Raw genomic sequence first — 112,526 nt, 5'->3', positions numbered from 1 at the left:
GCTGCCGGCGAAAAAAGGCGTGGAGGTCAAGGGCACGGTGCTGCACCTGCACGGCAACGGCGGCAATCTGCCGATGCACCTGGGTGGCAGCTGGTGGTTGCCGGAGGAGGGCTATCAGGTATTGCTGATCGACTATCGCGGTTATGGCTTGTCGGAAGGCGAGCCGAGCCTGCCGGCGATTTACCAGGACATCGATGCCGCATTCAAGTGGCTCGACCAGGCGCCCGAGGTTCAGGGCAAACCCCTGATCCTGCTCGGCCAGAGCCTGGGTGGATCGATGGCGGTGCACTATCTGGTCCAGCACCCCGAACGGCAGAAACAGCTCAAGGCGTTCGTCCTCGACGGCGTGCCCGCCAGTTACCGCAGTGTCGGCCAGTTTGCGCTGAGTCATTCGTGGTTGACCTGGGCCTTTCAGGTGCCCCTGTCGTGGCTGGTGCCGGACGGCGACAGCGCGATCCACTCCATGGCACGACTCGACGGCGTGCCCAAACTGATCTACCACAGCATCGACGATCCGATCGTGCCTCTTTCCAACGGCATCCGACTGTATCAAGCTGCGCCGCCGCCACGGGTGCTGCAACTGACCCGGGGCGGGCATGTGCAGACCTTCGCCGATCCGGTGTGGCGCACGGTCATGCTGCGTTACCTGGATGATCCGCAGCACTTCAACGGCCTGCGCCGCCTGGGTGAAATCCCCAATTACCCGGCCCCTTCAAAAGATGAACCACCAGAGAGCCCGCAATGAGTGAAGAACGTAACGCCATCCCGCTGATCATCACCGGTATCTGCACCATCCTCGGCACTGTCGGGGCGCTGTGGTGGTACGGCTACCTGCATTTCGCCAAGCCTGAGGATGCGTTGCTGCTTAGCGACTTCACCATGCTCAAGACCGTTCCGGGCGAAGATTACAAAATCTCGCTGCAACCGGCCGCGCAAGTGGCCCAGTGCATCGATGGCGTGCTGGTGATGTTCGACACCGAACAGAAAGGCTTGACCGGGGTGCTGGTCAACAACAAGAAACAGGCCGTGCGCTGCATGGGCCAGGAAACGCCGCAGAAGCTGGAGCCTTGAAAGTCTTCTTCCAACACCGATAAAAAATGTGGGAGCGGGCTTGCTCGCGAAGGCGATGTGTCAGAAACATGAATGCTGACTGACACTACGAATTCGCGAGCAAGCCCGCTCCCACAGGGTGTTGTGTTACCGATTAGAGCTTAGTTAGCACTCACCGCCGAACGCGGCACCACCGGCTGGTTGTCGTTGGAAATGGTCACTTCCACCCGACGATTCATCGCCCGGCCCGACACCGTGGAGTTCTCCGCTACCGGGTATTCCTTGCCGTAGCCCTGGGCGACGATGCGCGCAGGATCGACGCCCATCTTCACCAGTGCGGTGCGTACGGAACCGGCGCGGCGCTCGGACAGCGACTGGTTGTGCGCTGCGGTGCCGGTGCTGTCGGTGTAGCCTTCGACGATCACTTTGCGATCGGGATTTTCCTGAAGGTACTGGGCCAGCTTGTTGATGTTCACCAGGCCGCTGGATTTCAGGTCAGCCCGGTCGGTGGCGAACAGCACATCGCCGAAAGTCACCAGCGTGCCGCGATCGGTCTGCTTGGCGTTCAGGCTGTCCTGCAGTTGCTTGATCTGCGCATCGCGAGCATCCAGGCGGGCCTGGGCGCGTTGGGCGGCGGCGTTTTTCAGATTGGCTTCGGCGGTGCGCAGGGCGATGGTCTGTTTCGCCACTTCGACACGCTGGTTGGTCAGGTAGGCCAACTGGTCGACCTTGCTTTCGTCTTCGCGGTCCAGATAGGCCTTGTCGGCCTTGTCGAGATAATCGCTGGCGTCCTTGGTTTCCAGTGCCGCGACTTTGCTCGCCTGCGGGTTGGCCTGCAGGCCGCTGTAGTTGGTACGGGCCTGTTCAAGGTTGGCGTTAGGCGGCGTGGAGCAGGCCGCCAGTGCAACGCTCGCAGCCAGCAGGGCAGGGATCATCAATTGATTGCGCTTCATGGTTTCGTCCTTTTAAGTCGAGTAAGAAATACGTCGCAGCGGCGCTTATTGCACGGTGCGCTGGCTTTCCTGACGCAGTTCCTGAACCCCTTTCTGAGAGTCCTTCACCGCCTGTTCGGCCTTGACGGCCTGGGCCTTGCGTTCGGCTACACGAGCATCCCATTCGGCTTGCTCGGCGAGCATGCGTGCCTGGTCATACTTTTTGTCGTGCATGGCGATTTCGGCTTGTTTGAGCTTGTCCTGGGCCGCCTTCATTTCAACCGCAGCGAACTCGGTGCCGCCGGCGCTGACGGCGTTGTTCACTGCCGACTCGGTCACGGCGTATTGCTCGGTGGGCGGGTTACCGGCGCAACCGGCCAGGATGACGCTACTGCCGATGGCCAGCGCGGCCAGCTTGAGGCTGCGCAGGTGATTGAACGAGGACTTCGCGGTGCTGGTTTTCATGGTCTTCAACTCCATTGGAATTACTCCTGAACAACTGAAATCCATCCTGGGCAAGGAGCCGCCACTCACGAGTTTCGAGACATTTCAAAACGGCCGTCCCAGGCGTGGTTACTGGTTACGACCGAAGGCTTTTTTTAAAAGTTCAGAGAAGATGGCCTTTCGCCCGAAAAAACTTTGACCGAATGGACAAGGCTCTAACGCGGGAACTTTGGCGGTGTGGCGGGGTATTGCACGCCAGCTGTCGGCACGAGGAAAATGCATTGCGATGGCTTTCAGGTACCCCTGTGGGAGCGGGCTTGCTCGCGAAAGCGGTGTTCCATTCAGCGAATGCGCTGACTGTGAAATCGCTTTCGCGAGCAAGCCCGCTCCCACAGGTCATGCAGAAAAATCAATGCTTCTGCTTGTCCTCACCCGATGACAGATCGTGCAGGTGCCGACGGGACAAGGCGAGAAAGCGCGGGGTCGGGCCGACGTCTTCGTACAAGGGATCGCCCTCTTCGTCGGTGGCGACGACGGTCGAGCCCTTGACGTACGGGAAGCTTTTTTCCAGCTCCTCGAGGGCGGCACCGATCAGTTCGCCGAGCAGTTCCTCGGGGTGGCGTTTGGGGTACATGTCGATGATCGCTGCCAGGCGTGCGGCGGATTCCACGTCCAGATGAATCGAGTAACCGGTATCGGTCAGGTGGCCCTTGGCGGTTTCTTCCCAATGCTGGGCAAGCTCGCGGATTTTCATAAAAACCTCATTGCGCGCCTGCTCGTGGCAGGCCGGTAAGTGTCCGGTCGTGACCGGCGTAAGCCGCTGTACGGCTTACTCTTCAGACTAGCTTCTGCGCTCAGGGTTTAAAGTCCCTTCGTCGTCTGCTTGTAAGAAGTGCCTGACGGCGGCACTCTTTGTTCACAAGGCAGCTCATTCCAAGACCCCTGGATTTTTCGCTGGAGAACGGCTGATGACCGATATCGATGCACGCTTGCGCGAAGACGTTCACCTGTTGGGTGAACTGTTGGGCAACACCATTCGTGAGCAGTACGGGGATGGTTTTCTCGACAAGATCGAGCAGATCCGCAAGGGCGCCAAGGCCGACCGTCGCGGTTCCATGGACGAGGAGTTGAGCGCCAGCCTCAACCAGTTGAGCGAAGACGAGTTGCTGCCAGTGGCGCGGGCGTTCAACCAGTTTCTCAACCTGGCCAATATCGCCGAGCAATATCAGCTGATTCATCGTCGCGAGGCCTCGCAACCGGCACCGTTCGAAGCGCGGGTGCTGCCCGAGCTGCTCGCCCGCCTGCTCGCCGAAGGGCACGGCAAAGAGTCCCTGGCGCGGCAATTGGGCCGGGTGGAAATCGAGCTGGTGCTCACGGCGCACCCCACCGAAGTCGCGCGTCGCACACTGATCCAGAAGTACGACGCCATCGCCGCGCAACTCGCCGCCCAGGATCATCGTGACCTGACCGGCGCCGAGCGTGAACAGATTCAAGCGAAATTGCAGCGGCTGATCGCCGAAGCGTGGCACACCGAAGAGATCCGCCGCACCCGCCCGACGCCGGTGGACGAAGCCAAATGGGGTTTCGCGGTGATCGAGCATTCGCTGTGGCACGCCATCCCGAACTACCTGCGCAAAGCCGACAAAGCCCTGCAGGACGCCACCGGCCTGCGCCTGCCACTGGAGGCCGCGCCGATTCGCTTTGCCTCGTGGATGGGCGGCGACCGTGACGGCAACCCCAACGTGACCGCCGCCGTAACCCGTGAAGTGCTGCTGCTGGCACGCTGGATGGCCGCTGACCTGTACGTGCGCGATATCGACCAGCTCGCCGCCGAACTGTCGATGCAGCAGGCCAGCGACGCGCTGCGGGCCAAGGCCGGGGACAGCGCCGAACCTTATCGGGCGGTGCTCAAGCAACTGCGCGAGCGCCTGCGCGCCACGCGCAACTGGGCGCATGCCGCCCTGACGGCCGCCACCCCGGCACCCGCCGATGTGTTGCAGAACAACCGTGATCTGCTCGAACCGCTGGAACTCTGCTACCAGTCGCTGCATGAATGCGGCATGGGCGTGATTGCCGATGGCCCGCTGCTCGATTGCCTGCGACGGGCGGTGACGTTCGGTTTGTTCCTGGTGCGCCTGGATGTGCGCCAGGATTCGTCCCGACACTCGGCGGCGATGACTGAAATCACCGATTACCTTGGCCTCGGTCGCTATGAAGACTGGAGCGAAGAGGAGCGCATCGCCTTCCTGATGCGCGAGCTGAACAACCGCCGACCGTTGCTGCCGGCGCATTTCAAACCCTCGGCCGACACCGCCGAAGTGCTCGCCACGTGCCGCGAAGTCGCCGCTGCGCCGGGGGCTTCGCTGGGTTCCTACGTGATCTCCATGGCCGGCGCCGCCTCCGACGTGCTCGCCGTGCAGCTGCTGCTCAAGGAAGCCGGCGTGCTGCGGCCGATGCGCGTGGTGCCACTGTTCGAGACCCTCGCCGATCTCGACAACGCCGGCCCGGTGATTGAAAAGCTGTTGCTGCTGCCGGGTTACCGGGCGCGCCTGCAGGGGCCGCAGGAAGTGATGATCGGCTATTCCGACTCGGCCAAGGACGCCGGCACTACTGCGGCGGCGTGGGCGCAATACCGGGCGCAGGAGCGTCTGGTCGACATCTGCCGCGAGCAACAAGTGGAGCTGCTGTTGTTCCACGGTCGCGGCGGCACCGTGGGCCGTGGTGGCGGCCCGGCGCACGCGGCGATTCTGTCGCAGCCTCCCGGATCGGTCGCCGGACGTTTCCGTACCACCGAGCAGGGCGAAATGATTCGTTTCAAATTCGGCCTGCCGGACATCGCCGAACAGAACCTCAACCTGTACCTCGCGGCGGTGCTCGAAGCGACCTTGCTGCCACCACCGCCGCCGCAGCCTGCCTGGCGACATCTGATGGACGAATTGGCAGCAGACGGAGTCAGCGCCTACCGCGCCGTGGTGCGGGAAAACCCGCAGTTCGTCGAGTATTTCCGCCAGTCCACCCCCGAGCAGGAGTTGGGACGCCTGCCGCTGGGCAGTCGCCCGGCCAAGCGTCGCGCCGGCGGAATCGAAAGCCTGCGGGCGATTCCGTGGATTTTCGGTTGGACCCAGACCCGCTTGATGCTGCCGGCCTGGCTCGGCTGGGAAGCGGCGCTGAGCAAGGCGCTGGAGCGCGGTGAAGGCGAACTGCTGGGGCAGATGCGTGAGCAGTGGCCGTTCTTCCGCACGCGCATCGACATGCTGGAGATGGTGCTGGCCAAGGCCGACGCGGATATCGCCCGCTCTTATGACGAGCGCCTGGTCGAGCCGGACCTGCTGCCTTTGGGTGCGCACTTACGCGACCTATTGTCGCAGGCATGCTCGGTGGTTCTCGGATTGACCGGTCAGTCGCAGCTACTGGCACATAGCCCGGATACCTTGGAATTCATCCGTCTGCGCAACACCTACCTCGACCCGCTTCATCTATTGCAGGCCGAGTTGCTGGCCCGTTCGCGAGGCCAGGAAGTGGCGCAGGACAGCCCGGTGGAGCAGGCGCTGCTGGTGTCTGTGGCGGGGATTGCCGCCGGTTTGCGTAATACCGGCTAGAGTTTTTGCCGTGGGGACAGGCATCCGGTGCAGGCACCGGGTGCCGTTGTCGGGCGCGTCAGAAAGTTCGGCCAGGCGACAGTTACTGATGGGGTTGCGACTTGGGGAACCGCGCCAAAAGGACGCAGGAGGCGGCGGTTTCTCCGACTTTCGGCGGCTTGTGTGGGCGCAGCCTGCTGTGTATCTTGATCAGCCTTTGGCCGTTTGGGCGGTCACGACCCTATTTTTGAGATTGGCCCCACGAGGCGAATCTGACGTTATCCATATAAAAAATTGAGGAGCACATCGATGCGCGTCATTCTGCTGGGAGCTCCCGGGGCCGGTAAAGGTACTCAGGCTAAGTTCATTACCGAGAAATTCGGCATTCCGCAAATCTCCACCGGCGACATGCTGCGTGCGGCGGTCAAGGCCGGCACCGAGCTGGGGATCAAGGCCAAGAGCATCATGGATGCCGGCGGCCTGGTGTCCGATGACCTGATCATTGCACTGGTCAAGGACCGCATCGCTCAGGCCGACTGCGCCAAGGGTTTCCTGTTCGACGGTTTCCCGCGCACCATTCCCCAGGCCGAAGCCCTGGTGACGGCGGGTGTGGAGCTGGATGCGGTGGTGGAAATCGCCGTTGAAGACGAAGAGATCGTCCAGCGTATTGCCGGTCGCCGCGTACACGAGGCCAGCGGCCGCGTTTACCACGTCGTCTACAACCCGCCGAAAGTGGCTGGCAAGGACGACATCACCGGTGAAGAGCTGGTGCAGCGCAAGGACGACACCGAAGAAACCGTGCGTCACCGCCTGTCGGTCTACCATTCGCAGACCAAACCGCTGGTGGATTTCTACCAGAAACTGTCCGCTGCCAATGGCAAGCCGAAGTACAGCCATATCGAAGGCGTCGGTTCGGTTGAAGCGATCACGGCCAAGGTGCTGGCAGCCCTTAGCTGAAAAGTCTGATCCGCTGCATCATCCACGGCCCGCTTGCGGGCCGTAGTTGTTTATACTGGCGCACTTTTTTCTGACTCTCTTTTACGGATACATCGATGAGCACCTTGCTGGCCCTGGACACCGCGACCGAAGCTTGCTCCGTTGCCTTGCTGCATGACGGCAAAGTGACGAGCCATTACGAGGTGATCCCGCGCCTGCATGCGCAGAAGCTGTTGCCGATGATCCAGCAATTGCTTGCCGACGCCGGAACCACGCTGCAAGCGGTGGATGCCATTGCGTTCGGGCGTGGGCCGGGCGCCTTTACCGGTGTGCGCATCGCCATCGGCGTGGTGCAGGGCCTGGCGTTTGCGCTGGATCGCCCGGTGTTGCCGGTGTCGAACCTGGCAGTGCTGGCGCAGCGGGCCTGCCGCGAGCACGGCGTGAGCCAGGTCGCCTCCGCCATCGATGCACGGATGGATGAAGTGTATTGGGGTTGCTACCGCGAAACGGCGGGGGAGATGCGACTGGTCGGGCACGAAGCCGTATTGCCGCCGGAGATGGCGGCGTTGCCGACCGATGCCAGCGGTGACTGGTTCGGTGCCGGTACCGGTTGGGGTTACGGCGAGCGCATTGCCGTGAACCTCAGCGGCCAGGATGCGGGCCTGCTGCCCCACGCCGAAGACCTGCTGACCCTCGCCCGATTTGCCTGGGAACGCGGCGAGGCGATCGTGGCGGACGAGGCGCAGCCGGTTTATCTGCGCGACAAGGTGGCGACGCCCAAGGCGCGCTGACCCCGGTAATCGAGGCGGTACCCTCGCGAGCAGGCTCGCTCCCACATGGATTTCGTATTCACCTGTGGGAGCGAGCCTGCTCGCGATGACTTTCTTTGGATGTAACCAATCGTCGTTTTATAGCCTGGACTTTTAAACCTTTTCGCTTTTCTGTGTTCTAGTTATCACTCGGCGGTTTGCGAAGTGTGCGAGGTGCCACTAGACTGCCATCATTGATCCCGAGCATGACATTATGCGCATAGACGGCCTTTCCTCTCAGTCCTACCCCCTCAAGCGCAAGCCTCGCAAAGGGCGTGTGGTCGAGGATGAGTCCGTCGATATCGAGGGTGAGCTGGAAATCCCGTCCGAGGAGCAAATGGCTGCCCGTGCCGCCAAAGCCTCCGCGCAACGCCTGAGCAATCTGCCTGCCCGTCAGCAAGACATGATCTACCATCGCGCCATGAGCAAAAGCGTCGCGATGGCCCTGGCCAGCTACCTCAGCACGGCGGGTTTCGTCGATTGGGATGCGGATGTGTTGGGCCTCGACCTGTACATCTGATGCAGCTGCCTTACTTCGTTGGCTGCCCGTCCTGGAGTGAAAACGCCTGGCGCGATTACCTCTATCCGCAGGACGCGAAATCTTCCGATTTTCTCGATCTCTATTCCCGTGTCTTCAATGCCGTGGAAGGCAATACCACCTTCTATGCGAGCCCGTCCGCCAGCACCGTGCAGCGCTGGGCCGAGATCATGCCCGAGCACTTCCGTTTCACCGCCAAGTTCCCGGGTGACATCAGCCATGGCGGTGACCTGCGCGATCAGTTGACCGCCACCGAGACCTTCCTGCAATTGCTCAGCCCCTTGGGTGAGCGGGTGTCGCCGTTGTGGTTGCAGTTGTCGAAAAGCTTTACACCGCAGCGCCTGCCTGAACTGGCGGGTTTTATCGACGCGGTGGACCGGCCGCTGGCCATCGAAGTGCGGCACGATGATTTCTTCGCCAAGGGCGATGCCGAGCGCCGCCTCAACCGGTTGCTGCTGGACCGTGGCGTGGAACGCATCTGTCTCGACCCGCGGGCGTTGTTCAGTTGCACCTCGACCGAGCCTTCGGTCCTGCACGCCCAATCGAAGAAACCCCGGGTCCCGCCCCGTCCCGCTGCCTTCACCCAGTGGCCGCAGGTGCGCTTCATCGGCCATCCGCAACTGGAAGCCAACGATCCGTTCCTGGTGCCCTGGGTGGAAAAAATCGCCCTGTGGATCGAAGAGGGCCGCACGCCCTACATCTTTCTGCACACCGCCGACAACCTGCTGGCGGCGAAGCTGGCACAGCGTTTTCATGCACAGCTGATGCTGCGTTTGCCTGGCCTGCCGCCGCTGCCTGAGCTATACAGAGAGCCCGCCGTCGAGCAACTCGGCCTGCTCTGAGGCGGATTTTTTCCCCCTTTTCAGGAGCCTGCCAATGGATGCGCAAACCCTTCGAGCCCAGGCGTTCAAAGCGCTGCACGAACGCCCCGGGGCTTTTGTCATTCCCAACCCTTGGGACGCCGGCTCGGCGAAAATCCTCGCCAGCCTGGGTTTCGAAGCGCTGGCCACCACCAGTGCCGGGTACGCTTTTTCCCGGGCGCGCCCCGATGGCGGACTGAGTCTGGAGGACACCCTGGAAAACGTACGGGCCATCGTTGCCGCGACCGACCTGCCGGTGGCGGTCGATCTGGAAAACGGTTTTGCCGACGACCCGGCCGAATGCGCGCAAAGCATTCTGCGGGCCGCCGCCGCAGGGGCTGTCGGTGGCTCGATCGAAGATGCGACAGGCCGTGAAGGCTCGCCGATCTACTGCTTCGACCATGCGGTGGCCAGGATCGAGGCCGCTGTGGCCGCCGCCCGCAGCTTGCCATTCCCGTTCATGCTGACGGCGCGAGCCGAGAACTTCCTGCACGGCAATCCCGATCTGAATGACACCCTTCGCCGCTTGCAGGCCTTTGCCGAAGCGGGCGCCGACGTGCTCTACGCGCCGGGGCTGCGCAATGCCGAAGACGTGTTGGCGGTGGTGCGCGCCGTAGCGCCCAAACCGGTCAACGTGCTGATGTCCGGAGGGTTGAAACTGACGGTCGAGCAACTGAGCGAGATGGGCGTCAAACGCATCAGTGTCGGTTCGGCGCTGGCGTTGGCGGCGCTGGGCGAGTTCTATCGTGCAGCCGAAGAGATCAAGTCCTCGGGCACGTTCACTTTCACGTCGCGGTCCATGCCGTATGCGCAGGCCAATCAACTGTTCAAAGGCTGACGATGGGGTTCTTGCGCGGGTTGCTGGTGCTGGTGCTGATGGTCGGTGCGGCGGGTGTGAGTATCTGGCGTGGCTGGGTCTCGTTGCCGCCGCAGTGGAATCCGTGGGCGCCGCTGGACGTCAGGGCCGAGCCGAACCTGTTGACCCGCTACAAACTGATGCGCCTGCGTGATGATCCGCAACTGTGTGCACAAGCCCTGGGCAGTTCCGGCTTGCGTGTCACGCCCCAGGCCGACAGCCCTGATGCCAAGTGCCCGTTGATCGACGCCTGGCGCGTGCAGGGTGGCGAGGTGGCCCTGAGCAGCAGCTTTCTGGCCAGTTGCCGGCTGGCAGTATCCTTTGCCCTGTTCGAACGGCATGCGTTGCAGCCCGCGGCCCAGGCGGTCTACGGGCAAGCGGTCAGCCGGGTCGATCACCTGGGCAGTTTTGCCTGTCGCAACGTCTACGGTCGCGAGAGTGGCCGGCTCAGCCAGCATGCCTCGGCGAACGCTTTGGACATCGCCGGTTTTCGTCTGGTCGACGGTCGCTCGATCAGCGTGCTCAAGGACTGGCCGAAGGACAATCAGGATGCACGTTTTCTACGCCAGGTTCGCGACGCGGCCTGCGACATGTTCAGTGTGGTGTTGAGCCCCGACTACAACGCCGCCCATCGCAATCACTTCCACCTGGATGTGGGTGGCTGGTCGCTGTGTCGCTGAGGTTCAGGCCGCGATGCGCAGGTTCTGCAGGACGATCGGGCGAGCCCAGCCGATATCGAAGTCGAAGTTTTTCTGCTGTTCGGCCAGCTCTTCAGGCGGGTAGGGCGGGAAGGGCTTGTCCAGCAGGTCCAGTTCGAACTCGGCAATCGGCAAGTGCAATGGGCGCGGTTGCGGCGCCGCGCCGGGTACCGGCAGCGCCTGACCGTTGGCCAGCACGATAGGGCGAACCCAGCCGCTTTCGAAATTCTGCTGTTTCTGTTGCGCGACGATTTCGTCGGCCGGGAACGGCGGGAACGGTTTGTCGGCCAGGTCCATTTCGAACTCGGCGATCGGCAGGAACAAAGGCTCCGGTGGTTTCACCTCGGTGTCTTTCACGTCGCATTCGCGCTGAGAAATGATGTGCGCCAGCAGTTCGCTGCCAACCGTGGGCTCAACCGGGCTTTCGAGATCGACCGGTGGAAAATCGAGAGAAGCCGGCACGACATCGCCCGACTGATCGGCCAGTGCCTGGGCAAAAAAATCTTGCCACAGATGACTGACGCCGCTCAGTGCCTGGGAGTTTTTCAGGCCAAAATCGCCGTAGGGCGAAATGTAGCCTATCGATGTGCGTTGAATCTCTGACATTTCTCTCGGTCCAGGCTCAGCTCTGGCAAAATGCTCGTTAGTTTTGTTATCGGCCGTTTTTGCCGATCATTAATTTTTTGAGCGTGTTTTCCTATGTTTGAGCAACCGGCGGCTTGCCGCATCCATGTCGAGGCCCTGGACACGGCGTTTCAGCCCCAGGCCGAGCAATGGGCCGAGCGCCTGGGCCTGCCATTGCAGGTGATTGATGCAGAGTTTGCCTTGCAGGTCGGCGCGCAGGGGTTGCAGTTGCAACAGCTGGGCCCGGAGGCACCGGGACCGGTGCGGGTGGACTTCGTCGAGGGTGGCGCGGCCCATCGCCGTTTGTTCGGCGGCGGCACCGGGCAGATGATCGCCAAGGCGGTGGGCATTGCCCAGGGCGTGCGCCCGCGTGTGCTGGACGCAACGGCCGGGTTGGGCAAGGATGCGTTCGTGCTGGCGAGCCTGGGCTGCGAGATGAGCCTGATCGAGCGCCAGCCATTGATCGGTGCCCTGCTGGAGGATGGCCTGGCACGGGGCGCCGAAGATTTCGACGTGGCACCGATCGTGGCGCGGATGCACCTGCTCAAGGGCAACTCGATCGACCTCATGCGCAACTGGGAAGGCGAGCCGCCGCAGGTGATCTACCTCGACCCGATGTTCCCCCACCGTGAGAAAACCGCGCTGGTGAAGAAGGAAATGCGTTTGTTCCGGCCGCTGGTGGGGGACGATCCGGATGCACCGGCCTTGCTCGAAGCCGCGTTGGCCCTGGCCAGTCACCGTGTGGTGGTCAAGCGCCCGCGCAAGGCACCGTGCATTGCCGGGCCCAAACCCAGCCATGCGCTGGACGGCAAATCCAGCCGATATGACATTTATCCGAAGAAGGCGCTCAAGCCTTAAGACCGTGTCGCCACCCTTCGCGAGCAAGCTCGCTTCCACAGGGGATCGGTGTGGGAGCGAGCCTGCTCGGGATTGATCTTCAGGTCGCCACCGGCCGATAAGCCCGCATAAACAACCCCACCACCTCGCGCACATGCGCCTCTGCCGCCTCTCCGGTCAGCGGCTCGCCGCAGCCGTACAGCAAGCGAAAATTCGCCGCCCCCTTGAGCAGGCAAAAAAAGTGCTCCGCTGCATTGCGCGGTTTGTCGATGCTCAGGGCGCCGCTCTGATCGACCTTGCTCAACAGGCGCTCCATGCCATTGAGCATGCGTTGCGGCCCGGCCTCGAAAAATATCTGTGAGAGTTTCGGATCCTGGCTGCCCAGCGCCATGATCAGGCGATGCAGGTTCACCGATTCGTCGCTATTGATCAGCACATGAAAGCCACGGGCGATGTTCAGCAGCACCGTTTCCACCGCCACGCCCTCGGGCAACTCAAAAAAAAGTGTTGGCAGTTGCTCTTCACATTTGGACTCCACCGCCGCAGAGAACAGCGTCTCCTTGTCGTTGAAATGGCTATAGACGGTCAACTTCGACACGCCCGCTTCGGCCGCCACCGCATCCATGCTGGTATTCGCATATCCATTGCTCAGAAACAGGGTTTTCGCCGCATCGAGGATGGCTTGGCGCTTGGCCAGATCCTTGGGGCGGCCCGGACCATTGGAGACTGAGAGATTGTTCGACATTCTTCGCTTTTATTACTGGACTGGTGAGTTTGCTATTAATAACATACTGGCCAGTATAATTATTCCAAGCACCATTGGCGAAAGGTCAATCACCATGTTCCGCTATGCCTCGTCCCTCGCATTGCCAGTCAGTCTGGCGCTTTTCCTGTCTGCGTGTGGTCACGAAGAGGCACCGCAGGTCACGGTCCGGCCGGCCATGGTGGTTCAGCCAGAGCCTTCGGCGCAGGCGGTGGAGAGTTATCCCGGCGAGGTCCGTGCCCGTTACGAGCCCGATCTGGCGTTCCGCATCGGTGGCAAAGTCAGCCGACGACTGGTCGAGGAAGGGCAGCGGGTCAAGGCCGATCAGCCGCTGGCGGAGCTCGATCCCCAGGACGTCCGCTTGCAACTGGAAGCCACTCGTGCCCAGGTGGCGGCGGCCGAAGCCAACCTGAACATGGTGCGGGCCGAGCGCGATCGTTACAAAACGCTCATGGACCGTCAGTTGGTCAGCCGTTCGCAGTACGACAATGCCGAAAACCTCTACCGATCCGGTGAGGCGCGCCTGAAGCAGATCAAGGCCGAATTCAACGTCTCCAACAACCAGGCCAGCTACGCGGTGCTGCGCGCGCCCCAGGATGGCGTCGTGGCCAAGCGTTCGGTCGAAGTCGGGCAGGTGGTTGCCGCGGGTCAGACCGTATTCACCCTGGCCACCGATGGCGAGCGCGAAGTGTCGATCAGCCTGCCGGAGCAGAATGTCGGCCGCTACAAAGTCGGCCAGGCGGTGTCGGTGGAACTCTGGACCCAGCCGGATCAACGCTTCAGCGGGCGCATTCGCGAGTTGTCACCGGCGGCCGATCCGAAATCCCGCACCTTCGCCGCGCGCATCGCATTCACCGCCGGCAAGGTCCCGGCCGAGCTTGGCCAGAGCGCCCGGGTCTTCATCCAGACCGCCGACGTGGTGGCGCTGTCCGTGCCGCTCTCGGCCCTCACCGCCGAAAACGGTGCCACCTACGTCTGGGTGCTCGGGGCGAACAATACCCTGAAGAAGACCCCGGTCCGGGTTGGCGCATTCGGCGAAAAAAGCGTGCCGGTGCTCGAAGGCTTGAGCGCCAGTGACTGGGTGGTGGCGGCCGGTGTCCATGTGCTTCACGACGGGCAGCAGGTGCGCCCGGTGGATCGCTCCAACCGCGTGGTCGATCTGGCGGACAAGGAGTAATTCCCGATGGGTTTCAATCTCTCCGAATGGGCGCTGCGTAATCGCCAGATCGTACTGTTCCTGATGCTGTTGCTCGCGGTTGTCGGCGCACTCTCCTACACCAAGCTTGGCCAGAGCGAAGACCCGCCGTTCACCTTCAAGGCGATGGTCATCCGCACCAACTGGCCGGGCGCCACCGCCGAGGAAGTGTCGCGCCAGGTCAGCGAACGCATTGAAAAGAAGCTGATGGAAACGGGCGAATATGATCGCATCGTGTCGTTCTCCCGGCCGGGCGAATCGATGGTGACCTTCATCGCCCGAGACTCCATGCACTCGGTGGACATTCCGGACCTCTGGTACCAGGTACGCAAGAAGATCAGCGACATACGCCACACCCTGCCACCGGGCATCCAGGGGCCGTTTTTCAACGATGAGTTCGGCACCACGTTCGGCAATATCTATGCGCTGACCGGCGAGGGCTTCGACTACGCGGTCCTGAAAGACTACGCCGACCGCATCCAGATCCAGTTGCAGCGGGTCAAGGACGTGGGCAAGGTCGAGCTGCTCGGGCTGCAGGACGAGAAGATCTGGATCGAGCTCTCCAACGTCAAGCTCGCCACCCTTGGCTTGCCGCTGGCTGCGGTGCAGCAGGCGCTCGAAGAACAGAACGCGGTGTCCACCGCCGGCTTCTTCGAAACCAGCAGTGAGCGATTGCAGCTACGGGTTTCGGGGAATTTTCAGACGGTTGAGGAGATCAAGAACTTCCCGATCCGGGTCGCTGATCGTACGTTCCGTATCTCCGATGTGGCCAACGTTCGGCGTGGCTTCAACGATCCTCCGGCGCCGCGCATGCGCTTCATGTCGCAGGACGCCATCGGTCTGGCCGTTGCGATGAAAGACGGTGGCGACATTCTGGTGCTGGGCAGGGCATTGGAAGTCGAGTTCGCGCGCATCCAGAAAAACCTCCCCGCCGGCATGCAATTGCAAAAGGTTTCCGACCAGCCTGCTGCGGTGAAAACCGGTGTCGGCGAGTTTGTCCGTGTCCTGGTCGAAGCCCTGGTCATCGTTTTGTTGGTGAGTTTTTTCTCACTTGGGGTGCGCACCGGCATGGTCGTCGCGCTGGCGATCCCGCTGGTGCTGGCCATGACCTTCGCCTGCATGTATTACCTGGGCATCGGCCTGCACAAGATTTCCCTCGGCGCGCTGGTGTTGGCGCTGGGGTTGCTGGTGGACGACGCGATCATCGCCGTGGAGATGATGGCGATCAAAATGGAACAGGGCTTCGACCGGATCAAGGCCGCCAGTTACGCTTGGACCAGCACCGCGTTCCCGATGCTCACCGGTACGCTGATTACGGCTGCCGGGTTCCTGCCGATTGCCACCGCGCAATCGGGAACAGGCGAGTACACGCGTTCGATTTTCCAGGTGGTGACCATCGCGTTGCTGGCGTCGTGGATCGCTGCCGTGGTGTTCGTGCCCTACCTGGGTGAAAAACTGCTGCCGGACCTGGCGAAGATTCACGCGGCGAAACACGGCGCCGGTCAACCCGATCCTTACGCCACGCCGTTTTACCAGCGTGTGCGGCGTCTGGTGGAGTGGTGCGTGCGCTGGCGCAAAACAGTGATCGCGCTGACCGTGGTGCTGTTCATCGCCTCCATCGTGTTGTTCCGCTTTGTGCCGCAACAGTTCTTTCCGGCCTCCGGACGCCTGGAACTGATGGTCGACCTGAAACTGGCCGAAGGTGCGTCGCTGAGCAACACCGCCGACGAGGTCAAGCGGCTTGAAGGCCTGCTCAAGGATCACGCCGGTATCGATAACTATGTGGCTTACGTCGGCACCGGCTCGCCACGCTTCTACCTGCCGCTGGACCAGCAACTGCCGGCGGCGAGCTTCGCCCAGTTTGTCGTGCTGGCCAAGTCCATCGAAGACCGTGAGGCCCTGCGCACCTGGCTGATCGAAACCCTCAACGAACAATTCCCGACCCTGCGTTCGCGCGTGACACGCCTGGAAAACGGCCCGCCGGTTGGCTATCCGGTGCAATTCCGGGTCACGGGCGAGCACATCGAGCAAGTCCGTGCGCTGGCGCGCAAAGTCGCGGCCAAGGTGCGCGAGAACCCTCACGTCGCCAACGTCCACCTGGACTGGGAAGAGCCGAGCAAAGTCGTTTACCTGAACATCGACCAGGACCGTGCCCGGGCGCTGGGCGTCAGCACCGCGAACCTGTCGAAGTTCCTGCAAAGCTCGCTGACCGGCTCCAGCGTCAGCCAGTACCGCGAAGACAACGAGTTGATCGAAATCCTCCTGCGCGGCACCTTGCACGAGCGCACCGAGCTGTCGTTGCTGCCGAGCCTGGCGGTGCCTACCGACAACGGTCGCAGCGTGGCTCTGTCGCAAATCGCCACGCTGGAATACGGCTTTGAAGAGGGCATCATCTGGCACCGCAACCGCTTGCCGAATGTCACCGTACGTGCCGACATCTATGGCAAGGAACAGCCGGTGACCCTGGTGCAACAGATCATGCCGACGCTCGACCCGATTCGCGCCGAATTGCCCGACGGCTACCTGCTGGATGTCGGCGGCACCGTGGAAGACTCCGCCCGGGGACAGAACTCGGTGAAGGCCGGCGTGCCGCTGTTCATCGTCGTCGTGCTGACATTACTGATGCTGCAACTGCGCAGCTTCTCGCGCACGGTGATGGTGTTTCTGACAGCGCCCCTGGGCTTGATCGGCGTGACCCTGTTCCTGATGGTGTTCCGCCAGCCGTTCGGGTTCGTCGCCATGCTCGGGACCATTGCCCTGTCGGGCATGATCATGCGCAACTCGGTGATCCTGGTCGACCAGATCGAGCAGGACATCGCCGCCGGACTCAAACCCTGGCAGGCAATCATCGAAGCCACCGTGCGCCGCTTCCGCCCGATCGTGCTGACCGCGCTCGCTGCGGTACTGGCGATGATTCCGTTGTCACGCAGCGTGTTCTTCGGGCCAATGGCCGTGGCCATCATGGGCGGACTGATCGTGGCCACGGCGCTGACCCTGCTGTTCTTGCCGGCGCTGTATGCCGCGTGGTTCCGCATCAAAAAAGAACTGGCCTGACACCTGTAGGAGCGAGCATGCTCGCTCCTACAGCATCCATGAAAAACCACCGCTGTTGAAAGGCCGAACCGATCCGGTGTTCGACCTGCTGGGACAGTCGCCCCACCTTCATCCGCTGATCAAGGGCATCACTCTGCATTTTACGTCGGGCTACGAACACCCTTACGCGATGGCAATGGCCGGGTCGCGAGGGCGCTGTTCTATCGGTTCATGTTCAAGAACGATTTTCAGCCCCCTTCAGAGCGTACCGAACACCTTCTTCGCCAGGCTGGTTGCCGCTGCCGCCGGGTTCTTGCGAATGGTTTCTTCCTGCTTGCCGATCATCTCGAACAAACCGTTGAGCGCCTGCTCGGTGACGTAGCTTTCGATGTTGGCGTTCTTGGCGTCCACTACGCCCAGCGTCGCGGCCTGGCCGGCGAACGAGTTGTATTGCTTGGCCAGGCCGACCTGGTCGGTGGCTTGCTTGACGATGGGCAGGAACTTGGCGCGGATCTGTTCGCGGCTGGTCTTGTTCAGGTACTGAGTGGCCGAATCATTGCCGCCGCTGAGAATGCCCTTGGCGTCTTCGACGGTCATTTTCTTCACCGCGTCGACGAGGATCGGCTGGGCCTGCACCACGGCGGTTTCGGCGGCCTTGTTCATGCTGGTTTCCAGCTGATCGACCTGATCGCCCATGCCGAACTGTTTCATCTTGCTGGCGACCTTGCCCAGCTTGCCCGGCAGTTCGATCTTCACGTCCGGGTTGTTGCTGAACCCACCCGGCGTGCCGAGTTGTTTCACGGCCACTTGTGCACCTTGAGTCAAGGCGTCCTTGAGGCCGCCGCTGGCGTCCTTTTGCGACAGATCGCTGAGCGACAGCGCCATGGCGCTGGCACTGATCATCAAGCCTGCGCATAGGCCGGCAAAGCGAAGGGTAGGGCGGGGCATGGCAACTTCCTTTTTCAAAAAGAGACTTAGCGGGCCGCGTCAACGCGGACCCTGACGGGCTGGGGATCGGAGCCGTCCAGTCGCACGGCGTGATTTTCGGTGGTGATGAACAACAGTTTGCCATCAACTTCGATGCGCGCGTTGATCGAGTAACGATGATTGGGCTCGATCTTCAGCGGGTCGTAGCTCAGGTGAAAGGGCAGCGGCACCTGGCCCTTGACCGGCCCGCGCTGTTCGTCGATGACCTTGGCCGGCGCGTCGGCGAGCGAGATGTCCTGCAGGCTGACACTGAGGATTGCCGTCGGTGGCAGGGCGATGCGTTGCAGGTAGAAGACTTCGCCATCGAGGGTGGACTTGGGCGCGGGATGCATGGATTGACAGGCCCCCAGGAATACGGTCAGGGCCAATAGCGAGAGTTTTTTCACAGGAAATCTCCTTTTGAACAATGTGGGAGCGAGACCGATTGCCAGCGAAAGCGGTGTGTCAGACAACAGGGATGTTGAATGTTAGACCGCCTTCGCCCGCGAGCGGGGCTCACTCCCACAGGTTTTGCGTCAGGCCTCGGGTGGTGTGGCCGGTTGATCCGCTGCATCTTCGCTGCGATGCAGCGCCACCTGGCGGATCGACAGGCGAATCTCCGCCGGCAGCACGCGCTTGGCCGCGCCCTCGGCCAGTTCGCCGAGCAGTTCGTGGTAACTCAGTTTGCCCGCCTCGTCGCGCCTGAGCACGTCCAGGTCGAGCATCGTCTGGATAAAGTGGCGGAACAGGCTCTTGTCGAAAAACTCCGGCGCGTTCAGGCCATGCAGGATCGACAGGCGCTGGGCCATCACGGTGCACAGGTCTTCCAGCTCTTCGGCGCTGATGCTGTTCTGGCCGCTGTTGAGCAGCAGGGAAACCGTCATGTAGAAGCGCTGCAAGGTCTGGGCGATGCTTTTCGACAGCAGGGTCAACAGCACGAAGTGCCGCGAGCTCGGGGCGGGGCGCAGATAGACGCCGTTCTCGAAGCGCAGCAGGCCCTGCTCGACGAATGCTTCGAGCCATTGATCGATCACCGCATCCAGTTCCTCCAGCGACCAGCGAATGAACAATTCCGATTGCAGGTAGGGATACAGGGCGCGGGTGTAGCGCAGGATCTGCTCGCGGCTCATGCGCGAGGCGCTCTGGAAGAAACTCGCCAGCAACGACGGCAACGCGAAAATGTGCAGCACGTTGTTGCGGTAGTAGGTCATCAGGACCGCGTTCTGCTCGTCCAGGTACAGGATCTTGCCCAGTGCATCGCTCTGCTCGGACAGCAGGTCCATGTCCTTGACGTGCTCGATCAGCGCCCGGCCATCGCCTTCCGGCAGCGTGGTGTGCGGCGAATACGGGACTTTGCGCAGCAGCGCCAGGTACAGGTCCAGCACCCGCGCCATGGCACGGTCGTCCAGTGCCAGGCGGCTGGTGGACAGCAACGCCAGCGCCACCAGGTTGACCGGGTTGATCGCCGCTGCCTCGTTCAGATGCTGCGCGACTTTCTCGCCCAGGCGGTTGGTGGTTTCGTTGAGCCAGGCCGGTTTGAACTGCGGGCCGAGCTCCTGCTGGCGCCAGTCCGGCTGTTCGCTGTCGAGGAATTCCGCGAGTTTGATCGGCTCGCCGAAGTTCACGGCCACTTGGCCGAAGCGCTGCTTGAGGGCACCGATGACTTTGAAGATGTCGAAAATCGACTCCTTCTTCTTGCTCGCTCCGCGCAATTCTCCGAGGTAGGTCCGGCCCTCCAGTACGCGCTCATAGCCGATGTACACCGGAACGAACACGATCGGCATGCGCGAGGAGCGCAGGAAGCTGCGCAGGGTGATCGCCAGCATCCCGGTTTTCGGTTGCAGCATGCGCCCGGTGCGCGAGCGGCCGCCCTCGACGAAGTACTCGACCGGGAAGCCCTTGGTGAACAGGGTGTGCAGGTATTCGTTGAACACCGAGGTGTACAGCGGGTTGCCCTTGAAGGTGCGGCGCATGAAGAACGCACCGCCCCGACGCAGCAGGCTGCCGATGACCGGCATGTTGAGGTTGATGCCGGCGGCGATGTGCGGCGGGGTCAGGCCGTTGCGGAACAGCAGGTAGGACAGCAGCAGGTAGTCGATGTGGCTGCGATGGCACGGCACGTAGATCACTTCGTGACCCGGTGCGATCTCTTGCACGCCTTCGATGTGATTGACCTTGATCCCGTCGTAGATCTTGTTCCAGAACCAGCTCAGCACCACTTCCAGAAAGCGGATCGCGGTGTAGGTGTAGTCCGAGGCAATCTCGTTGCCATAGCGCAGGGCCTGGGCCTTGGCTTTTTCCGCAGAGATGTTCTCGCGCTCGGCCTCGTCGAGGATCGCTTGCTTGACCAGGGGCTGGTTGAGCAGGCCCTTGACCAGGTTGCGGCGGTGGGAAATGTCGGGGCCGATCACCGCCGCTTTCAGGTTGCGGAAGTGCACGCGCAGGACCCGCTGGGCCATGCGCACGGTGCGCTCATGGCCCTTGTTGTGCTCGATCAGCTCACGCAGGTGGATCGGCGCGGAGAACTGCACCCGGGTCTTGCGCCCCAGCACGATGATGCTGAGCAGGCGGCGCAGGCGTCCGGTGACTGCCCAACTGTCGGCGAACAGCAGTTTCCAGGGGCTCGATTCGCTGTCCGGGGACTGACCCCAGAACACGCTGACCGGAATGATCTGTGCGTCTTCGGCGGCGTTCTGGCTGAGGGCGCTGACCAGCCGGGTCAGGGTCGGCGGAGCGCCGCGTTTGTCCTGGCGACCGAGCCAGTCGGGGTCCGGGGTCAGATAGAAGAAAGCGGCGGGTTCCATCAGGTTGCCCACCGATACCGGCAATACCGGACGGGGCAAGCCAGCCTTGCTGCACTCGGTGTCGACCACGGCGAGGTCGGTCAGCGAGGGGTTTTGCAGGACGTAGAACACGGGGCGACTGCGGTCGAGGTTGAGGGTGAACGACGACTGGTTGATGGTCTCGGAGCGAACCCAGAGGTAGAGCAGTCGGCGCAGGGTGCCAAACACAAGACGGCGGAACGGGGAGCGGGTCATACGGCATCTGCATGAGTGAATAAAACCGAGCGTTTGCTCGGGAGAGAGGCGGGCCTAGTTTGCCGTATTCGCCTAAAATCGGCAAAAAAGCGGCGAAGTAAACTCCTGTTGAGAGTTTCCACCTGTGTCATATACTCGGCGATCTGTCGCGCTGCCTTCATTAGGCCAGCATGTGCGGCTGATGTTCCCGAGGCTTTCCTGCGAAAAGCCAGACCGATAATAAAAAAGGAGTATGAACAGATGGCAACACGTGAAACCGGCAGCGTGAAGTGGTTCAACGATGCCAAGGGCTACGGCTTTATTCAGCGTGAAAACGGGGTGGATGTGTTCGTGCACTACCGCGCGATTCGTGGCGAAGGCCACCGTTCGCTGACTGAAGGCCAGCAGGTCGAGTACGCGGTGGTCGAAGGTCAGAAGGGGTTGCAGGCTGAGGATGTTGTAGGCCTGTAATCGCACAAAACCACTGTGGGAGCGGGCAAGCCCGTTCCCACAGGTTATGTTGTGTTCGGCTCTTTAAGCCGTTTTCCAGGTGATCTCTTCTTCACCGTCGGCGCTGATGCGAATCCAGCGGTCGGCCGTTTCTTCACCTTCCTCCTCGACCCAACTGCCCGGCGCGCAGCGGACTTCGACGTTCAGCGCGGCGAACGCGGCGCGGGCGCAAGCGATGTCGTCTTCCCACGGGGTCTGGTCGCTTTCCAGATACAGGCTGTTCCATTTGCCCACGGCCTTGGGCAGCCAGGTGACGGGCACGCTGCCGGCCTTGCACTTGTAGGTCTGGCCTTTCTGGACCCAGTCGCTGCAGGTGCCCAGTGCCTGGCTGAGCCAGGCGGCGATGGCCTTGTGGTCAACGTCGGCGTCTTTCAGGTAAATCTCGATATCGGGTTGGCGCATGGATGTCCTCACTGCGGGTCTGAAAATCCATTCGCGGATTCAGTTGGCCTCGAGCCGTTGCTCAAGACCCCTATTATTGAAGTACAAAGTAATCGTAACGCATCGACACGGTGACCTCGAACGGTTCGGCCTGTTCGATCACCGCTGCCCGGCGCTCGGCACTGGCGCGCCAGCCGTGAGGGGTCATGGCCAGCAGGTTCGCCCGGTCCTGGCCGCTGGCCAGCGTGAGCGTGAACTCGAGGGTTTCACTGTGGGCGAGCGCCATGCCTTCGGGCACCAGGGCCAGGTGCTTGTCGTCGGTGTACTCGCGCACTTCGTCGTACAGGCGCTCGCGCAATTCCATCAGGTGGCCGCTCGTGGGGCCGACCTTCATCAAGCCACCGCCGCGACTGAGCAGGCGTTTGGCTTCTTCCCAGTCCAGCGGGCTGAAGACGCTGGCAAGAAACTGGCAGCTGCCCGACGCCAGTGGCACCCGCGCCATACTGGCGATCAACCAGGTCAGCGTCGGGTTGCGCTTGCAAGCGCGTTTGACCGCTTCCCGGGAGATGTCCAGGGCGTAGCCATCGGCATCGGGCAACGCCTGGGCGATCTGCGCGGTGTAGTAACCCTCGCCACAACCGATGTCCAGCCAGCGTGCCGGCGCGTAGTGCGCAGCCAGTTCAGCCAGGCGCCTGGCCACCGGCGCGTAATGGCCGGCATTGAGGAAGTCGCGACGGGCTTCGACCATGGCCAGGTTATCCCCAGGGTCGCGGCTGTTCTTGTGCTGCACCGGCAACAGGTTCAGGTAACCCTGGCGCGCGCGGTCGAAACGATGCCCGGCGGGGCAAGCCACGCCGTTGTCCACCGCATTCAGCGGTTCGCTGCAAATCGGGCAGGCGAGCATCAGGCGAGCAACTTGACGAGGGTCTGGTAGTAGATTTCGGTCAGCACATCGAGGTCGGCAGCCAGCACGCGCTCGTTGACCTGGTGGATCGTCGCGTTGACCGGCCCCAGCTCGACCACCTGGGTGCCCATGGTGGCGATGAAACGACCATCGGAAGTGCCGCCGCTGGTGGACGCCTGGGTGTCGCGCCCGGTGATGTCCTTGATGCTCGACGAGACCGCATCCAGCAGGGCGCCTGGTTCGGTCAGAAACGGCAGGCCGGACAGCGCCCAGTCGATGTGCCAGTCCAGGCCATGCTTGTCGAGGATGTCGGCGACGCGCTTTTGCAGGCCGTCGACAGTGGATTCGGTGGAGAAGCGGAAGTTGAACACCGCCACCAGATCACCCGGGATCACGTTGGTCGCGCCAGTGCCGGAATTCACGTTGGAAATCTGGAAGCTGGTCGGCGGGAAGAAGTCGTTGCCATGGTCCCAGTGCTCGGCGGCCAGTTCGGCCAGGGCCGGTGCGGCCAGGTGGATCGGGTTTTTCGCCAGGTGCGGATACGCCACGTGGCCTTGCACGCCGTGCACGGTCAGTTTGGCGCCGAGGGAGCCGCGACGGCCGTTCTTGACGACGTCGCCCACCAGTGTGGTGCTCGACGGTTCACCGACGATGCACCAGTCCAGGCGCTCCTGGCGGGCGACCAGGCGTTCAACCACAGCCTTGGTGCCATGGTGTGCCGGGCCTTCTTCGTCGCTGGTGATCAGGAAGGCGACCTTGCCCTTGTGGTCCGGGTAGTCGGCGACGAAACGCTCGGCGGCCACGGTCATGGAGGCCAGGCTGCCTTTCATGTCGGCCGCGCCACGGCCGCAGAGCATGCCGTGCTCGTCGATGACGGCGTTGAACGGCTCGATCTGCCAGGCGGCCACCGGACCGGTCGGCACCACGTCGGTGTGACCGGCGAAGCACAGGACCGGACCGTCGTGCTGGCCGTGGGTGGCCCAGAAGTTATCCACATCTTCGATGCGCATCGGTTCCAGTTGGAAACCGGCATCGCCCAAGCGCTGCATCATCTGCTTCTGGCAGTCGGCGTCGACCGGCGTCACGGATGGGCGGCGGATCAGGTCGATGGCGAGTTGAAGGGTCGGCGAAAGGTCGGCGTGGGCCGTCATGGAAAACTCCGGAAGCTTGAATTTGGGCAAGATTACTGTGGGAGCGGGCTTGCCCGCGAAGGCGGTGTAACTATCAACAAATCTGTTGGCTGACACACCGCTTTCGCGGGCAAGCCCGCTCCCACAGGTTTTGAGTCGGTCAGTCCGCCCCGCAAAATGGCGGTTATCTTAAAGCAAAACGGCGGCCCTTGGCCGCCGTTTAGTCCTTCGGCAAAGATTTAGACTGCCGGTGCGACCTCGACCTCTGCCGCCGGTTTCGGCAGCGACGACAGGAACGCCATGATCAGCGCCGCCACATAGGGCAGCGACTGCACCAGCAGCATGGTGACCCAGAAGCGCATGTCGTTGCTCGGCAGCCCGTTCACCAGGAAGATTCCCAGCGCCGCGCCCCACAACAGCAGCATGATGAATACCTCTTCACGGGCCTCCGAAATCGCCACCCATAAGCCGTGGTTGTCGGCATTCTTGGGCGTACGGAAAAACGGAATGCTGCTGGTGAAGAACCCGTACAACACCGCCTTGGCGATGGTGTGCGACAACGCCAGCCCGGCCAGCGCGGCGCAGAACGCGTCCTTGAGGTTCACGCCCACGGCACGACGGTAAAGGAAGATGATCTTGCCGACCTTGAACACGAACAACGCCAGGGGCGGGATTGCGAAAATCAGCAACGGCGGGTCGACCCGCTGCGGCACGATGATCATCGCCGCCGACCACAGCAACGCGCCCACGGTGAAGAAGATGTTCATGCCGTCCGCGACCCAGGGCAGCCAGCCGGCGAGGAAGTGATAACGCTGGCCACGGGTCAGCTCGGTGTCCTTGCCGCGCAGCAGGCTGGCGGTGTGGCGCTTGATGATCTGGATCGCGCCATAGGCCCAGCGGAAACGCTGTTTCTTGAAGTCGATGAAGGTGTCGGGCATCAGGCCCTTGCCGTAGCTGGTGTGGTAGTACGCCGCCGACAGGCCTTTCTCGAACACCCGCAGGCCCAGCTCGGCATCTTCGCAAATGCACCAATCGGCCCAGCCCAGCTCTTCGAGCACCGAGCGCCGGGTCATGGTCATGGTGCCGTGCTGGATGATCGCGTCACGGTCGTTGCGGGTGACCATGCCGATGTGGAAGAACCCTTTGTATTCGGCGTAGCACAGCTTCTTGAAGGTGCTTTCGTTCTGGTCGCGATAATCCTGTGGCGACTGCACCACGGCGATTTTCGGGTCGGCGAAGTGCGGCACCATGTGCTTGAGCCAGTTCGGGTCGACGCAGTAGTCCGAGTCGATCACCGCAATCACTTCCGCATCCTTGGCCGTGTGCGGTATCAGGTAGTTCAACGCGCCGCCCTTGAAACCGGCCAGGGGGGCCACGTGGAAGAACTTGAACCGTGGGCCAAGGGTCTCGCAATAGTCGCGCACCGGTTCCCAGACCGCCGGGTCCTTGGTGTTGTTGTCGATGATCAGGACTTCGAAGTCCGGATAGTCGAGGTTGGCCAGGGCGTTGAGCGTCTGTTTCACCATCTCCGGCGGTTCGTTGTAGCAAGGGACGTGGATCGACACTTTCGGCCGGTAACTCGAATCACCTTCCACCGGCAGGAATTCCCGGCGCCGTTTGTGAATCCACACCGCCTCGGCCAGTTCGTGGGCCTCGGTCAGCAACACGATGAACACCCCGAGTGCGCCGAGGGCCAGCAGGAACCCCACCGTCAGGCTGAACCACGTGCTGTATTGCAGGCTGTAGTCGTAACCGATCCAGACCAGCACCGAGCCGCACAGAAACGCGATGAAGGTCAGGAAGATGCGGCCACGTTGGCGCAGGGCCGAGCCGTCGATCATCAGCAGGGTCAGCGACAACAGCGCCAGCACGACGGAACCGACCGCCAGCGCGCGCCATTGCGGGATCGCGACGACCGGGCCTTCGAAGTTGAATTTCTGCTGACGGGCGGCGTTGTACACGCCCCAATAAGCGCCCACAGAACCTTCGTCACTGGCTTTCCACGGCTGGTCGAAGGCTTCGATCACGAAGTAGTTGAAGCCCTGGCGGTTGAGTTTGTTGACCAGGGTGCGCAGGTAGATCGCCTGATCCGCCGGCGATGCATCGGCGCCACCGCGCATGCGGCCGTTGCTCGGCCAGCCGACTTCGGACAGCAGCAGCGGTTTTTTCGGGAACAGCTTCTTCAGGTCGCGGGCGCGGTCGAGCACGAACTGACCGGCCTTGTCCACCGGAATGAATTCCCAGTAGGGCAGGACGTGGGCGGCAATCAGGTCGACGTGTCTGGCCAGTTCCGGGTGCTCTTCCCAGACGTGCCATTGCTCGGATGTGGTGACCGGCACTTTCACGGCTGCGCGTACGCGATCGAGGAGCACGCTGAGTTGCTCCGCGGTAATTTCCTTGCGGAATATCGCCTCGTTACCCACCACGACGCGCACCACACTGCGCGAGGAGTTGGCGATTTCGATGGCGCGGGTGATCTCGCGCTCGTTGCGTTCCTGGTCCGGACTGATCCAGATGCCGAGGGTCACCCGCAGACCGAATTCCTCTGCCAACTTGGGGATGTCTTGCAGGGTGCCATCGACCGAGTAAGTCCGGATGTTGTCCGTCAGCTTGCTCATGATCTCCAGGTCGCGCCGCATCTGGTCGTCGGTTGGGTACTGCTCTTTCTGCGGGTACTGGCCTTGCTGGAACGGCGAGTAGGAAAACCCGGAGATCTGCTCAGGCCAGTTGGGGGCGCTGACCGGGCGATTGATCAGCGCCCAGAAGCCGGTAAACAGAGCCGCGATGGCGAGCACCACGACCAGGTTGAGTCCAAATTTACGCGATGACATAGCTATTTCAGGTTCCGGAGGCTGTGGAACGAAGGACGATTGGCGTTCGGCTGTCCAAGCGCAGGGGCGCGCATCCTACACCGGCAATTCACTGAGCGTACATCAGACAGGAAATTGCCTGACATTGGGCAGTTAACTTTCGCTTAAGTTCTTACACTTACAGCGGGATGCTTAAAACTTGCGCCCGGCTCGTCCATAATGCGCGCCGGTTTTTGGGGTAAAGGTCATGAGCACAGAAGATCCACGGTTTGCAGGCATCGCCCGTTTGTATGGCGTCGACGGTCTTGAGCGGTTGCGCGCGGCCCATGTGGCGATCGTTGGCGTCGGTGGCGTCGGTTCCTGGGCGGCGGAAGCCATCGCCCGGTGTGGTGTCGGCGAAATCTCGCTGTTCGACCTCGACGACGTCTGCGTCAGCAACGCCAACCGGCAGTTGCATGCGCTGGACAGCACCGTCGGCAAGCCCAAGGTCGAGGTCATGGCCGAGCGCCTGCGCGGGATCAACCCGGATTGCACGGTCCATGCGGTGGCGGATTTCGTTACCCGCGAGACCATGGCCGACTACATCACGCCGAACATCGATTGTGTGATCGACTGCATCGACAGCGTCAACGCCAAGGCGGCGCTGATCGCCTGGTGCAAGCGCCGCAAGATTCAGATCATCACCACGGGCGGGGCCGGCGGGCAGATTGACCCGACGCTGATTCAAGTCTGCGACCTGAACCGCACGTTCAACGACCCACTGGCTTCGAAAGTGCGTTCGACCCTGCGCCGCGACTATGGCTTCTCGCGCACCGTGACCCGTCATTACAGCGTGCCGTGCGTGTTCTCGACCGAGCAACTGCGTTATCCCAAGCCCGATGGCAGCATTTGCCTGCAGAAGAGCTTTGTCGGCGATGGCGTGAAGCTGGATTGCGCGGGTGGATTTGGCGCAGTGATGATGGTGACGGCGACGTTCGGCATGGTCGCGGCGACCAAGGCGGTGGACAAGATCGTGGCAGGGGTGCGGCGGCCGGCGGATCGGGTGAAGCCTCAGGTTTAGCGCTTGCCGCTGAAACCCTCATCGCGAGCAGGCTCGCTCCCACCGTTGGAATGCGGGCTCCTGTGGGAGCGAGCCTGCTCGCGATGGCGGTTAGCCGGCCAATTCGTTCATCCGCTGGAGCACCGCATTCAGGCCGTTACTGCGCGAAGGCGACAGCTGCCGGCTCAGCCCCAGTTGGTTGAACCAGTCAGGCAAATCCACCTGGCGCAACTCCTCCGCCGACAAGCCGTTGACCCGCGCCAGCAGCAACGCCACCAGGCCGCGGATCAGCCGCGCATCGCTGCTGGCAGCAAACTGCCAGTGACCGTCGTGCAGCGACCCCACCAGCCACACTCGGCTTTCACAACCGTGCACGCGATTGGCGTCGACCTTTTGCTCGTCGCTCAGGGCCGGCAGGCGTTCGCCCCATTGCATCAGCAAGCGTGCCCGCTGTTCCCAGCTCGCCGCATTGCGGAAGGTGTCCAGCGCTGTCCCGGCATCCGCAGGCAGGCTCATCGCAGCAGCTCCAGTGACTGATCCAGTGCCTGGAAAAAGCGCTCGAGGTCTTCGGAATCGTTGTACAGCGCCAGGGACACACGGATGGCCCCTGCCAGTTCGAAGCATTTGAGCAACGGCATGGCGCAATGGTGACCGGCGCGCACCGCGATCCCCTGTTCCGTCAGTAAATGGGCGAGGTCCGCGTTATGCACACCCTCGACGACAAAACTCGCCAGTGCCAGTTGCGGCTTGCCCAGCAGACGAACCCCGTCACGCGCTTCAAGGCCTTTCACCAGGCGGTCATGCAGCGCCGCTTCATGGGCCGAGACGGCGTGTGGGTCGAGGCCGGCAAGGTAATCCAGCGTCGCGCCCAGACCGATCACACTCGAAACCGCCGGCGTGCCCGCTTCGAACCCCAGCGGGGCAGGGCGAAAGCGTGCGTGCTGGTAGTCCGCATCCAGCACCATTTCACCGCCGAACTGCCAGTGGCGCAGGTGTCTGAGCGCGTCATGGCGAGCGAACAGCACGCCCAGGCCATCGGGGCCATAGAGCTTGTGGCTGGAAAACACATAGAAGTCGCAACCCATGGCCTGCACGTCGTGGCGGCCATGAACTACGCCCTGAGCGCCATCGACCACCGTCAGCGCGCCCTGTGCCCTGGCCATCGCCAGCAGGGCCGGCAACGGCTGCCAGGCGCCGAGCACGTTGGACAGCTGACTGACCGCCAGCAAACGGGTCTGCGGGCCGATCAACGAGGCGGCGGCTTCCAGGTCGATCAAGCCGTCGTCATCCAGCGGCAGGATGACCAGTTTCACCTCGCGCCGCCGGGCCAGTTGCTGCCAGGGCAGCAAGTTGGCGTGGTGCTCCAGCGCGCTGACGACAATTTCATCGCCCGGGTTGAACAGGTGCTCCAGGCCATAGGCCAGGAGATTCAGCGCGGAGGTCGCGCCGTGGGTAAAGATGATCTGCCCGACATCGCCGGCATTGAGCCACTGGGCGACCTTGCTGCGGCTGTCTTCGAAGGCCTGGGTGGCATGTGCGCCGGGCAAGTGCTGCGCGCGATGCACGTTGGCCGCGCCATTGGCGTAGTAATGCACCAGGGCATCCAGCAGGGCTTGAGGTTTTTGCGTGGTGGCGGCGTTGTCCAGGTAGGTCTGGTCTTGCCGTTGCAGGGCGGCGATGGCCGGAAAGTCGGCGCGCCAGGGGGAGAGAATCATCATGCTATCGGGCCCTGTCGAACATGGGCGGGGTGAACGCCAAACCCTGTGGCAGCGAGCCCGCTCGCGATGACGTTCTCGAGGAGATCATCGCGAGCAGGCTGGCTCCCACATTATCGGGGCATACGGCGCTTAGTTGTGAGCGTGCAGCGCTTCGTTCAGTTCGATCGCCGATTTGTGGGTCTTGCATTCCACGGCGCCGGTTTCCGAATTGCGGCGGAACAGCAGGTCGGTCTGACCGGCCAGCTCACGGGCCTTCACCACTTTGACCAGTTGGTTCTTCTCGTCCAGCAGCGCCACTTTGGTACCGGCGGTGACGTACAGGCCCGATTCCACGGTGTTGCGGTCGCCCAACGGGATACCGATGCCGGCGTTGGCGCCGATCAGGCAGCCTTCACCGACCTTGATCACGATGTTGCCGCCACCGGACAGGGTGCCCATGGTCGAGCAGCCGCCGCCCAGGTCCGAACCCTTGCCGACGAACACGCCTGCGGAGACGCGGCCTTCGATCATGCCCGGGCCTTCGGTGCCGGCGTTGAAGTTGATGAAGCCTTCGTGCATCACGGTGGTGCCTTCGCCCACGTAGGCGCCCAGACGCAGACGCGCCGCGTCAGCGATGCGCACGCCGGCCGGGACCACGTAGTCGGTCATTTTCGGGAACTTGTCCACCGAGAACACTTCCAGCAGCTCACCGCGCAGGCGGGCTTCGAGCTGGTGCTCGGCCAGTTCGGCGAGGTCGATCGCGCCCTGGCTGGTCCACGCCACGTTCGGCAGCAGCGGGAACACGCCGGCCAGGTTCAGGCCGTGCGGCTTGACCAGGCGGTGGGAGAGCAGGTGCAGCTTGAGGTAAGCCTCGGGCGTGGAGGTCAGCGGCGCGTCCTCTGCGAGGATGGTCGCGACCAGCGGCTTGTGGCTCTCGGCCAGGCGGGTCAGCAGGGCTGCTTGCGCCGCGTCGACGCCCTTGACGGCGTCAGCCAGCTGCGAGGCCTGGGCGGTGGTGAAGGTGATGGCCTGGTTGCCGTCGGTGTAGCCCAGGACCGGCGCGATGGCCGCAATCAGGTCCGCCGAAGGGTTGAGCAGTGGCTGGGCGTAAAACACTTCCAGCCAGGCGCCTTGACGGTTTTGGGTGCCGACACCAAAGGCCAGGCTGAATGGGGTAGTGGACATGTAAATACCTCTAACGAAATTGAACGGGCAGGCTTACTTGAGCGCTGCCGCGTAGATATCTGGCTTGAAGCCAATCAGGGTTCGGTCACCGAGATCGAGCACCGGGCGCTTGATCATCGAGGGTTGAGCGAGCATCAGTTCGATGGCTTTCGACTGGTCGAGATCGGCTTTGCGTTCGTCGTCGAGCTTGCGAAAGGTCGTGCCTGCACGGTTCAACACCACTTGCCAGCCGTGCTCATCACACCATTGGCTCAGGTGTTCACGGTCGATTCCGGCCGTCTTGTAATCATGAAAGTCATAGCTGACAGCGTGTTCATCGAGCCAGGTGCGCGCCTTTTTCATGGTGTCGCAGGCCTTGATGCCGAAAAGGTGCAACGTTTTACTTGAAACGGTCAAGGAATTGCCCCCTTTACAGGTGCTGGAGAAAAAAGGTGAAGGATTATGCCATGACCGGACGGTTTCGCGGCGGTTCAGGTGGATTTGCCTGCGCTCCCACCGTTCAGGGTGTGTTCACGCGATAACCTGCGACATTGGTGTAACGGTCAGACCTTAGTCTAAGCCGCTAATATGGCACTTCAATGCTGTCGATTGTCCAGGAATCCCGCTTTATGCAAACCGCTTACACCGTCCTGATCCTGTTAATGCTGGTCAGCGTCTCCCGCCTGGTCGGACGGGTGATTCCGTTGCCCCTGCCGCTGGTGCAGATTGCCGCTGGCGCCCTGTTGGCATGGCCGACCCTGGGGTTGCATGTGGCGCTGGACCCGGAATTGTTTCTTTTCCTGTTCCTGCCACCGTTGCTGTTCTCCGACGGCTGGCGCATGCCCAAGCGTGAATTCTGGCGTCTGCGCGGGCCGATCCTGACCCTGGCCGTTGGCCTGGTGCTGTTTACCGTGGTGGGCGCCGGTTACTTCATTCATTGGCTGTTGCCGACGATTCCGCTGCCGGTTGCCTTTGCCCTGGCGGCGGTGTTGTCGCCGACGGATGCCGTGGCCGTGTCGGCGATTGCCCAGAGCCGCTTGCCGACGCCGTTGATGCATATGCTGCAGGGCGAGGCGTTGATGAACGATGCCTCGGGCCTGGTGACGTTCAAGTTCGCCCTGGCGGCGGCGCTGACGGGGGTGTTTTCGCTGACCGACGCCAGTGTCACGTTCGTGCTGGTGGCCGTCGGCGGTCTCGCCGTCGGGGTGGCGCTGAGCTGGTTGGTCGGCCGCCTGCGCTCGTGGATGATCGCACGTGGCTGGGATGATCCGGCGACTCACGTGGTGTTCATGCTGCTCCTGCCGTTTGCCGCTTATGTAGTGGCCGAACGACTGGGCGCATCGGGCATTCTGTCGGCCGTGGCGGCGGGGATGATGCAGAGCTGGCTTGACCTGCTGCCGCGCCAGACCAGCACCCGATTGCTCAACCGCAGCGTCTGGTCGTTGCTTGAATTCGCCTTCAACGGCCTGATTTTCCTGCTGCTCGGCCTGCAACTGCCGGACATCATCAAAGCCGTGGTCAGCAACGAAGCCTCGGTGTGGCCGACCCTTCTCTATCGGTGCTTCGACGTTATCGCCATTTTCCTGGTGCTGCTGGTATTGCGGTTTGTCTGGGTGCAGAGCATCTGGCGCTTGTCGGGCTGGCTGCGGCGCTGGCGGGGCAAGGGCGAAATGGTCAGCGTACCGACCGCGCGTTCGTGCTGGTTGCTGACGGTCGGTGGTGTGCGCGGGGCGGTGACGCTGGCGGGTGTGTTGTCGGTGCCGATGTTGATGGCGGGCGCGGCATTTCCCGAACGCGACCTGCTGATCTTCATCGCGGCGGGGGTCATCCTGCTGTCATTGATCGCAGCCTGCATTGCCTTGCCCTTGTTGCTGCGCGGCATCGAGAAGAGCCCGGATGACCAGCGTCGCAACGAAGTGCGTGACGCCTGGCGCAAAACCGCCGAAGCGGCGATTCATGCGCTCGAGGCTGAGGAAGCCAAGCCCCAGGACGCGGCGGAGGCGGCGTTGGCCGCTGAATTGAAGGCGCGGATCATGTCCGAGTATCGGCATCAACTGGAGGTGTTCAACGATTCGGCGGAAGCCCAGGCGCTGGCGTTTCAGATGGACTTGCTGGAGCGGCGCCTGCGCTTGAATGCGTTGCGGGCGCAACGCCTGGAGTTGTATCGGCTGAGCCGTCACCACCAGATCGGCGATGACGTGTTGCGCGAGGTACTGGCGGAGCTGGACCTGAGTGAGGCCAAGCTGGGTCAGGTGAGATGACCGCCACCCCTGCAGGAGCAAGCTCGCTCCTGCAGGGCCGGGCGCGCGTTACTGGCGACGCTGAATGAAGTCGCGAATGCGTTCAGCGGCCTCGACGCACTCGGCCAGCGGCGCAACCAGGGCCATGCGCACGCGACCGGCCCCCGGATTGACGCCATCGACGTCCCGCGACAGATAGGAACCCGGCACGACGGTGACGTGCTCCTGTTCGAACAAATCGCGGCAGAAGGCTGCGTCGTCACCGGCGACGTTCGGCCACAGGTAGAAGCTGCCGTCCGGACGCTGCACGTCCAGCACCGGGCTGAGGATTGCCAGCACGGCGTCGAACTTCTCGCGGTACAGCGCACGGTTGGCGCGCACATGCACTTCGTCATTCCAGGCAGCAACGCTGGCCAGTTGCGTTTGAACCGGCATCGCGCAGCCGTGGTAGGTGCGATACAGCAGGAAGCCCTTGAGCACTTCGGCGTCGCCCGCGACAAAGCCGGAGCGCAGGCCTGGCAGGTTGGAGCGCTTGGACAGGCTGTGGAACACCACGCAACGCTTGAAGTCCTGGCGACCCAGTTCCGCGCAGGCGCTGAGCAGGCCCGGCGGCGGGGTTTGTTCGTCGAAATACAGCTCGCTGTAGCACTCGTCCGCGGCAATCACAAAATCATGTTCGTCGGCCAAGGCGATCAGTTTCTTCAGGGTGTCGATCGGGATCAGTGCGCCGGTCGGGTTGCCCGGCGAGCACAGGAACAGGATCTGGCAGCGCTTCCAGATGTCCGGGGATACCGCGTCGAAATCCGGGTTGAAGCCGTTCTCGTCCAGGCACGGCAGGTAATGCGGCTTGGCCCCGGCGAGAAACGCAGCCCCTTCGTAGATCTGATAGAACGGGTTCGGACTGACCACCAGCGCGTCGTCGCCACGATTGACCACGGTCTGGGTGAAGGCGAACAACGCCTCACGGGTGCCGTTGACCGGCAGCACGTTGCGTGCGGGGTCGAGCCAGCCGCCGGGAACGTTGAAGCGGCGCTCGCACCAGGCAGCGATGGCTTCGCGCAACTCCGGGATGCCGAGGGTGGTCGGGTACACCGCCATTTTTTCCAGGTTGCTGGCCAGGGCTTCGGCGACGAAGCTCGGCGAACGGTGCTTCGGCTCGCCGATGGACAGGGCGATCGGGCGCTTGTCCGGGTTGGGCGTGACGCTGCCGAGCAGGGCGCGGAGTTTCTCGAACGGGTAGGGTTGCAACTGGGACAAGGCGTTGTTCATGGTATTTCTCGTTCGGTCCCTCCTCCGTAGGAGCGAGCTTGCTCGCGATGGTCGTCAACGATGACGCGGGGTATCAGATCACCCGTGTCGTCTGGGCCACCTTCGCGAGCAAGCTCGCTCCTACAGAGAGGGGAGGGCTTTTATTGATTCAGATGCTGATGCGCGACAGTTTGATATCGGGTTCCTGATTGACGCTCAGTTGCTCGACGATCGCGTCCTGCAGGCGGCTGCACAGCAACGGATCGGACAGCGGCTGATTGTGGGCGTCGGTGATGAAGAAGACGTCTTCGACCCGTTCGCCCAGGGTCGCAATCTTGGCGTTCTGCAGCGACAGATCGAATTCGAGGAAAATCGTGCCGATCCGGGCCAGCAGGCCTGGGCGATCCGGCGCGCTGAGTTCCAGCACCGTGACCGGTCGTTGGGCATCGTTGTGGATCGTCACCTGGGGCGCGAAGGCGAAATGCTTGAGCTGGCGCGGCACCCGCCGCTGGATGATCGTCGGGTAGTCGTCCGGGTTGCGCAGGGCTTCGGTCAAACCGTCGCGGATCTGTTTGACCCGCGCCGGATTGTCGCCGATCGAGTCGCCGTCGGTGTCGAGCACGATGTAGGTGTCGAGGGTGAACTGGCTGGTCGAGGTGATGACCCGGGCATCGTGGATGTTCAGGTTCAACTGGTCCATCGCGGCCACGGTCACGGCGAAGAAGTCGTGCTGGTCCGGCGCATAGATGAAGATCTGCGTACCGCCCTCGAACTCGCGCTGGGTGGTTTCCTTGATCAGCACCAGCGGACCGCCGTCGGCCGGCTGTTGCAGGATCGCATCGGTGTGCCAGGCAACGTCGCCCGCCGTGTGGCGCAGGAAATAGTCGTCACCCAACTGCGCCCACAACTGCTCGACATCGTCCGGATCGGTGCCGCCGCGTACCAGGATGTCCAGGGCGGCGCTCTGGGTCTGGCGAATCTGCTCCTCGCGGTCCACCGGGTTTTCCAGGCCGCGACGCAAGGCGCGTTTGGTCTCGGTGTAGAGCTGGCGCAACAGACTGGCGCGCCAGGAGTTCCACAGCGTCGGGTTGGTGGCGTTGATGTCGGCGACGGTCAGCACGTACAGGTAGTCCAGATGGGTTTCATCACCGACGATCTGGGCAAAGTCGTGGATCACCTGCGGATCGGACAAGTCCTTGCGCTGGGCGGTGGTCGACATCACCAGGTGATTTTGCACCAGCCAGACGATCAGGCGGCTGTCCCAGACCGGCAGTTGGTGGCGCTGGCAAAAGACCTCGGCATCCACCGCGCCGATCTCCGAGTGATCGCCGTGCCGGCCCTTGCCGATGTCGTGGTACAGGCCGGCGAGGTAGATCAGCTCGGGCTTGGGCAGCTTGCCCATGAGCTTGCTGGCCAGCGGGAATTTCTCCGACACCTGGGTGTACTGCAACTTGCGCAGGTGTTTGATCAGGTTCAGGGTGTGCGCGTCGACCGTATAGATGTGGAACAGGTCGTGCTGCATCTGCCCGACGATAAAGCCGAACTCCGGCAGGTAGCGCCCGAGAATGCCGTAACGGTTCATCCGCCGCAGGTTGCGGTGGATCCCGATCTTGCACTTGAACAGCTCGATGAACAGGCTGGTGTTGCGAATATCGTGGCGAAAATCATCGTCGATCAGGTGACGGTTTTCCCGCAGCAGGCGAATGGTGTCGGCGCGCACGCCCTTGATTTCGGGCTGCTGGGCCATCAACACGAAGATTTCCAGCATGGCGAACGGCGTGCGCCGGAACACGTTGTCGTTGCGTGCCTCGATGTAGCCGTCATGCAGCTGGAAACGCGAATTGATCGGTTGTGGCGGTGCCTCGTCTTCCGGGGCGAGAATCACTTCCTCGAAGTGCTGGATGATCAGGTCGCTGAGCTGGGCGATGCTCATCACCACCCGGTAATACTGCTGCATGAAGTTTTCGACGGCCTGTTTGGCGTCGTCGCCTTCGAACCCCAACAGCTTGGCAATGGCGCGCTGGTGATCGAACAGCAGGCGATCTTCGGCGCGGCCGGCGAGCATGTGCAACGCGTAACGCACTTTCCAGAGGAACTCCTGGGAAGAGGCCAGCAAGGCGTTTTCGCTTTCCACCAGGAAACCTTCGCCGGCCAGTGCCCGCAGGTTCAGGGTGCCGTATTGGCGACGGGCCACCCACAGGATGGTCTGGATGTCCCGCAGCCCGCCCGGTGAACCTTTGACGTTGGGCTCCAGGTTGTACTCGGTGTCGTTGTACTTGTGGTGGCGGGCCTTCTGCTCGGCCCGCTTGGCCAGGAAAAACTCCTTGCTTGGCCACATGTGCGCGGTGCTGGTGACATCCAGCATGCGCTGGCGCAAGCGTTCAGGGCCGGCAATCGTGCGGCTTTCCATCAGGTTGGTGATGACCGTCAGGTCGGCGCGGGCCTCCACGGCGCATTCGTCGACGGAGCGCACGCTCTGGCCGACTTCCAGGCCGATGTCCCACAACAGGGTCAGGAAGCGCTCGATGGAATCGCGGAAAACTTCGTGGTCGGCGCTGTCCAGCAGGATCAGCAGGTCGATGTCCGAGTAAGGGTGCAACTCGCCGCGCCCGTAGCCGCCCACTGCGACCAGCGCGATATCAGCGTCTTCGCTCCAGTCGAACTGCTCCCAGGCCTTTTGCAGGATGTTGTCGACGAACCAGGCACGATCCTCGATCAGCCGGCGAATCTCCCGGCCTGCGCGAAAGCGCCCGTCGAGCACCTCGCGGGCCTGGCGGATGGCCTTCTTGAATGCCGCGATGGGGCTGGCCTTCAAGGCCAGTTCAGCCTGGAACTGGCCACGGTCGAAGAGTTCGGGGTCCACCTGCGGCATCGATTGGCTTTCCTTTCTATAAAGGCTGTCTATTGAGCATGGGAGCAATGCAGTTCGGATCAGGCCGAGACGCGCGGGATGGTGTCATCGCTGCGCAAGGTGAAGATCTCGTAGCCTGTTTCGGTCACCACCAGGGTGTGCTCCCACTGCGCCGACAGCTTGCGGTCCTTGGTGATCGCGGTCCAGCCATCGCCCAGCACCTTGGTGTCGGCCTTGCCCTGGTTGATCATCGGCTCGATGGTGAAGGTCATGCCGGCTTGCAGTTCCATGCCGGTGCCGGCACGGCCGTAGTGCAGGATCTGCGGCTCTTCGTGGAACACCTTGCCAATGCCGTGGCCGCAGAACTCGCGGACCACCGAGAAGCCGTTCTTTTCCGCGTGCTTCTGGATGATTTCACCGATGTCGCCCAGGCGGCAGCCGGGCTTGACGATCTCGATGGCCTTGTACATGCATTCCTGGGTGACTTGCGACAGGCGCTCGGCCCACACCGGCACGGTGCCGACGTGGAACATGCGGCTGGTATCGCCGTGGTAGCCGTCCTTGATGACGGTCACGTCGATGTTCAGCGTGTCGCCATCCTTCAGCGGCTTCTCGTTGGGAATGCCGTGGCAGACCACATGGTTGATCGACGTGCAGATCGACTTCGGGTAGCCCTTGTAGTTGAGCGGGGCAGGAATGGCTTGCTGCACATTGACGATGTAGTCGTGGCAGATGCGGTCCAGCTCTTCGGTGGTCACGCCCGGCTTGACATGTTCAGCAATCATTTCCAGCACATCGGCGGCCAGTTTGCCGGCGACACGCATTTTGGCGATGTCCTCCGGGGTTTTGAGGGTGACGGTCATACAGGCTCTCTCTGCGCTCGATGGCGCTTGCTAACACGGAATGGGCAGTGTGCGATGGAACTTCGCCGCCCTGAAAAACGCGATTCTAACAGACCATCAGCGCAAACCTGAGCGTCTGTGCATCGCTTCTCTCTATAGATAGGCGCATTCCCGTGCGTTTCCAAGGGCCTGCGAGAGGGTGTGCACCAGGAATCAACAATCCGGGTTCCGTTTTTGCAAGCCTTGTGATATAAAATGCGCCGCTTTCCGGGGATACCCCGAAAGGCTTAAATCCACACACGTGTCGACACGATGACCTGGGTGCCTTCAGCTGATGCTGCTGGTTGGTCATTGGGATACGTGGAGGCCAAACCCGACTTATTAAGGAACTATCATGTCCCAAGTCAACATGCGCGATATGCTGAAGGCCGGTGTGCACTTCGGTCACCAGACCCGTTACTGGAACCCGAAAATGGGTAAATACATTTTCGGCGCGCGTAACAAGATCCACATCATCAACCTTGAAAAAACCCTGCCAATGTTCAACGACGCTCTGACGTTCGTAGAGCGCCTGGCCCAGGGCAAAAACAAGATTCTGTTCGTCGGCACCAAGCGTTCCGCTGGCAAGATCGTTGCTGAAGAAGCAGCACGTTGCGGTTCGCCGTACGTCGATCACCGCTGGTTGGGCGGCATGCTGACCAACTTCAAAACCATCCGTGCTTCCATCAAGCGTCTGCGTGACCTTGAAGTGCAAGCCGAAGACGGTACCTTCGCCAAGCTGACCAAGAAAGAAGCGCTGATGCGCACTCGCGATCTTGAGAAGCTGGATCGTTCGCTGGGCGGTATCAAGGACATGGGCGGTCTGCCAGACGCTCTGTTCGTTATCGACGTTGATCACGAGCGCATCGCGATCACCGAAGCCAACAAGCTGGGCATCCCGGTTATCGGCGTAGTCGATACCAACAGCAGCCCGGAAGGCGTTGACTACATCATCCCAGGCAACGATGACGCCATTCGCGCCATCCAGCTGTACATGGGTTCGATGGCTGACGCTGTTATCCGTGGTCGCAACAACGTTTCCGGCGGCACCGAAGTTTTCGTTGAAGAAGCTCCGGCAGCTGCAGCTGAGTAATTGACGCCCCTGGCGTTGACTCAGTAAGCAAAAAGGGGGCTTGGCCCCCTTTTTGCCACCTCGAAAACCGTTTGTCGGCGCCCGCTGCCTTATTGGTAACGTGTGGCAGCTGACAGCGGTGGTTCGGGACGAATTGAACGCCCGTTCGATCGGGTGGAATGGTTGAAAACCTATCCAAGAGGAATTTGAAATGGCAGCAATTACTGCGGCGCTGGTTAAAGAACTGCGCGAACGTACCGGCGAAGGCATGATGGATTGCAAGAAGGCCTTGGAAAAGGCTGGCGGCGACATCGAAAAAGCCATTGATGACATGCGCGCTTCGGGCGCCATCAAGGCTGCTAAAAAGGCCGGCAACGTTGCCGCTGAAGGCGCTATCGCCATCAAGGCTGACGACAAGGCAGCCGTGCTGCTGGAAGTCAACTCGCAGACCGACTTCCTGGCCCTGCAAGACGACTTCAAGAACTTCGTTGCTGCCAGCGTGGAAAAAGCCTTCGCTGACAAACTGACCGACGCAGCTCCGCTGATCGCCGCTCAGGAATCGGCCCGTGAAGCCCTGGTGGCCAAAGTTGGCGAAAACGTCAACATCCGTCGCCTGGTTCGCGTTGAAGGCGACGTGGTTGGTACCTACCTGCACGGTAACAAGATCGGTGTTGCTGTTGTCCTGAAGGGCGGCGACGTCCAGCTGGCCAAGGAAATCGCCATGCACGTGGCGGCAAGCAACCCTGAGTTCCTGCTGCCTTCGCAGGTTTCGCCAGAAGCCATCGAGCGCGAGAAGGGTGTCTTCCTGCAACTGAACGAAGACAAGATGAAAGGCAAGCCAGCTGAAATCGTCGAGAAGATGATCGCTGGTCGTATCACCAAGTTCCTGGCCGAAGCCAGCCTGGTTGAGCAAGCCTTCGTGATGAACCCTGAAATCACCGTCGGCGCTCTGGCCAAGAAAGCCGGCGCTGAAATCGTTTCCTTCACCTACTTCAAGGTTGGCGAAGGCATCGAGAAGCCAGTCGACAACTTCGCTGAAGAAGTTGCCGCACAACTGGCTGCTGCCAAGCAGTAAGACGGTTTTTCAACTGTCGCCCAGAAGAGGCTGCCCGCTCACGCGCGCAGCCTCTTTTCAGATGGGGAGCCAAATTTTAATTGGTTTCCCTTTGGAACTGGCTTACAAAGCCATGTTCCGATGGCGCTGAAGCAGCGCCAACAAGAGTAAACAGCCAGCTGTAAACAGCTCGCAAAGAATTTTCAATACGCCGCAGGAGAGATTCGCAATGGCTCAGCAGGGCAGTGGTTATCAGGCTCGCTATAAACGCATTCTACTCAAGCTTAGCGGCGAGGCCCTGATGGGCTCGGAAGAGTTCGGGATCGATCCGAAAGTTCTGGATCGCATGGCGCTGGAAGTCGGCCAACTGGTCGGCATCGGCGTTCAGGTCGGTCTGGTGATCGGTGGTGGCAACCTGTTCCGTGGCGCTGCACTGAGCGCAGCGGGCATGGACCGGGTCACGGGTGACCACATGGGCATGCTGGCCACTGTGATGAACGCCCTGGCCATGCGCGACGCGCTGGAACGTGCCAATATCTCGGCCATCGTGATGTCGGCCATTTCAATGGTGGGTGTGACCGATCATTACGACCGTCGCAAAGCCATGCGTCACCTCAATTCCAAGGAAGTCGTGATTTTCGCGGCCGGTACCGGCAATCCGTTCTTCACCACGGATTCTGCGGCTTGCCTGCGCGCGATTGAAATCGATGCTGATGTGGTGTTGAAGGCGACCAAGGTCGATGGCGTCTACACTGCCGATCCATTCAAGGACCCGCATGCCGAGAAGTTCGATCATCTGACCTACGATGAAGTACTGGATCGCAAGCTGGGCGTGATGGATCTGACGGCTATTTGCCTGTGCCGCGACCACAACATGCCGTTGCGCGTATTTAACATGAACAAACCCGGCGCCCTGCTGAATATCGTGCATGGCGGCGCCGAAGGCACCCTGATCGAGGAAGTTCAACAATGATCAACGAAATCAAGAAAGACGCTCAAGAGCGCATGCAGAAATCGGTCGAGTCCCTGGCCCACAACTTCGGTCGCATCCGTACCGGCCAGGCGCACCCGAGCATTCTGGAAGGTGTGATGGTGCCTTACTACGGCGCCGACACCCCGATCAAACAAGTGGCGAACATCACCGTCAAGGACGCCCGGACCCTGCAGGTCGTCGCCTTTGAGCGCAACATGCTCGGTGCTGTGGACAAGGCCATCGGTAGCGCAGGCCTGAACCTCAACCCGACCAACCTGGGCGAGTTGCTGCTGATTTCCATGCCGGCCCTGACCGAGGAAACCCGCAAAGGCTTCACCAAGCAGGCTCGCGATGTGGCCGAAGACGCCCGTGTGGCGGTGCGCAACATCCGTCGCGACGCGAACAGCCAGCTCAAGGATCTGGTCAAGGAAAAGGAAATCAGTGAAGACGAAGAGCGTCGCGCCATTGGCGAGATCGACGAACTGACCAAAAAGCACGTGGCTATCATCGACGCCAATCTGGCGCAGAAAGAAAAAGACCTGATGGCCGTCTAAGGGTCGCTTTTTCATGGAAAAGAACAAGCAGGTTGCGCCGCCCACGGTGCCGCGCCATGTCGCGATCATCATGGATGGTAATAATCGCTGGGCGAAAAAACGCTTTATGCCGGGTGTCGCCGGGCATAAGGCGGGGGTGGATGCCGTTCGCGCGGTGATTGAGGTGTGTGCCGAGGCCAAGGTCGAGGTATTGACCCTGTTCGCGTTCTCCAGTGAGAACTGGCAGCGCCCGGCCGATGAAGTCAGCGCGTTGATGGACCTGTTTTTCAAGGCCTTGCGTCGCGAGGCCAAGCGCCTGAACGACAACAACATCAGCCTGCGCATCATTGGCGACCGCTCGCGCTTTCATCCGGAGCTTCAGGCAGCCATGCGCGAGGCTGAGGCCATGACGGCGGGCGCCAATCGCTTTGTCCTGCAGATCGCCGCCAACTACGGCGGCCAGTGGGATATCGCCCAGGCGGCGCAGCGTCTGGCACGGGAAGTCCAGGCCGGTCACCTGCGTCCGGAGGACATCACGCCGCAGTTGCTGCAAACCTGCCTGGCGACCGGTGACCTGCCGTTGCCGGACCTGTGCATCCGCACCGGCGGCGAGCATCGCATCAGCAACTTCCTGCTGTGGCAGCTGGCTTATGCCGAGTTGTACTTCTCCGACCTGTTCTGGCCGGACTTCAAACACGACGCCATGCGCAACGCGCTGGCCGATTTCGCTTCTCGCCAGCGTCGCTTCGGTAAAACGAGCGAGCAGGTCGAGGCTGGGGCCCGGGTTTAATGCTTAAACAACGAATCATCACCGCGCTGATCCTGCTGCCGATCGCCCTGTGCGGGTTTTTCCTGCTCCAGGGCTCCGGCTTTGCGCTGTTCATCGGGCTGGTCGTGACGCTGGGTGCCTGGGAATGGGCGCGTCTGGCGGGTTTCACCGCTCAATCGATGCGCGTCGGCTACGCGGCGGTGGTCGCGTTGATGCTGTTTGTGATGTACATCCTGCCGGGGTTGGCGCCCTGGGTGCTGGGCGCTTCGGTGCTGTGGTGGGGCGTGGCAACCTACCTGGTGCTGACTTACCCGCGCTCCAGCGAGCATTGGTCCAGTGCCGCCTGCAAGCTGGTGATCGGCCTGCTGATCCTGTTGCCGGCCTGGCAAGGTCTGGTCCAGATCAAACAGGAGCCCCTGGGCAACTGGTTGATCATGGCGGTGATGGTGCTGGTCTGGGGAGCCGACATCGGCGCCTATTTTTCCGGCCGCGCCTTCGGCAAGCGCAAGCTCGCCCCTCAGGTCAGCCCTGGCAAGAGCTGGGAGGGCGTGTACGGTGGTCTGGCGTTGAGCCTGGTGATCACCGCCGTCGTCGGTTTCGCGCGTGACTGGAGCTTCGCCCAGGTGCTGATCGGTCTGGTCGGTGCCGCTGTCATTGTCTTTATCTCGGTGGTGGGTGATCTCACTGAAAGCATGTTCAAGCGCCAGTCCGGGATCAAGGACAGCAGCAATCTGCTGCCGGGTCACGGCGGCGTGCTCGATCGCATCGACAGCCTGACGGCTGCGATCCCTGTCTTCGCCGTACTGTTGTGGATGACCGCGCCATGAGCAGCCCTCAGCAAATCACTGTCCTGGGTGCGACCGGCTCGATCGGCCTGAGCACGCTGGACGTTATTGCCCGTCATCCCGAGCGTTATCAGGTGTTTGCCTTGAGCGGCTTCGCCCGGCTGAGCGAGCTGCAGGCGCTGTGCGTCCGTCATGCCCCGCGGTTTGCCGTGGTGCCGGAGCAGAATGCCGCCCAGGTCCTGCAGGAGAGCCTGCGTGCGGCGGGGCTGGCCACGCGGGTGCTGGTGGGGGAGGAGGGCCTGTGCCAGGTCGCTTCCGATCCTGAAGTCGATACGGTGATGGCGGCCATCGTCGGTGCGGCGGGCCTGCGACCGACCCTGGCGGCGGTGGAGGCGGGCAAGAAGATCCTCCTGGCCAACAAGGAAGCGCTGGTCATGTCCGGCGCGCTGTTCATGCATGCCGTGCGTAAAAGCGGGTCGGTGCTGCTGCCGATCGATAGCGAGCACAACGCGATTTTTCAATGCATGCCACAGGATTTTTCCCGTGGCCTGGGGCAAGTTGGGGTGCGGCGGATTTTGCTGACCGCTTCCGGTGGGCCGTTCCGGCAGACACCCTTGGCGCAATTGTCCGATGTGTCTCCCGATCAGGCCTGTGCCCACCCGACCTGGTCGATGGGGCGCAAGATCTCGGTGGACTCGGCGAGCATGATGAACAAGGGGCTCGAACTGATTGAGGCCTGCTGGCTGTTCGATGCCAGACCATCCCAGGTCGAAGTGGTGATTCACCCGCAGAGCGTGATTCATTCGCTGGTCGACTATGTCGATGGTTCGGTGCTGGCCCAGTTGGGCAACCCTGACATGCGCACGCCGATCGCCAACGCCCTGGCGTGGCCGGAACGCATCGATTCAGGTGTTGCGCCGCTGGACCTGTTCGCCGTAGCGCGTCTGGACTTCGAAGCGCCCGACGAGGATCGTTTCCCTTGCCTGCGCCTGGCGCGTCAGGCGGCCGAGGCTGGCAACAGTGCGCCGGCCATGCTGAATGCCGCCAATGAAGTGGCGGTGGCGGCGTTTCTCGACGGGCGGGTTCGCTATCTGGAAATCGCGAGTATCATCGAGGAAGTGTTGAATCTCGAACCGGTGGTTGCGGTGGATGATCTCGAGGCGGTGTTCACGGCCGACGCGAAAGCGCGGGTTCTGGCCAGCCAGTGGTTGAGTCGTCACGGGCGGTGAGTGTCGCCTGGCGGCACTGGATAGGATTGCGGAGAAAATAGATGAGCGCGCTCTATATGATTGTCGGCACCCTGGTAGCCCTGGGCGTGCTGGTCACCTTCCACGAGTTCGGCCATTTCTGGGTCGCGCGTCGCTGTGGGGTCAAGGTGCTGCGTTTCTCCGTTGGCTTCGGCATGCCGTTGCTGCGCTGGCACGACAAACAGGGTACCGAGTTCGTCGTGGCCGCGATCCCGCTGGGTGGGTACGTCAAGATGCTCGACGAGCGCGAAGGCGAGGTGCCCGTCGATCAGCTCGATCAATCCTTCAATCGCAAATCCGTCCGTCAGCGTATTGCCATCGTTTCCGCCGGGCCCATTGCCAACTTTCTGCTGGCCCTGGTTTTTTTCTGGGTGCTCGCGATGCTGGGCAGCGAGCAGGTGCGTCCGGTCATTGGCGCCGTCGAGTCCGGCAGCATTGCCGCCAAGGCTGGCTTGAGCGCGGGTCAGGAGATCGTTGCCATCGATGGCGAGCCGACCTCGGGCTGGGGGGCGGTGAACCTGCAGCTGGTACGTCGTCTCGGTGAGAGCGGTTCGCTGCAGATGCTGGTCCGTGAGCCGGGTTCAACGGCGGATTCGCCACGTGAACTGGCCCTGGACAGTTGGCTCAAGGGGGCCGACGAGCCGGACCCTATTCGCTCGCTGGGCATCCGCCCCTGGCGTCCAGCGCTTCCTCCAGTATTGGCCGAAATCGACCCGAAAGGCCCGGCGCAGGCGTCCGGCCTGAAAACCGGCGATCGTCTGCTGGCGCTGGATGGCAAGGCGGTCGATGACTGGCAGCAGGTGGTCGATACCGTTCGTATGCATCCGGATACCAAAATCCTGCTGCGCGTCGAGCGCGATGGTGCTCAAATCGACGTCCCTGTGACCTTGGCGGCTCGCGGCGAGAGCAAGGCACCGAGTGGCTACCTGGGCGCCGGGGTGAAAGCCGTGGACTGGCCGCCGGAAATGGTCCGCGAAGTCAGCTTCGGGCCTTTGGCTGCGATCGGCGAGGGTGCTCGACGCACCTGGACCATGAGCATCCTGACTCTCGATTCGCTCAAGAAAATGTTGTTCGGCGAGCTCTCGGTAAAAAACTTGAGTGGACCGATAACCATTGCTAAAGTGGCGGGCGCTTCTGCCCAGTCGGGCGTCGCTGATTTCCTGAATTTCCTTGCTTATCTGAGTATTAGCCTGGGGGTTCTGAATTTGTTGCCCATTCCTGTACTGGATGGGGGGCATTTGCTGTTCTATCTGATCGAGTGGGCGCGTGGTCGTCCCTTGTCGGATCGGGTGCAGGGTTGGGGGATACAGATCGGCATCAGTTTGGTGGTCGGGGTGATGTTGCTCGCTCTGGTCAATGATTTGGGTCGTCTGTAACACTTCGCTGAATTGCGAATCTGCCGCATTTTGCGGCAGTTTGTTTATTGCCAGTTGGAATAAGAAAGGACTTCATGAAACGTCTGCTGCTAACTGCGGTTCTCTCCGTATTGATGATCGCCGAAGTTCACGCCGAGTCCTTCACCATCTCTGATATTCGCGTCAATGGCCTCCAGCGGGTCTCCGCGGGTAGCGTCTTTGGTGCGTTGCCGCTGAACGTCGGTGAACAGGCGGATGATCGTCGCCTGGTGGAATCCACTCGTGCGCTGTTCAAAACCGGGTTCTTTCAAGATATCCAGCTGGGTCGCGATGGCAACGTCCTGGTCATCACGGTCGTCGAGCGCCCGTCGGTCGCCAGTATCGAAATCGAAGGCAACAAGGCGATTTCCACTGAAGACCTGATGAAAGGCCTGAAGCAATCCGGCCTGGCCGAAGGCGAGATCTTCCAGCGTGCCACCCTTGAAGGCGTGCGCAACGAGCTGCAGCGTCAATATGTCGCCCAGGGCCGCTATTCGGCGACCGTCGACACCGAAGTGGTGCCGCAGCCGCGTAACCGCGTCGGCCTCAAGGTCAACATCAACGAAGGCACCGTGGCCGCTATCCAGCACATCAACGTGGTGGGTAATACAGTCTTCCCCGATGAAGACCTGATCGACCTGTTCGAGCTCAAGACCACCAACTGGCTGTCGTTCTTCAAGAACGATGACAAGTACGCCCGTGAAAAACTCTCCGGTGACCTGGAGCGCCTGCGTTCCTATTACCTGGACCGCGGCTATATCAACATGGATATCGCCTCGACCCAGGTGTCCATCACCCCGGACAAGAAGCACGTCTACATCACTGTCAACGTCACCGAAGGCGAGAAATACACCGTTCGCGACGTCAAGCTGAGCGGTGACCTGAAGGTGCCTGAGGACCAGGTCAAGTCGTTGTTGCTGGTGCAGAAAGGCCAGGTGTTCTCGCGCAAGCTGATGACCACCACGTCCGAGCTGATCACCCGCCGCCTGGGTAACGAGGGCTACACCTTCGCCAACGTCAACGGCGTGCCTCAGCCTCACGATGACGATCACACCGTCGACATCACCTTCGCCGTCGATCCGGGCAAGCGCGCCTACGTCAACCGCATCAACTTCCGTGGCAACACCAAGTCCGAAGACGAAGTGCTGCGTCGTGAAATGCGCCAGATGGAAGGTGGCTGGGCTTCGACCTACCTGATCGACCAGTCCAAGACCCGTCTTGAACGCCTGGGCTTCTTCAAGGAAGTCAACGTCGAGACGCCGGCTGTTCCAGGTGTCGATGACCAGGTCGATGTGAACTACAGCGTTGAAGAGCAGGCTTCCGGTTCGATCACCGCCAGTGTGGGTTTTGCCCAGAGCGCGGGTCTGATCCTCGGTGGTTCGATCACCCAGAACAACTTCCTGGGTACGGGTAACAAGGTCAGCATCGGCTTGACCCGCAGTGAATACCAGAGCCGCTATAACTTCGGTTATGTCGACCCCTACTGGACTGCAGACGGCGTCAGCCTGGGCTACAACGCGTTCTATCGCACCACTGACTACAAAGACCTCGACGTCGACGTGGCCAGCTATGCGGTTGACAGCCTGGGTGCAGGCGCAAGCGTGGGTTACCCGATCAGCGAAACGTCGCGCCTGACCTTCGGCCTGACCGTGCAACAGGACAAGATCAAGACCGGCCTGTACACCGTTGACGAGATCTTCGATTTCGTTAACAAGGAAGGCGACAACTACCTGAACTTCAAGGCGTCGGCCGGCTGGTCCGAATCGACCCTGAACAAGGGTGTGCTGGCGACCCGTGGTCACTCCCAAAGCCTGGTGCTGGAAAGCACGACGCCTGGCAGCGACCTGTCGTTCTTCAAACTCGACTACCGCGGCCAGCTGTTCCAGCCGCTGACCGAAAACTACACCATGCGCCTGCACACCGAACTGGGTTATGGCGACGGTTACGGTTCGACCGATGGCTTGCCGTTCTATGAAAACTACTATGCTGGTGGTTTCAACTCGGTTCGTGGCTTCAAGGACAGCACCCTGGGTCCTCGCAGTACGCCGAGCCGGGGCAATAACCCGGGCACGGCGCTTGACCCGGACCAGGATCCGCTGCCGTTCGGTGGTAACGTCCTGATCCAGGGCGGTGTGGAGGTGCTGTTCCCTCTGCCGTTCGTCAAGGATCAACGTTCCCTGCGTACCTCGGTATTCTGGGACGTGGGTAACGTTTTCGACTCGCAGTGCAAGGACACCACCAACGCCAACGGTACGTCGTCCAATACCAAGTGCAACGACATCAGCTTGAGCAACATGGCCAGCTCTGTCGGTGTGGGGGTGACCTGGGTCACTGCACTGGGTCCATTGAGTTTTGCGTTGGCCATGCCGATCAAGAAACCGGATGAAGCTGAAACTCAAGTGTTCCAATTCTCCCTCGGCCAGACGTTCTAAGCGTCTGACCCTAGATAACGACAACGGATTTGTAGGAGTGCATCGTGCGTAAGTTGACTCAACTGGTTCTACTGGCTTCCGTACTGGTAGCAGGTCCGGCTTTTGCCGACATGAAAATCGCTGTTCTGAACTATCAGATGGCGCTGCTGGAATCCGATGCGGCCAAGAAATATGCCGTGGATGCCGAGAAGAAGTTTGGTCCGCAACTGACCAAGCTCAAGACGCTGGAAAGCAGCGCCAAGGGCATCCAGGACCGCCTGATGGCGGGCGGTGACAAGATGCAGCAGGGCGAGCGTGAGCGCCTGGAGCTCGAGTTCAAGCAGAAAGCCCGCGACTTCCAGTTCCAGTCCAAGGAACTGAACGAAGCCAAAGCCGTTGCTGACCGTGAAATGCTGAAGCAGCTCAAGCCGAAACTGGACAGCGCTGTGGAAGAGGTTATCAAGAAAGGTGCTTATGACCTGGTCTTCGAGCGTGGCGCAGTGATCGATGTCAAACCTCAATATGACATCACTCGCCAGGTTATCGAGCGCATGAATCAGCTGAAGTAATCATGACAGCGACCATAAAACTCGGCCAGTTGGCCGAGTTCCTCGGCGCCACCCTGCGTGGCGACGCAGAGAAGGAAATTACTGGGCTAGCCACTTTGCAAGAGGCTGGCCCAGCTCAGTTGAGCTTTCTGGCAAATCCCCAATACCGTAAATACCTGGCTGGCAGCCGGGCCGCAGCGCTGTTGCTGAAGGCCGCTGATGCAGAAGGTTTTGCCGGCGATGCGCTGGTCGTGCCCGACCCTTACCTGGCTTATGCCCGTATTTCCCATCTGTTCGATCCCAAGCCCAAGGCAGTTGCCGGTATTCACCCGACAGCGGTCGTGGCAGCGGATGCGGTGGTCGATCCGACGGCAAGCATAGGTGCCTTCGCCGTGATCGAAAGCGCAGCGCGCATTGGTGCCGGCGTGAGCATTGGCGCGCATTGCTTCATCGGTGCGCGCAGCGAAGTGGGCGAGGGCGGCTGGCTGGCTCCGAAAGTCACCCTTTATCATGACGTGCGCATCGGCAAGCGCGTGGTGATCCAGTCGGGCGCGGTGCTGGGGGGCGAAGGTTTCGGTTTCGCCAACGAAAAGGGCATCTGGCAGAAAATCGCCCAGATTGGTGGCGTTCTGGTGGGCGACGATGTGGAGATTGGCGTGAATACCGCCATCGACCGCGGCGCGCTGGCCGATACGCTCATCGGTAATGGCGTCAAGCTCGACAATCAGATTCAGATTGCCCACAACGTGCAGATCGGCGATCACACCGCCATGGCGGCGTGCGTGGGTATTTCGGGCAGCACCAAGATCGGCAAGCATTGCATGCTCGCCGGCGGTGTAGGCCTGGTTGGGCATATCGAAATTTGCGACAAGGTTTTCATCACCGGGATGACCATGGTGACCCACTCGATTACCGAGCCGGGCTCCTATTCTTCCGGTACGGCCATGCAACCGGCTGCCGAATGGCGCAAAAGCGCGGCACGTATCCGTCAGCTCGATGACATCGCGCGCCGGCTGCGACAACTGGAAAAGCGTACAGGGGACGTGACCCCTGACGGTAATGCTTCATCAGATGGCTGATACCCTTTCCACATCAAGTGTGTCCGGCCGCTAGACTGCCTCCTTGATTTGCTAGAGGAATGCGCGTCGATCGCGCGTTCCCAATCTTTACATAGGCTTCCCCCCGATATGATGGACATCAACGAGATTCGCGAATACCTGCCTCACCGTTACCCGTTCCTGCTGGTGGACCGGGTCGTGGATCTGGATGTGGAAGAGAAGCGCATTCGCGCCTACAAGAATGTCAGCATCAACGAACCATTCTTCAATGGCCACTTCCCGGCGCATCCAATCATGCCGGGCGTGCTGATCATCGAGGCGATGGCGCAGGCGGCCGGGATCCTGGGTTTCAAGATGCTCGACGTGAAACCGGCCGATGGCACCCTCTACTACTTCGTTGGCTCCGACAAACTGCGTTTCCGCCAGCCTGTGTTGCCGGGTGATCAGTTGATCCTCGAAGCCAAGTTCATCAGCTGCAAGCGCCAGATCTGGAAGTTCGAATGCCAGGCTTCGGTCGATGGCAAGCCGGTCTGCTCCGCTGAAATCATCTGCGCGGAACGCAAGCTATGAGTTTGATTGACCCTCGTGCAATCATCGATCCGACGGCCGTCCTGGCCGACGGCGTCGAGGTTGGCCCTTGGTCGATCATCGGCGCAGGTGTGGAAATCGGCGAGGGGACAGTGATCGGGCCGCATGTGATTCTCAAGGGCCCAACCCGAATCGGTAAGCACAATCGCATCTACCAGTTTTCGTCGGTGGGTGAAGACACACCCGATCTGAAATACAAGGGCGAGGAAACCCGCCTGGTGATCGGTGACCACAATGTCATTCGCGAAGGCGTGACCATTCACCGCGGGACCATCCAGGACCGTTCGGAAACCACCCTGGGCGATCACAACCTGATCATGGCCTATGCCCACATCGGCCACGACAGCGTCATCGGCAATCACTGCATCCTGGTCAACAACACCGCACTGGCCGGCCATGTGCACGTCGAAGACTGGGCGATCCTGTCCGGCTTCACCCTGGTTCACCAGTACTGCCATATCGGTGCCCACAGCTTTTCCGGCATGGGCACCGCCATCGGCAAGGACGTTCCAGCTTACGTCACGGTGTTCGGCAACCCGGCTGAAGCGCGCAGCATGAACTTTGAAGGCATGCGCCGTCGTGGTTTCAGCGAAGACGCCATTCATGCCCTGCGTCGCGCCTACAAGGTGGTGTACCGCCAGGGCCTGACGGTCGAGCAGGCGCTTGCCGAACTGGCCGAGCCTTCGACGCAGTTTCCGGAAGTCGCCGTGTTCCGCGATTCGATCCAGTCTTCGACCCGCGGCATCACCCGTTAACCATGGCTAATCTGCGTATTGCGCTGGTGGCCGGTGAGGCTTCCGGCGACATTCTGGGCGCCGGTCTCATGCGTGCGCTCAAGGCCCAACACCCGGCGGTCGAGTTCATCGGTGTCGGCGGTCCGCTGATGCAGGCCGAAGGCCTGGCTTCGTACTTTCCGATGGAGCGCCTGTCGGTCATGGGCCTGGTCGAAGTGCTCGGCCGGCTGCGCGAGCTGCTCAAGCGCCGCAAGCAACTGATTGCCGACCTGATCGCCGCCAAGCCCGATGTGTTCATCGGGATCGATGCGCCGGACTTCAACCTCAATATCGAACTCAAGCTGCGCCAGGCCGGGATCAAGACCGTGCATTACGTCAGCCCGTCGGTCTGGGCGTGGCGACAGAAGCGGGTGCTGAAGATTCGCGAAGGCTGCGACCTGATGCTGACGCTGTTCCCCTTCGAAGCGAAGTTCTATGAAGAGAAGGGCGTGCCGGTGCGGTTTGTCGGGCATTCACTGGCCGATGCGATCCCGCTGGAAGCCGATCGCGCCGCAGCACGGGCCGAACTGGGTTTGCCTGATGGCCCCTTGGTTGCGCTGATGCCGGGCAGTCGCGGCGGTGAAGTGGGGCGCCTGGGCGCCTTGTTCCTCGACACCGCCCAGCGCCTGCGCGCCATGCGTCCGGGGGTTCGGTTCGTAATGCCGTGTGCCAGTCCGGAGCGTCGCCGACAGCTTGAAGAGTTGCTGGTCGGCCGCGATTTGCCCCTGACCCTGCTCGACGGCAAGTCCCATCTGGCACTGGCGGCCTGTGACGCGGTGCTGATAGCCTCCGGAACAGCTACCCTGGAAGCGTTGTTGTACAAACGGCCGATGGTCGTCGCCTATCGTCTGGCGCCCCTTACGTTCTGGATTCTCAAACGCATGGTCAAGAGCCCCTACGTCTCGTTGCCGAACCTGCTGGCCCAGCGCCTGCTGGTGCCGGAGTTGCTGCAGGACGATGCGACGGTCGAAGCGCTGGCCCAGACACTGTCGCCGCTGATCGAAGGTGGCGAAGAACAGACGCGCGGTTTTGACCAGATTCACCGGACGTTGCGTCTGGATGCCTCCAACCAGGCTGCGGATGCAGTGCTGAAGCTGATCGGTCAGGGACAATGAGCAAGACAAGCATGCAAATGGGCCTGGATTTCACCCTGGTCGCTGAAGTCGAAGACCTGGTGGCCGGTGTCGACGAAGTCGGTCGCGGCCCGCTCTGCGGTGCCGTGGTCACGGCAGCGGTGATTCTTGATCCGAATCGCCCGATCCTGGGCCTGAACGATTCGAAGAAACTCACCGAAGCGCGCCGCGAAAAACTCTTCGACGAGATCTGCGAGAAGGCCTTGAGCTGGTGCATTGCCCGCGCCGAGGTCGAAGAGATCGACGAGTTGAACATTCTCCACGCCACCATGCTGGCCATGCAGCGCGCGGTCGAAGGCCTGCACATTCAGCCAAAACTGGCGATGATCGACGGCAACCGCTGCCCCAGACTGCCCATGCGCGCCGAAGCGGTGGTGCAGGGGGATGCCAAGGTGCCCGCTATTGCGGCAGCGTCGATCCTGGCCAAGGTCAGCCGCGACCGTGAAATGGCGGCGTTCGAGCTGATATACCCCGGGTACGGCATCGGTGGCCACAAGGGCTACCCCACCCCCGTTCATCTGGAAGCGCTGGCCCGCCTGGGGCCTACGCCGATTCACCGTCGCTCGTTTGCGCCGGTGCGGTTGGCGTATGAGGCGCGCGTGGGCTTGGTTGAGGTTTAGTTGCGTTTGCGTTTGGCGTGATTAGCCGTTGCTGCGGTAACGGATATTCACCCCATCCCATTGCCAAACCAGCCAAACCAACCCACCACCTCTGGCCAACCTCATTACGGTACAATCCGCGCCTTGTTGTTTTACGTTTACAGACAGGATCACTATGCCGGCTTCATTCGTTCATCTACGCCTGCACACTGAATTTTCCCTGGTCGATGGTCTGGTGCGGATCAAGCCGCTGGTCAAGACCCTGGTCGGCATGGGCATGCCTGCCGTCGCGGTGACCGACCAGAACAACATGTGTTCCCTGGTCAAATTCTATAAAAACGCCATGGGTGCCGGGATCAAGCCGATCTGCGGCGCCGACCTGTGGCTGTCGAACAAGGATTCGGATGGACCGCTGAGCCGGATCAGCCTGCTGGTGATGAATCCCAAAGGCTATCGCAATCTGACCGAGCTGATCTCCCGTGGCTTTCTCCATGGCCAGCGCAACGGTTCGGTCATCATCGAACGCGAGTGGGTGGCCGAAGCCAATGAAGGCCTGATCATGCTGTCGGCGGCGAAAGAGGGTGAGATTGGCCTGGCCATGCTCGGCGGTAACCCGGACGAAGCCGAAACGCTGGCGCGCGAGTGGATGGCGGTGTTCGAGGACCGGTTCTATCTGGAAATCCAGCGCACCAATCGTCCTAACGATGAAGAGCATGTGCACGGTGCCGTGGCCCTGGCCGACAAGCTCGGCGCGCCTCTGGTGGCGACCAACGACGTGCGCTTCATCAAGCAGGGCGACTTCGAAGCGCACGAAACCCGTGTCTGCATCGGCGAGGGGCGTGCGCTCGACGACCCCCGGCGCTCGAAGAACTACAGCGACCAGCAATACCTCAAAAGCGCCGAGGAAATGGCCGAGCTGTTCAGCGACATTCCCGAGGCGCTGGAAAATACCGTCGAGATTGCCAAGCGCTGCAATATCGACGTGAAGCTGGGCAAACACTTCCTGCCGGACTTTCCGACCCCCAATGGCATGGGGATCGACGACTACCTGCGTCACGTTTCCCACGAAGGCCTTGAAGAGCGGCTGGCGGTGTTGTGGCCCAAAGACACCACCCCCAATTACGAAGAGAAGCGCCAGGTCTACCTCGATCGCCTGAAGTTCGAGCTGGATATCATCATCCAGATGGGGTTCCCCGGTTACTTCCTGATCGTGATGGACTTCATCAAGTGGGCCAAGAACAACGGCGTGCCGGTTGGCCCGGGCCGGGGGTCGGGTGCCGGCTCGCTGGTGGCCTATGTACTGAAGATCACCGACCTCGATCCGCTGGCCTATGACCTGCTGTTCGAACGTTTCCTCAACCCGGAACGGGTTTCCATGCCCGACTTCGACGTCGACTTCTGCATGGACGGTCGCGACCGGGTGATCGAGTACGTGGCCGATGCCTACGGCCGAGACGCCGTAAGCCAGATCATCACCTTCGGCACCATGGCCGCCAAGGCGGTGGTGCGCGACGTGGCGCGGGTGCAGGGCAAGTCCTACGGCCTGGCCGATCGCCTGTCGAAGATGATTCCCTTTGAAGTCGGCATGACCCTGGAGAAGGCCTACGAGCAGGAAGAAATCCTGCGCGATTTCCTCAAGGTCGATGAGGACGCCAAGGAAATCTGGGACATGGCGCTCAAGCTCGAGGGCGTGTGCCGTGGTACCGGCAAGCACGCCGGTGGTGTGGTCATCGCACCGACCAAGCTCACCGACTTCTCGCCGATCGCCTGTGATGAAGAGGGCGGCGGCCTGGTGACCCAGTTCGACAAGGATGACGTCGAGGCTGCCGGCCTGGTGAAGTTCGACTTCCTCGGCCTGCGAACCCTGACCATCATCAAGTGGGCGATGGAAACCATCAACCGCGAGCAGGCCAAGAAAGGCCTGGATGACCTGAACATCGATTTCATCCCGCTGGATGACAAGAAAACCTACGAGCTGCTGCAGAAAGCCGAAACCACCGCGGTGTTCCAGCTTGAATCCCGGGGCATGAAGGAGCTGATCAAGAAGCTCAAGCCCGACTGCCTGGAAGACCTCATCGCTCTGGTGGCGCTGTTCCGTCCCGGCCCGCTGCAATCGGGCATGGTGGACGACTTCATCAACCGCAAGCACGGGCGCGCCGAGTTGGCCTACCCGCACTCGGACTACCAGTACGAAGGCCTCAAGCCGGTATTGGCGCCGACCTACGGCATCATCCTGTATCAGGAACAGGTGATGCAGATCGCCCAGGTCATGGCTGGCTACACCCTGGGCGGTGCGGACATGCTGCGCCGCGCCATGGGTAAGAAAAAACCCGAGGAAATGGCCAAGCAACGCGGTGGTTTCATTGAAGGTTGCGCCACCAACAACATCGATCCCGACCTGGCCGGTAACATCTTCGACCTGGTGGAAAAATTCGCCGGTTACGGCTTCAACAAATCCCACTCCGCCGCTTATGGCCTGGTGTCGTACCAGACCGCGTGGCTGAAGACGCACCACCCGGCGCCATTCATGGCGGCGGTCCTCTCGGCGGATATGCACAACACCGACAAGGTCGTGACCTTGATCGAAGAAGTGCGCAGCATGAAGTTGCGCCTCGATGCGCCGGACGTGAATGCGTCGGAGTTTAAGTTCACGGTGAATGACGAGGGCCGGATCATCTATGGCCTGGGCGCGATCAAGGGGGTGGGCGAGGGCCCTGTCGAGGCGATCACCGAGGCGCGGGTGGACGGCCCGTTCAAGGACCTCTTCGATTTCTGCGCCCGTGTCGACCTCAAGCGCATCAATAAACGTACCCTTGACGGCTTGATCCGCAGCGGCGCGCTGGATCGCTTGGGGCCGTATTTCCACGACGAACCCAAAGCCTACCAAGCCAACATCGATCGTAACCGGGCCGTCCTGCTGGCGGCCATGGAAGAGGCGATCAAGGCCGCGGAACAAACCGCCCGGACCCACGACAGCGGCCATGCGGACCTGTTTGGCGGTGTGTTCGTCGAAGAAGATGCCGACGTCTACGCCAATCATCGCAAGGCCAAGGAACTGACCCTCAAGGAGCGGCTCAAAGGCGAGAAGGACACGCTGGGCCTGTACCTGACCGGGCACCCGATCGATGAGTACGAAGGCGAGATCCGCCGTTTCGCCCGCCAGCGCATCATCGACCTGAAGCCGGCACGCGATACCCAGACCGTTGCCGGCATGATCATCGCCCTGCGGGTGATGAAGAACAAAAAGGGCGACAAGATGGGGTTCATCACCCTGGATGACCGCTCGGGGCGCATTGAGGCGTCGCTGTTTGCCGATGCGTTTCACTCCGCCCAGGCGCTGTTGCAGACCGACGCGATGGTGGTGGTCGAGGGCGAAGTCAGCAACGACGACTTCTCCGGAGGCTTGCGGCTGCGGGTCAAGCGGGTGATGAGCATGGAAGATGCCCGCACCAACCTGGCCGAGAGCCTGCGTCTGAAAGTCCAGACCCAGGACCTCAAGGGCGATCAGCTACGCTGGTTGGGTGACCTGTTCAAGCGTCACCGCGGTGCTTGCCCGATCACCATGGAGTACACCAGCCCGGATGCGAAGGCGCTGTTGCAGTTCGGCGAAGGCTGGCGAATCGATCCGGCGGACGCGTTGATTCAAGCCCTGCGTGACCAGTTCGGGCGAGACAACGTCTTCCTCCAATACCGTTGACGGCCAGTGCCATCAGTTTGCCCTGACCTTGACCTGAATTTTTAATCTCGACCTGAACGCGCCTCTCCCTTAAGGTAGGGCGCGAATAGACAACCGGCCGGCCCAAGCTCTCTTGGTGGTCGACCCAAGACGGACGCCTATGAACCCGAATTTTCTAGATTTCGAACAGCCGATCGCCGACCTGCAAGCCAAGATCGAAGAGTTGCGCTTGGTCGGTAACGACAATTCGCTGAATATCGGCGATGAGATCTCCCGCCTGCAGGACAAGAGCAAAACCTTGACCGAAGACATCTTCGGCAAGCTGACCAGCTGGCAGATCGCGCGTCTGGCGCGTCACCCGAAGCGTCCATACACCCTGGACTACATCGAACACATCTTCACCGAGTTCGATGAGCTGCACGGCGACCGTCACTTCTCCGACGACGCCGCCATCGTCGGCGGCGTAGCCCGTCTGGATAACCAGCCGGTGATGATCATCGGCCACCAGAAAGGCCGTGAAGTGCGCGAGAAGGTGCGCCGCAACTTCGGCATGCCGCGTCCGGAAGGCTACCGCAAGGCGTGCCGCCTGATGGAAATGGCCGAACGTTTCAAAATGCCGATCCTGACCTTCATCGACACCCCGGGCGCTTACCCCGGGATCGACGCTGAAGAGCGCAACCAGAGCGAAGCGATTGCCTGGAACCTGCGCGTCATGTCCCGTCTGAAAACCCCAATCATTGCCACCGTGATCGGTGAGGGTGGTTCCGGTGGTGCGCTGGCCATCGGCGTCTGCGACCAGTTGAACATGTTGCAGTACTCGACCTATGCGGTGATTTCGCCGGAAGGTTGTGCTTCGATTCTGTGGAAGACCGCGGAAAAAGCACCGGATGCCGCTGAAGCCATGGGCATCACCGCCGAGCGCCTCAAAGGCCTGGGTATCGTTGACAAGGTCATTGGCGAGCCACTGGGCGGCGCTCACCGCGATCCTGCTGCCGCTGCTGCCCTGATCCGTGCCGAACTGACCTCGCAACTGGCGATGCTCAAGAAGTTCGATAACGAAGCGCTGCTGACGCGTCGTTACGAGCGTCTGATGAGTTACGGTCTGTAACCAGGCTTCGCTTCATCCCTGTGGGAGCGGGCTTGCTCGCGAAGGCGGTGTGTCATACAACATCTGTGTTGATTGATACACCGCCTTCGCGAGCAAGCCCGCTCCCACATTTGTTTGGTATGCCCAGATTGATATGAGCCAGCCCATGTCTGATCTAGCCGCCAGGCTGGTGCGCGATCTCGCCCCCTGGGGCAACGCCACAACCTGGTACATCGCTTTCTCCGGTGGTCTCGACTCCACGGTCCTGCTGCACCTTCTCGCCACATTGACCAAACACACCACCGTGCCGGCGCTCAACGCCATTCATGTCCATCACGGGCTGCAATCGGCAGCCGATGCATGGCCGCAATACTGCCAGTCGGTCTGCGATGCGCTGGGTGTACCGCTGCAGGTGTTCCAGGTTCAGGTTCAACCGGGCGCCAGCCTCGAGCGCGCCGCACGGGAGGCACGCTATGCAGCGTTCAGCCAGGTCATCCGGCCCAACGACGTACTGCTGACGGCCCAGCACCGTGACGATCAGGCCGAAACCCTGTTGTTCCGTCTGTTGCGTGGGGCGGGGGTGAAGGGATTGTCCGGGATGCCGCGACAGCGCGCATTGGGCCAGGGTCAACTGCTACGGCCACTGCTCGATGTCACGCGCGCCGAGCTGGAGGCGTATGCGCTCGATCAGCGGCTGAGCTGGATCGAGGACCCTTCCAACGACGACCGGCGTTTCTCCCGCAACTACCTGCGTCATCAAGTGTTGCCCGTCATGGCCCAGCGTTGGCCGCAGGCGCTGGCCAGTATGGCCCGCAGCGCCGCGCACCTGAACGAAGCCCAGGGGCTGCTCGATGATCTGGCACAGCTCGATCTGACACAGGCCCGTGTAGCGGGTCAGTTCGATTGGATGGGGGTGCCATCGCTTGAGCTGGCCTGTTTGACCTCGCTGTCCGACGCTCGCCAGCGCAATGCCGTCAGTCATTGGCTCGCACCGTTGACGCGGCTGCCGGACAGCGACCATTGGTCGGGTTGGATCGATCTGCGCGATGCCACTGGCGATGCACGGCCAGTCTGGCGCCTGGCCGACGGTGAGCTGCATCGGTCCGCCGGGCGAGTCTGGTGGTTGTCCGGTGTCTGGTTGCGCTCGCCGTCCGCTGTCGGGCCCTGGACCGATCCCTCGAAGCCTCTGGCGCTGGCGGATAACGGGGTGCTGACGTTCATGGGCCAAGCCCCGGATGGACCGCTGCAGATCCGCTATCGTGAGGGAGGCGAGGTCATGCATCTGCCGGATCGCGGTCATCGCGATCTCAAGCGTTTGCTCAACGAGCGGGCTGTTCCGGCTTTCGTGCGTGGCAGATTGCCGCTGCTCTATCAGGGCGAGCAGTTGCTGGCGGTGGCCAACCTGCAAGGCTTGAATGGCAATGCCCGGGAAGGCTGGCGTTTGCAATGGCAGCCACCTGGCGAAGATCAAGGTTTGAGCTGAAAGGGGCTTTCCGGTAGACTACGCTCCCTTCTTGATACAACTTCTGTGGATTCGCCTGAATTGCAGGAGTTGCCGATTACCAAGCAGTCTTTGCTGGGCGATTCCAAAAAATGTGTAGCGAGCAACGAACCGGAGTTTCATCTCACGGTCTGTCCCAACGCGGCGGTTTTTTTGAAAGGTGCACTGTGATTAATGCAGGTGATCGGGGGCTTCGGCCTTCCTTCGCTTTCCCCGGCGGCTCGGACCGCTTTAACGCAGACTTCTAGGGTTTTTCATGACGCGCTACATATTCGTCACGGGCGGTGTTGTTTCTTCATTGGGGAAAGGCATTGCATCGGCATCATTGGCGGCCATCCTGGAGGCGCGGGGGCTTAAGGTCACCATGCTCAAGCTGGACCCGTACATCAACGTCGACCCGGGCACCATGAGCCCGTTCCAGCACGGCGAAGTGTTCGTCACCCACGACGGCGCCGAGACCGACCTGGACCTGGGCCACTACGAGCGGTTCATCCGCACGACCATGACCCAGAACAACAACTTCACCACCGGCCGTGTCTACGAGCACGTGCTGCGCAAAGAGCGCCGTGGTGACTACCTGGGCGCGACCATCCAGGTCATTCCGCACATCACCGACGAAATCAAGCGCCGCATCATCAAGGGTGCCGGCGATGCCGACGTGGCGATGGTCGAGATCGGTGGCACCGTGGGTGATATCGAATCCCAACCGTTCCTCGAGGCCATCCGCCAGTTGCGTTTCGAAGTCGGCGCCAAGCGCGCGATGCTGATGCACCTGACCCTGGTGCCTTACATCGCCACCGCCGGCGAAACCAAAACCAAGCCTACCCAGCACTCGGTCAAGGAACTGCGTTCCATCGGCCTGCAACCTGACGTGCTGGTCTGCCGCTCCGATCATCCGATCGACGTTTCCTCGCGTCGCAAGATCGCGCAGTTCACCAACGTTGAAGAACGTGCGGTGATCGCCCTGGAAGACGCCGACACCATCTACAAGATCCCGGGCATCCTGCACTCCCAGGGCCTGGATGATTTCGTCGTCGAGCGTTTCGGCCTGCAATGTGGCGGTGCCGACCTGTCCGAGTGGGACGCCGTAGTCGACGCCAAGCTCAACCCGGAGCACGAAGTCACCATCGCGATGGTCGGCAAGTACATGGAGCTGCTGGACGCCTACAAGTCGCTGATCGAGGCAATGAGTCACGCCGGTATCAGCAACCGTACCAAGGTCAACCTGCGCTACATCGATTCCGAAGACATCGAAAACCAGGGCACCGCGCTGCTCGAAGGTGTCGACGCGATCCTGGTTCCGGGCGGGTTCGGCCTGCGCGGCGTGGAAGGCAAGATCACTGCCGTTCAGTACGCTCGTGAAAACAAGGTGCCGTACCTGGGCATCTGCCTGGGCATGCAAGTGGCGGTCATCGAGTTCGCCCGTAACGTCATGGGCTGGAAAGACGCCAACTCCACCGAGTTCGATCGTGCCAGCGGCCATCCGGTCGTGGGCCTGATCACCGAGTGGGAAGACGCCACCGGCGCCGTCGAAACCCGTACCGAATCGTCCGACCTGGGCGGCACCATGCGCCTCGGCGCACAGGACTGCCTGCTCGAAGCCGGTTCCAAGGTTCACGACTGCTACGGCAAGGACGTGATCGTCGAGCGTCACCGTCACCGCTACGAAGTGAACAACAACCTGCTGCCGCAAATCATGGAAGCCGGGCTGAAAATCTCCGGCCGTTCCGGCGACGGCGCACTGGTTGAAGTGGTCGAAGCTCCGGATCATCCATGGTTCGTCGCTTGCCAGTTCCACCCCGAGTTCACCTCGACGCCACGTGACGGTCATCCGTTGTTCAGCGGTTTCGTCAAGGCAGCTTTGGCTCAACACCAGAAGAAGGCTTGAACCTTATGGCGCAGAAGATCATCCGTGTAGGCGATATCGAGATTGCCAACGACAAGCCAATGGTGCTGTTCGGTGGCATGAACGTGCTGGAAAGCCGCGACATGGCGATGCAGGTCTGCGAAGAGTACGTGAAGGTGACCGCCAAGCTCGGTATCCCTTACGTATTCAAGGCCAGCTTCGACAAGGCCAACCGCTCCTCCGTGACCTCTTACCGTGGCCCCGGCCTGGAAGAGGGCATGCGGATTTTCCAGGACATCAAGCAAGCCTTCGGCGTGCCGATCATCACCGACGTCCACGAGCCAGAACAGGCGGCGGCCGTCGCTGAAGTCTGCGACATCATCCAGTTGCCGGCCTTCCTGTCGCGCCAGACCGACCTGGTGGTCGCGATGGCCAGGACCGGCGCGGTGATCAACATCAAGAAAGCCCAGTTCCTTGCCCCTCAGGAAATGAAACACATCCTGAACAAATGCGTGGAAGCGGGTAACGATCAGTTGATCCTCTGCGAGCGCGGTTCGAGCTTTGGCTACAACAACCTGGTCGTCGATATGCTTGGCTTCGGCATCATGAAGCAGTTCGAATACCCGGTGTTCTTCGACGTGACCCACTCGCTGCAAATGCCCGGTGGTCGCTCCGATTCCGCTGGCGGTCGTCGTGCCCAGGTCACCGACCTGGCCAAGGCCGGCATGAGTCAGTCGCTGGCAGGCCTGTTCCTCGAAGCGCATCCTGACCCGGACAACGCCAAATGCGACGGTCCTTGCGCCTTGCGTCTGGACAAACTGGAGCCATTCCTGGCCCAGCTCAAGGCTTTGGACGAACTGGTGAAGAGTTTTCCGACGGTAGAAACCGCGTAATCCTCATTTCTCCGGTAAAGTACCGCACGATTTGTCGCTCAGGCCCTCGGGCCTGGGCTTTATCGTCCGCAAGTCTGCCCCGCTGCACCTCACTTGCCGACGATAAGAGTTTTCCTCTAGCTGCGTCGTTTTCGTCAACTTTGGAGTGGTTACAACAATGGCTAAAATCGTCGACATCAAAGGTCGTGAAGTTCTCGACTCCCGTGGCAACCCCACCGTCGAAGCGGACGTGCTTCTCGACAACGGCATCATCGGCAGCGCCTGTGCGCCGTCCGGTGCTTCCACTGGCTCGCGCGAAGCGCTCGAGCTGCGTGATGGCGACAAGAGCCGTTACCTGGGCAAAGGCGTCCTGAAAGCCGTTGCCAACATCAACGGCCCGATCCGCGACCTGTTGAAAGGCACCGATCCAAGCGACCAGAAAGCGCTGGACCTGGCGATGATCAAGCTCGACGGTACCGACAACAAAGCCACCCTGGGCGCCAACGCGATCCTCGCCGTCTCCCTGGCTGCGGCCAAGGCAGCAGCACAGGACCAGGATCTGCCCCTGTACGCGCACATCGCCAACCTGAACGGCACCCCGGGTGTTTACTCGATGCCGGTTCCGATGATGAACATCATCAACGGTGGCGAGCACGCCGATAACAACGTCGACATCCAGGAGTTCATGGTTCAGCCGGTGGGCGCCAAGTCCTTCTCGGAAGGCCTGCGCATGGGCACCGAGATTTTCCACCACCTCAAAGCCGTGCTGAAGGCCCGTGGCCTGAGCACAGCGGTGGGTGACGAAGGTGGTTTTGCGCCTAACCTGGCGTCCAACGAAGACGCGTTGAAAGTGATCTCCGAAGCCGTGGCCAACGCCGGTTACACGCTGGGCACCGACGTGACCCTGGCCCTGGACTGCGCTGCCAGCGAATTCTACGAAGACGGCAAGTACAACCTGTCCGGCGAAGGCCAGGTGTTCACCGCTGAAGGTTTCGCCGACTACCTCAAGGGCCTGACCGAGCGTTACCCGATCATCTCCATCGAAGACGGCCTGGACGAGTCCGATTGGGCTGGCTGGAAGATCCTCACCGACAAGATCGGCGAGAAGACCCAGCTGGTTGGCGACGACCTGTTCGTGACCAATACCAAGATTTTGAAAGAAGGCATCGACAAGAAGATCGCCAACTCGATCCTGATCAAGTTCAACCAGATCGGCACCCTGACCGAAACCCTGGAAGCCATTCAGATGGCCAAGGCTGCGGGCTACACTGCCGTGATCTCGCACCGCTCCGGCGAAACCGAAGATTCGACCATTGCCGACCTGGCCGTGGGCACTTCGGCTGGCCAGATCAAGACCGGCTCCCTGTGCCGTTCCGATCGCGTTTCCAAGTACAACCAACTGCTGCGTATCGAAGAGCAGTTGAACGGCAAAGCCAAATACAATGGCCGCAGCGAGTTCCGCGGCTGATCGTTGGCTGATAAAAAAAGCAGCGGATTGTGTCGGAAAAATCGCGACAGCGATGGATTTACCACTAATCTGATGCCTTGAGAGCACAAGCCTGGTTCTTCCAGGCTTCGTGCTATCAGCCGTTCACAGTTTTGGCATGGCTGTCTTTTTTCACTGGATACCCGATATTCGATGCGCAGTCCCAATTGGTTGTTCCTCGTCCTGCTTTTGCTGCTGGCTGGCCTGCAATACCGCCTGTGGGTGGGTAATGGCAGCCTGGCGCAAGTGGCCGAGCTGACTCAGCAGATCGCGGATCAGCACGCTGAGAACGAAGGATTGCTGGAGCGCAATCGGGTGATGGACGCCGAAGTCAGTGAGTTGAAAAAGGGCATGGAGACCGTTGAAGAGCGGGCTCGCCATGAGCTGGGCATGGTCAAGGACGGTGAAACCCTTTACCAGTTGGCCCAATGAACACCGCGTTGCCGGCCTTCTGGGCCGTGATTCCCGCCGCGGGCGTCGGTGCCCGTATGGCCGCAGACCGTCCCAAGCAATATCTGCAATTGGGCGGGCGCACCATTCTCGAACACAGCCTCGGCTGTTTTCTCGATCATCCTGCCCTCAAGGGGCTGGTGGTCAGTCTTGCTGTTGACGATCCTTACTGGCCCAACCTGGCGTGTGCCGGCGATTCGCGCATTCAACGCGTCGAGGGCGGCGCCGAGCGTTCCGGGTCCGTGCTCAATGCCTTGCTGCATCTGCATGCCCTGGGGGCCGACGATGAGGACTGGGTGCTGGTGCACGATGCGGCGCGGCCCAATCTGAGCCGGGATGACCTGGACAAGTTGTTGTTCGAACTGTCTGAAGATCCGGTCGGTGGTCTGCTGGCGGTTCCCGCTCGCGATACGCTCAAGCGCGTCGACAAGCAGGGTCGCGTGGTTGAAACCGTGGATCGCAGTGTGATCTGGCAAGCGTATACGCCGCAGATGTTTCGTCTGGGTGCGTTGCATCGGGCTTTGGCCGACAGTCTGGTGGCAGACGCCGTGATCACCGATGAGGCGTCGGCCATGGAATGGGCAGGGCAGGCACCGCGCCTGATCGAAGGCCGTTCCGATAACCTCAAGGTCACTCGTCCCGAGGACCTGGAGTGGTTGCGCCAGCGTTGGGCCAATCGCCGCTGATTACTCCGGCGTCTGTCAGATTGCTTTCGCGAGCAAGCCCGCTCCCACATTGGATCTTTGTATACATAATCTGTATTGCTGAAGATTCCCTGTGGGAGCGGGCTTGCTCGCGAAAGCGGCAGACCAGACAGCCGGATACTTTGCTGACACACCGCTAATTCCTGTACTCCGGCCGCTCAGCCAATCCCTCCTTCAAATAATCCACCAGCTTGCGCACCTTCGGCGACAAATGCCGTTGCTGCGGGTACAGCGCCCACACCGCCGTATTGGGCGGCTGATGCGCTTCAAGCAGCGGAATCAGGGCGCCACTCTTGAGGTGTTCGAGCACGTAATAGTCCGGCAACTGACACAACCCCACACCCTGCAAAGCCGCATCCAGCACCGCTTGCCCACTGTTGCAGCGCCAGTTTCCCTGTACACGCTGGGAAAACTCCCGACCGTTCTGTTCCAGTTGCCAGAGGTCCGAACTGCCGATCAAACAGTTGTGGCGGCTTAATTCCGACAGGCTGTGCGGACGGCCATAGCGTTCCACGTAGGACGGCGAGGCGCACAGATACATGCGCCGCGGCGCCAGTCGCATCGCCACCAGTCGCGAATCCTGTAATCGACCGAGGCGGATCGCCAGGTCCAGCCCTTCATGCACAAGATCGAGCTGGCGATTGCTCAGCTCGATGTCGATGCGCAGTTGCGGATAGAGCCCCATGAACCGCGTCACCAGAGGAACGATGAAGCGTTCGCCGTAGGCCACGGCGCAAGTCATGCGCAGCATGCCCTTGGGCTCGCTGGTCAGGTCGCCGACCGCGCGCAGCGCTTCTTCGCGCCCATCCTGCAAGCGCTGGCAGTGCTGCAGGAAGGTTTGCCCGGCCTCGGTCAGCGTGACCCGGCGGGTGCTGCGATACAGCAGTCGTGTTTGCAGCCGCTCTTCGAGGCGAACGATCTGGCGACTGATATGGGAGGAAGACACGCCCAGTCTTTGCGCCGCCGCCGTGAACTGGCTGCATTCGGCAACGGCAACGAACTCGTCTATGCCCTCCCAGCGATTCTCAGACATCGGGATTGTCCCTGTGTGGCAATAATGTTTTGCTTTTGCCCTGATTATTCACTGTGATGCGCTGTATTACACTCCCTGTCTCGTTTTTATTCGTTGGAGAATTCCCATGATCAAGTCGCGCGCCGCTGTTGCCTTCGAGGCCAAGAAGCCCCTTGAAATCGTTGAAGTCGATGTCGCCCTGCCCAAGGCCGGTGAGGTGTTGCTGCGTGTCGTGGCCTCCGGTGTCTGCCATACCGATGCCTACACCCTGTCCGGTGCTGATCCTGAAGGCATCTTCCCGTCGATTCTCGGCCATGAAGGTGGTGCGGTGGTCGAGGCCATTGGCGAGGGCGTGACCTCCGTCGCCGTTGGCGACCATGTGATTCCGCTGTACACCCCGGAATGCCGCCAATGCAAATTCTGCCTGTCGGGCAAAACCAACCTGTGCCAGGCGATTCGTTCCACCCAGGGCAAAGGCTTGATGCCGGATGGCACTTCGCGTTTTTCCTACAAGGGCGAGACGATTTTCCATTACATGGGCACGTCGACCTTCTCCGAATACACCGTGCTGCCGGAAATTTCCGTGGCCAAGATTGCCAAGGAAGCGCCCCTGGAAAAGGTCTGCCTGCTGGGCTGCGGCGTCACTACCGGCATCGGTGCGGTATTGAACACCGCCAAGGTGAAACCCGGTGACACCGTGGCCATTTTCGGCCTCGGCGGCATCGGTCTGTCGGCCGTGATCGGCGCGGTCAAGGCCAAGGCGGCGCGTATCATCGCCATCGACATCAACCCGGCCAAGTTCGAAATCGCCAAACAACTGGGTGCAACCGATTGTGTAAACCCCAAGGACTTCGACCGTCCGATCCAGGAAGTCATCGTCGACATGACTGACGGCGGCGTCGACTTTTCCTTCGAGTGCATCGGCAATGTCCAATTGATGCGCGCCGCGCTCGAGTGCTGCCACAAGGGGTGGGGCGAGTCGGTGATCATCGGCGTGGCCGGTGCTGGCCAGGAGATTTCCACCCGTCCGTTCCAGCTGGTGACCGGTCGCGTATGGCGCGGTTCGGCGTTCGGCGGCGTGCGTGGCCGTACCGAATTGCCTAGCTACGTGGAGATGGCCGAAACCGGCGAGATCCCGCTGGATACCTTCATTACCCACACCATGGGCCTGGAAGATATCAACAAGGCGTTCGACCTGATGCACGAAGGAAAAAGCATCCGTACCGTCATCCATTTCTGAGGTTTGCCATGAGCCTGGAAAATATCTCCTGCCAGAAAAGCTTCGGCGGCTGGCACAAGCGTTATCGCCATCGCTCGGAAACCCTCGGCTGCGACATGGTGTTTGCCGTGTACCTGCCTCCGCAAGCGGAGCAGGGCGGCAAGCTGCCCGTGTTGTACTGGTTGTCGGGCCTGACCTGCACTGACGAAAACTTCATGCAGAAGGCCGGCGCCATGCGCATGGCGGCCGAACTGGGTCTGATCATCGTCGCGCCGGACACCAGTCCGCGTGGCGCCGATGTGCCGGGTGATCCGGACGGCGCCTGGGACTTTGGCCTGGGCGCCGGGTTCTATCTCAATGCCACGCAGGAACCCTGGTCGCGCCACTATCGGATGCACGACTATGTCGTGCAGGAATTGCCGGCACTGGTCGAGGCCCATTTCCCGGCCTCCGACAAGCGCGGGATCAGCGGCCACTCCATGGGCGGCCACGGCGCGTTGGTGTGTGCGTTGCGCAATCCGGGGCGTTATCGGTCGGTATCGGCGTTCTCGCCGATCAATAATCCGATGGATTGTCCCTGGGGCCAGAAGGCCTTTTCCCGCTACCTGGGTGAAGACCGCTCGAAGTGGCGTGAATGGGATGCCTGTGCGTTGATTGCCGAAGCCGACGAGAAGCTGCCACTGCTGGTCGACCAGGGTGATCGCGACGATTTCCTGGCCACCCAGCTCAAGCCCGAAGCCCTCCAGCAGGCGGCGAAGCTGGCTGGACATCCGCTGACGCTGCGTCTGCAACCGGGCTACGACCACAGCTATTTCTTCATCGCCAGTTTCATCGACGACCACTTGCAACATCATGGGCGCGCTCTAGGCGCCTAATGTCTGACAAAGCAGGTAGAATCACGCCCTGACAAAAATCGGGGCGTTTTTTTTATGCGTATTGGCCACGGCTATGATGTGCACCGTTTCGCTGAAGGCGATTTCATTACACTGGGCGGCGTGCGTATCGCACACGGCTTCGGTCTGCTCGCTCACTCCGACGGTGACGTCCTGCTGCACGCCTTGAGCGATGCCTTGCTCGGCGCCGCGGCGCTGGGCGATATCGGCAAGCATTTCCCCGACACCGATCCGACCTTCAAGGGGGCCGACAGCCGCGTGCTGTTGCGGCACGTTGTCGCATTGGTCCAGGCCAAGGGCTGGAAAGTGGGCAACGTCGACAACACCATCGTCGCCCAGGCGCCGAAAATGGCCCCGCATATCGAATCGATGCGCGCCCTGATTGCGGCAGACCTTCAGGTCGAGCTGGATCAAGTGAACGTGAAGGCGACCACCACTGAAAAACTCGGCTTCGTCGGTCGTGAGGAGGGCATTGCCGTGCACTCCGTTGCTTTGTTGCTGCGCGCATGAACGAACTGCAATTGCTCGGCCCCCGGGCCTATGGCGACGCCCTGGGCACCGCGGTGTTGAAAGCCATCGCCGAGGATTTCCAGGTCGATGAAGTCCTCGACATTCCCCTCAGTGGTGACGGTGAACACCTGTGGATCTGGGTGGAAAAGCGCGGTCTGAACACCGAAGAGGCGGCACGGCGCATTGCCAAGGCGGCCGGTGTGCCCTTGCGTACGGTCAGCTACGCCGGGCTGAAGGACCGTCAGGCGCTGACGCGCCAATGGTTCAGCGTGCAACTGCCGGGCAAGGCCGACCCTGATTTGTCGGCGGCCGAAAACGATACCCTGAAAGTTCTCTCGACCCGCCGGCACAAACGCAAGCTGCAGCGCGGCGCGCATTCGGCCAACGGCTTCACCTTGCGCCTGACGCAATTCGTTGGCGACAAGGCCGCCCTTGAAGAGCGCCTGCAACGGATCGCCAAACAGGGCATTCCCAATTACTTCGGTGCCCAGCGGTTTGGCTTCGACGGCGGCAACGTGGTCGACGCCCGTGCCTGGGCGGCGCGCAAGGCGTTGCCGGAGCAACGCAACGTCCGTTCGCGCCTGCTCTCGGCAGCCCGCAGTTTTCTGTTCAACCAGGTGCTGGCGGCGCGGGTGGTCGATGGCACCTGGCAGCAGGCGCAGGTTGGCGACCTGCTGGCGTTCACCGACAGCCGCAGTTTCTTTCCGGCCGGTGAAGCCGAGTGCAGCGACCCGCGCCTGGCCATTCTCGACCTGCACCCGACCGGCCCACAGTGGGGCGAAGGTGACTCGCCGGCGACGGGCGCTGTCCATGAACTGGAACAAGCCGTCGCGGCGCGCGAAGCGGATCTGCGCGATTGGTTGATTAACGCTGGTATGAGCCACGAACGTCGCATCCTGCGGCTGCCCATTGGCGGGTTGACGTGGCATTATCCCGAGCCTGACATTCTGCAACTGGAATTCGTCCTGCCGGCCGGATGCTTCGCCACCGTATTGGTGCGTGAACTCGTCGATCTGGTGCCGGGAGGGCAGACGGACAGCCCATGCGTATTCTGATTTCTAACGACGATGGGGTAACCGCACCCGGTCTCGCCGCGCTTTATGCTGCGCTGGCGGATTACACCGAATGCGTGGTTATCGCCCCTGACCAGGACAAAAGCGGCGCCAGCAGTTCGCTGACGCTGGATCGTCCGTTGCACCCGCAAACATTGGCCAACGGCTTTATCAGCCTCAATGGCACGCCGACCGACTGCGTGCACCTGGGCCTCAACGGCCTGCTGGAGCGCGAGCCGGACATGGTGGTTTCCGGCATCAATCTGGGCGCCAACCTGGGTGATGACGTGTTGTATTCCGGCACGGTAGCTGCGGCCCTCGAGGGGCGATTCCTGGAGCGCCCCTCGTTTGCCTTTTCGCTGGTTTCGCGACAGGTCGAAAATCTTCCAACGGCCGCTTACTTCGCGCGCAAGCTGGTGCAGGCCCACGCCGCTCTTGACCTGCCTGCGCGCACGGTACTGAACGTGAACATTCCCAATTTGCCACTGGACCATATCCGTGGGATCCAGTTGACCCGTCTCGGTCATCGCGCTCGTGCAGCGGCGCCGATGAAAGTCGTCGACCCGCGCGGCAAGTCCGGTTACTGGATCGCCGCAGCCGGAGACGCCGAGGATGGCGGTGCCGGCACGGATTTCCATGCAGTGATGCAGGGCTATGTGTCCATCACGCCCTTGCAACTGGATCGCACCTTCAACGATGCCTTCCGAAGCCTCGATGGCTGGCTGGAGGGACTGCACTGATGGCTCGTGAACAAGACCCGATGCACCGGGGTATCGGCATGACTTCGCAACGCACACGCGAGCGCCTGATCCAGCGGTTGTACGAAGAAGGCATCTGCAACGCCAAGGTGCTGGAAGTGATCCGCCGCACGCCGCGTCACCTGTTCGTCGACGAGGCGCTGGCGCACCGCGCCTATGAAGACACGGCGTTGCCGATCGGCAACAACCAGACGATCTCCCAGCCTTACATGGTGGCCCGCATGAGCGAGCTGTTGCTGGAGGCCGGGCCGCTGGACAAGGTCATGGAGATCGGCACAGGTTCGGGTTATCAGACGGCGATCCTGTCACAGCTGGTCGAGCGGGTGTTTTCCGTCGAGCGCATCAAGGTTTTGCAGGACCGTGCCAAGGAGCGCCTGGTCGATCTCAACTTGCGCAACGTGGTCTTCCGTTGGGGCGATGGCTGGGAAGGCTGGCCGGCGCTGGCGCCGTACAACGGCATCATCGTGACGGCGGTGGCCACCGATGTACCGCAGGCGTTGCTCGATCAACTGGCCCCGGGCGGGCGGTTGGTGATTCCTGTCGGGTCGGGCGAAGTTCAGCAACTGATGCTGATCATCCGCGAGGAGCACGGGTTTTCCCGGCGGGTGCTGGGGGCGGTACGGTTTGTGCCATTGCTCAACGGGCCCCTGGCCTGAGCATTTATGCAGGCGTGCTGAATTCTCTCCGATTGCTTCTGTCTTACAGCGGCATCGATCGGTTAAACGGGATTCAACGTCAGGCAGCAAACGTGTGCGCCGGGTCATCTCGCTTCATTGAAGGTAAAGCCTGCACGGCCCGTTATACTTGCGACACTTCATGCCGGAGCACGGCAATCCAACATTTCAGCCACCACAAAGGGAGCGGCGGGTGAGTCTCACAGTCATTGCGCAGCGTATGGGTACAACGAGCTTTCAGCGCCTGGTGACTGGCCTTGTCTTGAGTACCTTGCTGGTCGGTTGTTCCAGCAACAAATCGAGCGATGTCCGCGTCGTCGATCGCAACAATGCCGTGGCCCAACGGCCGGCTGTGACCACCGGGCAGTACGTGGTTCGACCGAAAGACACCCTGTTCTCGATCGCTTTTCGCTACGGCTGGGACTACAAGGCCCTGGCCGCGCGCAACAACATCCCTGCGCCCTACACGATTCACCCGGGTCAGACGATTCGCTTTGACGGCCGCACCGGTTCAACGCCGGCGCCGGTTGCTGCGACGGCCGATTCGGCACCGTCGTCTTCCAGTAAAACCACGGTCATTCGACGCCAGCCAAATGGCGCGACCACCACCACAACGGTGGTTGCACCGTCCGTCGCCAACAAGCCTGCGCCGGCTCCAACCCCGGCTCCGGGTCCGGCCCCGACGGGCTGGGGGTGGCCTTCTAATGGCATTTTGATTGGAAAATTCTCTTCAAACGGTAGTTTGAATAAAGGAATTGATATCGCCGGAGATTTGGGACAGCCTGTTTTAGCTGCGTCTGATGGGACGGTGGTATACGCCGGGAGTGGCTTAAGGGGCTACGGCGAATTGGTCATCATCAAACACAGCGATACCTACGTCAGTGCCTACGGTCACAACCGCAGGCTGTTGGTTCGGGAGGGGCAGCAGGTCAAGGTCGGACAGACAATTGCCGAAATGGGGTCAACGGGTACGGACCGGGTGAAACTGCATTTTGAGATTCGCCGACAAGGTAAGCCAGTAGATCCGCTGCAGTTCCTGCCACGTCGTTGATTTGTTGTCAGCCTGTTCCGTCACGTAGAGGGAACAGGCTCCAGCGTTGCCAAGGATAAAGGCGCCGCTCGAGCTTGAGGTCGAACTCACCAAAGGACTATAACAATGGCTCTCAGTAAAGAAGTGCCGGAGTTTGACATCGACGATGAGGTTCTCCTGATGGAGACCGGCATCGGTACGGATTCGATGTCGAATGATGAAGGGGCGGCTCCACCTTCCGTTCGTGCCAAATCCAAACACTCCGCATCGTTAAAACAACACAAGTACATTGATTACACGCGTGCACTCGATGCCACGCAGCTGTATCTCAATGAAATCGGTTTTTCTCCTCTCCTGTCCCCCGAAGAAGAAGTTCACTTTGCTCGCTTGTCGCAGAGTGGTGATCCGGCGGGGCGCAAACGCATGATTGAAAGCAACCTGCGGCTGGTGGTGAAAATCGCCCGTCGTTACGTCAATCGTGGCTTGTCGCTGCTGGACCTGATCGAAGAGGGCAACCTCGGACTGATCCGGGCGGTGGAGAAGTTCGACCCTGAACGTGGCTTCCGCTTTTCGACCTACGCAACCTGGTGGATTCGTCAGACCATCGAGCGCGCGATCATGAATCAGACCCGGACCATCCGGTTGCCGATCCATGTGGTCAAGGAACTCAACGTGTACCTGCGGGCCGCACGGGAGCTGACGCAAAAACTCGATCATGAACCCTCACCCGAAGAAATCGCCAACCTGCTGGAAAAACCGGTGGGAGAGGTCAAGCGCATGCTCGGCTTGAATGAGCGGGTTTCTTCGGTAGACGTCTCGCTGGGTCCTGATTCGGATAAAACCCTGCTGGACACCCTGACCGATGACCGCCCGACCGATCCGTGCGAACTGTTGCAGGATGACGACCTGTCCCAGAGCATCGATCAATGGCTCTCGGAGTTGACCGACAAGCAACGCGAAGTGGTGATACGCCGTTTCGGGTTGCGTGGCCATGAGAGCAGCACCCTTGAAGACGTGGGCCTGGAAATTGGCCTGACCCGTGAACGGGTCCGGCAGATACAGGTTGAAGGCTTGAAGCGTCTTCGGGAGATCCTGGAGAAGAATGGCCTGTCGAGCGAGTCGCTGTTTCAATAAGCGAGTCGCTTGAGCTGTCAGACAGAAAAGCCCCGACTGGTTCGGGGCTTTTTCATGGGCCCCTGAGCGAGCCTGCTTGCGTTAGCGGCGGGTCAGTTTTCACCGAGGCTGGCTGCTCAGTCGTCATCGCAAGCTGGCTCGCGCCCACCGGTTGTTCATAACGGGCAGTCACTCGGTCATCACCTCAGGTTTGTGGTGTCGCCGTGTAAGTGTTCGCTTACTCTCTCGTAAGTGTTCGTTATTTTTACACCCTGGCGGGAGGCTAACGGGGCCTCGTCCAAGATCTATCTAATTGAATGTTGGGGGAATTTCAAATATCGCTCAGCATCGAGCGGCCCGGTTAAGTCTTTGAGGCCCCGTTGCGCTCGTCGGGGAACGCTCTAGTATCAGCCCTGTGTCGACGGACTGACGCGCCCTTCAAGGATGAGGGGAAAGGACATTGCAGGATGCGATTCATCAGGATGATGAAAAGGAACACAGGGAATAGGGAAAAAATGTGGGCGGGTCAAACCGCCCCTTTTTTTTGCCTGCAGAAAAGCAAAAAGGCCCGCAAGGGGCCTTTTCGGGAACGCGGGGGTGATCAGCGTTCGAGGTCTTTGATCTTGCCTTTGACGCCATCCCACTCTTCGGCATCGGGCAACGAATCCTTTTTCTCGGTGATGTTCGGCCAGATTTCGGCCAGTTCAACGTTCAGCGCAATGAATTCCTGCATGTCTTCCGGGACTTCATCTTCGGAGAAGATGGCCACGGCAGGGCATTCTGGCTCGCACAGTGCGCAGTCGATGCACTCATCCGGGTGAATCACCAGGAAGTTCGGGCCTTCGTAAAAGCAGTCCACCGGACAGACTTCTACGCAGTCGGTGTACTTGCACTTGATGCAGTTGTCGGTGACGACGAAGGTCATTTCTAATTCTCTCCTCAGGCGGCGGCAGCGGAGCCCCTTCACGGTGGGGTCGCCAGGTTCGGGAGCGATAGTCTGCAGGCCAGGCTATTAGCCTGCAGCATCCCGAACCGCGCGAGATTCTAACAGCTTGGAGGCAAATTGCGTTAGATCCGTGTTTTCAGTGTATAGAGCATTTCAAGTGCGCGACGCGGTGTCAGGTCATCCAGGTCGAGCTTGGCCAGCTCATCCAGGACCGGGTGCGGCAGGCTGGCGAACAGGTCGCTCTGCTGCGGAGCGGCCTGCTTGCCCTTGGCCGGCTTGGGCACTTCATGGGGCAGTGCGGTCGCTTCCAGTCGACCCAGGTGCTCGCGGGCACGCACGATCACTTCGCTCGGCACCCCGGCCAGCTGGGCCACAGCCAGCCCATAGCTCTGGCTGGCAGGTCCTGGCAGCACGTGGTGCAGGAACACGATGCGCTCGTTGTGCTCGGTGGCGTTGAGGTGCACGTTGGCCACCAGCGGCTGGGCTTCCGGCAGTACCGTCAGTTCAAAATAGTGGGTGGCGAACAGGGTGTAGGCGCGCAGATGGGCGAGACGTTCTGCCGCAGCCCAGGCCAGGGACAGGCCGTCGAAGGTGCTGGTGCCGCGACCGACTTCGTCCATCAGCACCAGGCTGCGTTCGGTGGCGTTGTGCAGGATGTTCGCGGTTTCGCTCATTTCGACCATGAAGGTCGAGCGTCCGCCGGCCAGGTCGTCGCTGGAGCCGATCCGGGTAAAGATCCGGTCCACCAGCGACAATTCGCAACTGGCCGCCGGCACGAAACTGCCGATATGGGCCAGCAGCACGATCAATGCAGTCTGGCGCATGTAGGTGGATTTACCGCCCATGTTCGGACCGGTGATCACCAGCATGCGCGTGTTGTCGTCCAGGCTCAGGTCGTTGGCCACGAACGGCGTGGTCAGCACCTGCTCGACCACCGGGTGGCGGCCCTGGCTGATGCGCATGCAGGGTTCGTCGACAAAGCGCGGGCAGTTGAGGTCAAGGTTGAGTGCACGTTCGGCGAGGTTGCTCAGCACGTCCAGCTCGGCCAGAGCGGCGGCGGTGTCCTGCAGCGGCGGCAACTGGGCGATCAGGTCTTCGAGCAGTGCTTCGTAGAGCATTTTCTCCCGGGCCAGGGCGCGGCTCTTGGCCGACAGCGCCTTGTCTTCGAAGGCCTTGAGCTCCGGCGTGATAAAACGCTCGGCACCTTTGAGTGTCTGGCGCCGGATGTAGTCAGCCGGTGCCGACTCGGCTTGCTTGCTCGGCAGTTCGATGAAGTAGCCGTGAATGCGGTTATAGCCGACTTTCAGGTGCGACAGGCCGGTGCGCGCCTTTTCCCGCGCTTCCAGGTCGATCAGGAATTGCCCGGCGTTCTCGCTGAGCGATTGCAACTCGTCGAGTTCGCTGTCGTAGCCGGTTTTCAACACGCCGCCGTCACGGATGACCGCAGGCGGGTTGTCGATGATGGCTTTTTCCAGCAAAGCCGCCAGTTCCGGGTAGGTGCTGGTGGTTTTCGCCAGTTGAATGATGTGCGGCGTTTCCAGCTCGGCCATCGCCCGTTGCAGTTCGGGCAGGGCGCCGAGGGCGTCGCGCAGGCGGGCCAGGTCGCGGGGGCGGGCATTGCGCAAGCCGATGCGGGCGAGGATCCGCTCGATGTCACCGATTTCCTTGAGCTGTGGCTGCAGTTTTTCGAAACGGTAGCCGTCGAGCAGGCAGGTAATCGAGGTCTGGCGCGCCAGCAGCGCGCTCAGGTCGCGCAACGGGCGATTCAACCAGCGGGTCAGCAAGCGGCTGCCCATGGCGGTCTGGCAGCGATCGACCACCGATTGCAGCGTATTGTCGCGACCGCCGGCCAGGTTGGTGTCCAGTTCCAGGTTGCGACGGCTCGCGCCATCCAGCACCACGGTGTCGTCCAGGCGTTCATGGCGCAGGCTGCGCAAGTGGGGCAGGGCGGTGCGCTGGGTTTCCTTGGCATAGCTGAGCAGGCAACCGGCGGCGCCGATGGCCAGGGTCAGGTTCTCGCAACCGAAGCCCTTGAGGTCCTGGGTGGAAAACTGCTGGCAGAGGCTTTTCAGCGCCGAGTCGCGCTCGAAATCCCACGGTGCACGGCGACGGACCCCACGACGTTTTTCCGCTGGCAGATCCTTGGGCCAATCATCCGGGATCATCAGCTCCACCGGGTTGATCCGCTCCAGCTCCGCCAGCAGGTTTTCCCAGCCCTTGATCTCCAGCACGGTGAAGTTGCCGCTGGTGATGTCCAGCACCGCCAGACCAAACAGGCGCTCGTCGCCCAATACGGCGGCGATCAGGTTATCCCGGCGCTCGTCGAGCAGCGCTTCGTCACTGACCGTACCCGGCGTGATGATGCGCACCACCTGGCGTTCGACCGGCCCTTTGCTGGTCGCCGGATCGCCGACCTGCTCACAGATCACCACCGATTCGCCGAGCTTGACCAGTTTCGCCAGGTAACCTTCTGCGGCGTGGTAAGGAATCCCGCACATCGGAATCGCCTGGCCCGCCGACTGCCCGCGGGCGGTCAGGGTGATGTCCAGCAACTTGGCGGCCTTCTTTGCGTCTTCATAGAAGATTTCGTAGAAGTCACCCATGCGATAGAACATCAGCTGGTCAGGGTGCTGGTTCTTCAGGCGCCAGTATTGCTGCATCATCGGCGTGTGCGAGGACAGATCGGACAGTGCTTTATTCATCGGATATCAGGCAGATTCGTTGAAAGGTGTAGGGCAAAGGAGGGGCATTGACCCGGCTTTTCCGCGATGGGCGCAAGGTTACCATGGGCGGTCCGCCTGACGCAGGCATGAAAGCCCCGGGAAACATTTCCACTGTCCATGCACGGTTTATGCAAAACAGCATTTGTCTTCGCAAAAAAGATCAAGCACTATGCGCGATATGCAAAAACGCAATGTTTCTACCGTCCTCAGAGCGCTGCTCGATCAGCACGGGATCTCCCCCACGGAGCTTCACCGTCGCACCGGCGTGCCTCAATCCACCCTCTCGCGAATCCTCAGCGGCAAGATTGTCGACCCTTCGGACAAACACATCTCGAAGATCGCCGAGTACTTCGCCGTGAGCACCGACCAGTTGCGCGGCCGCGCCGGTGTGGCATCCGCCGCCGGTGCCGGGCGCGATCAAGTGCACGCCGAACTCAAGGACATCAGTCTGTGGGACGACGATACGCCCGTCGATGACGACGAGGTGTCGGTCCCCTTTCTTCGCGAGGTTGAATTGGCGGCGGGATCAGGAAGATTCGTCATTGAAGAGAGCGAGCGCGCCAGTCTGCGCTTTGGCAAGCGCAGCCTGCGTCACAACGGCGTGCAGTTCGATCAGGCCAAATGCGTCACGGTACGCGGCAACAGCATGTTGCCGGTGCTGCGTGACGGCGCCACCGTCGGGGTCAACGCCGGCAAGAGTGGCATCGGCGATATCGTCGACGGCGACCTCTATGCCATCAACCACAATGGGCAATTGCGGGTGAAACAGCTGTATCGCCTGCCAACCGGCATTCGCCTGCGCAGTTTCAATCGCGATGAGCACCCGGATGAGGACTACAGCTTCCAGGAAATGCAGGAAGAGCAAATTGTCATCCTCGGTCACGTCTTCTGGTGGGGCATGTACGCCCGTTAGGCCAGCCTCTGTCAGATGAAACCCGCCATCGTGCGGGTTTTTTTGCGCCTGCAGAAAATCGCCAGCGCCTTTGCCTGCGGGGCTCCCATGCGTTCATGCAATTAAAATGCATAAATAAATGCATTTGTGCATTGACTGTATATGCATCCATGCATATTCTTCGTCTCAAGCCGCTCGACAAAGCAGCTCGCAACGAAGCTCTTCAGTTCCACCACAACAGGCAGCGATGAACCGGCCTCAACGGTTCAGAGGGTTGGCAACTGACCCGGGTGTGCAGCGTAAAGCACCAGAAGCAGTTATCCGGCGGGCAGGGACCGCGGTCGGAAAAACAATCTGAATGGACCCGTACCGCGCCAGTCGCGCCGAAAGGTCAACGCGAAGGACCGCATTACTGAAAAGCCCGGTTCAAGCCGGGCTTTTTGGAATGCCTACCACACGACATTTCTTCTTAACCCACCACCTGCCTTTCATTCATCAATCACCCAAGGAGGCGTGACATGACAAACGAGCAACTGGCGTTGCTGGACATGCCGATCTGGCTGGTCATCGTGCTCGCCTTGATCGGTGGGGTGTCCGGCGAAATGTGGCGCGCCGACAAGGAGGGCGCTCGCGGCTGGTCGCTGCTGCGGCGTCTGGCCTTGCGCTCCGGGGCCTGCATGATCTGCGGGGTGTCGGCGATCATGCTGTTGTATGCCGCCGGCCTGTCGATCTGGGTCGCCGGCGCTTTTGGTTGCCTCACGGCGATGGCGGGCGCGGATGTCGCCATCGGCCTGTATGAGCGCTGGGCGGCCAGGCGCATCGGCGTATGCGAGGTACCGCCGCCGGACTCCCGTCCGGATCAGTAAACCCCATTCATCGGCCGTTACGGCCACCGCGCTTCGCTGCATGAACCCGCAGCCGGAGCCTGGACCTATGCACAGGAAGTCACCTTATGTCCCTCGACATCGACAGGCCGTCGCGGCTGCTGCTTGCCATCGCTCAAACCCTGCGCTCGGCGGGCCTGGGTTTGAACGTCGCAAGTCCCCAGGACTTCGACGCCACCTTCGACCAGGCCTGGGCCCTGATCGCCTGCGAGCGCAATGCCAGCGCCAGCCGTGCCCCTGATGGACGTATCGCCCATGCCCTGACGATCTCGCTGCAAATCATCACGTCGCCGACGCTGGCCGATCCAGGCCTGGCCGCGTGCGATCTGGCCTGCGTACTCAAAGGGTTGATCACCGATAACCGCTGGGGCTTGCCGTCCGGTCAGTGCGATCTGCCGCAAAACATCGACGCCTTGCCGTCGACTTTCCTCAGTGACGCGCAGGCCTATTCGGCCTGGACCCTGTCCTTCGACCAGACGCTCTACCTCGGTGCGCTGCTGCTCGACGACCCGCTGGGCATCCCGAAATTCGCCAAGACCTGGGAGGTCTCGAACATCGACGACCCCGATCAATACACCGAACTGGAGGACTGAGGCATGTTCGACGGGTATTTACGCCAGCAACTGGGGCCGGTCATCGAGCGCCTGGCCGAGATGGAAGCGCAGCTGGAAGACCTTTACCGGCGCACCGACAGTGTGTGCCGGATCGGCGTGTGCCAGGAGGTCGATGCGGCCAGCAACACCTGCAGAGTCAGCCACGGCGAGTTGCTGACCCCGGCGATCCGCTTTTTCAACCCCAGCGCCGGTGCCCAAAGCGAATCGCGCATTCCCTCGGTCGGCGAGCAATGCCTGTTGCTCAACCATGGCGGCGGCGACGGCGGCGCGCAGTCGGTGGCGTTGTTCGGGCTCAACGGCAGCCAGTTTCCACCCGTCTCGACCCAGGCTTCGCTGACGCGTCGCCGCTACCTGGACGGCACGGAAAGCGGCTACGACGATGCCCTTCACGCCTTGCACTGGAAGAACGGCCCGGCGGCGTTCAACGGCTCTCGCGAAGCGCTCGAGTTGAATCTCGGGCCGGCGAGTCTGGTGATCACGCCCGAGGCCATCGAACTGCAACTGGGCGCGGTCGGTTTGCGACTCGACGCTTCCGGTGTGCACCTGAGCGGCCCGGTGGTGGATCACCAGGGTCGCGTCATCAGTACCGCATGAAGAGTCTCCCATGATCGGAATCGATAGAAACACCGGGGCGGCGGTCGACGACTGGCCGCAGTTCGTGCAGCGCGCCACCCGGGCGCTGACCACCCCCCTGGGCACGCGGCAGAAGCGTCCGCTGTATGGCTCGCTGATCCCGGACCTGCTGGGCCGCAACCTCGGCGATGACCTGTTGCTCCTCGCCCAGAGCCATGCCGCCCAGGCCTTTTACAACGAACAGAACGGCATCGGCGATTTTCAGCCGCAGGCCATCGTCGCCAGTCGCCGGGGCGCCGGGCTGGTGTTGCGCTTTGCCGGTAGCTGGAACAACCGCACGCAAACCTTCGAGGTGGTGACATGAGCATGTTGATCCCTGGCCAGAACCAACTGGCCGAACCCTCGATTGTCACCGTCGAGGCTTTCGAGGACCTGCTCGCCGAGTTCAAGCGCTTCGTCGTCGAATACGTCGGCGCCCGGTCTGCGCAGACGGCGGTGAAGCTCAAGGCGAGCCTGGAAAACGAAAGCGAATTGCTGACCCTGGCGCTCGAAGCCTTTTGCGTGCGCCTGCAACTGCATGAGCGCCAATACAACGCCCGGATCAAGCAGATGCTGGCCTGGTGGGCGACCGGCAGCAATCTGGATGCGCGCCTTGCCGACATGGGGCTTGAGCGTCAACTGCTGGACCCCGGTGATCCCCGGGCGTTTCCGCCGATTGCGCCGCTGTATGAAAGCGACGATGACGCGCGTTTGCGTTATTACCTGGCGCCCCATGCGCCGGCTGCCGGGTCGCGCATGCAGTATCGTCGCGAGGTGTTGACCCTTGGCGAGCGCCCCGTGGTGAAGGTCGAGACCCATGCGCCGGGCGAGGTCACGGTGACCTACACCTTCGCGCCGGACGGCTTCGCGGCGCAGGTCAAGGACGGCAATGGACGCCGCACGGCCCCAGGCGAGGTCATGGTTACGGTGCTGGCGCGGGAGGGTGATGGTTCGGCCTCCGAGGCGTTGCTCGACGGAGTGCGCGAGCATTTCGCCCGGCCGGACGTGCGACCGGAAACCGACCGGGTCACGGTGCAGGGGGCGCACATCAAAAACTACAGGATCCGCGTCGTCGCGAGGATCAACTCCGGCCCGGATTCGGGGCTGACCAGGCTCGCCGCACAACAGCAATTGCAGGCGTATGCCCAAAGCTGTCATCGCCTGGAAGGGCGAGTCGACCCCAGCTGGATCGACTACACGCTGCACAGCGCAGGCGCGGTTCAACTGGAAATCCTCGAGCCGCTGGAGCCGATCGTCACCACGGCTTTCGAGGCGCCGTATTGCACTGCTGTCGAGGTTGAGGTGCTGGCGCTATGAGTGACGAATCTCGCTCAAGTCTGTTGCCACCCAACAGCTCCGCACTGGAAAAGGCCCTGGATATCGGCTTTGGCGTATTGCTTGACCGCATCGCACCTCCGTTTCCCGAGTTGATGAACCCGACCGGGACACCGTTGGCCTTTCTGCCGTACCTCGCGGCAGACCGTGGTGTCAGTGAATGGAATTCAGGGGCAGACGAAGTGGAAAAGCGCCTGACCGTGCAACTGGCCTGGCCCACGGCGCGCCAGGCCGGGACGCGGCAGGCCCTGGAAAACGCTGCCAGGGGCCTGCGCCTGAATCCCGAAGTGCGGGCCTGGTACGAGCAGACACCGCCGGGCCAGCCTTACAGCTTCAACGTCCGGGCGTTCACCGAACAACCCTACAGCGAAGCCATCGATGCCCGTCTCGATCGCCGACTGGCGGACGCCAAGAGCGAGCGCGACCTGTTGTCGGTGTCGGTCGGCCTGAGTGCCTTCGGCAACCACGTCATCGGCGCAGCGACGGTGTGCGGTGAGCTGACCACGGTTTATCCCATCGTTCTCGAAGGGCTCGAGGTGTCGGGCCTGGCCTTCAAGGCCGGCGCGCTCTACACCGTCGAAATCTCCACTATTTATCCACAGGGGTCCTGAATGGCCGACTATTACACCCTGCTCACGAATGCAGGAATTGCCTACGAAACCGCCTGCAAGGCGGCGGGCGTGCCGATCAAGTTGTCGCAGATTTCGGTCGGCGACGGCGGCGGCGCGGTTTACAACCCGGCGGCAACCGCCACTGCGCTCAAGCGAGAAGTCTGGCGCGGGCCGCTCAACGCCCTGTTCCAGGACGAAAAGAACCCCAGCTGGCTGCTCGCCGAAGTGACCATCCCACCGCAAGAGGGTGGCTGGTACGTGAGGGAAGCCGGGCTCTGGACCGACACCGGCATTCTCTACGCCATCGTCAAATACCCGGAGTCGTTCAAGCCGGTGCTGGCGACGTCGGGTTCGGGCAAGGAGTTCTACATCCGCTCGATTTTCGAGACCAGCAACGCCTCGCTCGTGACCTTGTTGATCGACGACACCGTGGTGAAAGCGACCCGGGCGTGGGTGATGGGTTACCTCGCTGACGAACTGGCAAGTACCAGGGCTGAAATCGAGGCCATGATCGCGCAGGCTTCGGCGTTGCCGGTGGGCTCGATGGTGGCGTTTCCCAAGGCGACGGTGCCGCCGGGTTTTCTGGAAGTTGATGGCAGCGTGCAGAGCATTGCGACCTATCCGGATCTGTATGCGTTCCTGGGCACGACCTTCAATACCGGGGGAGAAGGGGCGGGTAATTTTCGGCTGCCGGAGTCCCGTGGGGAGTTTTTGCGGGGGTGGGATCATGGACGGGGGGTGGATGCCGGGCGGGCGATTGGCAGTAACCAGATAGACGCATTTCAAGGTCATTGGCACGACTATTGGTATGTTGATGGCGGGCGATCGGGCACGACATTTCAAGACGGATTTGACGTACCTGCGACAAAAAAGGATGTACGTGGCCCTTCCTACGCTCGTATTCGTGATGCGGTCACGGATGGCGTCAACGGAGCGTCCCGTACTGCCAGTGAAACCCGCCCACGCAACCTGGCAGTCATGTGGTGCATCAAAGCCTGGAACGCACCGATCAACCAGGGAAATATTGATATTGCGGAGCTGGCTACTCTTGCTGCTCAGGCAACCGAGAGCCGGCGGGGTACGGCACAAGTGGCGGCGTTCGATCAAATTACTGCTGGCCTGGATGACGCCACAATTGTTACCCCAAAAAAAATGCGCTGGGGTTTTTACATCCTTAAAGCCACAAATGGTGGGGTTATCTTCCCGACATGGCTCGGCGGTTTGGTGATTCAGTGGGGGCAAAGTTCCTTTGTGAATACGGCACCGTCAGGCGCAAAAGCGAACGTTGTATTACCGTTCGAATTTCCTAATGCTCCCCTCCGCATCTGGGCGTCCGCTGTACAAAACGATTGGTACAGCGGATGGATTGGTCCTTTTGCCAATTTGATCGCGGGCTCGAAGTCTGCCGTGTTGGTAGGCGGGGATGATGTCAGTAACGCCGGCAATGTTCCTTTCACGGTCAATTGGCTGGTGATAGGTCATTAAGGAGTCATAAATGCCAAGAAAATACGCAATGTTTGATGTGAATGGAGTCAGGACTGCTCATTTGGTTGAAGGTATAAACGATATCCCCGAATCGGCGATACCTCTTAGCGAGTCTCTCTACATGCAAATGACTCAAGAGACCGATGGGCAGTGGGTAATAAATCAAGGACTCATTTCCAAGGTGCCGCTTCCTGCAGATCCGCCCTTGATTTTGACTCGTGAACGAGTTGAAAGCCTGCGTTTACGTGCTTATGCCGAGCCACTGACCGGTTCCGACCGCTATTTTGCAGAGGCTCAACGCATGCAAATCATGGGAGAAGATCAATGGGAGGTGGTAAGCGCATCGGGCGTGGCACGTTACAAGGAGATCCAGGCAAGGTATCCATGGCCGCCCGTTACAGTCTTTGAACATGATTGAGCGCCCCGCACCGTCGGGGCGTTTTCTTTCCCGCCGGCACACCACTCACACCCCCTCAGCCCCTTCTTCAAGGGGCTTTTTCATGCATGGAGAAACACCCATGGCAGAACGCCAAACGTACACCGTAGTGCGCCCATTCCCCGTCGGGGGTGGTCACTGGTCGAGCATCGGCCAGGCGCTGAATCTGCTCGAGGTCGAGGCCAGCGCGTTGCGCACGGCCGGTCGACTGGAGCTGAAAAAAACCGAAGCTGCCGAGTCGGCTTCTCCATCCACCGCGGCGAAAAAAGCCGCTGCCAAGAAGGCTGAATAACCATGGCTGAGGTTTTGAACTTCGAGCACAACGGCATTACCGTCAATGCCACCGAATCCCCCGAGGCCATGGGTGGCCTGGGTGACAACGTCATTGGCCTGGTCGGCACCGCGCCGCAGGCCGACCCGCTGATTCCGCGCAATGCGCCGTTTCGCATCAACAGCTTCACCACCCAGGCGCTGCTCGACCCGACGGGGGCCGAGGAGGGCACGCTGTATCACGCGGTGTTCCAGATCCTGAAAGTGGTCAAGGTGCCGGTCTACGTGGTCATCGTCGAAGAGGGCGCGACCCCGGCGGACACCCTGAACAACGTCATCGGCGGCATCGATCCGCTGACCGGGCGCAAGCTCGGCCTGGCTGCATTGGGCGGCGTGCCCGAGGACCTGACCATCATCGGCGCGCCGGGCTTCACCGGCACCAAGGCCGTGGCCGGTGAGTTCGCCTCGTTCGGCAAGCGCATCAAGGCCCGCGTGGTGCTCGACGGCAAGGATGTCGCGGTCGCCGATCAAATCACCTACAGCCAGGAACTGGGCGGCGCGGAGCTGGGTTTCGACCGTTGCCTGGTGGTGCACAACATGCCATCGGTGTACTCCAGGGCGGCGAAGAAAAACGTATTCCTGGCGCCCTCGAGCCTGGCCATCGCCGCGCTGGCCAAGGTCAAGCAATGGGAGAGCCCGGGCAACCAGGTGACCTTCGCCGAAGACGTGTCGCGCGTCGTGGAATACAACATCCTCGACACCTCCACCGAGGGCGACCTGCTCAACCGCTACGGCATCAGCTACTACGCCCGCACCATCCTCGGCGGCTTCTCGCTGCTGGGGAACCGCTCGATCACCGGCAAGTTCATCAGCTACGTCGGCCTGGAAGACGCGATCAGCCGCAAGCTGGTCAAGGCCGGCCAGAAGGCCATGGCCAAAAACCTGACCAAGTCGTTCATGGACCAGGAGGTCAAGCGCATCAACGACTGGCTGCAAACCCTGGTCGCCGACGAAACCATTCCGGGAGGCAGCGTCTACCTGCACCCGGAACTCAACAGCGTCGAGAAGTACAAGAACGGCACCTGGTACGTGGTCATCGACTACGGCCGCTACGCGCCGAACGAACACATGATCTATCAACTCAACGCCCGTGACGAAATCATCGAGCAGTTCCTGGAGGACGTTCTCTAATGTTTACCAACCGTGTAAGACAGGCCATCGCGGCCACGCTGCAAGGCCTGCCGTTGTCGGCGACGGTGGAAGAGTTCACGCCGCCGAAAATCGAGTTCGACATGGAGGCTCAGGCCGGTGGGCGCTTCATCGCCGAGGAAATGGCCAAGAGCGGCAAAGTGCTGGGCGCCACGCTCATCCTGCAGGGTGCCGGCGCCGAAGTCATGCTGGCCCTGGGGGTAAAACTGGGCGACGACATCCTGCTCAACGTGCGTGAAGCCGGCCAGGATCAGGATGGCAATACCTGGTTCACCTATCACACCGTCGGCGGCAAGCTCAAATCCCTGACCGAAGCGAAACTGAAGATGGGCGAAAAACCCACCACCACGCTGGAGCTGTCCTGCCGCACCTACAACCGTCTGGAAAACGGCATCCCGGTGATCGACATCGACGTGCGCACCCAGAAGTTCGTGCTCAACGGCGTCGACATCCTCGGCGATGCCCGTCGCGCGGTGTTGCTGCCTTAACCCTCCATCCCCTGTGGGAGCGAGCCTGCCTCGCGATAGCGGTGCATCAGACACCGCGTTGTTGCATGGCAAATCGCATCGCGAGCGGGCTCGCTCCCACAAGGGTTGTCTTGCCGGGATCCAACCCCGGTCACCAAGGAGTTCTCCCCATGCCCTGGACGCCACCCGTTCATGTCCTGTTGTCGCCAATCACCGCCGACGACGGCACGCAGATCGAACAGATCACCCTCAAACCGCTGTTCTATGCCGCACAAAAAGAAGCCCTGGCCCGCGCCGGCGAGGACGAAGACGATCAGTTCTTCGAGCTGGCGCAACTGGCCACCGGGCTGTCGGTCAAGGAACTCGACCAGCTCAAACGTCCGGACTACGTGAGCATCGCCCACTACGTACACGAAATGTCGACCTTGCCGGCTTCGCACTTTCTTCAATCCGTGGGCGAAGGCGAACCGGATGAAGTGACGCTGCTGCAACCGCTCGCCGCAGCCGGTCGCAGCCTGACGTCGCTGACACTGGAAATGCCGGTGCTGCGCGCCACCAAGGCGATGAAGAAACTCAAGACCGCCAAGGAGCGCGCGGAATTCATCACCGCCCATTGCACCGGTCTGATGCTCCCCGACCTGGCCTATCTGACCGTTCCGGACTGGACGCAATTGCAGGTGCGAATCGACGATTTTTTAAACCAACCGGCGGCCTTCTTTCGGAACGCGACATCGAAGTGATCCTCGATGTCGTGCCGCTCATTTACCCGGTAAGTGAGGCGGAGATTCTGCAGTGGGACGCCGACAAGGCCTTGCGCCGCTACGAGATTGCGCTGAGCCGTCTGGGTGTGAAAGAGGAGTAGGGGAGGATGGCAGACACTAAGTATTCGATGAGCGAGGCAACGCTCGACAGTTTTGGATTACCGGCGCTGAGTGTGACCTCAGAGCCCTTCGGCTTGAGCGGTTTTACCGGCGCCATGGCCCAGCTCGGCATGGCGTTGAACGCGGCCAGCCTGAACATTCGCCTGTTGACGGCACAACAGGGCGAACTCGGCAAGGTCCTGGAGTCGCTGACGGCAGCGTTGTTCACGCCTCGCCCACAGCTCAAGGCGTTTTCGCCGGCGCCTCGCGTCAGTGGAGAATCGCCGTTCCGGCTGAATATCGAGGTTGAACCGCGCCCATCCATTGAACCGCCGCGCGTGCCGATGGCTTTGCCCGCCAGCGATAAAAGTGCAGGCAATGCGTTGCAGCCCTTGCCAGGAACAGCGCTTGAAAAGTACCTGCAGTGGCCGTCGACACCAGAACACGTGGTTTCGACCGCGACGCCCGCTGAACCTCAAAGAAGCGCCACGCCGGTTTCGGTCAACCCGATGGCGGCGAGTCTGGAGCGGCTGCACAATGTGGCGACTCCGGACCTTTCCGCCCCGCTCGACAGGTTCAACTCGTTCGCCGAACAAACCCCCGTGCTGGGGCCTGGGCTGGCAGCCGTCGCTGTCGGGGTGTATGCCCTCGCATCGAAAGTGGCCGACGAAGCGCTCGCCAACGCGGCGAAAAAGATCCTGAAGTGGGGTACGCCGCGACTCCCTTTTGGTTTGGGAACGCTGATTGACGAACCGGATGGCGCTGGTCATCAAGGTGAAAAACACCGTCCACCGACAGCGGGCAAGGGATCAGGGCCGAACCGCAACGACGCCCAGGCCGATCATGAAGGCAGAGCAAGGGGGCGCAACAAACCCAGGAAAAAAACGCCCCGCAATAACCTGCCGCCACCCAAAATCGAAGTGCAACGCCGCACGCCTGTGCCTTCAAACGCGCAGACGCGAGGTTTGACCGGTGGTGCCCGCCCTGCGCGTGCCACTTCGCTGTTCGGCAGGGTGGCCAGCGTCGGGGCTGCAGCAGGCAGGTTGTCGCCGCCGTTGAGATTGCTCAATGCGGGTGTCCGCGCGGCCCGAGGCATTGCCAGCGGTGACCGCAGAGCCGTGGTTTCTTCTGCCGGAGTGTTGGCAGGTTCTTATGCGGGTGCCGCGGCAGGCGCCGCGCTCGGCACCCTTGTTTTCCCCGTTATCGGCACCGCCATTGGCGGTTTGGTGGGCAGCTTCGCGGGTTCCGGGCTGGGCACGATGCTCGGTGAAAAGCTGGGCGGGCTGGTGGATCGGCTCAGCGCGCCGGAACAGGTCAGCAAGGACCTGACCAGTGCCCAGGCGCAAAACACGCCAATCAATTTTGCCCCGTCGATCCAGGTCACTTGCCCCAATGCCGACAGTGCCGAGCAGATTCGCAGCGTGGTCGCGCAGCAGTTGCAGGCGCAATTTCACGGTGAGTTCGTCCCGTTGATGACCCATAACGCCCTCGCGACTCGACGCGACGCGGCCCTGACAGATGGAGGTGTGTAATGCGTCAGCAAATGGCACTGGGCAGTTTTATCTTCGGCTTGTCGCGCAACTTTGCCTACAGCGGCATCGTTCGCCTGTCGGACGGCGGCTGGACCGATCTGGAGGTGGTGATGGGCAAGCCGAAATCCAGGCAGGCCGGGCAGAAGGCGCAGACGCTGAAGATCAGCGGCAAGTCGATGTACGCGGTGGCCATGCAACGGCTCGATGAACTGCGGGCACTCCAGGCGTTGCGCGTGCCGTTGCCGATGGTCGACGGCATCGGCACCCACTGGGGCTTCTGGCGAATCAACAGCGTGACGGAAACCCAAAGTGAAGTCATCGATGACGGGACGGCAATGGTCATCAATTGGTCCGTGGATTTGTCGGAGTTCATCCATGCGTAGAGTACGAAGTGTGGCCGGTGATTCGGTGAATCTGTTGCTCTACCGGGAAACCGGTCGTTGCGATGATGCGGTCGAAGAGGCGCTGTGGCGCCTCAATCCGAATCTGCAGGAACAGCACGCGGTCCTGCCGGCGGGTGTCTGGGTGATCCTGCCGGAACCTGAATCCCGTCCCGCAGTGGACGCCCCGGTTTCGGCCTGGGATTAAGGAGGCGTCATGGCACAGGGTTTCACGCCAATCATAGAGATTTACGGGGCCAATGCGGACCTGATCAACCCAAGGCTCATCAGTTGGGAGCACATCGACGCCGCCGGCATCGAATCCGATCAACTGACCCTGGTCCTCGACCTGCAAGGGCTTGAAGGCTTACCGAGTCTCGAAGGAAAAATCGGCCTCAGGGTCGGCTATCTTGAATCGGGCCTGATCGACAAGGGCCAGTTCGTGGTCACACGGCGTACACCGACGCTGTTTCCCCTGCGTCTGACGTTGGTGGCCACGGCGGCGCCCTTCAGTGCAACGGATCAGACCGGGTTCAAGCTGCGTCGCTCGGTCAGCCACGGTCCGACGACCCTGGGGGCGCTGTTTCGCCAGCTGACCTCGCGCCACGGTTTCTCGCCACGGGTGGCGCCGGAGCTGGCGCTGATCAGGATTGAACACATCGACCAATCCAACGAAACCGACATGGGCTTCCTGACCCGACTGGCCCGTCTGCACGACGCCGTGGCCAAGCCGATCAACGAGCTCTACGTGCTGGCGCGGCGGGGGCAGGCGAAATCGCTGTCGGGCAAGGTGCTGCCGAACATCCAGCTGTCGGTGACCCGCGACAATCACCCAGGCGATCACGCCTTCATTTCCGCGACGCTGGATGAAACCAGCCGGGCCAGGTTCCAGGGGTGCAAGACCCGTTGGTGGGACGCGGCGGCCGGCAAGGTGCGGGTCGAGGAGAGCGGCATGGCGCCGTTCAAGACCGTCCGCCAGAGCTACCACAGCGCCGACGAGGCACGGACGGCCGCTGAGGGCGAGGTGCGCCGGATGATGCGCGAGGCGCTGAAGGTGAAGATCGAGTGCCCCGGTCATCCGGGGCTGTCCGCCGAAGGCCTGGTCCTGCTCGACACCACCTGGCCGGATTTCATGCGCGGTCGCTGGTCGATCGACAAGGTCACCGCCAGCGGCAGTCGTGAAAAGAGCTATCGCTGCGCGATCGAGGCGACCTGCCTGGATGCCCGGTCCGCACCGGGATCGAGTTGAATCTGAAGCGCCGGGTACCGAGGGTGCCCGGCCGGGGAGCACGATGAACATTACGTCAACCCAGCTGCAAACGATCATGCCCGACGCCCGCACTCAAGCGGGCGTTTTTGTTGGCGTGCTCAACGCCGCCATGGCGCGCCACGGCATTGATACGCCCAAACGCATGGCGGCCTTCCTGGCGCAGGTCGGCCATGAGTCCGGGCAGTTGCATGACCTGCGGGAACGGGGCAGCGAGCAGTACCTGAGCAAATACGACACCGGCCCTCTGGCCGCCAGACTGGGCAATACCCCGGCGCCCGACTGCGACGGTCAACGCTTTCGTGGCCGTGGCCTGATCCAGGTCACCGGCCGGCGCAACTACCAGCAGTGCAGTGTGGGCCTGTTCGGCGATGAGCGTCTGCTGGCGCAACCGCAACTGCTCGAACTGCCACAATGGGCCGCCGAATCCGCCGCCTGGTTCTGGGCGCACAACGGCCTCAATGAGCTGGCTGATCGGGACCAGTTCAACCGCATCACCCGCCGTATCAATGGCGGTTTGAATGGCCTGCAAGACCGTCTGCAACTGTGGGGGCGGGCGAGGGCGGTGTTATGCCAGCCATCGGTCTGATGCCGCTGTCATGGCGGGCCGCTGGGCTGGTGGTTTTGCTGGTGGTGTTGGCCGCTGGCCCGGCGACGCTGGCCTGGCGTTATCAGGAGGCGCGTTACGCGCGGCAACTGGCGGACCAGGCCCGGCTGCACGCCGAATCGCTGAACCAGCTGACCCTGGCGGCAGCCGCCCGACAGCAGGCTGAGCAGGATCGGCGCCAGGCGCTGGAGCAGCAGCTGGCGACCAGTGAACACACCCATTACCGAGCGCTGAGCGATGCCCAACGTGATCAGGATCGCCTGCGCGATCGTCTTGCCACTGCTGATGTGCGCCTGTCAGTCCTCCTCGAGGCCGGCGACATTGCCCCAGGCTGCGCAATGCCAGCCACCTCCGGCGCCGGCGGCGTGGATCATGGCGCCCCACGCGCCCGACTTGACCCGGCGCATGCTCAACGAATTATCGCCATCACCGATGCCGGCGATCGCGCACTGATCGCCTTGCAGGCTTGCCAGGCGTATGTGAGGGCGCTTATCCGCTAACATCTTGAGCAACCCTGTCACTTGCATGCGCGATGCGCTCGTGTACGGTAGGTCCATAGCGCCCGATCAGGAGATGCCCGTGAAAGTGATCACCCAGCTGGCCGCCGACCTCGGCAGGCAATTGCAGATGCTCAACGCCCATGTCTCCACCGCCGAGTCCTGTACCGGTGGCGGCATCGCCGAGGCCATTACCCGCATTCCCGGCAGTTCGGCGTGGTTCGAGGCCGGTTACGTCACGTACTCCAACCTGCAGAAAAACCTGCAATTGGGGGTGCCGGTGGAACTGTTCACCACGGTGGGGGCGGTCAGTCGCGAGGTGGTCGAGGCCATGGCCAGGGGCGCGCAGGAGCGCAGCCGGGCATTTTTCTCCGTGGCGGTCAGCGGCGTGGCCGGGCCGGATGGTGGTTCGCCGAACAAACCGGTAGGCACGGTGTGGCTGGCCTGGGGCGTCGGCGAGCGGGTGTTCAGCGAACTGCAGCACTTCCCCGGTGACCGCGATGAAGTCCGCCGACAAACGGTGAAGGCCGCGCTAGAGGGGCTGCTGCGCCATGCCTCGGCAGAAATCTCAAATCAGGGGTAGGCGATCCTGAATCCCTGTGGAATAATACTGGCTACTTATACAGGTGTTGGCCGTCAGGCCTTATTGATTACGTGAGGACTTTAATGGACGACAACAAGAAGAAAGCCTTGGCTGCGGCCCTGGGTCAGATCGAACGTCAATTCGGCAAGGGTGCCGTAATGCGTATGGGCGATCAGGACCGTCAGGCGATCCCGGCCATCTCCACGGGCTCTCTGGGGCTGGACATCGCGCTCGGCATCGGCGGCCTGCCAAAAGGCCGTATTGTTGAAATCTACGGTCCTGAATCTTCCGGTAAAACCACGCTGACATTGTCGGTGATCGCCCAGGCTCAAAAAGCCGGTGCGACCTGCGCATTCGTCGACGCCGAACACGCCCTCGACCCTGAATACGCCGGCAAACTGGGCGTCAACGTCGACGACCTGCTGGTTTCCCAGCCGGACACCGGCGAGCAAGCCCTGGAAATCACCGACATGCTGGTGCGTTCCAACGCGGTTGACGTGATCATCGTCGACTCCGTGGCGGCCCTGGTGCCAAAGGCTGAAATCGAAGGCGAAATGGGTGACATGCACGTGGGCCTGCAAGCCCGCCTGATGTCTCAGGCGCTGCGTAAAATCACCGGTAACATCAAGAACGCCAACTGCCTGGTGATCTTCATCAACCAGATCCGCATGAAAATCGGCGTGATGTTCGGCAGCCCGGAAACCACCACCGGTGGTAACGCGCTGAAGTTCTACGCCTCGGTTCGTCTGGACATCCGCCGTACCGGCGCGGTGAAAGAAGGTGATGAAGTCGTCGGCAGCGAAACCCGAGTCAAGGTTGTGAAGAACAAGGTGGCTTCGCCGTTCCGTCAGGCCGAGTTCCAGATTCTTTACGGCAAGGGCATCTACCTCAATGGTGAGATGATCGACCTGGGCGTACTGCACGGTTTCGTCGAGAAGTCCGGTGCCTGGTATGCCTACAACGGCACCAAGATCGGTCAGGGCAAGGCCAACTCGGCCAAGTTCCTCGCGGATAACCCTGAGGTTGCCGCAGCCCTTGAGAAGCAACTGCGTGACAAGTTGCTGTCTCCAGCCGTCATCGCGGACTCCAAGGCCTCTGCAGTCAAAGAGACTGAAGATGACATGGCTGACGCTGATATCTGATCGATCCGATGACCGCCGTACTCGATACACTCGTCGCGGTGCGGCGAACCGCTATGGACCTGCTCGCACGGCGCGAGCACGGTCGGGTCGAGCTGACGCGTAAACTGCGTCAGCGCGGCGCCCTCCCTGAAATGATCGACACGGCTCTCGACCGTTTGACGGAAGAGGGATTGCTGTCCGAATCCCGTTACCTCGAAAGCTTCGTTTCCTACCGGGCCCGATCAGGCTATGGGCCTTTGCGTATTCGCGAAGAATTAAGCCAGCGTGGCCTGCAACGCAGTGATATCGAACTCGCGTTGCGCGAGAGCGGTATCAACTGGCAGGAACAGTTGGAGGACACCTGGCGGCGCAAGTTCTCCGGGCATATACCGATAGACGCCCGGGAGCGCGCCAAACAAGGCCGGTTCCTGAGTTATCGTGGTTACTCCATGGAAATGATCAGCCGCTTGTTAAGCGGCCGAGGGATGGATGATTGACTGAAACGGCTCGCTATTCGATAGCGGGCCGTTTTTTTTGCCTCACGTGACCTTCAAGGGTTGCCGCGTGCGTTGTGCTGCCACTGGCTTGGAGTGCGCCCAGTTCTCCGGCAGGTTGATGTAGTCGACCAGTTCCCGCAGGCGTCCATGATCACGGGCGTTGAAGGTGAAGGCCAGTCGAACCAGATGGCTGAACCGCGCTTCGTCCTGCTCTTCTCCGCTGTAGGCATGTTGATGGAAGTGATCGCTCAGGCACAGGTCGGCGAAGGCGTGTTGCATGTGTTCGAGCGCATCGTCGCTGAGCTTGTGGTTCATGCGGATCACGAACTGATGCTTGAGCCAGCGGCTGGAGTGGAAGTTGCTATAGAACTGGTTGATCTGCTCCACGGCCTCTTCGGCGCTGTGGACCAGGCTCACCAGCTTCAGGTCGGTCGGCAGAATGTAGCGATTTTCCTCCAGTTGATTGCGGATGAAGTCCAGCGCGCCGTGCCAGAACTGGCCGCCCGGGGCATCGAGCAGCACCACTGGCACCAGCGGGCTTTTGCCGGTCTGGATCAGCGTCAGTACTTCCAGCGCCTCGTCCAGTGTGCCGAAACCGCCAGGGCACAGCACCAGCGCATCGGCTTCCTTGACGAAGAACAGCTTGCGGGTAAAGAAGAAATGGAACGGCAGCAGGTTGGTGGTGCCGTTCACCGTGGGGTTGGCATGCTGCTCGAAGGGCAGGGTGATGTTGAATCCCAGGCTGTGCTCCAGGCCGGCACCTTCGTGGGCTGCCGCCATGATGCCGCCGCCGGCACCGGTAATCACCATCAGGTCCGAGCGCGCCAGCGCGGCGCCGAGTTCGCGGGCCATGCCATACAACGGATGTTCGATGGGGGTACGGGCAGAGCCGAAAACCGTAACTTTACGCCGGCCCCGGAATTGTTCGAGCACTCGGAAGGCCTGTTCCAGTTCGCGGAGGGCTTGCAGGGTGATTTTCGCGTTCCAACGGTTGTGATCTTCCTGGGCCATGCGCAGCACGGTCAGAATCATGTCGCGGTAGATCGGGATGTTCGGGCTATTGGGTGAAACAAGGTTGAGTTGTTCTTCGACCTTGCTGATGAGGTCGTGGCCGCTTTCTGCGAAATGACGGTTAAGGAGGTCATTGGGTTGGTAAGGCATTGAATTCTCCTTCCATTCAGGCAGTGTTCCTTTGGGTGAGGCGCATCGCAAGACGTCGATCAGGCAGCCCCTTCCTGCCGAGAAAAATGAATGTGAATACTCTGAATCTAGACCCTCGCGGTGATTTGCGCTGACTTGATCATTGCGCCGCAAAGTCTTTCCTGGCAACCGCTTATTGACGATTTGCAAGGTGGTTTCACCGCTCGTCTGAACGCACGCCGAGTGTCCGACTCTCTGATTTACTAAATTACAGGCATGACACGACAACTTTGCGTCAAAGGCAGGGCGCGCAGTACGAGCGGTTCAAGGATTTTATTTGCTCAAACACGGGCGAAGTGCAAGGAGGCGGGAAGCAATGGCCAGAATCATTCTGGAGATCGATACGCAACTGTATCGATTACTGATGTCATCGGCCGAGACCCATCACTTGAGTCTCGAGGAGGAGTGCCGCCGACGTCTGGAGGGGGGCGAGCGACGCTCGCGCTACTTGCAGGCACTGGTTGCGGAACTGCGCGCCGAGGATGAACAGCGGCGCGCCAATTCCCGATGAATCACTTTTTCTTCGCTGGCGCGGCTTTCGGGCAATCCGATTCCTGGAAGCTGGCCGAGCCGACCGCTCGATTGGTCTTCACCTCGGTGAAGTCGTAACGCATGATCGCGCCCTTTGCCATCAGCTTGCGGAAGCCCGGGTTGTTGCAGACGGAGGAGCCGAGCTGGAAATAAACCGCCTTGGGTTCGGCGCGCATCTTCTGGGCGTGGCTGCTTTGCACGCTCAAGTGATTGATCAGCACGTTGCCTTCGACGGTATAGCCCTGATCGAGAATGTCTTCGTTGATCGCCCGTGGCGTGCCGACGCTGCTTTGGGCGGCGACGTTGCGCAGCTCTCGGTTGAGATTCTGCTCACTCAAGGACGCAGCCTGAGCGTTGAAGGACGACGCCAGCAGAATGGCAGCGGTGGGAACGATAAGGCGCAACATGAAACTCTCCTGTTCAGTGACTGGTGCTTCGACCTGTCACATGACTGTGCGTTCAGTGGGCGCGAATTATAGGGGAGGTGGTCCGGACGGTACAGGCTTGCGCGGACGGCTCTGATAAACTGCGGCCTTTATTGCCCCGAGTGTCGTTCGTGTCGATTTCCCCTGTTTGCCGGTACAGCCCACGATGAACCATGCCCCCAACGCCGTAGCCCGCTTGCGCGACCAGCGCGAGGAGGAGGGCATCAAGCCGCTTCAGGCCCGTGGCTGGCGAGCGCCCCGTTGCCATGACTGCCGGGTGATCGTCAGTCATTGCCTGTGCGCCTGGCGCCCGCAGGTCGAGACCCGCTCCGGCGTATGCCTGATCATGACCAACAAGGAAGTGTTCAAACCGAGCAACACCGGATGGCTGATTGCGGATGTGGTGCGTGACAATCATGCATTCATCTGGTCGCGCACCGAGCCCGATCCGCAACTGCTGGCATTGCTCGCCGACCCGCAATGGCAGCCGTACCTGGTCTTTCCCGGCGAGTACGTTGAACCCGAGCGGGTGACCAACACGGTCGAGGTCGACAGCACCCGGCGGCCTTTATTCATTCTCCTGGATGCGACCTGGACCGAGGCGCGGAAGATCTTCCGCAAAAGCCCGTATTTCGATGCACTGCCGATCCTCAGCCTGCTGCCCGAGAAACTGTCGCGCTATCGCCTGCGTCGCTCGACCCGCAGCGAGCACTTGTGCACGGCCGAAGTGGCTGCGCTGTGCCTCGATCTGGCGGGCGATGTCGAGGCTGCATCGGCGCTGGACGCTTATTTCGATGTGTTCAGCCAGCATTACCTGGATGCCAAGCACCAGCTGGACATGAACGTCAGTACACCGGCACATGCCGAGCTGATGCCCTTTGTGCCAAACGGCAGTGCTGTCACCGGTTGATTGTCGCCCATACTGCAAAGAACTGTAGCGGCCAGGCACCTTGACCACCCCGGTTTCGCTGGGCATGCTTGGCGCCGATCAGGGCGCGGCCGAGATTTGATACGCCGCATTTCTAACGTGAAAAGCGACATGAACCGTCACGTAACTGGCGTTGAACGCGCCCTGTGGGTGCCGCTCCGTGGCTGCACCTTGCGCTGTTTGAAGAACAGGATCATTTGAAAAATGGCCACATACGAAATCCTGATTGCCGATGACCACCCACTTTTTCGCAGCGCCTTGCACCAGGCCTTGACCCTGGGCCTTGGCCCGGATGTCCGCCTGGTGGAAGTGGCGAGCATTGCCGAACTGGAAACCCGACTCGACGAAAAGTCCGACTGGGACCTGGTGCTGCTGGACCTGAACATGCCGGGTGCCTACGGATTTTCCGGGCTGGTGCTACTGCGCGGGCAGTATCCGCAGATTCCGGTGGTGATGGTCTCGGCCCAGGAAGAGGCCTCGATCATGGTGAAGTCCCGTGAGTTCGGCGCCAGTGGCTTCATTCCCAAGTCCAGTGACCTGAGCGTGATCCAGAAAGCCGTGCGCGCGGTGCTTGATGGCGATGTATTCTGGCCGCCCCAGGCGTTTGAAGCCGTCAGCGTTTCCGACGAAGCCAAGGCCGCCAGCGAAGGACTGGCCAGCCTCACACCCCAGCAGTTCCGGGTGCTGACCATGGTCTGCGAAGGGTTGCTGAACAAGCAGATTGCCTATGAGCTGAGCGTGTCGGAAGCGACGATCAAGGCTCACGTCACGGCGATTTTCCGTAAGCTGAATGTGCGGACCCGGACCCAGGCGGCGTTGCTTCTGCAACAACTTGAGTCAATTTCAAGCCAGTAAGGGCGGGCGTCTTCACGCTTTTTTGACCTGGGTTGAACTAGCTTTCCCACTCCTTTTTTGGTCAGTTGCCACGCTTATGTCCCCTTTCAAAGGCCAGACCGGCCTGAAACGCATCCTCAACGCCTCCGGTTATTCGCTGGACGGCCTGCGCGCCGCCTTCACCGGGGAAGCGGCTTTTCGCCAACTGGTGTTGCTCAACGTCATCCTGATCCCGATCTCGTTCTTTTTGAATGTCAGTCGTGTCGAGCAGGCGTTGTTGATTGCAGTCTGTCTGCTGGCATTGATCGTCGAGTTGCTCAATTCGGCGGTGGAGGCGGCCATCGACCGCATTTCCCTCGAGCTGCATCCGCTGTCCAAGAACGCCAAGGACATGGGCAGCGCCGCCCAATTGGTGGCGTTGACCATGATCGCGCTGGTCTGGGCGGTGATCCTGCTTTAAGCGATGGGCGGCAGCACGATCTCGTCGCTGCGCTGGACCCCGGCGGTGAAGGCGCGACACAGCTCGAGGAATTCGCGCATCGCCGATGTCTGGTATTTCTGTTTGTGCCAGATGAAATAAAACTGTCGCGCCAGGTCCAGGTCGGGTGTTTCCACCGGCACCAGGCTGCCGCGCCGGAACGCATCGCGCAGGGCCAGGCGTGAGATACAACCAATCCCCAACCCCGATTCCACCGCGCGCTTGATGGCTTCGGTGTGTTCCAGTTCCAGGCGGATGTTCAGCGCGCTGCGATGATGACGCATGGCCTGGTCAAACGTCAGCCGCGTACCGGAGCCCTGTTCACGCAGAATCCAGGCCTCCTGGCTCAGCGCTTCCATGGTCGCGGTGCCGCGGATCGCCAACGGATGCTGCGGTGCGCAGAACACCACCAGTTCATCCTCGACCCAGCTTTGTACCTCGATATCCGGATGGCTGCAGTCACCTTCGATTAGACCCAGATCAATTTCATAGTGCGCGACCTGTTGCACAATGTTGGCAGTGTTCTGCACATGCAGCTTCACCTGGCTTTCCGGATGGCGCTGCATGAAACCACCGATCAACAGCGTGGCCAGGTAGTTGCCGATGGTCAGGGTCGCGCCGACCGCAAGGGAGCCGAAACCGGACTTGCCATTGAGCAGGTCTTCGATCTCCTTGGCCTGGTCCAGCAGTGCCACCGCCTGTGGCAGCAGCTGTTTACCCAGCGCGTTGAGGCTCAGTCGTTTGCCGGCGCGGTCGAACAGCTGGCAGCTGGACTGGCGCTCCAGTTCGGTGATCGAGGTGCTTGCCGCCGATTGCGAAAGATTGAGCAGCCCGGCAGCGCGGGAAACGCTCTCCTGCTGGGCGACGGCGACGAAGACTTGAAGTTGACGGAGAGTAAATCGCATATCTATATAACCGATAACCCTTATCTTAATAATCCAGTTAACAGATATTGTCGTCGCGATTAGAATACGTTGCAATTGCGCAGAGCACTTTGGTCAACGCACAGGCGCAGACAAATCTCCAGGAGTCCCACGTACATGAGCAACATGAACCACGAGCGTGTCCTCAGTGTTCACCACTGGAACGACACCCTGTTCAGCTTCAAGTGCACCCGCGATCCGGGCCTGCGCTTCGAGAACGGTCAGTTCGTGATGATCGGCCTGCAACAGCCCAATGGCCGCCCGCTTATGCGCGCTTACTCGATTGCCAGCCCGAACTGGGAAGAGCATCTCGAGTTCTTCAGCATCAAGGTGCCTGATGGTCCGCTGACTTCCCAGTTGCAGCATTTGAAGGAAGGCGACGAGATCATCATCAGCAAGAAGCCTACCGGCACGCTGGTGCTGGACGACTTGAAGCCTGGCAAACATTTGTACCTGCTCAGCACCGGCACCGGCCTGGCGCCTTTCATGAGCGTCATCCAGGACCCGGAAACCTACGAGCGTTTCGAAAAAGTGATCCTGTGCCACGGCGTACGTTACGTCAACGAAGTCGCCTATCGCGAATTCATCACCGAGCACCTGCCGCAGAACGAGTTCTTCGGCGAGGCCCTGCGTGACAAGTTGATCTACTACCCGACCGTTACCCGCGAGCCATTCGAAAACGAAGGCCGCCTGACCGACTTGATGCGCAGCGGCAAGCTGTTCAGCGACATCGGTCTGCCACCGATCAACCCGCAGGACGACCGCGCCATGCTGTGCGGCAGCCCGAGCATGCTCGACGAGACCAGCGAAGTGCTGAACAGCTTCGGTCTCAAGGTTTCGCCGCGGATGCGCGAGCCGGGTGACTACCTGATCGAGCGTGCGTTCGTCGAGAAGTAACAACCGCTGTATCGCTGTCCCTGTGGGAGCGGGCTTGCCCGCGAAAGCAATGTATCAGTCGACATCAACGTTGATTGACACGGCGCCTTCGCGAGCAAGCCGCTCCCACGGTCGTTTCTGGCGTTCAGGTTTTGCCGGGAATGACTTCCAGCACGCGGATCAATTGCGGCGTGGGGTAATGCCAGCGCACATCCACATCCCAGAACTGGGCGCCGTATTCCCGCTCGGGCGCGGGCGTCTGATACGCCGGCCGCGGATCCTGGGCCAGGCATTGCTCGATCAACTCCACCAAGGGCTCCGACAGGCGCTGTGCATGCCCCTGGGCCTGTTGCAGCGCGCTGTCCGTCCACTGCACCGCAATCGCTGGCGGCGCTGCACTGGCGATGCGGTTGACGGCACTGTCGATGATGTCGGCGTAAGGCACGTAGGGCTTGATGTCGAGAATCGGCGTGCCGTCCAGCAGGTCGATGCCGGATATCCACAGGCGACCGGCTTCGACCTTGTCCAGCTTCACCACGGATTGGCCAATGCCATTGGGCCGATGCGTCGCGCGGGTGGCGAACACGCCCATGGATTTGTTACCGCCGAGGCGAGGAGGCCGGACCTTGAGCCGTGGCTTTTCTTCCAATGCCTGATGAAACAGGAACAGCAGCCACACATGGCTGACCTGTTCCAGACCCTGCACCGCATCGCCCTGATCGAACGGCGCCACCAGTTCCAGCACGCCACGGGCGGCGGGGGCCAGTTGCGGCTGGCGCGGGATGGCGAACTTTTCCTTGAAGCAGGAGCGCACGAAGCCGATGGGGGAAACGCTGTAGGTCATGGGGTGGGATCGAGGCGGGGTGTGGGCGAGCATGATAACTCACACCGCTTCTTCGCGAGCAGGCTCGCTCCCACAGGTTCAGCGCTGTCCCTTGTGTGAGCGAGCCTGCTCGCGATGATCGCGCCACCGGTCTAGAGGCTGAATCCACCATCCAGAGCAATGATGTTCCCGGTCATGTACGCCCCGGCCGTACTCGCCAGGCTGATCGCCAGGGCGGCCATCTCTTCTTCGCGGCCCCAACGCTTCATCGGGATCAGCGCCGTATCCTGCGCCAGCGCCTGTTCATCATTGCCGATGTGCTGCGTCATCTTGCTCGGGAAGCGCCCGGGGGCGATCACGTTGACGTTGATGTGCTGGCTCACCAGTTCTCGCGCCAGGATCCGCGACAACTGGTGCAGCGCCGCTTTACTCGGCCCGTAGGCATAAGCCTGTTCGCCAAAGGACGAAATCCCCGCCACCGAGCCGATGTTGATGATCCGCGCCGGATTCGCCGCAGAACCGCCTTTGCGCAACAGCGGCAACAGTTGCTGGATGCAGGTGAACACCGAGGTCACGTTGAGCTGCATGACCTTTTCCCAGCCCTTGACCGGATAGGTCTCCAACGGTGCGCCCCAGGTGGTGCCGGCGTTGTTCACCAGGATGTCCAGGTGGGTCAGGCGTTCGCCCAGGTGCGTTGCCAGTTGCTGCACACCTTCCTCGGTGGCCAGGTTGGCGGCCACCCCGTGGCAAATGCCGAAAGCGTTCAATTCTTCAGCGGTTTGCAGGCAGGCCTCGGCGTCCCGCGCACAGACGTACACCGTGGCGCCCGCCTCGACGTAGGCCTTGGCGATCATTTTGCCGATGCCACGAGTGCCGCCGGTCACCAGCGCGGTGCGGCCTTGCAGGGAAAAGTAAGGGTGCATGGCGAATCCTGAGAGCTGAGGGTCACTACACCCTAGTCGTCAGCCGCTTGCAGCGGAGCCACTATTTTCACGAAGAATGAAAGGTCATTCGTTTATCTGTAGGCGCTGGCTTGCCAGCGAAGGTCGTCAACGATAACGCGTGAAACCTGAAAATACGCGGCGCTCTCAGGTTCTTCGTCGGAACGCCGCCCGGAGCAAGCTCGCTCCTACAGTTGGAAGCGGTTACTGCGGACGTACGCGCAGCGTCAGCCCCTTGAGGAAGTTGCGCAGCAACTGGTCGCCGCACGGGCGGTAGTTGGTGTGGCCGAACTTGCGAAACAATGCGCTCAGTTCCGGCTTGGACACCGGGAATTCGGCGGCCTTGAGGATCGCGTGCATGTCGTCTTCCTTCAGCTCGAACGCCACGCGCAGCTTTTTCAGGATGATGTTGTTGGTGACCGGCACTTCGATCGGCTGCGGCGGACGGCTTTCGTCCTTGCCGCGCTTGAAGATCACCAGGCCATCGAGAAAATGCGCCATGACTTCGTCCGGGCAGCGTACGAAGCCTTCCTCGTCCTCTTCCTTTTTGTCCAGGTAGGCCTTCAAGTCGTCGAGCGCCACGTCCATGCCGCCGAGCTTGATGATCTCGATGACTTTCTTGTCGCTGATGTCGAGCATGTAGCGCACGCTGCGCAGTACGTCGTTATGAATCATGGTGTGCAATCCTGATATCGGCAGTGGGCGCCGCGCATGAGCGGCGCCGGAATGTGGGGTGGCATGAAAAGCCCTAGAACTTCTCTTTGCCCGACAGGTAGCGCCATTGGCCCAACGGGACTTTGCCGATGGACACGCCGCCGATGCGGATGCGGCGGATGGCGACCGCTTTCAGGCCGACGGCCTGGCAGAACAGGGCGATCACGCCCGGTTGCGGGTTCTTCAACGCGAAGCGCAGGCGGTTTTCGTTCTGCCAGCTGGCTTTGACCGCTGGCAGCTCCTTGCCCTTATAGGTCAGGCCGTGCTGCAAGCGGTTAAGACCGTGTTCGACCATGTCGCCCTCGACGTCGACCACGTACTCCTGTTCGATTTTCGCCGCGTCGGCAGTGAGCTTGCGCAGGATTTTCCAGTCCTGGGTGAACACCAGCAGGCCGCTGGCGTTCGGTTGCAGGTCGGTGCTGGCGGTCAGGCGCAGGAAGTGCCCGCGCAACGGCCGTTTGCCGGAGCGGTGTTCTTCGCTCAGGGTCTCGGCGCTGATGCTGGCCAGGGCCGTCTCGGCGTCGATGCCCGGCGCCACGTTGAGCAGCAGGGTCACCGGTTCGGGCGCCGTGGCCTTGGCCTCGGGGTCGAGCGCGACGGTCTGGTTACCCACCTTGAACTGCGGTTCGTCGATGACTTCGCCGTCCACGGTGACCCAGCCGCCCTCGATGAACAGCTCAGCCTCCCGACGGGAGCAGCCGACCAGTTCGATGAGGCGTTTGGAGAGACGAATCGGGTCAGTCATGACAGGGCCGTAACAAAAAAGGGGTGTGCATTGTACCTGCTTGGCAGGTTTTATGTGGGAGCGAGCCTGCTCGCGATGGCGATGCTGCAGCTGACTGCAATGGCACCTGCCTCATCGCTATCGCGAGCAGGCTCGCTCCCACAGGGGTCAGGCCTTGCGCGACAGTTGTTGGGGCTGGCGCCAGCGCATGTGCAGCAGCGGGTAAGGCTGGCCCATGCCGTCATGTGCGGTGCGCCCGATCACCTCGAAGCCCTGCTTGAAGTAGAACCCCAGCGCCTGCGGGTTCTGTTCGTTGACGTCCAGCTCATCGGCGTTCATGTGCTCCATGGCGTAGCGCAGCAGTTGCTTGCCCAGGCCCTGGCCGCGGTGCGCCGGGTCGATGAAGAGCATTTCGATCTTGCCCGCCGCGACACCGGCGAACCCGGTGATGCGCTGACGCGAGTCCTTGGTGCAGATCAGCATCACCGCGTCGAGGTAGCGGGTCAGCACCAGGTTTTTCAACAGCTCGATGTAGCTGTCGGGCAGGAAGTCGTGGGTGGCGCGGACCGAGTCTTCCCAGACCCGGGTCAGTTCCGGATAGTCACTCTGTTTCGGTGTGTGGATGACCGCATGTTGGCGCATGGCCAGAGGCCCCTTTGGCAGTGAATGGTGCGTGTCCTTTCTTCCCATACGATAGCCGTAAAAAAGCCCCGCATCTCGTGTAGAGAGCGGGGCTTTGAGGGTTTTTCGCGTTTAGATCTGTTCGGCCCAGAGGTCGTATTCGTCGGCGTCGGTCACTTTGCACCAGACCTTGTCGCCTGGCTTGAGGTTGCTGCCGTTATCGATGAACACGTTGCCGTCGATTTCCGGAGCATCGAAGAAGCAGCGGCCGACCGCGCCTTGCTCGTCGACTTCATCGACCAGCACTTCGATTTCACGGCCGATGCGCATCTGCAGGCGCGCCGAGCTGATTTCCTGCTGGTGCGCCATGAAGCGCTCCCAACGGTCCTGCTTGACCTCGTCCGGGACGATTTCCAGGTCCAGGTCGTTGGCCGGGGCGCCGTCCACCGGCGAGTACTGGAAGCAGCCAACGCGGTCGAGCTGGGCGTCGGTCAGCCAGTCCAGCAGGTACTGGAAGTCTTCTTCGGTTTCGCCCGGGAAGCCGACGATGAAGGTCGAACGGATGATCAGGTCCGGGCAGATTTCGCGCCAGTTCTTGATCCGTGCCAGGGTCTTGTCCTCGAACGCCGGGCGTTTCATCGACTTCAACACTTTTGGGCTGGCGTGCTGGAACGGGATGTCCAGGTACGGCAGGATCTTGCCGGCGGCCATCAGCGGGATCAGCTCGTCGACGTGCGGGTACGGGTAGACATAGTGCAGGCGTACCCAGACGCCGAGGGTGCTCAGGGCCTCGCAGAGTTCGGTCATACGGGTTTTCACCGGCGCGCCGTTCCAGAAACCGGTGCGGTATTTCACGTCCACGCCGTAGGCGCTGGTGTCCTGGGAGATCACCAGCAGTTCCTTGACACCGGACTTGACCAGGCGCTGGGCCTCGTCGAGCACGTCACCCACCGGGCGGCTGACCAGTTTGCCGCGCATCGACGGGATGATGCAGAAGCTGCAGCTGTGGTTGCAGCCTTCGGAAATCTTCAGGTAGGCGTAGTGGCGCGGGGTCAGCTTGATACCCTGTGGTGGCACCAGGTCGATCAGCGGGTTGTGATCCTGTTTCGGCGGCACCACTTCGTGCACCGCGTTGACCACTTGCTCGTACTGCTGCGGGCCGGTTACGGCCAGAACGCTCGGGTGTACGTCGCGGATGTTGCCTTCTTCGACGCCCATGCAGCCGGTGACGATGACCTTGCCGTTTTCCTTGATGGCTTCGCCGATCACTTCCAGGGATTCAGCCTTGGCCGAGTCGATGAAACCGCAGGTGTTGACCACCACCACGTCGGCGTCCTGATAGGTGGACACCACGTCGTAACCTTCCATGCGCAACTGGGTGAGGATGCGCTCGGAGTCGACCAGTGCTTTCGGGCAACCCAGGGATACGAAACCAACCTTTGGATTGGCTGGCGCAGGAGTGGTGGACATGTCTAACCTCGGTATAGGTGCTGCCCGACCTTCTAGGTGGGGCGACAGACGGACGCTTAGGCGCCTCTGATCAAAAAGTGCGCAATTCTAGCGACGGGAAGCGCACTTGACCAGCTTTAAGAAGGGAAAAACGACGAGTGCTGCGCTATGCTTCGCGCCTTTGAGCTTTACCGGTTTTTCAGTCAAGAAAATGTCTGTAACAACAAGTTAAGCAGCGCACGCTGCGTGCAAAGCATGCGGCTTCTTCATAAAGCGGTCCAGTCTGGGTAGTAGGAGTGGTGGATGGGTCAGGCAAGTAGTCAGGCTGCGAACGCGGGGCATTCGGCGACGAAGCCGATCGGCATGTTGGTCGCGGCGGTCGGGGTGGTTTATGGCGATATCGGCACGAGCCCGTTGTACACCCTCAAGGAAGTGTTTTCCGGGGGATATGGCGTACCGGTCAACCACGACGGCGTGCTGGGCATCCTGGCCCTGATCTTCTGGTCGTTGATCTGGGTGGTTTCGATCAAGTACATGATGTTTGTTCTGCGTGCCGACAACCAGGGCGAAGGCGGGATCATGGCATTGACCGCCCTTGCGCGCCGGGCGGCCGCGGGGCATTCGAAACTGCGCACCCTGCTGGTGGTCTGCGGCTTGATCGGCGCGGCGCTGTTTTATGGCGACAGCATGATCACTCCGGCGATTTCCGTGCTCTCGGCCATCGAAGGGCTGGGGCTGGCCTTCGAGGGCATCGACCATTGGGTGGTGCCGCTGTCGCTGATCGTGCTGGTGGCGTTGTTCCTGATCCAGCGGCACGGCACGGCGCGCATCGGCATCCTGTTCGGGCCGATCATGGTCACCTGGTTCGTCGTCCTGGGCGCGTTGGGCGTCTACGGCATCCTGCAACACCCGGAGGTGCTGCAAGCGCTGAACCCGGCGTGGGGCGTGCGCTTCTTCATTGTCCATCCGGGCATGGGCGTGGCGATCCTCGGCGCGGTGGTGTTGGCGTTGACCGGTGCCGAAGCGCTGTACGCCGACATGGGCCACTTCGGTCGCAAGCCCATTGCCCGTGCCTGGTTCATCCTGGTGCTGCCGGCGCTGGTGCTGAACTACTTCGGCCAGGGAGCCCTGCTGCTCGGTGATCCGGAAGCGGCGCGCAACCCGTTCTATCTGCTGGCGCCAAGCTGGGCGCTGATTCCACTGGTCGGCCTGTCGACCCTGGCCACGGTGATCGCCTCGCAAGCGGTGATTTCCGGCGCCTTCTCCCTGACCCGCCAGGCGATCCAGCTCGGCTACATTCCGCGCATGCACATCCAGCACACTTCCAGTGCGGAGCAGGGCCAGATCTACATCGGCGCGGTGAACTGGTCGCTGATGGTCGGTGTGATCCTGCTGGTGCTGGGCTTCGAGTCCTCCGGCGCCCTGGCCTCGGCCTACGGTGTGGCGGTGACGGGCACCATGCTGATGACCACCATCCTGGTATCGGCGGTAATCCTGCTGCTGTGGAAATGGCCGCCGCTCCTCGCGGTACCGCTGCTGCTGGGTTTCCTGCTGGTGGACGGGCTGTACTTCGCCGCCAACGTGCCGAAAATCATTCAGGGCGGGGCGTTCCCGGTGATTGCCGGTATCGCGTTGTTCGTGTTGATGACCACCTGGAAGCGCGGCAAGCAATTGCTGGTGGAGCGCATGGACGAGGGCGGATTGCCGCTGCCGATTTTCATCAGCAGCATCCGCGTCCAGCCACCGCACCGAGTCCAGGGCACTGCGGTATTCCTTACCGCCCGTCCGGACGCCGTGCCCCACGCGCTGTTGCATAACCTGTTGCACAACCAGGTGCTGCATGAGCAGGTCGTGTTGCTCACTGTCGTGTACGAGGACATCCCGCGCGTCCCGCCGACCCGCCGCTTCGAGGTCGAATCCCATGGCGAAGGCTTCTTCCGGGTGATCCTGCACTTTGGCTTCGTCGACGAGCCGGACGTGCCGGAAGCGCTGAAACTGTGCCACCTCGACGACCTCGACTTCAGCCCGATGCGCACCACCTATTTCCTCAGCCGCGAGACGGTCATCGCCTCCAAGCTCGAAGGCATGGCCCGCTGGCGCGAGGCGCTGTTCGCCTTCATGCTGAAGAACGCCAATGGCAATCTGCGGTTCTTCAACCTGCCGCTGAACCGGGTGATCGAGTTGGGGACGCAGGTGGAGATGTAAGCCCGCCACTTCAAAAAGCCCCCGCCAGCCTTGCGCCAGCGGGGTTTTTTTGTGTCTGACGAAGGTCCCTGCGGGAGTGGGCTCGCTCGCGAAGGCATCCTGTCAGCCACTCTTGATAAGTCTGATACACCGCTTCCGCGAACAGGCACGCTCCCACAAGGGGGGCGGTATGGCACTGGGATAAAAAAGCCCCCGCTACCATGAGGTAGCGGGGGCTTTTTGTCAGGCGGGGCTCAGGTCACTCCTGCACCGTCTCGTCTTTTGCCTGGCGCTTCTCGATCACTTCCACCAGCCGCTGGGCCAGTTTCGGGTAGTTTTCGTCGAAGTGGTGGCCGCCGGGCAGTTTGATCGCTTCGCCCACGGCGGTCTTGTCGGTGCAGCCGCTTTCGTCGGTTTCTTCTTCACCGTAGATGCACACCACTTTGTCCGCTGGGAGCTTGGCCATTTCCGGGCCGGTGGCGGCTTCCTTGCCGGCGTTGCCGAGCCAGCCTTCGACTTCGATTTCGAAGCTGCCGGTGCGGGCGAAGGCGAGCAGGATGATGGCGTCGACCCGTTGCTGTTCCGCTGGCTCCAGGCGGTTGTAGATGGCAGGCAACACGTCGGCGCCGAACGAGTAGCCGGTCAGGATGAAGCGCTTGGTGCCCCATTTCTGCCGGTAGTGCTGCATCAGTTCGGCCAGGTCCAGGGCGCTCTGTTCAGGGCTCTTGTGTTGCCAGTAGTAGCGCAGGGTGTCGATGCCGACGACCGGGTAGCCGATCTTGGCCATTTCGCCCGCGACATCGCGGTCGAGATCGCGCCAGCCGCCGTCGCCGGAGAGGAACAGGGTGACGGTGTCCCTGGCCTGGCCAGCCGGCACTTCAACCACGGGGATCTGCAGGCCACCTGCCGCTTTATCACCGCCGACGAGCAGCTTGCGCAGCTCGTTGTTCAGCACTTGCGGCAGGTTGATGTCGTAGTCGCTGATGCTGGTTTCGGCGTTCGGCTGGTCTCGTACGAAGCCAGCGCTGGTGTCGTCCGGGTTGTCGTTCCATGCCACCAGCCAGTGGCCGTGGGCGGCGCTTTTCGGCAGCAGGTGCGTGCAACCGGGTTTCTCCAGGGCCAGGTCCACCGAAACGGCCTGGGCCTTGTCGTCCTTCTGTTCCGACAACCAGCGCCAGGCCAGCACGGCGCCGGGGCCGATGCCGCTGACCAGGGTCGCCGGACCTTTGAGTTCCCTCAGGCCTGTTTGCAGGGCACGGCTTTGCAGCAGGCATTCCTTGGGCAGGATCACCTGGACAATCTGCGCCGAGCCGCTGCGGCTCAGGGTCGTCAGTTGCTTGTCACTGAGCTTTTGTTCGTCGGTGACCGCCACCAGCACCTGGGCCCGTGGTGTGTTGCCGGGAATGACCCGGGTCATGACAGTACCGTCGGCCGGGGTCAGCCGTTCGAGGGTCGGTTCTGGCGCCGGGCGTTTGAGGTACCAGTAACCGCCACCGAGGATCAGGGCCAGCACGATCAGCGTGCCCAAAACGTAGCGCAAGGAGCGTTGAATCATCAGCGTTTCACCAATCCAGTCAAGCCGCCTGCAATCAGGGCGGCAGTGTCGGCCAAGGCAACCAGCGGATCGAGTCCGGCGGGCACGGCCATGTAACGGGGTTCCCAGTCAGGCTGGAACTTGTCTTTGAAGCGGCGCAAGCCTTGGAAATTGTAGAGCTGCTCACCACGGCGGAAGACCATCGAGCCCAGGCGCTGGGTCAGGGGTGCACCGCGACGGGGTTGCAACCCCGACAGTGGCACCATGCCCAGGCTGAAGCGCGCGTATCCGTGACTCTTATAGTGTTGAATCAGGCCGACCATCATGAACTCCATGGTCAGCTTGGGTGCTTCGGGGTGCGCGCGCATCAGGTCGAGGCTGGCCAGGTCGTGGCCGTAGGTCTCGAGCAAGTTGGCGAACGCCACCGGGCGTCCTTCGAAACGAATCACCGCAATGCGGAAATGCTTGAGGTAATCGTCGCTGAAGCGGCCGAGCGAGAAGCCTTTCTCGCGCACGTTCTTGCCGGTGAGCCAGGCATCGGAAATCACCTTCAGCTCATCCATCGGCGCCTGGCCCGGCTCATGGATCTCCAGCGACAGGCCGTCGCGGGTGCCACGGTTCCAGGTGTAGCGCAGGTCTTTCATCTCCTTGCCCTTGGCTTCCAGATCAAAGCGCTGCAAATCGACCCGCGCCTCTTCGCCCAGCTTGATCGCGGTCAGGCCGATGTCCATGTAGTACGGCAGGTTCTCGGCACGGACCTGATAGAACACCGGGCGCGCATGGTGGATGTCGCACAGGTCGCGGAACTGCCAGATCATTTCCGCCCGTGGCTGGGCCGGGCCGATCGGATCGTACAGGGCCACCAGGCTGCGCCCACGGCGGGCATACATCAGGAACGCTTCATCGTTGGGGTGGAACAGCAGCGCCTTGTCACCGGTCAGGGCCAGGCCGCCGTCCGGCTGGGCCGAGGCCATGAGGATTTTGTGCGCGCGCTCCAGTTCGTCGGGGGTTGGCAGGTGGATCACCGGACGCGCCGTGCGCAGCAGCCAGGTCAGGGACACGATCACCAGCAGCACGGCGGCGCCGAGCAATGAGCGCAGACCACGCGGGGCGTCGGCGTCGAGGGTGAACTGCCACCAGAGTTGATGGCTGTACGGAACGTCCTGATAGGCGAACAGCAGCAGCCAGATCGACGCGCCCAGCACACACAGGCTCGCCACCAGGAACAGCGGCGAGAAGGGCAATTCGGTCAGTCGGCTCGGGCGATAGAAGGAGCGCCGGAAAACGCCGAGCAGGGCGGCTGTCAGGGTCATCAGACTGGCTTCTTCCCAGTCGAAGCCCTTGAGCAGCGACAGCACCGCGCCGACCAGCAACAGAATGGTGGTCAGCATCCAGGCGGCAGACAACCGCCGACGCAGGCCCTGGGCGAGCAACAGGCAGAGCACGCCGACCAGGCTGGCGCCAAAGTGCGAGGCATCGACCAGGCGATGGGGAATCAGGAAACCGATGTGTTCCAGGCGTGTGTCGATTTCCGGGGTCACGCCGGAGAACAGCAGCACCACGCCTGACAGGAACACCAGCACCGCCAGGATCGGCGCGGCCAGGCCCGAGGCGGCGCGCAACGACTGGCGGGTCTGGAACAGGCGCTGGCCTTCGTTGATCAGCAGCAGCAGGCTCGCCACCAGCAGTGGCAGCACCACGTAGATCAGGCGATAGAGCAGCAGGGCGGCTGCCAGTGGTGCGGCCCCCAGTTTGTCGGCGAAAGCGGCCAGCAGGATCGCCTCGAACACCCCGACCCCACCGGGAACGTGGCTGAGCACGCCGGCGGCGAGGGCCAGCAGGTACACCAGCAGGAATGCACCGAAGGGTGGCGCTTCGGGCAGCAACAGATAAAGCACGGTCGCCGCGGCGGCCACGTCCAGGGCGGTGATGATCAGTTGCAGGAAGGTCAGGCGGCGGCCCGGAAGGCGCAGGGTGCGACGGCCGATCCTGACCAGCAGGTTGTCCGCGTAAGGTTGTTCCGGCAGGCGACGGCGATAGATGCCGATGGCCAGCACACAGAACAGCAGCAGCACTGCGGCGGCCACCGTGCCAAGCAAGCCCTGGGACAGGCCAAGGGCGAGGGAGGCGGCGGGCAGGTTGCTGAGGGTTGCCAGCGCCGCCAGTGGCGGAAGGGCGCAGCCGAGCGAGAGGCTGGCGAACAGCGTCATGCGGGCGACTTCCCCCGCCCCCAGGCCATGCCGTGCATATAAACGGTAGCGAACCGATCCCCCCGATAGCATCGACAGGCCGATGGCGTTGCCGATGGCGAATGCCGTGAAACCGCCCAGGGCCAGGATGCGCGGTGGCAGGGTGGCGCCGGCATAGCGGCTGGCCGACCACTCATAGCCCAGCAGGATGACGAAGCCGACCACGGTCGCCGCGAACGCGCCCAGCAAGGCCGGTTTCGGTATTTCGAGAATCGAGTCATGCAGAGCGTACAGATCGAGCTCGCTCAGCAGGTGGCGACAGGCAATCAGCGCAATCGCGAACAGCAGCAGTGTGACCGCCAGGCCGATGGGCTGACGGTATTTGCTGACCAGATCAAGCAAGCGCAGACGCTCGGCCTTGATCGGTTGTGTCGCGGTGATGGGGTCTTGTGGATCAGACGAGTTGGCGCGCATCAATCACCTCTTGGATTGTGCGCGACAGGATGGAGGTATCCAGCCAAGTAACCAATCCCTGTAGAAAAAAATAATCACGAATTTTAACGCTTCTCACCGATGGTCGGCGATGGCCTGTCGCGTTCGATCTGCGAATCAGCATAGCTTGATCCCGGTGCGTTGTGGCGGGCGAACGCTTCATAGCAGGATGACAGGTCATTGTTGCGAAAGGACTTTTTCAACAGACACAAAAAAGGCCACTCTTTCGAGTGGCCTTTCTTGATGTTGGTTGCGGGAGCCGGATTTGAACCGACGACCTTCGGGTTATGAGCCCGACGAGCTACCAGGCTGCTCCATCCCGCGTCTGTGTGGCGGCATTCTACAGGCGAACGGCGGGGTGTCAACCGTTAATGCGGGATAGGGTCAAATAAGTGTTGAAATGCGGCAATCGGTCGCAGTGCAGGCCTAAGTTTCGGAATCAGAACGATTTCTTGTTTGGCACACAAAACAGGCGTGCACAAAAAAGGCCACTCTTTCGAGTGGCCTTTCTTGATGTTGGTTGCGGGAGCCGGATTTGAACCGACGACCTTCGGGTTATGAGCCCGACGAGCTACCAGGCTGCTCCATCCCGCGTCTATGGGTCGGCATTCTACAGCGGATCGCCGGGCTGTCAACCTTCAATTTTGATAAAACCTGTTCCTGTTCAATTGGTTAGCTTGAGCGCGGGGCGGTGTAATCGGCTGTAAGGCAGGCGTGGCAAGGGTTTCAGCTCTATTGTGAGTCAGCTTTCGATTGAAAAAATAAATTCATCGGCGATTATTCCTACCAATGGATAAGAACATTCAGAGTACTGGTGCTATATACAGTTGTCAGTGAGATACTGCCGATCCGCTATGTACTGCCAACTTATTTACGCCATGAACTCTGCTTTGCCATGACCCAGCGAAAAATCATCCATGTTGATTGTGACTGCTTCTACGCCGCCATCGAGATGCGTGACGACCCGCGCCTGGCTGGCAAACCCCTGGCAGTGGGTGGGTCGGCGGATCGGCGCGGAGTGATCGCCACGTGCAACTATGAGGCGCGGGCCTATGGCGTGCGCTCGGCGATGTCGTCCGGGCATGCATTGAAGCTGTGTCCGGACCTGACCATCGTCAAGCCGCGAATGGATGCGTATAGAGAGGCGTCCAGGGAAATCCACACGATCTTTCGCGATTACACCGATCTGATCGAACCGCTGTCCCTGGACGAGGCGTACCTCGATGTGTCGGACAGCGCGCACTTCGGCGGCAGCGCGACACGCATTGCCCAGGACATCCGTCGTCGGGTGTCCAACCAGTTGCACATCACAGTCTCGGCGGGCGTGGCGCCGAACAAGTTTCTGGCCAAGATCGCCAGTGACTGGAAGAAGCCCAACGGTCTGTTCGTCATCACGCCCGATCAGGTCGAGGATTTTGTCAGCGGGCTGCCCGTCAACAAATTGCACGGTGTGGGCAAGGTGACCGCAGACAAGCTGGGCCGGCTTGGAATCGCCGACTGCCTGCAGTTGCGCGAGTGGGACAAGTTGGCGCTCGTGCGCGAATTCGGCAGCTTTGGCGAACGACTGTGGAGCCTGGCCCGTGGGATCGATGAGCGGTTAGTGCACAACGACAGTCGGCGGCAGTCGATCAGCGTCGAAAACACCTACGACACCGACCTGCCGGATCTGCGCAGCTGCCTGGATAAATTGCCCGAACTGATGGAGACCCTGGCCGGGCGCATGGCGCGAATCGACAGCAGTTATCGACCGGGCAAGCCGTTCGTCAAAGTGAAGTTTCATGACTTCACCCAAACCACCCTGGAGCAGGCGGGGGCAGGTCGGGACCTTGGCAGTTATCAGCTGTTGCTGACCCAGGCGTTCAATCGCGGTGGCAAACCGGTTCGGTTGTTGGGGATTGGCGTACGGCTGGAGGATTTGCGGGGCGGGTTCGAGCAGATGGAGTTGTTTGAGCGGTAGGTTTGCGGCGACCTCAAGGGCCTCATCGCGAGCAGGCTCGCTCCCACAGGGGGTTGTGGTGACT

Annotated in this window: 108 protein-coding genes, 2 tRNA genes and 1 pseudogene (1 of these 111 running past the window's edge); 76 read left to right on the top strand and 35 right to left on the bottom strand. The window is 61.4% G+C overall.

Annotation, left to right across the window (positions count from 1 at the left end):
• Together ACM6IM_RS25770 and ACM6IM_RS25765 are read left to right on the top strand one after the other, a co-directional pair.
• Positions 1-745 carry the 3' portion of an alpha/beta hydrolase gene (locus ACM6IM_RS25770; protein ID WP_414866662.1) on the top strand. It extends 164 nt beyond the left edge of the window, so only the last 745 of its 909 coding nucleotides appear in the window; its start codon lies off the left edge, out of view; the stop codon is at positions 743-745.
• Positions 742-1,071 carry a hypothetical protein gene (locus tag ACM6IM_RS25765; RefSeq protein WP_192302555.1) on the top strand — a complete coding sequence of 110 codons (330 nt, stop codon included), beginning with the start codon at positions 742-744 and terminating at the stop codon, positions 1,069-1,071. Before ACM6IM_RS25770 ends, ACM6IM_RS25765 begins: the two co-directional genes overlap by 4 nt.
• 140 nt (positions 1,072-1,211) lie before the next feature.
• Here the strand turns inward: ACM6IM_RS25765 and ACM6IM_RS25760 are convergent, their stop codons facing one another.
• From ACM6IM_RS25760 to ACM6IM_RS25750, 3 genes are all read right to left on the bottom strand, one after another.
• Positions 1,212-2,003, bottom strand: coding sequence for an OmpA family protein (locus tag ACM6IM_RS25760; protein WP_414866661.1), 792 nt, complete (start codon positions 2,001-2,003; stop codon positions 1,212-1,214).
• Between the two features lie 45 nt (positions 2,004-2,048).
• On the bottom strand, positions 2,049-2,462 hold the full coding sequence (locus tag ACM6IM_RS25755; RefSeq protein ID WP_192302553.1) for a DUF4398 domain-containing protein: 414 nt from the start codon (positions 2,460-2,462) through the stop codon (positions 2,049-2,051).
• 373 nt (positions 2,463-2,835) lie between these two features.
• Positions 2,836-3,180 carry a pilin assembly protein gene (locus ACM6IM_RS25750; protein WP_192302552.1) on the bottom strand — a complete coding sequence of 115 codons (345 nt, stop codon included), beginning with the start codon at positions 3,178-3,180 and terminating at the stop codon, positions 2,836-2,838.
• A gap of 214 nt (positions 3,181-3,394) precedes the next feature.
• Between ACM6IM_RS25750 and ppc the strand changes: the two genes are divergently transcribed.
• The 7 genes from ppc (at position 3,395) to ACM6IM_RS25715 (ending at position 10,683) form a co-directional block, all read left to right on the top strand.
• Positions 3,395-6,025: a phosphoenolpyruvate carboxylase gene (gene ppc, locus ACM6IM_RS25745; RefSeq protein ID WP_414866660.1), complete on the top strand. Its 2,631-nt coding sequence runs from the start codon at positions 3,395-3,397 to the stop codon at positions 6,023-6,025.
• A 288-nt stretch (positions 6,026-6,313) separates the two neighbouring features.
• Entirely contained in the window at positions 6,314-6,961 is a 648-nt protein-coding gene (gene adk / locus ACM6IM_RS25740) for an adenylate kinase (RefSeq protein ID WP_192302550.1), read from the top strand.
• 95 nt (positions 6,962-7,056) lie between these two features.
• Entirely contained in the window at positions 7,057-7,731 is a 675-nt protein-coding gene (gene tsaB / locus ACM6IM_RS25735; RefSeq protein WP_414866659.1) for a tRNA (adenosine(37)-N6)-threonylcarbamoyltransferase complex dimerization subunit type 1 TsaB, read from the top strand.
• Positions 7,732-7,963: 232 nt separating this feature from the next.
• Entirely contained in the window at positions 7,964-8,269 is a 306-nt protein-coding gene (locus ACM6IM_RS25730; protein WP_192302548.1) for a hypothetical protein, read from the top strand.
• A complete protein-coding gene (locus ACM6IM_RS25725; RefSeq protein WP_414866658.1) occupies positions 8,269-9,129 on the top strand; it encodes a DUF72 domain-containing protein in 861 nt (286 codons plus the stop codon). Before ACM6IM_RS25730 ends, ACM6IM_RS25725 begins: the two co-directional genes overlap by 1 nt.
• Positions 9,130-9,163: 34 nt before the next feature.
• Positions 9,164-9,985 carry an isocitrate lyase/PEP mutase family protein gene (locus tag ACM6IM_RS25720; protein ID WP_414866657.1) on the top strand — a complete coding sequence of 274 codons (822 nt, stop codon included), beginning with the start codon at positions 9,164-9,166 and terminating at the stop codon, positions 9,983-9,985.
• 2 nt (positions 9,986-9,987) lie between these two features.
• On the top strand, positions 9,988-10,683 hold the full coding sequence (locus ACM6IM_RS25715) for an extensin family protein (protein ID WP_414866656.1): 696 nt from the start codon (positions 9,988-9,990) through the stop codon (positions 10,681-10,683).
• A gap of 3 nt (positions 10,684-10,686) precedes the next feature.
• On the opposite strand, the gene ACM6IM_RS25710 is transcribed toward ACM6IM_RS25715, so the two are convergent.
• Positions 10,687-11,307 (bottom strand): energy transducer TonB, encoded by a 621-nt coding sequence (locus ACM6IM_RS25710; RefSeq protein ID WP_414866655.1) that lies wholly within the window; start codon positions 11,305-11,307, stop codon positions 10,687-10,689.
• Positions 11,308-11,400: 93 nt separating this feature from the next.
• Here ACM6IM_RS25710 and ACM6IM_RS25705 point away from each other — a divergent pair, with 93 nt between their 5' ends.
• Positions 11,401-12,183 carry a class I SAM-dependent methyltransferase gene (locus tag ACM6IM_RS25705; protein WP_192302543.1) on the top strand — a complete coding sequence of 261 codons (783 nt, stop codon included), beginning with the start codon at positions 11,401-11,403 and terminating at the stop codon, positions 12,181-12,183.
• 79 nt (positions 12,184-12,262) lie between these two features.
• Here the strand turns inward: ACM6IM_RS25705 and ACM6IM_RS25700 are convergent, their stop codons facing one another.
• Positions 12,263-12,907: a TetR/AcrR family transcriptional regulator gene (locus ACM6IM_RS25700; RefSeq protein ID WP_414866654.1), complete on the bottom strand. Its 645-nt coding sequence runs from the start codon at positions 12,905-12,907 to the stop codon at positions 12,263-12,265.
• 94 nt (positions 12,908-13,001) lie between these two features.
• Here ACM6IM_RS25700 and ACM6IM_RS25695 point away from each other — a divergent pair, with 94 nt between their 5' ends.
• The 3 genes and pseudogenes from ACM6IM_RS25695 to ACM6IM_RS25685 form a co-directional block, all read left to right on the top strand.
• Positions 13,002-14,102 (top strand): efflux RND transporter periplasmic adaptor subunit, encoded by a 1,101-nt coding sequence (locus ACM6IM_RS25695; RefSeq protein ID WP_414866653.1) that lies wholly within the window; start codon positions 13,002-13,004, stop codon positions 14,100-14,102.
• Positions 14,103-14,108: 6 nt separating this feature from the next.
• Positions 14,109-17,174, top strand: coding sequence for an efflux RND transporter permease subunit (locus ACM6IM_RS25690; RefSeq protein WP_414866652.1), 3,066 nt, complete (start codon positions 14,109-14,111; stop codon positions 17,172-17,174).
• 103 nt (positions 17,175-17,277) lie between these two features.
• A pseudogene (locus ACM6IM_RS25685) lies at positions 17,278-17,402 on the top strand (Fic family protein); the annotation flags it as partial.
• Positions 17,403-17,411: 9 nt separating this feature from the next.
• Here the strand turns inward: ACM6IM_RS25685 and ACM6IM_RS25680 are convergent.
• The 3 genes from ACM6IM_RS25680 to plsB form a co-directional block, all read right to left on the bottom strand.
• Positions 17,412-18,101, bottom strand: coding sequence for a DUF4197 domain-containing protein (locus tag ACM6IM_RS25680; RefSeq protein ID WP_192302539.1), 690 nt, complete (start codon positions 18,099-18,101; stop codon positions 17,412-17,414).
• Between the two features lie 26 nt (positions 18,102-18,127).
• Positions 18,128-18,526: a YbaY family lipoprotein gene (locus ACM6IM_RS25675; RefSeq protein WP_414866651.1), complete on the bottom strand. Its 399-nt coding sequence runs from the start codon at positions 18,524-18,526 to the stop codon at positions 18,128-18,130.
• Positions 18,527-18,655: 129 nt separating this feature from the next.
• On the bottom strand, positions 18,656-21,157 hold the full coding sequence (gene plsB, locus ACM6IM_RS25670) for a glycerol-3-phosphate 1-O-acyltransferase PlsB (RefSeq protein WP_414866650.1): 2,502 nt from the start codon (positions 21,155-21,157) through the stop codon (positions 18,656-18,658).
• A 240-nt stretch (positions 21,158-21,397) separates the two neighbouring features.
• On the opposite strand from plsB, the gene ACM6IM_RS25665 reads away from it, so the two are divergent.
• Positions 21,398-21,607, top strand: coding sequence for a cold shock domain-containing protein (locus ACM6IM_RS25665; RefSeq protein WP_192302536.1), 210 nt, complete (start codon positions 21,398-21,400; stop codon positions 21,605-21,607).
• Positions 21,608-21,670: 63 nt separating this feature from the next.
• On the opposite strand, the gene ACM6IM_RS25660 is transcribed toward ACM6IM_RS25665, so the two are convergent.
• The 4 genes from ACM6IM_RS25660 to ACM6IM_RS25645 all read right to left on the bottom strand — a co-directional run bounded on the left by ACM6IM_RS25660 (position 21,671) and on the right by ACM6IM_RS25645 (position 26,892).
• The gene (locus ACM6IM_RS25660) at positions 21,671-22,048 is read right to left on the bottom strand and encodes a hypothetical protein (protein WP_192302535.1); all 378 of its coding nucleotides are present in this window, start codon (positions 22,046-22,048) and stop codon (positions 21,671-21,673) included.
• Positions 22,049-22,121: 73 nt separating this feature from the next.
• Positions 22,122-22,931 carry a putative RNA methyltransferase gene (locus ACM6IM_RS25655; RefSeq protein WP_414866649.1) on the bottom strand — a complete coding sequence of 270 codons (810 nt, stop codon included), beginning with the start codon at positions 22,929-22,931 and terminating at the stop codon, positions 22,122-22,124.
• The gene (gene dapE, locus ACM6IM_RS25650; protein WP_414866648.1) at positions 22,931-24,082 is read right to left on the bottom strand and encodes a succinyl-diaminopimelate desuccinylase; all 1,152 of its coding nucleotides are present in this window, start codon (positions 24,080-24,082) and stop codon (positions 22,931-22,933) included. Before dapE ends, ACM6IM_RS25655 begins: the two co-directional genes overlap by 1 nt.
• A 218-nt stretch (positions 24,083-24,300) precedes the next feature.
• Positions 24,301-26,892, bottom strand: a complete 2,592-nt coding sequence (locus ACM6IM_RS25645) for a glycosyltransferase (protein WP_414866647.1) — start codon at positions 26,890-26,892, stop codon at positions 24,301-24,303.
• Positions 26,893-27,118: 226 nt separating this feature from the next.
• Here ACM6IM_RS25645 and tcdA point away from each other — a divergent pair, with 226 nt between their 5' ends.
• Complete coding sequence (gene tcdA, locus ACM6IM_RS25640) at positions 27,119-27,931, top strand: tRNA cyclic N6-threonylcarbamoyladenosine(37) synthase TcdA (protein WP_201195413.1); 813 nt, start codon at positions 27,119-27,121, stop codon at positions 27,929-27,931.
• 90 nt (positions 27,932-28,021) lie between these two features.
• Here the strand turns inward: tcdA and ACM6IM_RS25635 are convergent, their stop codons facing one another.
• The 4 genes from ACM6IM_RS25635 to ACM6IM_RS25620 all read right to left on the bottom strand — a co-directional run bounded on the left by ACM6IM_RS25635 (position 28,022) and on the right by ACM6IM_RS25620 (position 31,188).
• Positions 28,022-28,426 carry a SufE family protein gene (locus ACM6IM_RS25635; protein ID WP_414866646.1) on the bottom strand — a complete coding sequence of 135 codons (405 nt, stop codon included), beginning with the start codon at positions 28,424-28,426 and terminating at the stop codon, positions 28,022-28,024.
• A complete protein-coding gene (locus ACM6IM_RS25630; protein ID WP_414866645.1) occupies positions 28,423-29,628 on the bottom strand; it encodes an aminotransferase class V-fold PLP-dependent enzyme in 1,206 nt (401 codons plus the stop codon). Before ACM6IM_RS25630 ends, ACM6IM_RS25635 begins: the two co-directional genes overlap by 4 nt.
• 129 nt (positions 29,629-29,757) lie before the next feature.
• Positions 29,758-30,792 (bottom strand): 2,3,4,5-tetrahydropyridine-2,6-dicarboxylate N-succinyltransferase, encoded by a 1,035-nt coding sequence (gene dapD, locus ACM6IM_RS25625; RefSeq protein WP_192302528.1) that lies wholly within the window; start codon positions 30,790-30,792, stop codon positions 29,758-29,760.
• A gap of 33 nt (positions 30,793-30,825) precedes the next feature.
• Positions 30,826-31,188: an ArsC family reductase gene (locus ACM6IM_RS25620; protein ID WP_225606816.1), complete on the bottom strand. Its 363-nt coding sequence runs from the start codon at positions 31,186-31,188 to the stop codon at positions 30,826-30,828.
• 212 nt (positions 31,189-31,400) lie between these two features.
• Here ACM6IM_RS25620 and ACM6IM_RS25615 point away from each other — a divergent pair, with 212 nt between their 5' ends.
• Positions 31,401-33,032: a Na+/H+ antiporter gene (locus ACM6IM_RS25615; protein ID WP_201195419.1), complete on the top strand. Its 1,632-nt coding sequence runs from the start codon at positions 31,401-31,403 to the stop codon at positions 33,030-33,032.
• 48 nt (positions 33,033-33,080) lie between these two features.
• On the opposite strand, the gene dapC is transcribed toward ACM6IM_RS25615, so the two are convergent.
• The 3 genes from dapC to map all read right to left on the bottom strand — a co-directional run bounded on the left by dapC (position 33,081) and on the right by map (position 37,973).
• Positions 33,081-34,280 (bottom strand): succinyldiaminopimelate transaminase, encoded by a 1,200-nt coding sequence (gene dapC, locus ACM6IM_RS25610; RefSeq protein ID WP_192302526.1) that lies wholly within the window; start codon positions 34,278-34,280, stop codon positions 33,081-33,083.
• A gap of 148 nt (positions 34,281-34,428) precedes the next feature.
• The gene (locus tag ACM6IM_RS25605) at positions 34,429-37,131 is read right to left on the bottom strand and encodes a [protein-PII] uridylyltransferase (RefSeq protein ID WP_414866644.1); all 2,703 of its coding nucleotides are present in this window, start codon (positions 37,129-37,131) and stop codon (positions 34,429-34,431) included.
• A 59-nt stretch (positions 37,132-37,190) separates the two neighbouring features.
• Positions 37,191-37,973 carry a type I methionyl aminopeptidase gene (gene map / locus ACM6IM_RS25600; RefSeq protein WP_192302524.1) on the bottom strand — a complete coding sequence of 261 codons (783 nt, stop codon included), beginning with the start codon at positions 37,971-37,973 and terminating at the stop codon, positions 37,191-37,193.
• 373 nt (positions 37,974-38,346) lie between these two features.
• On the opposite strand from map, the gene rpsB reads away from it, so the two are divergent.
• From rpsB to ispD, 23 genes are all read left to right on the top strand, one after another.
• On the top strand, positions 38,347-39,084 hold the full coding sequence (gene rpsB, locus ACM6IM_RS25595; RefSeq protein ID WP_192302523.1) for a 30S ribosomal protein S2: 738 nt from the start codon (positions 38,347-38,349) through the stop codon (positions 39,082-39,084).
• A gap of 190 nt (positions 39,085-39,274) precedes the next feature.
• Positions 39,275-40,138, top strand: coding sequence for a translation elongation factor Ts (gene tsf, locus ACM6IM_RS25590; protein ID WP_192302522.1), 864 nt, complete (start codon positions 39,275-39,277; stop codon positions 40,136-40,138).
• A gap of 208 nt (positions 40,139-40,346) precedes the next feature.
• Positions 40,347-41,090: a UMP kinase gene (gene pyrH, locus ACM6IM_RS25585; RefSeq protein ID WP_192302521.1), complete on the top strand. Its 744-nt coding sequence runs from the start codon at positions 40,347-40,349 to the stop codon at positions 41,088-41,090.
• Positions 41,087-41,644 (top strand): ribosome recycling factor, encoded by a 558-nt coding sequence (gene frr, locus ACM6IM_RS25580; protein WP_192302520.1) that lies wholly within the window; start codon positions 41,087-41,089, stop codon positions 41,642-41,644. The genes pyrH and frr overlap by 4 nt, the downstream gene beginning before the upstream one ends.
• A gap of 13 nt (positions 41,645-41,657) precedes the next feature.
• Positions 41,658-42,413, top strand: coding sequence for a polyprenyl diphosphate synthase (gene uppS / locus ACM6IM_RS25575; RefSeq protein ID WP_192302519.1), 756 nt, complete (start codon positions 41,658-41,660; stop codon positions 42,411-42,413).
• On the top strand, positions 42,413-43,219 hold the full coding sequence (locus ACM6IM_RS25570) for a phosphatidate cytidylyltransferase (protein WP_414866643.1): 807 nt from the start codon (positions 42,413-42,415) through the stop codon (positions 43,217-43,219). Before uppS ends, ACM6IM_RS25570 begins: the two co-directional genes overlap by 1 nt.
• The gene (ispC, locus tag ACM6IM_RS25565) at positions 43,216-44,406 is read left to right on the top strand and encodes a 1-deoxy-D-xylulose-5-phosphate reductoisomerase (protein WP_192302517.1); all 1,191 of its coding nucleotides are present in this window, start codon (positions 43,216-43,218) and stop codon (positions 44,404-44,406) included. The genes ACM6IM_RS25570 and ispC overlap by 4 nt, the downstream gene beginning before the upstream one ends.
• Positions 44,407-44,447: 41 nt before the next feature.
• Entirely contained in the window at positions 44,448-45,800 is a 1,353-nt protein-coding gene (rseP, locus tag ACM6IM_RS25560; RefSeq protein WP_414866642.1) for a sigma E protease regulator RseP, read from the top strand.
• A gap of 74 nt (positions 45,801-45,874) precedes the next feature.
• Positions 45,875-48,250, top strand: coding sequence for an outer membrane protein assembly factor BamA (gene bamA / locus ACM6IM_RS25555; protein ID WP_192302515.1), 2,376 nt, complete (start codon positions 45,875-45,877; stop codon positions 48,248-48,250).
• A gap of 44 nt (positions 48,251-48,294) precedes the next feature.
• A complete protein-coding gene (locus tag ACM6IM_RS25550) occupies positions 48,295-48,798 on the top strand; it encodes an OmpH family outer membrane protein (RefSeq protein ID WP_008000031.1) in 504 nt (167 codons plus the stop codon).
• Between the two features lie 2 nt (positions 48,799-48,800).
• Positions 48,801-49,856, top strand: a complete 1,056-nt coding sequence (gene lpxD, locus ACM6IM_RS25545) for a UDP-3-O-(3-hydroxymyristoyl)glucosamine N-acyltransferase (protein ID WP_201195431.1) — start codon at positions 48,801-48,803, stop codon at positions 49,854-49,856.
• A 108-nt stretch (positions 49,857-49,964) separates the two neighbouring features.
• Positions 49,965-50,405, top strand: a complete 441-nt coding sequence (fabZ, locus tag ACM6IM_RS25540) for a 3-hydroxyacyl-ACP dehydratase FabZ (protein WP_110966659.1) — start codon at positions 49,965-49,967, stop codon at positions 50,403-50,405.
• Positions 50,402-51,178 carry an acyl-ACP--UDP-N-acetylglucosamine O-acyltransferase gene (lpxA, locus tag ACM6IM_RS25535; RefSeq protein WP_414866641.1) on the top strand — a complete coding sequence of 259 codons (777 nt, stop codon included), beginning with the start codon at positions 50,402-50,404 and terminating at the stop codon, positions 51,176-51,178. Before fabZ ends, lpxA begins: the two co-directional genes overlap by 4 nt.
• Positions 51,179-51,180: 2 nt before the next feature.
• Positions 51,181-52,311 carry a lipid-A-disaccharide synthase gene (gene lpxB / locus ACM6IM_RS25530; RefSeq protein ID WP_192302512.1) on the top strand — a complete coding sequence of 377 codons (1,131 nt, stop codon included), beginning with the start codon at positions 51,181-51,183 and terminating at the stop codon, positions 52,309-52,311.
• An 11-nt stretch (positions 52,312-52,322) separates the two neighbouring features.
• Complete coding sequence (gene rnhB, locus ACM6IM_RS25525; RefSeq protein WP_201195515.1) at positions 52,323-52,949, top strand: ribonuclease HII; 627 nt, start codon at positions 52,323-52,325, stop codon at positions 52,947-52,949.
• 154 nt (positions 52,950-53,103) lie between these two features.
• A complete protein-coding gene (gene dnaE / locus ACM6IM_RS25520) occupies positions 53,104-56,625 on the top strand; it encodes a DNA polymerase III subunit alpha (protein WP_414866640.1) in 3,522 nt (1,173 codons plus the stop codon).
• A gap of 139 nt (positions 56,626-56,764) precedes the next feature.
• Positions 56,765-57,712, top strand: a complete 948-nt coding sequence (locus tag ACM6IM_RS25515; protein WP_414866639.1) for an acetyl-CoA carboxylase carboxyltransferase subunit alpha — start codon at positions 56,765-56,767, stop codon at positions 57,710-57,712.
• 133 nt (positions 57,713-57,845) lie between these two features.
• Positions 57,846-59,174, top strand: a complete 1,329-nt coding sequence (gene tilS / locus ACM6IM_RS25510) for a tRNA lysidine(34) synthetase TilS (RefSeq protein ID WP_414866638.1) — start codon at positions 57,846-57,848, stop codon at positions 59,172-59,174.
• A gap of 274 nt (positions 59,175-59,448) precedes the next feature.
• A complete protein-coding gene (locus ACM6IM_RS25505) occupies positions 59,449-61,080 on the top strand; it encodes a CTP synthase (RefSeq protein ID WP_192302508.1) in 1,632 nt (543 codons plus the stop codon).
• Between the two features lie 5 nt (positions 61,081-61,085).
• Positions 61,086-61,931 (top strand): 3-deoxy-8-phosphooctulonate synthase, encoded by an 846-nt coding sequence (kdsA, locus tag ACM6IM_RS25500; protein WP_192302507.1) that lies wholly within the window; start codon positions 61,086-61,088, stop codon positions 61,929-61,931.
• 157 nt (positions 61,932-62,088) lie between these two features.
• A complete protein-coding gene (gene eno, locus ACM6IM_RS25495) occupies positions 62,089-63,378 on the top strand; it encodes a phosphopyruvate hydratase (RefSeq protein WP_192302506.1) in 1,290 nt (429 codons plus the stop codon).
• 171 nt (positions 63,379-63,549) lie between these two features.
• Positions 63,550-63,828, top strand: a complete 279-nt coding sequence (ftsB, locus tag ACM6IM_RS25490; protein WP_008028992.1) for a cell division protein FtsB — start codon at positions 63,550-63,552, stop codon at positions 63,826-63,828.
• The gene (ispD, locus tag ACM6IM_RS25485; RefSeq protein ID WP_192302505.1) at positions 63,825-64,532 is read left to right on the top strand and encodes a 2-C-methyl-D-erythritol 4-phosphate cytidylyltransferase; all 708 of its coding nucleotides are present in this window, start codon (positions 63,825-63,827) and stop codon (positions 64,530-64,532) included. Before ftsB ends, ispD begins: the two co-directional genes overlap by 4 nt.
• A gap of 154 nt (positions 64,533-64,686) precedes the next feature.
• Here the strand turns inward: ispD and ACM6IM_RS25480 are convergent, their stop codons facing one another.
• Positions 64,687-65,583, bottom strand: coding sequence for a LysR substrate-binding domain-containing protein (locus ACM6IM_RS25480; RefSeq protein ID WP_414866637.1), 897 nt, complete (start codon positions 65,581-65,583; stop codon positions 64,687-64,689).
• Positions 65,584-65,689: 106 nt separating this feature from the next.
• On the opposite strand from ACM6IM_RS25480, the gene ACM6IM_RS25475 reads away from it, so the two are divergent.
• From ACM6IM_RS25475 to rpoS, 8 genes are all read left to right on the top strand, one after another.
• Positions 65,690-66,802, top strand: a complete 1,113-nt coding sequence (locus tag ACM6IM_RS25475; RefSeq protein WP_192302503.1) for an S-(hydroxymethyl)glutathione dehydrogenase/class III alcohol dehydrogenase — start codon at positions 65,690-65,692, stop codon at positions 66,800-66,802.
• Positions 66,803-66,810: 8 nt separating this feature from the next.
• The gene (gene fghA / locus ACM6IM_RS25470) at positions 66,811-67,656 is read left to right on the top strand and encodes an S-formylglutathione hydrolase (RefSeq protein ID WP_201195456.1); all 846 of its coding nucleotides are present in this window, start codon (positions 66,811-66,813) and stop codon (positions 67,654-67,656) included.
• 54 nt (positions 67,657-67,710) lie between these two features.
• Positions 67,711-68,184: a 2-C-methyl-D-erythritol 2,4-cyclodiphosphate synthase gene (gene ispF, locus ACM6IM_RS25465; RefSeq protein WP_192302501.1), complete on the top strand. Its 474-nt coding sequence runs from the start codon at positions 67,711-67,713 to the stop codon at positions 68,182-68,184.
• The gene (gene truD / locus ACM6IM_RS25460; protein ID WP_414866636.1) at positions 68,181-69,239 is read left to right on the top strand and encodes a tRNA pseudouridine(13) synthase TruD; all 1,059 of its coding nucleotides are present in this window, start codon (positions 68,181-68,183) and stop codon (positions 69,237-69,239) included. The genes ispF and truD overlap by 4 nt, the downstream gene beginning before the upstream one ends.
• Positions 69,227-69,976, top strand: a complete 750-nt coding sequence (gene surE, locus ACM6IM_RS25455; RefSeq protein ID WP_192302499.1) for a 5'/3'-nucleotidase SurE — start codon at positions 69,227-69,229, stop codon at positions 69,974-69,976. Before truD ends, surE begins: the two co-directional genes overlap by 13 nt.
• 38 nt (positions 69,977-70,014) lie before the next feature.
• On the top strand, positions 70,015-70,650 hold the full coding sequence (locus ACM6IM_RS25450) for a protein-L-isoaspartate(D-aspartate) O-methyltransferase (RefSeq protein WP_192302861.1): 636 nt from the start codon (positions 70,015-70,017) through the stop codon (positions 70,648-70,650).
• A gap of 211 nt (positions 70,651-70,861) precedes the next feature.
• Entirely contained in the window at positions 70,862-71,719 is an 858-nt protein-coding gene (locus tag ACM6IM_RS25445) for a peptidoglycan DD-metalloendopeptidase family protein (protein ID WP_414866635.1), read from the top strand.
• Between the two features lie 105 nt (positions 71,720-71,824).
• Complete coding sequence (gene rpoS / locus ACM6IM_RS25440; protein ID WP_008154012.1) at positions 71,825-72,832, top strand: RNA polymerase sigma factor RpoS; 1,008 nt, start codon at positions 71,825-71,827, stop codon at positions 72,830-72,832.
• 580 nt (positions 72,833-73,412) lie between these two features.
• On the opposite strand, the gene fdxA is transcribed toward rpoS, so the two are convergent.
• The gene (gene fdxA, locus ACM6IM_RS25435; RefSeq protein WP_192302497.1) at positions 73,413-73,736 is read right to left on the bottom strand and encodes a ferredoxin FdxA; all 324 of its coding nucleotides are present in this window, start codon (positions 73,734-73,736) and stop codon (positions 73,413-73,415) included.
• Positions 73,737-73,879: 143 nt separating this feature from the next.
• Entirely contained in the window at positions 73,880-76,447 is a 2,568-nt protein-coding gene (gene mutS, locus ACM6IM_RS25430; protein WP_414866765.1) for a DNA mismatch repair protein MutS, read from the bottom strand.
• Between the two features lie 211 nt (positions 76,448-76,658).
• Here mutS and ACM6IM_RS25425 point away from each other — a divergent pair, with 211 nt between their 5' ends.
• The 22 genes from ACM6IM_RS25425 to recX all read left to right on the top strand — a co-directional run bounded on the left by ACM6IM_RS25425 (position 76,659) and on the right by recX (position 92,639).
• On the top strand, positions 76,659-77,393 hold the full coding sequence (locus ACM6IM_RS25425; protein WP_371049385.1) for a helix-turn-helix transcriptional regulator: 735 nt from the start codon (positions 76,659-76,661) through the stop codon (positions 77,391-77,393).
• Positions 77,394-77,890: 497 nt separating this feature from the next.
• Positions 77,891-78,238, top strand: coding sequence for a phage holin family protein (locus tag ACM6IM_RS25420; RefSeq protein WP_414866634.1), 348 nt, complete (start codon positions 77,891-77,893; stop codon positions 78,236-78,238).
• Positions 78,239-78,324: 86 nt separating this feature from the next.
• Positions 78,325-78,849, top strand: coding sequence for a hypothetical protein (locus tag ACM6IM_RS25415; RefSeq protein WP_414866633.1), 525 nt, complete (start codon positions 78,325-78,327; stop codon positions 78,847-78,849).
• 3 nt (positions 78,850-78,852) lie between these two features.
• On the top strand, positions 78,853-79,464 hold the full coding sequence (locus ACM6IM_RS25410) for a phage baseplate assembly protein V (RefSeq protein ID WP_414866632.1): 612 nt from the start codon (positions 78,853-78,855) through the stop codon (positions 79,462-79,464).
• A 10-nt stretch (positions 79,465-79,474) separates the two neighbouring features.
• Positions 79,475-79,807 carry a phage baseplate protein gene (locus ACM6IM_RS25405; RefSeq protein WP_414866631.1) on the top strand — a complete coding sequence of 111 codons (333 nt, stop codon included), beginning with the start codon at positions 79,475-79,477 and terminating at the stop codon, positions 79,805-79,807.
• Positions 79,804-80,799 (top strand): baseplate J/gp47 family protein, encoded by a 996-nt coding sequence (locus tag ACM6IM_RS25400; RefSeq protein WP_414866630.1) that lies wholly within the window; start codon positions 79,804-79,806, stop codon positions 80,797-80,799. The genes ACM6IM_RS25405 and ACM6IM_RS25400 overlap by 4 nt, the downstream gene beginning before the upstream one ends.
• Positions 80,796-81,428, top strand: coding sequence for a phage tail protein I (locus ACM6IM_RS25395; RefSeq protein WP_414866629.1), 633 nt, complete (start codon positions 80,796-80,798; stop codon positions 81,426-81,428). The genes ACM6IM_RS25400 and ACM6IM_RS25395 overlap by 4 nt, the downstream gene beginning before the upstream one ends.
• Positions 81,429-82,913, top strand: a complete 1,485-nt coding sequence (locus ACM6IM_RS25390) for a phage tail protein (protein ID WP_414866628.1) — start codon at positions 81,429-81,431, stop codon at positions 82,911-82,913.
• A 10-nt stretch (positions 82,914-82,923) separates the two neighbouring features.
• Entirely contained in the window at positions 82,924-83,331 is a 408-nt protein-coding gene (locus ACM6IM_RS25385; RefSeq protein ID WP_414866627.1) for a hypothetical protein, read from the top strand.
• Between the two features lie 100 nt (positions 83,332-83,431).
• The gene (locus tag ACM6IM_RS25380; protein ID WP_192302489.1) at positions 83,432-83,641 is read left to right on the top strand and encodes a hypothetical protein; all 210 of its coding nucleotides are present in this window, start codon (positions 83,432-83,434) and stop codon (positions 83,639-83,641) included.
• 2 nt (positions 83,642-83,643) lie between these two features.
• Complete coding sequence (locus tag ACM6IM_RS25375) at positions 83,644-84,810, top strand: phage tail protein (protein ID WP_192302488.1); 1,167 nt, start codon at positions 83,644-83,646, stop codon at positions 84,808-84,810.
• Positions 84,810-85,316: a phage major tail tube protein gene (locus ACM6IM_RS25370; protein WP_192302487.1), complete on the top strand. Its 507-nt coding sequence runs from the start codon at positions 84,810-84,812 to the stop codon at positions 85,314-85,316. Before ACM6IM_RS25375 ends, ACM6IM_RS25370 begins: the two co-directional genes overlap by 1 nt.
• A 149-nt stretch (positions 85,317-85,465) precedes the next feature.
• Entirely contained in the window at positions 85,466-86,035 is a 570-nt protein-coding gene (locus ACM6IM_RS25365) for a phage tail assembly protein (RefSeq protein ID WP_201196701.1), read from the top strand.
• A gap of 149 nt (positions 86,036-86,184) precedes the next feature.
• Positions 86,185-87,687 carry a glycine zipper domain-containing protein gene (locus tag ACM6IM_RS25360; protein WP_414866626.1) on the top strand — a complete coding sequence of 501 codons (1,503 nt, stop codon included), beginning with the start codon at positions 86,185-86,187 and terminating at the stop codon, positions 87,685-87,687.
• A complete protein-coding gene (locus tag ACM6IM_RS25355; protein ID WP_192302484.1) occupies positions 87,687-88,070 on the top strand; it encodes a phage tail protein in 384 nt (127 codons plus the stop codon). Before ACM6IM_RS25360 ends, ACM6IM_RS25355 begins: the two co-directional genes overlap by 1 nt.
• A complete protein-coding gene (locus tag ACM6IM_RS25350) occupies positions 88,063-88,275 on the top strand; it encodes a tail protein X (protein WP_414866625.1) in 213 nt (70 codons plus the stop codon). Before ACM6IM_RS25355 ends, ACM6IM_RS25350 begins: the two co-directional genes overlap by 8 nt.
• Before the next feature lie 9 nt (positions 88,276-88,284).
• Positions 88,285-89,316 (top strand): phage late control D family protein, encoded by a 1,032-nt coding sequence (locus tag ACM6IM_RS25345; protein ID WP_414866624.1) that lies wholly within the window; start codon positions 88,285-88,287, stop codon positions 89,314-89,316.
• Between the two features lie 43 nt (positions 89,317-89,359).
• Complete coding sequence (locus ACM6IM_RS25340) at positions 89,360-89,923, top strand: glycoside hydrolase family 19 protein (RefSeq protein WP_414866623.1); 564 nt, start codon at positions 89,360-89,362, stop codon at positions 89,921-89,923.
• Positions 89,905-90,441: a lysis system i-spanin subunit Rz gene (locus tag ACM6IM_RS25335; protein ID WP_201196690.1), complete on the top strand. Its 537-nt coding sequence runs from the start codon at positions 89,905-89,907 to the stop codon at positions 90,439-90,441. The genes ACM6IM_RS25340 and ACM6IM_RS25335 overlap by 19 nt, the downstream gene beginning before the upstream one ends.
• Before the next feature lie 79 nt (positions 90,442-90,520).
• Positions 90,521-91,021: a CinA family protein gene (locus tag ACM6IM_RS25330; protein ID WP_192302479.1), complete on the top strand. Its 501-nt coding sequence runs from the start codon at positions 90,521-90,523 to the stop codon at positions 91,019-91,021.
• A gap of 83 nt (positions 91,022-91,104) precedes the next feature.
• The gene (gene recA, locus ACM6IM_RS25325) at positions 91,105-92,163 is read left to right on the top strand and encodes a recombinase RecA (protein WP_192302478.1); all 1,059 of its coding nucleotides are present in this window, start codon (positions 91,105-91,107) and stop codon (positions 92,161-92,163) included.
• An 8-nt stretch (positions 92,164-92,171) separates the two neighbouring features.
• Positions 92,172-92,639, top strand: coding sequence for a recombination regulator RecX (gene recX, locus ACM6IM_RS25320; RefSeq protein WP_192302477.1), 468 nt, complete (start codon positions 92,172-92,174; stop codon positions 92,637-92,639).
• A 42-nt stretch (positions 92,640-92,681) separates the two neighbouring features.
• On the opposite strand, the gene ACM6IM_RS25315 is transcribed toward recX, so the two are convergent.
• On the bottom strand, positions 92,682-93,800 hold the full coding sequence (locus ACM6IM_RS25315) for a TIGR00730 family Rossman fold protein (RefSeq protein WP_414866622.1): 1,119 nt from the start codon (positions 93,798-93,800) through the stop codon (positions 92,682-92,684).
• A gap of 355 nt (positions 93,801-94,155) precedes the next feature.
• Here ACM6IM_RS25315 and ACM6IM_RS25310 point away from each other — a divergent pair, with 355 nt between their 5' ends.
• The gene (locus ACM6IM_RS25310) at positions 94,156-94,350 is read left to right on the top strand and encodes a hypothetical protein (protein WP_201196684.1); all 195 of its coding nucleotides are present in this window, start codon (positions 94,156-94,158) and stop codon (positions 94,348-94,350) included.
• A 1-nt stretch (position 94,351) separates the two neighbouring features.
• Here ACM6IM_RS25310 and ACM6IM_RS25305 read toward each other — a convergent pair whose 3' ends face one another.
• On the bottom strand, positions 94,352-94,777 hold the full coding sequence (locus ACM6IM_RS25305) for a PA3611 family quorum-sensing-regulated virulence factor (RefSeq protein ID WP_201196682.1): 426 nt from the start codon (positions 94,775-94,777) through the stop codon (positions 94,352-94,354).
• Between the two features lie 184 nt (positions 94,778-94,961).
• Between ACM6IM_RS25305 and ACM6IM_RS25300 the strand changes: the two genes are divergently transcribed.
• The 3 genes from ACM6IM_RS25300 to ACM6IM_RS25290 all read left to right on the top strand — a co-directional run bounded on the left by ACM6IM_RS25300 (position 94,962) and on the right by ACM6IM_RS25290 (position 97,017).
• Positions 94,962-95,705, top strand: a complete 744-nt coding sequence (locus ACM6IM_RS25300; protein WP_201196680.1) for a tRNA-uridine aminocarboxypropyltransferase — start codon at positions 94,962-94,964, stop codon at positions 95,703-95,705.
• Between the two features lie 222 nt (positions 95,706-95,927).
• Positions 95,928-96,578: a response regulator transcription factor ErdR gene (erdR, locus tag ACM6IM_RS25295; protein WP_192302472.1), complete on the top strand. Its 651-nt coding sequence runs from the start codon at positions 95,928-95,930 to the stop codon at positions 96,576-96,578.
• A gap of 76 nt (positions 96,579-96,654) precedes the next feature.
• The gene (locus ACM6IM_RS25290) at positions 96,655-97,017 is read left to right on the top strand and encodes a diacylglycerol kinase (RefSeq protein WP_008030027.1); all 363 of its coding nucleotides are present in this window, start codon (positions 96,655-96,657) and stop codon (positions 97,015-97,017) included.
• Here ACM6IM_RS25290 and ACM6IM_RS25285 read toward each other — a convergent pair.
• Positions 97,014-97,940, bottom strand: coding sequence for a LysR family transcriptional regulator (locus ACM6IM_RS25285; RefSeq protein ID WP_192302470.1), 927 nt, complete (start codon positions 97,938-97,940; stop codon positions 97,014-97,016). The two genes, ACM6IM_RS25290 and ACM6IM_RS25285, sit on opposite strands and share 4 nt — an antisense overlap.
• 135 nt (positions 97,941-98,075) lie before the next feature.
• On the opposite strand from ACM6IM_RS25285, the gene fpr reads away from it, so the two are divergent.
• Positions 98,076-98,855: a ferredoxin-NADP reductase gene (gene fpr / locus ACM6IM_RS25280; protein WP_003443014.1), complete on the top strand. Its 780-nt coding sequence runs from the start codon at positions 98,076-98,078 to the stop codon at positions 98,853-98,855.
• 124 nt (positions 98,856-98,979) lie between these two features.
• Here fpr and tsaA read toward each other — a convergent pair whose 3' ends face one another.
• The 6 genes from tsaA to rimO form a co-directional block, all read right to left on the bottom strand.
• The gene (gene tsaA / locus ACM6IM_RS25275) at positions 98,980-99,678 is read right to left on the bottom strand and encodes a tRNA (N6-threonylcarbamoyladenosine(37)-N6)-methyltransferase TrmO (protein ID WP_414866621.1); all 699 of its coding nucleotides are present in this window, start codon (positions 99,676-99,678) and stop codon (positions 98,980-98,982) included.
• Positions 99,679-99,809: 131 nt separating this feature from the next.
• Complete coding sequence (locus ACM6IM_RS25270) at positions 99,810-100,580, bottom strand: SDR family oxidoreductase (protein ID WP_414866620.1); 771 nt, start codon at positions 100,578-100,580, stop codon at positions 99,810-99,812.
• A gap of 222 nt (positions 100,581-100,802) precedes the next feature.
• Positions 100,803-101,273, bottom strand: a complete 471-nt coding sequence (locus tag ACM6IM_RS25265; RefSeq protein WP_414866619.1) for a DUF1456 family protein — start codon at positions 101,271-101,273, stop codon at positions 100,803-100,805.
• Positions 101,274-101,346: 73 nt separating this feature from the next.
• The gene (locus ACM6IM_RS25260) at positions 101,347-102,057 is read right to left on the bottom strand and encodes an rRNA pseudouridine synthase (RefSeq protein WP_414866618.1); all 711 of its coding nucleotides are present in this window, start codon (positions 102,055-102,057) and stop codon (positions 101,347-101,349) included.
• A gap of 147 nt (positions 102,058-102,204) precedes the next feature.
• Complete coding sequence (locus ACM6IM_RS25255) at positions 102,205-102,678, bottom strand: GNAT family N-acetyltransferase (RefSeq protein ID WP_414866617.1); 474 nt, start codon at positions 102,676-102,678, stop codon at positions 102,205-102,207.
• A 111-nt stretch (positions 102,679-102,789) separates the two neighbouring features.
• Positions 102,790-104,127, bottom strand: a complete 1,338-nt coding sequence (gene rimO / locus ACM6IM_RS25250; RefSeq protein ID WP_414866616.1) for a 30S ribosomal protein S12 methylthiotransferase RimO — start codon at positions 104,125-104,127, stop codon at positions 102,790-102,792.
• 282 nt (positions 104,128-104,409) lie between these two features.
• Here rimO and ACM6IM_RS25245 point away from each other — a divergent pair, with 282 nt between their 5' ends.
• Positions 104,410-106,311 (top strand): potassium transporter Kup, encoded by a 1,902-nt coding sequence (locus tag ACM6IM_RS25245; protein WP_414866615.1) that lies wholly within the window; start codon positions 104,410-104,412, stop codon positions 106,309-106,311.
• Between the two features lie 238 nt (positions 106,312-106,549).
• Here the strand turns inward: ACM6IM_RS25245 and ACM6IM_RS25240 are convergent, their stop codons facing one another.
• The 4 genes from ACM6IM_RS25240 to ACM6IM_RS25225 form a co-directional block, all read right to left on the bottom strand.
• A complete protein-coding gene (locus tag ACM6IM_RS25240) occupies positions 106,550-107,845 on the bottom strand; it encodes a virulence factor family protein (protein ID WP_192302462.1) in 1,296 nt (431 codons plus the stop codon).
• On the bottom strand, positions 107,845-110,487 hold the full coding sequence (mprF, locus tag ACM6IM_RS25235; protein ID WP_414866614.1) for a bifunctional lysylphosphatidylglycerol flippase/synthetase MprF: 2,643 nt from the start codon (positions 110,485-110,487) through the stop codon (positions 107,845-107,847). Before mprF ends, ACM6IM_RS25240 begins: the two co-directional genes overlap by 1 nt.
• Positions 110,488-110,752: 265 nt before the next feature.
• A tRNA-Met gene (locus tag ACM6IM_RS25230) sits at positions 110,753-110,829 on the bottom strand.
• A gap of 193 nt (positions 110,830-111,022) precedes the next feature.
• Positions 111,023-111,099: transfer RNA gene (locus ACM6IM_RS25225), tRNA-Met, on the bottom strand.
• Between the two features lie 301 nt (positions 111,100-111,400).
• On the opposite strand from ACM6IM_RS25225, the gene dinB reads away from it, so the two are divergent.
• The gene (gene dinB / locus ACM6IM_RS25220; protein ID WP_414866613.1) at positions 111,401-112,462 is read left to right on the top strand and encodes a DNA polymerase IV; all 1,062 of its coding nucleotides are present in this window, start codon (positions 111,401-111,403) and stop codon (positions 112,460-112,462) included.
• The last annotated feature ends 64 nt before the right edge of the window (positions 112,463-112,526 follow it).

The organism is Pseudomonas sp. IT-P12 (genome assembly GCF_949767465.1).
Classification (GTDB): domain Bacteria; phylum Pseudomonadota; class Gammaproteobacteria; order Pseudomonadales; family Pseudomonadaceae; genus Aquipseudomonas.
The sequence above is the reverse complement of the archived record's forward strand: the minus strand, read 5'-3'. Positions and strand labels throughout refer to the sequence as shown.

Coding starts and splice junctions, on each gene's coding strand:
- rpsB (WP_192302523.1), top strand. CDS start 38,347: ATGTCCCAAGTCAACATGCGCGATATGCTGAAGGCCGGTGTGCACTTC.
- ispC (WP_192302517.1), top strand. CDS start 43,216: ATGAGCAGCCCTCAGCAAATCACTGTCCTGGGTGCGACCGGCTCGATC.
- ACM6IM_RS25365 (WP_201196701.1), top strand. CDS start 85,466: ATGCCCTGGACGCCACCCGTTCATGTCCTGTTGTCGCCAATCACCGCC.
- ACM6IM_RS25265 (WP_414866619.1), bottom strand. CDS start 101,273: ATGATTCATAACGACGTACTGCGCAGCGTGCGCTACATGCTCGACATC.
- ACM6IM_RS25480 (WP_414866637.1), bottom strand. CDS start 65,583: ATGTCTGAGAATCGCTGGGAGGGCATAGACGAGTTCGTTGCCGTTGCC.
- ACM6IM_RS25360 (WP_414866626.1), top strand. CDS start 86,185: ATGAGCGAGGCAACGCTCGACAGTTTTGGATTACCGGCGCTGAGTGTG.
- map (WP_192302524.1), bottom strand. CDS start 37,973: ATGACCGTCACCCTCAAAACCCCGGAGGACATCGCCAAAATGCGTGTC.
- recX (WP_192302477.1), top strand. CDS start 92,172: ATGACCGCCGTACTCGATACACTCGTCGCGGTGCGGCGAACCGCTATG.
- fdxA (WP_192302497.1), bottom strand. CDS start 73,736: ATGACCTTCGTCGTCACCGACAACTGCATCAAGTGCAAGTACACCGAC.
- ACM6IM_RS25505 (WP_192302508.1), top strand. CDS start 59,449: ATGACGCGCTACATATTCGTCACGGGCGGTGTTGTTTCTTCATTGGGG.
- ACM6IM_RS25700 (WP_414866654.1), bottom strand. CDS start 12,907: ATGTCGAACAATCTCTCAGTCTCCAATGGTCCGGGCCGCCCCAAGGAT.
- ACM6IM_RS25615 (WP_201195419.1), top strand. CDS start 31,401: ATGCAAACCGCTTACACCGTCCTGATCCTGTTAATGCTGGTCAGCGTC.
- ACM6IM_RS25400 (WP_414866630.1), top strand. CDS start 79,804: ATGAGCATGTTGATCCCTGGCCAGAACCAACTGGCCGAACCCTCGATT.
- eno (WP_192302506.1), top strand. CDS start 62,089: ATGGCTAAAATCGTCGACATCAAAGGTCGTGAAGTTCTCGACTCCCGT.
- rnhB (WP_201195515.1), top strand. CDS start 52,323: ATGCAAATGGGCCTGGATTTCACCCTGGTCGCTGAAGTCGAAGACCTG.
- lpxD (WP_201195431.1), top strand. CDS start 48,801: ATGACAGCGACCATAAAACTCGGCCAGTTGGCCGAGTTCCTCGGCGCC.
- ACM6IM_RS25290 (WP_008030027.1), top strand. CDS start 96,655: ATGTCCCCTTTCAAAGGCCAGACCGGCCTGAAACGCATCCTCAACGCC.
- truD (WP_414866636.1), top strand. CDS start 68,181: ATGAACGAACTGCAATTGCTCGGCCCCCGGGCCTATGGCGACGCCCTG.
- frr (WP_192302520.1), top strand. CDS start 41,087: ATGATCAACGAAATCAAGAAAGACGCTCAAGAGCGCATGCAGAAATCG.
- ACM6IM_RS25350 (WP_414866625.1), top strand. CDS start 88,063: ATGCGTAGAGTACGAAGTGTGGCCGGTGATTCGGTGAATCTGTTGCTC.
- ACM6IM_RS25285 (WP_192302470.1), bottom strand. CDS start 97,940: ATGCGATTTACTCTCCGTCAACTTCAAGTCTTCGTCGCCGTCGCCCAG.
- tilS (WP_414866638.1), top strand. CDS start 57,846: ATGAGCCAGCCCATGTCTGATCTAGCCGCCAGGCTGGTGCGCGATCTC.
- ACM6IM_RS25750 (WP_192302552.1), bottom strand. CDS start 3,180: ATGAAAATCCGCGAGCTTGCCCAGCATTGGGAAGAAACCGCCAAGGGC.
- rimO (WP_414866616.1), bottom strand. CDS start 104,127: ATGTCCACCACTCCTGCGCCAGCCAATCCAAAGGTTGGTTTCGTATCC.
- ACM6IM_RS25715 (WP_414866656.1), top strand. CDS start 9,988: ATGGGGTTCTTGCGCGGGTTGCTGGTGCTGGTGCTGATGGTCGGTGCG.
- pyrH (WP_192302521.1), top strand. CDS start 40,347: ATGGCTCAGCAGGGCAGTGGTTATCAGGCTCGCTATAAACGCATTCTA.
- lpxB (WP_192302512.1), top strand. CDS start 51,181: ATGGCTAATCTGCGTATTGCGCTGGTGGCCGGTGAGGCTTCCGGCGAC.
- ACM6IM_RS25405 (WP_414866631.1), top strand. CDS start 79,475: ATGATCGGAATCGATAGAAACACCGGGGCGGCGGTCGACGACTGGCCG.
- ACM6IM_RS25420 (WP_414866634.1), top strand. CDS start 77,891: ATGACAAACGAGCAACTGGCGTTGCTGGACATGCCGATCTGGCTGGTC.
- ACM6IM_RS25730 (WP_192302548.1), top strand. CDS start 7,964: ATGCGCATAGACGGCCTTTCCTCTCAGTCCTACCCCCTCAAGCGCAAG.
- ACM6IM_RS25395 (WP_414866629.1), top strand. CDS start 80,796: ATGAGTGACGAATCTCGCTCAAGTCTGTTGCCACCCAACAGCTCCGCA.
- lpxA (WP_414866641.1), top strand. CDS start 50,402: ATGAGTTTGATTGACCCTCGTGCAATCATCGATCCGACGGCCGTCCTG.
- dapD (WP_192302528.1), bottom strand. CDS start 30,792: ATGTCCACTACCCCATTCAGCCTGGCCTTTGGTGTCGGCACCCAAAAC.
- tsaA (WP_414866621.1), bottom strand. CDS start 99,678: ATGACCTACAGCGTTTCCCCCATCGGCTTCGTGCGCTCCTGCTTCAAG.
- ispD (WP_192302505.1), top strand. CDS start 63,825: ATGAACACCGCGTTGCCGGCCTTCTGGGCCGTGATTCCCGCCGCGGGC.
- ACM6IM_RS25630 (WP_414866645.1), bottom strand. CDS start 29,628: ATGATGATTCTCTCCCCCTGGCGCGCCGACTTTCCGGCCATCGCCGCC.
- kdsA (WP_192302507.1), top strand. CDS start 61,086: ATGGCGCAGAAGATCATCCGTGTAGGCGATATCGAGATTGCCAACGAC.
- ACM6IM_RS25605 (WP_414866644.1), bottom strand. CDS start 37,131: ATGCCGCAGGTGGACCCCGAACTCTTCGACCGTGGCCAGTTCCAGGCT.
- ACM6IM_RS25665 (WP_192302536.1), top strand. CDS start 21,398: ATGGCAACACGTGAAACCGGCAGCGTGAAGTGGTTCAACGATGCCAAG.
- ACM6IM_RS25300 (WP_201196680.1), top strand. CDS start 94,962: ATGAACCATGCCCCCAACGCCGTAGCCCGCTTGCGCGACCAGCGCGAG.
- ACM6IM_RS25415 (WP_414866633.1), top strand. CDS start 78,325: ATGTCCCTCGACATCGACAGGCCGTCGCGGCTGCTGCTTGCCATCGCT.
- dapC (WP_192302526.1), bottom strand. CDS start 34,280: ATGAACAACGCCTTGTCCCAGTTGCAACCCTACCCGTTCGAGAAACTC.
- ACM6IM_RS25475 (WP_192302503.1), top strand. CDS start 65,690: ATGATCAAGTCGCGCGCCGCTGTTGCCTTCGAGGCCAAGAAGCCCCTT.
- ACM6IM_RS25635 (WP_414866646.1), bottom strand. CDS start 28,426: ATGAGCCTGCCTGCGGATGCCGGGACAGCGCTGGACACCTTCCGCAAT.
- ACM6IM_RS25255 (WP_414866617.1), bottom strand. CDS start 102,678: ATGCGCCAACATGCGGTCATCCACACACCGAAACAGAGTGACTATCCG.
- ACM6IM_RS25765 (WP_192302555.1), top strand. CDS start 742: ATGAGTGAAGAACGTAACGCCATCCCGCTGATCATCACCGGTATCTGC.
- ACM6IM_RS25680 (WP_192302539.1), bottom strand. CDS start 18,101: ATGCCCCGCCCTACCCTTCGCTTTGCCGGCCTATGCGCAGGCTTGATG.
- ispF (WP_192302501.1), top strand. CDS start 67,711: ATGCGTATTGGCCACGGCTATGATGTGCACCGTTTCGCTGAAGGCGAT.
- ACM6IM_RS25660 (WP_192302535.1), bottom strand. CDS start 22,048: ATGCGCCAACCCGATATCGAGATTTACCTGAAAGACGCCGACGTTGAC.
- ACM6IM_RS25340 (WP_414866623.1), top strand. CDS start 89,360: ATGAACATTACGTCAACCCAGCTGCAAACGATCATGCCCGACGCCCGC.
- plsB (WP_414866650.1), bottom strand. CDS start 21,157: ATGACCCGCTCCCCGTTCCGCCGTCTTGTGTTTGGCACCCTGCGCCGA.
- surE (WP_192302499.1), top strand. CDS start 69,227: ATGCGTATTCTGATTTCTAACGACGATGGGGTAACCGCACCCGGTCTC.
- ACM6IM_RS25760 (WP_414866661.1), bottom strand. CDS start 2,003: ATGAAGCGCAATCAATTGATGATCCCTGCCCTGCTGGCTGCGAGCGTT.
- ACM6IM_RS25355 (WP_192302484.1), top strand. CDS start 87,687: ATGCGTCAGCAAATGGCACTGGGCAGTTTTATCTTCGGCTTGTCGCGC.
- ACM6IM_RS25570 (WP_414866643.1), top strand. CDS start 42,413: ATGCTTAAACAACGAATCATCACCGCGCTGATCCTGCTGCCGATCGCC.
- ACM6IM_RS25755 (WP_192302553.1), bottom strand. CDS start 2,462: ATGGAGTTGAAGACCATGAAAACCAGCACCGCGAAGTCCTCGTTCAAT.
- ACM6IM_RS25345 (WP_414866624.1), top strand. CDS start 88,285: ATGGCACAGGGTTTCACGCCAATCATAGAGATTTACGGGGCCAATGCG.
- ACM6IM_RS25385 (WP_414866627.1), top strand. CDS start 82,924: ATGCCAAGAAAATACGCAATGTTTGATGTGAATGGAGTCAGGACTGCT.
- ACM6IM_RS25710 (WP_414866655.1), bottom strand. CDS start 11,307: ATGTCAGAGATTCAACGCACATCGATAGGCTACATTTCGCCCTACGGC.
- fpr (WP_003443014.1), top strand. CDS start 98,076: ATGAGCAACATGAACCACGAGCGTGTCCTCAGTGTTCACCACTGGAAC.
- ACM6IM_RS25410 (WP_414866632.1), top strand. CDS start 78,853: ATGTTCGACGGGTATTTACGCCAGCAACTGGGGCCGGTCATCGAGCGC.
- ACM6IM_RS25370 (WP_192302487.1), top strand. CDS start 84,810: ATGTTTACCAACCGTGTAAGACAGGCCATCGCGGCCACGCTGCAAGGC.
- ACM6IM_RS25695 (WP_414866653.1), top strand. CDS start 13,002: ATGTTCCGCTATGCCTCGTCCCTCGCATTGCCAGTCAGTCTGGCGCTT.
- ACM6IM_RS25450 (WP_192302861.1), top strand. CDS start 70,015: ATGACTTCGCAACGCACACGCGAGCGCCTGATCCAGCGGTTGTACGAA.
- dinB (WP_414866613.1), top strand. CDS start 111,401: ATGACCCAGCGAAAAATCATCCATGTTGATTGTGACTGCTTCTACGCC.
- uppS (WP_192302519.1), top strand. CDS start 41,658: ATGGAAAAGAACAAGCAGGTTGCGCCGCCCACGGTGCCGCGCCATGTC.
- dnaE (WP_414866640.1), top strand. CDS start 53,104: ATGCCGGCTTCATTCGTTCATCTACGCCTGCACACTGAATTTTCCCTG.
- dapE (WP_414866648.1), bottom strand. CDS start 24,082: ATGACGGCCCACGCCGACCTTTCGCCGACCCTTCAACTCGCCATCGAC.
- ACM6IM_RS25260 (WP_414866618.1), bottom strand. CDS start 102,057: ATGACTGACCCGATTCGTCTCTCCAAACGCCTCATCGAACTGGTCGGC.
- bamA (WP_192302515.1), top strand. CDS start 45,875: ATGAAACGTCTGCTGCTAACTGCGGTTCTCTCCGTATTGATGATCGCC.
- ftsB (WP_008028992.1), top strand. CDS start 63,550: ATGCGCAGTCCCAATTGGTTGTTCCTCGTCCTGCTTTTGCTGCTGGCT.
- ACM6IM_RS25690 (WP_414866652.1), top strand. CDS start 14,109: ATGGGTTTCAATCTCTCCGAATGGGCGCTGCGTAATCGCCAGATCGTA.
- ACM6IM_RS25380 (WP_192302489.1), top strand. CDS start 83,432: ATGGCAGAACGCCAAACGTACACCGTAGTGCGCCCATTCCCCGTCGGG.
- ACM6IM_RS25240 (WP_192302462.1), bottom strand. CDS start 107,845: ATGATTCAACGCTCCTTGCGCTACGTTTTGGGCACGCTGATCGTGCTG.
- ACM6IM_RS25335 (WP_201196690.1), top strand. CDS start 89,905: ATGCCAGCCATCGGTCTGATGCCGCTGTCATGGCGGGCCGCTGGGCTG.
- ACM6IM_RS25655 (WP_414866649.1), bottom strand. CDS start 22,931: ATGCTCGCCTGCCCGATTTGCAGCGAACCGCTGAATGCGGTGGACAAC.
- ACM6IM_RS25305 (WP_201196682.1), bottom strand. CDS start 94,777: ATGTTGCGCCTTATCGTTCCCACCGCTGCCATTCTGCTGGCGTCGTCC.
- fghA (WP_201195456.1), top strand. CDS start 66,811: ATGAGCCTGGAAAATATCTCCTGCCAGAAAAGCTTCGGCGGCTGGCAC.
- tsf (WP_192302522.1), top strand. CDS start 39,275: ATGGCAGCAATTACTGCGGCGCTGGTTAAAGAACTGCGCGAACGTACC.
- erdR (WP_192302472.1), top strand. CDS start 95,928: ATGGCCACATACGAAATCCTGATTGCCGATGACCACCCACTTTTTCGC.
- fabZ (WP_110966659.1), top strand. CDS start 49,965: ATGATGGACATCAACGAGATTCGCGAATACCTGCCTCACCGTTACCCG.
- ACM6IM_RS25315 (WP_414866622.1), bottom strand. CDS start 93,800: ATGCCTTACCAACCCAATGACCTCCTTAACCGTCATTTCGCAGAAAGC.
- tsaB (WP_414866659.1), top strand. CDS start 7,057: ATGAGCACCTTGCTGGCCCTGGACACCGCGACCGAAGCTTGCTCCGTT.
- rpoS (WP_008154012.1), top strand. CDS start 71,825: ATGGCTCTCAGTAAAGAAGTGCCGGAGTTTGACATCGACGATGAGGTT.
- ACM6IM_RS25310 (WP_201196684.1), top strand. CDS start 94,156: ATGGCCAGAATCATTCTGGAGATCGATACGCAACTGTATCGATTACTG.
- recA (WP_192302478.1), top strand. CDS start 91,105: ATGGACGACAACAAGAAGAAAGCCTTGGCTGCGGCCCTGGGTCAGATC.
- tcdA (WP_201195413.1), top strand. CDS start 27,119: ATGAGCACAGAAGATCCACGGTTTGCAGGCATCGCCCGTTTGTATGGC.
- ACM6IM_RS25515 (WP_414866639.1), top strand. CDS start 56,765: ATGAACCCGAATTTTCTAGATTTCGAACAGCCGATCGCCGACCTGCAA.
- ACM6IM_RS25390 (WP_414866628.1), top strand. CDS start 81,429: ATGGCCGACTATTACACCCTGCTCACGAATGCAGGAATTGCCTACGAA.
- ppc (WP_414866660.1), top strand. CDS start 3,395: ATGACCGATATCGATGCACGCTTGCGCGAAGACGTTCACCTGTTGGGT.
- adk (WP_192302550.1), top strand. CDS start 6,314: ATGCGCGTCATTCTGCTGGGAGCTCCCGGGGCCGGTAAAGGTACTCAG.
- ACM6IM_RS25705 (WP_192302543.1), top strand. CDS start 11,401: ATGTTTGAGCAACCGGCGGCTTGCCGCATCCATGTCGAGGCCCTGGAC.
- ACM6IM_RS25720 (WP_414866657.1), top strand. CDS start 9,164: ATGGATGCGCAAACCCTTCGAGCCCAGGCGTTCAAAGCGCTGCACGAA.
- ACM6IM_RS25725 (WP_414866658.1), top strand. CDS start 8,269: ATGCAGCTGCCTTACTTCGTTGGCTGCCCGTCCTGGAGTGAAAACGCC.
- ACM6IM_RS25245 (WP_414866615.1), top strand. CDS start 104,410: ATGGGTCAGGCAAGTAGTCAGGCTGCGAACGCGGGGCATTCGGCGACG.
- ACM6IM_RS25270 (WP_414866620.1), bottom strand. CDS start 100,580: ATGCACCCTTACTTTTCCCTGCAAGGCCGCACCGCGCTGGTGACCGGC.
- ACM6IM_RS25375 (WP_192302488.1), top strand. CDS start 83,644: ATGGCTGAGGTTTTGAACTTCGAGCACAACGGCATTACCGTCAATGCC.
- rseP (WP_414866642.1), top strand. CDS start 44,448: ATGAGCGCGCTCTATATGATTGTCGGCACCCTGGTAGCCCTGGGCGTG.
- mprF (WP_414866614.1), bottom strand. CDS start 110,487: ATGCGCGCCAACTCGTCTGATCCACAAGACCCCATCACCGCGACACAA.
- ACM6IM_RS25645 (WP_414866647.1), bottom strand. CDS start 26,892: ATGTCATCGCGTAAATTTGGACTCAACCTGGTCGTGGTGCTCGCCATC.
- ACM6IM_RS25425 (WP_371049385.1), top strand. CDS start 76,659: ATGCAAAAACGCAATGTTTCTACCGTCCTCAGAGCGCTGCTCGATCAG.